The 100,210-nt window shown below is 68.6% G+C and carries 95 protein-coding genes and 1 pseudogene; 51 read left to right on the top strand and 45 right to left on the bottom strand.

What is annotated here, in order from left to right; translation table 11 throughout:
• Positions 1-148: transposase (locus tag ACIBX3_RS54410; RefSeq protein ID WP_397128688.1), on the top strand; the 148-nt coding region annotated here is incomplete at its 5' end.
• 108 nt (positions 149-256) lie between these two features.
• On the opposite strand, the gene ACIBX3_RS54405 is transcribed toward ACIBX3_RS54410, so the two are convergent.
• Positions 257-496: a hypothetical protein gene (locus tag ACIBX3_RS54405; protein WP_397128680.1), complete on the bottom strand. Its 240-nt coding sequence runs from the start codon at positions 494-496 to the stop codon at positions 257-259.
• Between the two features lie 50 nt (positions 497-546).
• On the opposite strand from ACIBX3_RS54405, the gene ACIBX3_RS54400 reads away from it, so the two are divergent.
• The 3 genes from ACIBX3_RS54400 (at position 547) to ACIBX3_RS54390 (ending at position 4,656) form a co-directional block, all read left to right on the top strand.
• Positions 547-3,243 (top strand): ATP-binding protein, encoded by a 2,697-nt coding sequence (locus ACIBX3_RS54400; RefSeq protein WP_397128679.1) that lies wholly within the window; start codon positions 547-549, stop codon positions 3,241-3,243.
• A 185-nt stretch (positions 3,244-3,428) separates the two neighbouring features.
• Entirely contained in the window at positions 3,429-4,178 is a 750-nt protein-coding gene (locus ACIBX3_RS54395; RefSeq protein ID WP_397128678.1) for an SDR family NAD(P)-dependent oxidoreductase, read from the top strand.
• Positions 4,179-4,311: 133 nt separating this feature from the next.
• Complete coding sequence (locus ACIBX3_RS54390) at positions 4,312-4,656, top strand: DUF1801 domain-containing protein (protein ID WP_397128676.1); 345 nt, start codon at positions 4,312-4,314, stop codon at positions 4,654-4,656.
• 1,163 nt (positions 4,657-5,819) lie between these two features.
• Here ACIBX3_RS54390 and ACIBX3_RS54385 read toward each other — a convergent pair.
• The 3 genes from ACIBX3_RS54385 to ACIBX3_RS54375 form a co-directional block, all read right to left on the bottom strand.
• Complete coding sequence (locus ACIBX3_RS54385; RefSeq protein WP_397128675.1) at positions 5,820-6,791, bottom strand: ankyrin repeat domain-containing protein; 972 nt, start codon at positions 6,789-6,791, stop codon at positions 5,820-5,822.
• A 69-nt stretch (positions 6,792-6,860) separates the two neighbouring features.
• On the bottom strand, positions 6,861-7,073 hold the full coding sequence (locus ACIBX3_RS54380) for a NucA/NucB deoxyribonuclease domain-containing protein (protein WP_397128687.1): 213 nt from the start codon (positions 7,071-7,073) through the stop codon (positions 6,861-6,863).
• Between the two features lie 184 nt (positions 7,074-7,257).
• The gene (locus ACIBX3_RS54375) at positions 7,258-7,584 is read right to left on the bottom strand and encodes a hypothetical protein (RefSeq protein WP_397128674.1); all 327 of its coding nucleotides are present in this window, start codon (positions 7,582-7,584) and stop codon (positions 7,258-7,260) included.
• A gap of 156 nt (positions 7,585-7,740) precedes the next feature.
• Between ACIBX3_RS54375 and ACIBX3_RS54370 the strand changes: the two genes are divergently transcribed.
• Positions 7,741-7,965: a hypothetical protein gene (locus ACIBX3_RS54370; protein WP_397128673.1), complete on the top strand. Its 225-nt coding sequence runs from the start codon at positions 7,741-7,743 to the stop codon at positions 7,963-7,965.
• Between the two features lie 418 nt (positions 7,966-8,383).
• Here ACIBX3_RS54370 and ACIBX3_RS54365 read toward each other — a convergent pair whose 3' ends face one another.
• From ACIBX3_RS54365 to ACIBX3_RS54320, 10 genes are all read right to left on the bottom strand, one after another.
• The gene (locus tag ACIBX3_RS54365) at positions 8,384-8,932 is read right to left on the bottom strand and encodes a hypothetical protein (RefSeq protein WP_397128672.1); all 549 of its coding nucleotides are present in this window, start codon (positions 8,930-8,932) and stop codon (positions 8,384-8,386) included.
• Between the two features lie 86 nt (positions 8,933-9,018).
• Positions 9,019-10,317 (bottom strand): Nramp family divalent metal transporter, encoded by a 1,299-nt coding sequence (locus ACIBX3_RS54360; RefSeq protein ID WP_397128671.1) that lies wholly within the window; start codon positions 10,315-10,317, stop codon positions 9,019-9,021.
• 28 nt (positions 10,318-10,345) lie between these two features.
• Positions 10,346-11,995, bottom strand: coding sequence for a chaperonin GroEL (gene groL / locus ACIBX3_RS54355; protein WP_397128670.1), 1,650 nt, complete (start codon positions 11,993-11,995; stop codon positions 10,346-10,348).
• 41 nt (positions 11,996-12,036) lie between these two features.
• Positions 12,037-13,062, bottom strand: a complete 1,026-nt coding sequence (locus ACIBX3_RS54350) for an NAD(P)-dependent alcohol dehydrogenase (RefSeq protein WP_397128668.1) — start codon at positions 13,060-13,062, stop codon at positions 12,037-12,039.
• Positions 13,059-13,784 carry an iron-sulfur cluster assembly protein gene (locus tag ACIBX3_RS54345; RefSeq protein ID WP_138713336.1) on the bottom strand — a complete coding sequence of 242 codons (726 nt, stop codon included), beginning with the start codon at positions 13,782-13,784 and terminating at the stop codon, positions 13,059-13,061. Before ACIBX3_RS54345 ends, ACIBX3_RS54350 begins: the two co-directional genes overlap by 4 nt.
• Positions 13,781-14,809: an amidohydrolase family protein gene (locus ACIBX3_RS54340; RefSeq protein ID WP_397128666.1), complete on the bottom strand. Its 1,029-nt coding sequence runs from the start codon at positions 14,807-14,809 to the stop codon at positions 13,781-13,783. The genes ACIBX3_RS54345 and ACIBX3_RS54340 overlap by 4 nt, the downstream gene beginning before the upstream one ends.
• A gap of 15 nt (positions 14,810-14,824) precedes the next feature.
• Positions 14,825-15,175, bottom strand: coding sequence for a propane 2-monooxygenase effector subunit MimD (gene mimD / locus ACIBX3_RS54335; RefSeq protein WP_206061129.1), 351 nt, complete (start codon positions 15,173-15,175; stop codon positions 14,825-14,827).
• A 1-nt stretch (position 15,176) separates the two neighbouring features.
• A complete protein-coding gene (locus tag ACIBX3_RS54330) occupies positions 15,177-16,292 on the bottom strand; it encodes an aromatic/alkene monooxygenase hydroxylase subunit beta (protein WP_397128665.1) in 1,116 nt (371 codons plus the stop codon).
• A 34-nt stretch (positions 16,293-16,326) separates the two neighbouring features.
• Positions 16,327-17,367, bottom strand: coding sequence for an FAD-binding oxidoreductase (locus ACIBX3_RS54325; protein WP_397128664.1), 1,041 nt, complete (start codon positions 17,365-17,367; stop codon positions 16,327-16,329).
• A gap of 88 nt (positions 17,368-17,455) precedes the next feature.
• Positions 17,456-19,099: a hypothetical protein gene (locus ACIBX3_RS54320; protein ID WP_397128663.1), complete on the bottom strand. Its 1,644-nt coding sequence runs from the start codon at positions 19,097-19,099 to the stop codon at positions 17,456-17,458.
• A gap of 202 nt (positions 19,100-19,301) precedes the next feature.
• On the opposite strand from ACIBX3_RS54320, the gene ACIBX3_RS54315 reads away from it, so the two are divergent.
• The 3 genes from ACIBX3_RS54315 (at position 19,302) to ACIBX3_RS54305 (ending at position 22,417) form a co-directional block, all read left to right on the top strand.
• Entirely contained in the window at positions 19,302-21,101 is a 1,800-nt protein-coding gene (locus ACIBX3_RS54315) for a sigma-54-dependent Fis family transcriptional regulator (protein WP_397128661.1), read from the top strand.
• Between the two features lie 366 nt (positions 21,102-21,467).
• Complete coding sequence (locus ACIBX3_RS54310; RefSeq protein ID WP_397128659.1) at positions 21,468-21,980, top strand: 4-oxalocrotonate tautomerase family protein; 513 nt, start codon at positions 21,468-21,470, stop codon at positions 21,978-21,980.
• 35 nt (positions 21,981-22,015) lie between these two features.
• Positions 22,016-22,417 carry a VOC family protein gene (locus tag ACIBX3_RS54305; protein WP_397128658.1) on the top strand — a complete coding sequence of 134 codons (402 nt, stop codon included), beginning with the start codon at positions 22,016-22,018 and terminating at the stop codon, positions 22,415-22,417.
• Positions 22,418-22,483: 66 nt separating this feature from the next.
• Here the strand turns inward: ACIBX3_RS54305 and ACIBX3_RS54300 are convergent, their stop codons facing one another.
• Positions 22,484-23,068, bottom strand: coding sequence for a TetR/AcrR family transcriptional regulator (locus ACIBX3_RS54300; protein WP_397128657.1), 585 nt, complete (start codon positions 23,066-23,068; stop codon positions 22,484-22,486).
• 106 nt (positions 23,069-23,174) lie between these two features.
• On the opposite strand from ACIBX3_RS54300, the gene ACIBX3_RS54295 reads away from it, so the two are divergent.
• The 4 genes from ACIBX3_RS54295 (at position 23,175) to ACIBX3_RS54280 (ending at position 26,123) form a co-directional block, all read left to right on the top strand.
• Positions 23,175-23,603 (top strand): 4-oxalocrotonate tautomerase family protein, encoded by a 429-nt coding sequence (locus ACIBX3_RS54295; protein WP_397128656.1) that lies wholly within the window; start codon positions 23,175-23,177, stop codon positions 23,601-23,603.
• Positions 23,596-24,609, top strand: coding sequence for a zinc-binding dehydrogenase (locus tag ACIBX3_RS54290; protein ID WP_397128655.1), 1,014 nt, complete (start codon positions 23,596-23,598; stop codon positions 24,607-24,609). The genes ACIBX3_RS54295 and ACIBX3_RS54290 overlap by 8 nt, the downstream gene beginning before the upstream one ends.
• 4 nt (positions 24,610-24,613) lie before the next feature.
• On the top strand, positions 24,614-24,871 hold the full coding sequence (locus ACIBX3_RS54285; RefSeq protein ID WP_397128654.1) for a hypothetical protein: 258 nt from the start codon (positions 24,614-24,616) through the stop codon (positions 24,869-24,871).
• A gap of 124 nt (positions 24,872-24,995) precedes the next feature.
• Entirely contained in the window at positions 24,996-26,123 is a 1,128-nt protein-coding gene (locus ACIBX3_RS54280) for an alcohol dehydrogenase catalytic domain-containing protein (RefSeq protein ID WP_397128653.1), read from the top strand.
• Positions 26,124-26,943: 820 nt separating this feature from the next.
• Here the strand turns inward: ACIBX3_RS54280 and ACIBX3_RS54275 are convergent.
• Both ACIBX3_RS54275 and ACIBX3_RS54270 read right to left on the bottom strand, forming a co-directional pair.
• Positions 26,944-27,891: an NADP-dependent oxidoreductase gene (locus tag ACIBX3_RS54275; RefSeq protein ID WP_397128652.1), complete on the bottom strand. Its 948-nt coding sequence runs from the start codon at positions 27,889-27,891 to the stop codon at positions 26,944-26,946.
• A 24-nt stretch (positions 27,892-27,915) separates the two neighbouring features.
• Positions 27,916-29,187 carry an amidohydrolase family protein gene (locus tag ACIBX3_RS54270; RefSeq protein ID WP_397128651.1) on the bottom strand — a complete coding sequence of 424 codons (1,272 nt, stop codon included), beginning with the start codon at positions 29,185-29,187 and terminating at the stop codon, positions 27,916-27,918.
• Between the two features lie 245 nt (positions 29,188-29,432).
• Between ACIBX3_RS54270 and ACIBX3_RS54265 the strand changes: the two genes are divergently transcribed.
• Complete coding sequence (locus ACIBX3_RS54265) at positions 29,433-30,014, top strand: TetR/AcrR family transcriptional regulator (RefSeq protein ID WP_397128650.1); 582 nt, start codon at positions 29,433-29,435, stop codon at positions 30,012-30,014.
• A 273-nt stretch (positions 30,015-30,287) separates the two neighbouring features.
• Positions 30,288-31,136, top strand: coding sequence for an aldo/keto reductase (locus tag ACIBX3_RS54260; RefSeq protein ID WP_397128649.1), 849 nt, complete (start codon positions 30,288-30,290; stop codon positions 31,134-31,136).
• Here ACIBX3_RS54260 and ACIBX3_RS54255 read toward each other — a convergent pair.
• Positions 31,067-31,441, bottom strand: a complete 375-nt coding sequence (locus ACIBX3_RS54255; protein WP_397128648.1) for a hypothetical protein — start codon at positions 31,439-31,441, stop codon at positions 31,067-31,069. The two genes, ACIBX3_RS54260 and ACIBX3_RS54255, sit on opposite strands and share 70 nt — an antisense overlap.
• Before the next feature lie 312 nt (positions 31,442-31,753).
• On the opposite strand from ACIBX3_RS54255, the gene ACIBX3_RS54250 reads away from it, so the two are divergent.
• Positions 31,754-33,277 (top strand): cytochrome bc complex cytochrome b subunit, encoded by a 1,524-nt coding sequence (locus tag ACIBX3_RS54250; protein ID WP_397128647.1) that lies wholly within the window; start codon positions 31,754-31,756, stop codon positions 33,275-33,277.
• 80 nt (positions 33,278-33,357) lie between these two features.
• Here the strand turns inward: ACIBX3_RS54250 and ACIBX3_RS54245 are convergent, their stop codons facing one another.
• Positions 33,358-35,808 carry a discoidin domain-containing protein gene (locus ACIBX3_RS54245; protein ID WP_397128646.1) on the bottom strand — a complete coding sequence of 817 codons (2,451 nt, stop codon included), beginning with the start codon at positions 35,806-35,808 and terminating at the stop codon, positions 33,358-33,360.
• Positions 35,809-35,910: 102 nt separating this feature from the next.
• Here ACIBX3_RS54245 and ACIBX3_RS54240 point away from each other — a divergent pair, with 102 nt between their 5' ends.
• From ACIBX3_RS54240 to ACIBX3_RS54180, 13 genes and pseudogenes are all read left to right on the top strand, one after another.
• On the top strand, positions 35,911-37,128 hold the full coding sequence (locus ACIBX3_RS54240) for an extracellular solute-binding protein (RefSeq protein ID WP_397128645.1): 1,218 nt from the start codon (positions 35,911-35,913) through the stop codon (positions 37,126-37,128).
• Between the two features lie 7 nt (positions 37,129-37,135).
• Positions 37,136-38,014: a carbohydrate ABC transporter permease gene (locus ACIBX3_RS54235; protein ID WP_397128644.1), complete on the top strand. Its 879-nt coding sequence runs from the start codon at positions 37,136-37,138 to the stop codon at positions 38,012-38,014.
• Positions 38,001-38,825: a carbohydrate ABC transporter permease gene (locus ACIBX3_RS54230; protein WP_397128643.1), complete on the top strand. Its 825-nt coding sequence runs from the start codon at positions 38,001-38,003 to the stop codon at positions 38,823-38,825. The genes ACIBX3_RS54235 and ACIBX3_RS54230 overlap by 14 nt, the downstream gene beginning before the upstream one ends.
• A 19-nt stretch (positions 38,826-38,844) precedes the next feature.
• Complete coding sequence (locus ACIBX3_RS54225) at positions 38,845-40,290, top strand: glycoside hydrolase family 5 protein (protein WP_397128642.1); 1,446 nt, start codon at positions 38,845-38,847, stop codon at positions 40,288-40,290.
• Positions 40,287-41,528: an ROK family protein gene (locus tag ACIBX3_RS54220; protein ID WP_397128641.1), complete on the top strand. Its 1,242-nt coding sequence runs from the start codon at positions 40,287-40,289 to the stop codon at positions 41,526-41,528. Before ACIBX3_RS54225 ends, ACIBX3_RS54220 begins: the two co-directional genes overlap by 4 nt.
• Before the next feature lie 77 nt (positions 41,529-41,605).
• Complete coding sequence (locus ACIBX3_RS54215; protein WP_397128640.1) at positions 41,606-44,353, top strand: AAA family ATPase; 2,748 nt, start codon at positions 41,606-41,608, stop codon at positions 44,351-44,353.
• A gap of 16 nt (positions 44,354-44,369) precedes the next feature.
• Positions 44,370-44,435, top strand: a pseudogene (locus tag ACIBX3_RS54210) (hypothetical protein); the annotation flags it as partial.
• Positions 44,436-44,475: 40 nt separating this feature from the next.
• Positions 44,476-44,742 carry a hypothetical protein gene (locus tag ACIBX3_RS54205; protein WP_397128691.1) on the top strand — a complete coding sequence of 89 codons (267 nt, stop codon included), beginning with the start codon at positions 44,476-44,478 and terminating at the stop codon, positions 44,740-44,742.
• The gene (locus tag ACIBX3_RS54200) at positions 44,670-44,969 is read left to right on the top strand and encodes a hypothetical protein (RefSeq protein WP_397128686.1); all 300 of its coding nucleotides are present in this window, start codon (positions 44,670-44,672) and stop codon (positions 44,967-44,969) included. Before ACIBX3_RS54205 ends, ACIBX3_RS54200 begins: the two co-directional genes overlap by 73 nt.
• An 88-nt stretch (positions 44,970-45,057) precedes the next feature.
• The gene (locus tag ACIBX3_RS54195) at positions 45,058-45,291 is read left to right on the top strand and encodes an NAD-dependent epimerase/dehydratase family protein (RefSeq protein WP_397128639.1); all 234 of its coding nucleotides are present in this window, start codon (positions 45,058-45,060) and stop codon (positions 45,289-45,291) included.
• Between the two features lie 60 nt (positions 45,292-45,351).
• Positions 45,352-45,675 (top strand): alpha/beta fold hydrolase, encoded by a 324-nt coding sequence (locus tag ACIBX3_RS54190; protein ID WP_397128685.1) that lies wholly within the window; start codon positions 45,352-45,354, stop codon positions 45,673-45,675.
• Between the two features lie 117 nt (positions 45,676-45,792).
• A complete protein-coding gene (locus ACIBX3_RS54185) occupies positions 45,793-46,047 on the top strand; it encodes a hypothetical protein (protein ID WP_397128637.1) in 255 nt (84 codons plus the stop codon).
• An 88-nt stretch (positions 46,048-46,135) separates the two neighbouring features.
• On the top strand, positions 46,136-46,735 hold the full coding sequence (locus ACIBX3_RS54180) for a WhiB family transcriptional regulator (protein ID WP_397128636.1): 600 nt from the start codon (positions 46,136-46,138) through the stop codon (positions 46,733-46,735).
• Positions 46,736-47,062: 327 nt separating this feature from the next.
• On the opposite strand, the gene ACIBX3_RS54175 is transcribed toward ACIBX3_RS54180, so the two are convergent.
• Together ACIBX3_RS54175 and ACIBX3_RS54170 are read right to left on the bottom strand one after the other, a co-directional pair.
• Positions 47,063-47,464: a hypothetical protein gene (locus ACIBX3_RS54175; RefSeq protein ID WP_397128634.1), complete on the bottom strand. Its 402-nt coding sequence runs from the start codon at positions 47,462-47,464 to the stop codon at positions 47,063-47,065.
• A 220-nt stretch (positions 47,465-47,684) separates the two neighbouring features.
• On the bottom strand, positions 47,685-48,653 hold the full coding sequence (locus tag ACIBX3_RS54170) for a patatin-like phospholipase family protein (protein ID WP_397128633.1): 969 nt from the start codon (positions 48,651-48,653) through the stop codon (positions 47,685-47,687).
• 535 nt (positions 48,654-49,188) lie between these two features.
• On the opposite strand from ACIBX3_RS54170, the gene ACIBX3_RS54165 reads away from it, so the two are divergent.
• Entirely contained in the window at positions 49,189-49,995 is an 807-nt protein-coding gene (locus ACIBX3_RS54165; RefSeq protein WP_397128684.1) for an alpha/beta fold hydrolase, read from the top strand.
• A 72-nt stretch (positions 49,996-50,067) separates the two neighbouring features.
• Here ACIBX3_RS54165 and ACIBX3_RS54160 read toward each other — a convergent pair whose 3' ends face one another.
• The 10 genes from ACIBX3_RS54160 to ACIBX3_RS54115 all read right to left on the bottom strand — a co-directional run bounded on the left by ACIBX3_RS54160 (position 50,068) and on the right by ACIBX3_RS54115 (position 58,589).
• Complete coding sequence (locus ACIBX3_RS54160) at positions 50,068-50,706, bottom strand: hypothetical protein (RefSeq protein ID WP_397128632.1); 639 nt, start codon at positions 50,704-50,706, stop codon at positions 50,068-50,070.
• A complete protein-coding gene (locus ACIBX3_RS54155; RefSeq protein WP_397128631.1) occupies positions 50,603-51,013 on the bottom strand; it encodes a hypothetical protein in 411 nt (136 codons plus the stop codon). The genes ACIBX3_RS54160 and ACIBX3_RS54155 overlap by 104 nt, the downstream gene beginning before the upstream one ends.
• A 189-nt stretch (positions 51,014-51,202) precedes the next feature.
• Positions 51,203-52,144, bottom strand: coding sequence for a carbamate kinase (locus ACIBX3_RS54150; protein WP_397128630.1), 942 nt, complete (start codon positions 52,142-52,144; stop codon positions 51,203-51,205).
• 1 nt (position 52,145) lies between these two features.
• Positions 52,146-53,132 (bottom strand): ornithine carbamoyltransferase, encoded by a 987-nt coding sequence (gene argF, locus ACIBX3_RS54145; RefSeq protein ID WP_397128629.1) that lies wholly within the window; start codon positions 53,130-53,132, stop codon positions 52,146-52,148.
• Positions 53,104-54,378 carry an arginine deiminase gene (locus ACIBX3_RS54140; RefSeq protein ID WP_397128628.1) on the bottom strand — a complete coding sequence of 425 codons (1,275 nt, stop codon included), beginning with the start codon at positions 54,376-54,378 and terminating at the stop codon, positions 53,104-53,106. The genes argF and ACIBX3_RS54140 overlap by 29 nt, the downstream gene beginning before the upstream one ends.
• Positions 54,375-55,814 carry an amino acid permease gene (locus tag ACIBX3_RS54135; RefSeq protein WP_397128627.1) on the bottom strand — a complete coding sequence of 480 codons (1,440 nt, stop codon included), beginning with the start codon at positions 55,812-55,814 and terminating at the stop codon, positions 54,375-54,377. Before ACIBX3_RS54135 ends, ACIBX3_RS54140 begins: the two co-directional genes overlap by 4 nt.
• Before the next feature lie 115 nt (positions 55,815-55,929).
• The gene (locus tag ACIBX3_RS54130; protein WP_397128625.1) at positions 55,930-56,256 is read right to left on the bottom strand and encodes a hypothetical protein; all 327 of its coding nucleotides are present in this window, start codon (positions 56,254-56,256) and stop codon (positions 55,930-55,932) included.
• Between the two features lie 24 nt (positions 56,257-56,280).
• Positions 56,281-57,048 (bottom strand): SDR family NAD(P)-dependent oxidoreductase, encoded by a 768-nt coding sequence (locus ACIBX3_RS54125; protein WP_397128624.1) that lies wholly within the window; start codon positions 57,046-57,048, stop codon positions 56,281-56,283.
• Positions 57,030-57,269 carry a hypothetical protein gene (locus tag ACIBX3_RS54120; protein WP_397128623.1) on the bottom strand — a complete coding sequence of 80 codons (240 nt, stop codon included), beginning with the start codon at positions 57,267-57,269 and terminating at the stop codon, positions 57,030-57,032. The genes ACIBX3_RS54125 and ACIBX3_RS54120 overlap by 19 nt, the downstream gene beginning before the upstream one ends.
• Before the next feature lie 132 nt (positions 57,270-57,401).
• Positions 57,402-58,589, bottom strand: coding sequence for a low temperature requirement protein A (locus ACIBX3_RS54115; protein WP_397128622.1), 1,188 nt, complete (start codon positions 58,587-58,589; stop codon positions 57,402-57,404).
• A 693-nt stretch (positions 58,590-59,282) separates the two neighbouring features.
• On the opposite strand from ACIBX3_RS54115, the gene ACIBX3_RS54110 reads away from it, so the two are divergent.
• The gene (locus ACIBX3_RS54110; RefSeq protein ID WP_397128621.1) at positions 59,283-62,018 is read left to right on the top strand and encodes a cation-translocating P-type ATPase; all 2,736 of its coding nucleotides are present in this window, start codon (positions 59,283-59,285) and stop codon (positions 62,016-62,018) included.
• Positions 62,019-62,030: 12 nt separating this feature from the next.
• Here the strand turns inward: ACIBX3_RS54110 and ACIBX3_RS54105 are convergent, their stop codons facing one another.
• The 5 genes from ACIBX3_RS54105 to ACIBX3_RS54085 all read right to left on the bottom strand — a co-directional run bounded on the left by ACIBX3_RS54105 (position 62,031) and on the right by ACIBX3_RS54085 (position 65,909).
• Entirely contained in the window at positions 62,031-62,957 is a 927-nt protein-coding gene (locus ACIBX3_RS54105) for a hypothetical protein (protein ID WP_397128620.1), read from the bottom strand.
• Positions 62,954-63,448, bottom strand: a complete 495-nt coding sequence (locus ACIBX3_RS54100) for a hypothetical protein (protein WP_397128619.1) — start codon at positions 63,446-63,448, stop codon at positions 62,954-62,956. The genes ACIBX3_RS54105 and ACIBX3_RS54100 overlap by 4 nt, the downstream gene beginning before the upstream one ends.
• A 3-nt stretch (positions 63,449-63,451) precedes the next feature.
• Positions 63,452-64,675: a macrolide family glycosyltransferase gene (locus ACIBX3_RS54095; RefSeq protein WP_397128618.1), complete on the bottom strand. Its 1,224-nt coding sequence runs from the start codon at positions 64,673-64,675 to the stop codon at positions 63,452-63,454.
• Positions 64,672-64,830 carry a hypothetical protein gene (locus tag ACIBX3_RS54090; protein ID WP_397128616.1) on the bottom strand — a complete coding sequence of 53 codons (159 nt, stop codon included), beginning with the start codon at positions 64,828-64,830 and terminating at the stop codon, positions 64,672-64,674. The genes ACIBX3_RS54095 and ACIBX3_RS54090 overlap by 4 nt, the downstream gene beginning before the upstream one ends.
• 593 nt (positions 64,831-65,423) lie before the next feature.
• Positions 65,424-65,909 carry an Ohr family peroxiredoxin gene (locus ACIBX3_RS54085; protein ID WP_397128615.1) on the bottom strand — a complete coding sequence of 162 codons (486 nt, stop codon included), beginning with the start codon at positions 65,907-65,909 and terminating at the stop codon, positions 65,424-65,426.
• A 537-nt stretch (positions 65,910-66,446) separates the two neighbouring features.
• On the opposite strand from ACIBX3_RS54085, the gene ACIBX3_RS54080 reads away from it, so the two are divergent.
• The gene (locus tag ACIBX3_RS54080; protein WP_397128614.1) at positions 66,447-67,265 is read left to right on the top strand and encodes a universal stress protein; all 819 of its coding nucleotides are present in this window, start codon (positions 66,447-66,449) and stop codon (positions 67,263-67,265) included.
• Positions 67,266-67,302: 37 nt separating this feature from the next.
• Positions 67,303-67,506, top strand: coding sequence for a hypothetical protein (locus ACIBX3_RS54075; RefSeq protein WP_397128613.1), 204 nt, complete (start codon positions 67,303-67,305; stop codon positions 67,504-67,506).
• Here the strand turns inward: ACIBX3_RS54075 and ACIBX3_RS54070 are convergent.
• Positions 67,475-68,296 (bottom strand): sigma-70 family RNA polymerase sigma factor, encoded by an 822-nt coding sequence (locus ACIBX3_RS54070; RefSeq protein WP_397128682.1) that lies wholly within the window; start codon positions 68,294-68,296, stop codon positions 67,475-67,477. The two genes, ACIBX3_RS54075 and ACIBX3_RS54070, sit on opposite strands and share 32 nt — an antisense overlap.
• Before the next feature lie 222 nt (positions 68,297-68,518).
• Positions 68,519-68,920 (bottom strand): hypothetical protein, encoded by a 402-nt coding sequence (locus ACIBX3_RS54065; RefSeq protein WP_397128690.1) that lies wholly within the window; start codon positions 68,918-68,920, stop codon positions 68,519-68,521.
• Between ACIBX3_RS54065 and ACIBX3_RS54060 the strand changes: the two genes are divergently transcribed.
• Entirely contained in the window at positions 68,814-69,062 is a 249-nt protein-coding gene (locus ACIBX3_RS54060; RefSeq protein WP_397128681.1) for a ferritin-like domain-containing protein, read from the top strand. The genes ACIBX3_RS54065 and ACIBX3_RS54060 overlap by 107 nt on opposite strands.
• Here ACIBX3_RS54060 and ACIBX3_RS54055 read toward each other — a convergent pair.
• The 4 genes from ACIBX3_RS54055 to ACIBX3_RS54040 form a co-directional block, all read right to left on the bottom strand.
• Complete coding sequence (locus ACIBX3_RS54055) at positions 68,950-71,703, bottom strand: ATP-binding protein (protein WP_397128612.1); 2,754 nt, start codon at positions 71,701-71,703, stop codon at positions 68,950-68,952. The two genes, ACIBX3_RS54060 and ACIBX3_RS54055, sit on opposite strands and share 113 nt — an antisense overlap.
• Before the next feature lie 373 nt (positions 71,704-72,076).
• Positions 72,077-74,857 (bottom strand): helix-turn-helix transcriptional regulator, encoded by a 2,781-nt coding sequence (locus ACIBX3_RS54050; protein ID WP_397128611.1) that lies wholly within the window; start codon positions 74,855-74,857, stop codon positions 72,077-72,079.
• 159 nt (positions 74,858-75,016) lie between these two features.
• On the bottom strand, positions 75,017-76,336 hold the full coding sequence (locus ACIBX3_RS54045) for an MFS transporter (protein ID WP_397128610.1): 1,320 nt from the start codon (positions 76,334-76,336) through the stop codon (positions 75,017-75,019).
• A 469-nt stretch (positions 76,337-76,805) separates the two neighbouring features.
• Positions 76,806-77,579, bottom strand: a complete 774-nt coding sequence (locus ACIBX3_RS54040) for a transposase family protein (RefSeq protein WP_397128609.1) — start codon at positions 77,577-77,579, stop codon at positions 76,806-76,808.
• Positions 77,580-78,174: 595 nt separating this feature from the next.
• Between ACIBX3_RS54040 and ACIBX3_RS54035 the strand changes: the two genes are divergently transcribed.
• From ACIBX3_RS54035 to ACIBX3_RS53995, 9 genes are all read left to right on the top strand, one after another.
• Positions 78,175-78,948 (top strand): TauD/TfdA family dioxygenase, encoded by a 774-nt coding sequence (locus tag ACIBX3_RS54035; protein WP_397128608.1) that lies wholly within the window; start codon positions 78,175-78,177, stop codon positions 78,946-78,948.
• Positions 78,945-79,220: a hypothetical protein gene (locus tag ACIBX3_RS54030; RefSeq protein WP_397128607.1), complete on the top strand. Its 276-nt coding sequence runs from the start codon at positions 78,945-78,947 to the stop codon at positions 79,218-79,220. The genes ACIBX3_RS54035 and ACIBX3_RS54030 overlap by 4 nt, the downstream gene beginning before the upstream one ends.
• 252 nt (positions 79,221-79,472) lie before the next feature.
• A complete protein-coding gene (locus ACIBX3_RS54025; RefSeq protein WP_397128606.1) occupies positions 79,473-81,017 on the top strand; it encodes a radical SAM protein in 1,545 nt (514 codons plus the stop codon).
• 55 nt (positions 81,018-81,072) lie between these two features.
• Positions 81,073-81,699 (top strand): aspartate/glutamate racemase family protein, encoded by a 627-nt coding sequence (locus ACIBX3_RS54020; protein ID WP_397128605.1) that lies wholly within the window; start codon positions 81,073-81,075, stop codon positions 81,697-81,699.
• Complete coding sequence (locus ACIBX3_RS54015) at positions 81,683-82,504, top strand: hypothetical protein (RefSeq protein WP_397128604.1); 822 nt, start codon at positions 81,683-81,685, stop codon at positions 82,502-82,504. The genes ACIBX3_RS54020 and ACIBX3_RS54015 overlap by 17 nt, the downstream gene beginning before the upstream one ends.
• Positions 82,505-82,523: 19 nt before the next feature.
• Entirely contained in the window at positions 82,524-83,318 is a 795-nt protein-coding gene (locus ACIBX3_RS54010) for a PfkB family carbohydrate kinase (RefSeq protein ID WP_397128603.1), read from the top strand.
• Between the two features lie 19 nt (positions 83,319-83,337).
• Positions 83,338-84,294 carry a nucleoside 2-deoxyribosyltransferase gene (locus ACIBX3_RS54005; protein ID WP_397128602.1) on the top strand — a complete coding sequence of 319 codons (957 nt, stop codon included), beginning with the start codon at positions 83,338-83,340 and terminating at the stop codon, positions 84,292-84,294.
• The gene (locus ACIBX3_RS54000) at positions 84,294-84,785 is read left to right on the top strand and encodes a hypothetical protein (RefSeq protein WP_397128601.1); all 492 of its coding nucleotides are present in this window, start codon (positions 84,294-84,296) and stop codon (positions 84,783-84,785) included. Before ACIBX3_RS54005 ends, ACIBX3_RS54000 begins: the two co-directional genes overlap by 1 nt.
• Positions 84,786-84,899: 114 nt before the next feature.
• A complete protein-coding gene (locus tag ACIBX3_RS53995; protein WP_397128599.1) occupies positions 84,900-85,217 on the top strand; it encodes a MazG nucleotide pyrophosphohydrolase domain-containing protein in 318 nt (105 codons plus the stop codon).
• A gap of 315 nt (positions 85,218-85,532) precedes the next feature.
• Here ACIBX3_RS53995 and ACIBX3_RS53990 read toward each other — a convergent pair whose 3' ends face one another.
• Positions 85,533-85,676: a hypothetical protein gene (locus ACIBX3_RS53990; protein ID WP_397128598.1), complete on the bottom strand. Its 144-nt coding sequence runs from the start codon at positions 85,674-85,676 to the stop codon at positions 85,533-85,535.
• 140 nt (positions 85,677-85,816) lie between these two features.
• Positions 85,817-86,185 carry an ATP-binding protein gene (locus ACIBX3_RS53985; RefSeq protein ID WP_397128597.1) on the bottom strand — a complete coding sequence of 123 codons (369 nt, stop codon included), beginning with the start codon at positions 86,183-86,185 and terminating at the stop codon, positions 85,817-85,819.
• 397 nt (positions 86,186-86,582) lie between these two features.
• Between ACIBX3_RS53985 and ACIBX3_RS53980 the strand changes: the two genes are divergently transcribed.
• Both ACIBX3_RS53980 and ACIBX3_RS53975 read left to right on the top strand, forming a co-directional pair.
• Positions 86,583-87,413, top strand: a complete 831-nt coding sequence (locus tag ACIBX3_RS53980; RefSeq protein WP_397128596.1) for a Scr1 family TA system antitoxin-like transcriptional regulator — start codon at positions 86,583-86,585, stop codon at positions 87,411-87,413.
• Complete coding sequence (locus ACIBX3_RS53975; RefSeq protein ID WP_397128595.1) at positions 87,395-87,619, top strand: DUF397 domain-containing protein; 225 nt, start codon at positions 87,395-87,397, stop codon at positions 87,617-87,619. The genes ACIBX3_RS53980 and ACIBX3_RS53975 overlap by 19 nt, the downstream gene beginning before the upstream one ends.
• Positions 87,620-87,771: 152 nt before the next feature.
• Here ACIBX3_RS53975 and ACIBX3_RS53970 read toward each other — a convergent pair whose 3' ends face one another.
• Positions 87,772-88,224, bottom strand: a complete 453-nt coding sequence (locus ACIBX3_RS53970) for a hypothetical protein (RefSeq protein ID WP_397128594.1) — start codon at positions 88,222-88,224, stop codon at positions 87,772-87,774.
• A 205-nt stretch (positions 88,225-88,429) separates the two neighbouring features.
• Here ACIBX3_RS53970 and ACIBX3_RS53965 point away from each other — a divergent pair, with 205 nt between their 5' ends.
• The 7 genes from ACIBX3_RS53965 (at position 88,430) to ACIBX3_RS53935 (ending at position 99,997) form a co-directional block, all read left to right on the top strand.
• A complete protein-coding gene (locus ACIBX3_RS53965; RefSeq protein ID WP_397128593.1) occupies positions 88,430-90,880 on the top strand; it encodes an N-6 DNA methylase in 2,451 nt (816 codons plus the stop codon).
• The gene (locus ACIBX3_RS53960) at positions 90,873-92,126 is read left to right on the top strand and encodes a restriction endonuclease subunit S (protein WP_397128592.1); all 1,254 of its coding nucleotides are present in this window, start codon (positions 90,873-90,875) and stop codon (positions 92,124-92,126) included. The genes ACIBX3_RS53965 and ACIBX3_RS53960 overlap by 8 nt, the downstream gene beginning before the upstream one ends.
• 85 nt (positions 92,127-92,211) lie before the next feature.
• A complete protein-coding gene (locus ACIBX3_RS53955) occupies positions 92,212-95,388 on the top strand; it encodes a type I restriction endonuclease subunit R (protein ID WP_397128591.1) in 3,177 nt (1,058 codons plus the stop codon).
• A gap of 19 nt (positions 95,389-95,407) precedes the next feature.
• A complete protein-coding gene (locus tag ACIBX3_RS53950) occupies positions 95,408-96,112 on the top strand; it encodes a M48 family metallopeptidase (protein WP_397128590.1) in 705 nt (234 codons plus the stop codon).
• A complete protein-coding gene (locus ACIBX3_RS53945) occupies positions 96,113-97,996 on the top strand; it encodes a class I SAM-dependent DNA methyltransferase (protein ID WP_397128589.1) in 1,884 nt (627 codons plus the stop codon).
• Between the two features lie 18 nt (positions 97,997-98,014).
• Positions 98,015-99,541 carry a protein kinase gene (locus ACIBX3_RS53940; RefSeq protein WP_397128588.1) on the top strand — a complete coding sequence of 509 codons (1,527 nt, stop codon included), beginning with the start codon at positions 98,015-98,017 and terminating at the stop codon, positions 99,539-99,541.
• 42 nt (positions 99,542-99,583) lie between these two features.
• On the top strand, positions 99,584-99,997 hold the full coding sequence (locus ACIBX3_RS53935; RefSeq protein WP_397128587.1) for an ATP-binding protein: 414 nt from the start codon (positions 99,584-99,586) through the stop codon (positions 99,995-99,997).
• Positions 99,998-100,210: the final 213 nt, after the last annotated feature.

The raw sequence follows: 100,210 nt of genomic DNA, 5'->3' as shown, positions 1-100,210 counted from the left end.
GCTGCTGCGCAAGGAGTTTCCGGTCCACATCCGCCGGTATCTGTGGGGCGGCCATTTCTGGTCCCCCTCGTATTTCGCCGCGTCCTGCGGCGGGGCACCCTTGTCGATCATCAAGGAGTACATCGAGAACCAGAAGCGGCCAGGCTGAGCTACCCACAGAGACCGACTGGCAGAGCACCGCTCGGGCCTGGGGGCCCTCCCGCGCTGTCGTTTCCTCCCGGGCGTAAACAGTAAACGCCCGGGGTTCCACGCCAGATCACGCTGAAACCGCGGCGGGGCCGCCGGGCGTGTCGATGATCAGCCCCGTTTCTGTCTCCTCCAAGATGCGGTATTGGCCGTCGAGGCCTCGCGCTATGGAAAACCCGAAGTGGGCGAAGAGTAACGCGGTGATGACCATCAGTGCAATCGCGCACACCCAAAGGGGGTTCACGCTGGGCTGTGGGACTTCGCTGGGGGTGTCGGCGGGTTCGCTGGGGGTGTTGTCGGCTTCGGTCATGGGCAAATGATCACTACTGTGGCGGGTGGCGTGGGCGCTACTGTGCCGTCATGCTGATGGGACGCCGCCTTGAGCGCGGCCGTTTGGAGGCGCTGCTTGCGCAGGCCCGCGAAGGGCGGAGCGGGGCGTTGGTCGTGCGAGGTGAGGCGGGGGTCGGCAAGTCGGCCCTGCTCGAGGATCTGGCGTCGGTCGCGGACGGGATGGGGGTGTTACGGGGGGCCGGCATCGAGACCGAGGCCGAGTTACCGTTCAGTGGACTGCACCTGCTCTTGCGTCCGTTCGTGGACCGGCTGGACGTTTTGCCGGGCCAGCAGGCGGCCGCCATGCGGTCGGTGTTCGGTCTGGCTGAGGTTCCGGTGCGCGACCCGTTCCTCGTCGGCGCCGCGACGCTGACGCTGCTGTCGGATCTTGCCGCGCGGCGGCCGCTGGTGTGCCTGATCGACGATGCTCAATGGCTGGATCGGGCGTCCTCGGACGCGTTGTTGTTCGCAGCGCGCAGGCTTCATGAGGATCCGATCGTGATGGTATTCGCGGTACGGGACACCGCACAACCGTTCCTCACGCCGGGGATCGAGGTCATGCGGCTGGACGGGCTGGACCGTGACTCCGCCGTGGAACTGCTGGCGGAATGCGCGCCCGAGCTGACTGTTCCGGTGCGCGACAGGCTCCTGGACGAGGCGGGCGGCAACCCGCTGGCCCTGATCGAGCTCTCCCGCGTGTCGAGGGACGGCCTGGTTACGCCGGTCGGTCCGCTGAGGATCGCCGGACGCGTGCAGGACACCTTCCGGGCCCAGCTGGAGGAGTTTCCCGCGGCCACCCGCCTGCTCCTTCTGCTGGCGGCGGCCGACGGCACCTGCGAACTCGATGTGGTCCTGCGGGCAGGCGTCGCCCTCGGTGTGTCACTCGTCGATCTCGGTCCGGCTGAGGAGGCCCGTCTCGTCATCACGTCAGCCGACGAGATCAAGTTCCGTCATCCGCTGATCCGCTCGGCCGTGTATCAGAGCGCTCCTCATCATCAGCGCATCGCCGTACACGAAGCCCTGGCTGGTGCGCTGTCGCTCGTGGGGGACTCCGACCGCCGCACGTGGCATCGGGCCGCCGCGGCCACCGGCCCCGACGATGAAGTCGCCGGCGAGCTGGAACACACTGCCGAGCGAGCCCGACATCGCGGCGGGGCGGTGGCGGTCGCTTTGGCGTACGAGCGGGCCGCGCGGCTCAGCACCGGCCAGGAGGGCAAGGCACAACGCATGGTCCGCGCGGCCCGCTCGGCCTACGACGCCGGCCGCCCGGAATGGGCGACCCGGCTGGCGACCGAGGCCGCTGCGCTGACCGGCAGGGCCGCTGTTGTCGCCGAGGCCACCTACGTGCGTGCGCAGGTGGCCTACGAAAGCACCTCACCGGCCGCCGACGCAGCCCTGGCGTTGGAGGGCGCCATGCTGATCATCGGCAGCCATCCGGAGCGGGCGGTGTCCATGCTGACCGAGGCCGTGTGGGCGGCCCGTGACGCGTGCGCCCACGATCTCGTCAAAGAAGCCGTCGCCCAGTTGGAGACCGTCCGGCTGCCCTCGGACGCGGCGCTGACGCCCGTGGTGGCGGCCCTGATCGGGTACGGCAGGCACGCCGACGGCGATTTCGGCGCGGCGGTCGTGCCCATGCGCGCGCTGGTCGAGGCCGCCCGGACCGGAACCGTCCAGGACTTCGTTGAGCGGGTGATCGCCGGATTCATGGGGCTGCTGACCGCCGACGACGTGGCGGCGACGGACGTGCTTGAGTCGCTGGCGGCAGACGTCAGGGCGGACGGATCGCTCGGCTGGCTTCCGTACGTACTGGAGCCGCTGGCCATCGGCCGGCTGCTGCGGGGCGACTTCCGCGGCGCTCAGGCCGACCTCGCTCAGGGCATCTCGCTGGCGTCCGACATCGGCATGGACATGCAGGTGACCGTACTGAAGGCCATCGCGGCCTGGCTGGCCGCGGTCATCGGCGACGCCGCCGAGTGCCGTGCGTTGGCCGGCGAGGTGCGTGAACACGCTGCCCTGCACCCCACCAACGCGGCCCTCGCCTCGTGGGGCGTGGGCCTGCTCGATCTCGCCGAGGGACGTTTCGAGCAGGCGCTCGACGGGTTCGAGGAAGCATGCGGGGGCCCTGCCCGGCACGATCTGCTCATCAGGGCCGTACCGGATCACGTCGAAGCCGCCGTCCGCAGCGGACGCGCCGACCTGGCCCGACGACACCTGCCGGCCTTGGCGGCGTGGGCCGGGCACAATGACGTCGGCAAGGCTCTGGAGTTGCGCTGCCAGGCCCTGCTCGCCGACGGCGACCAGGCCGAACGTCACTACCGCGCCGCGCTGCGGCTCATCCCCGACCGGCCGTACGAACTCGCGCGGACCAGTCTCGCCTACGGCGGATGGCTGCGCCGCCAGCGCCGCCGCTCGGAGGCCCGCGCCGCTCTGGCGCAAGCAGAGGACACCTTCGCCAGGCTCGGCGCGGCACGCTGGGCCGAGCGTGCCCGCACCGAACTGACGGTCCTCGGCGACAGGCCCGTGGCCCATGCCCAGGCCGACGACCCGCTCCAGCGGCTGACCCCACAGGAACTCCAGGTCGTGCGACTGGCCGCAGCCGGGTATAGCAACAGGGAGATCGCGGCGCGCCTGTACCTCAGCCCGCGCACCGTGGGACATCACCTCTACCGGGCTTATCCGAAGATCGGCGTGACCCGCAGGATGGAGCTCGCCCAGCTCGAGCTGTGAGCCGTATCAGTCGACCTACTTACTCGTCACCATGGCCGGCACCCGCCGCGGACCGGCCTGCGGTACGCCGTTCCCGTCGCCGCCCGTCCTGATCAGCGGATCTGTCAGAGCAGTCGTAGGACCGATGCCCGCCCTGCCGTGCCGTCCCTAGATTCGAGCCATCGAACCGACGAACGGAGACGAACATGCTTCTGGAGAACAAAACCGCGGTGATCTATGGGGGCGGCGGCGCCATCGGCGGCGCGATGGCGCGGGGCTTCGCCGCCGAGGGAGCGCGAGTCTTCCTCGCCGGCCGCACTCCCGGCAAGCTCGACACCGTCGCCGCGGACATCCGCCGCCAGGGCGGCCTGGCCGAGACGGCGATCGTGGACGCCCTGGACGAGAGCGCCGTCAACGGCTGGGTCGACTCCATCGCGGCACAGACCGGCAGCATCGATGTCTCGGTCAACGTCATCTCCCAGGACGCGCTGTTCGTGCCGCTGCTCGACATGCCCGTCGCCGACTTCGGCCGCACGATGGACAAGGTGGCGCGCTCGTTTCTGCTGACCGCCCAGGCCGCCGCACGGCACATGGTCAAGCAGGGCTCGGGAGTCATCTTGCACTTCGGCGGCTCAGACCCGGCCAACTCCTCGCCCGGCCTGGGAACCGTACAGGTCGGCTGCGACCTGATCGAGGCCATGCGCCGCCAGTGGGCCTGCGAGCTCGGCCCGCACTCCGTACGCGTGGTCTCGATGCGTACCGGTGGGATCCCCGATTCCCTGCCCGACCTTCCCGAGACAGCGCCCTACAAGCAGAAGATGGTGGACGCGACGCTTCTCAAGCGAGCCGCGACCCTGGACGATGTCGGCCGAGTCGCCGCGTTCCTGGCGTCGGAACACGCCAGGAGCATCACCTCCACGCAGGTGAACATCTCCTGCGGAGCCCTCGTCGACTGATACAACAGGTGCCGGGGAGGCAAAGATCTTTACCCGCGAGCCGCTGCCGCGGGCTGGGACGAGCGTGAACGCGATGCCTCCCCAAGAGGGACCTGCGCAAAGCAACCTGCGGAAACGACATTTGGAGAACGGCATGAACGACGACGTCACCCAGTACATCAACAACACCGCGCCGTGGCAGATCGGTGTCTGCGAGAAGCTGCGCGCAATGGTCCACGAGACCGTTCCCACGGTCGAGGAACGGCTGCAATACGGCAAGCCGCACTTCCTCAAGAACGGCCACTTCGCGGCCGTCATAGCGGTCTCCCGGGACAAGGTGTCATTCATGGTGTTCAACGCCACGGACATCCCTGTGGTCAAGGGCTTCATCCGAGCACTGGGCAAAGGGGAACGCAAGGCCGTCGACATCGTAGAAGGGCAGGACGTCGACTACACGCGCCTGGCCGACATCCTGGAGAAGACCACCGTCGCTTTGTGAGCAGGCTGACTCGACCTCCACCTGATCCCGCTGCTCAGCTTGTCGTTTAAGTGCGTCACCTGGCTGCCTTGGGTGGTGAGCGTATGCCCCGGTTCCGTCGCGCAGAATGCCGGTCCAAGAGCAGCTGTGTGTGAGGATCCGGCCTAGTGCCGAGGAGCAGGTCGCCGTCTTGTTCCCTCACCTGACCGGCGTGTGCGTCGACGAGTGTCCCGGTCGGGAGCCACGGTGCAGATCCGTGCCAGGACCGGCACCGTGGAGGCCGCCTGCCCGGCATGTGGAACGCGTCGCAACGAGTGCACAGTCACTATGAACGGCGGCTGTCCGATACTGCCGGTGCTGCCGTTGTAGTTCGTGTTGCCTTCTTAGGTGGCGGTGCAGGTGGTGTCACCTGCCTCGGGTGGGGTGTCGGTGATGGTGAACGTGCCGTTCGCCGCCGTCGTCACGGCAGGGAGACGTCATCACGGCCCTCTCCGTCACCTCACCCAGGCGTCCGGGGAGGCCGTCGCCTTTCCTGGACATGCTCACGGTGACGTTGCGCACCAAGGACAGCAACAAGGACCTCATGATCGGGCAGCGTCCTCAGCCGCAGTGACGCTCAGAACCCGATCCATGGTCAGAACGAATGACGTCCAACACCCCCGGCGCCGGCTCCGGCCACGGCCTGGGTTGCATCGATACGGCTACCTCTATCCATCCCGCAGCCAAGACGAAGACGAGGGCTGCTCCCACACGCGTGATCAAGGACAGAAGCCGTCAGATCACGAACCAGCCAGCACCCACACGAGTTGACCAGCAGAGTCGTACAGGCAGGTCATGAGGCAGCATGTTCCACTGGCAGCCGGTGCGCTCTGGTACAGCATGGCGTTGACGATCTCCCGCATGTCGCATCTGCCCTGGTGGCCGCTGGCCGAGGGGTGCGCCGCCTTTCAGGCTGTGATGACCAGCTTGATCAAGGCCCACCGCTCATCGGATGAGTCGCTCGCGTTCGACTTGCGCTCACTCACGCCGCCATCCCAGCACACCCGCGCCCACTAGACAGGCATAACGCTACAGATCCACTCAACCACACTACGACATCGCGGGCATGAACTCGCGACTCGCTGTCGGGCAGCCGGCCGATGCCTGTGGCGATCGTGGGATCGTCGCGAGCTTGACCATCCGGCTCAGCGGTCTCGTTCCGGCAGCCGCAACCACAGATCCGGCGGGCCCACGACGGCCCGCGCGTCAGGCAGTCGCAGTCCCGCCATGGCGCACAAATATGCCACGGCCTCGCCCTGGTAGAGGTATTCGGCGAGAATCTCATCAGCCGTCAGGTGTCCACCGGCGTCGCCGCGGCCGGGATGTGTGTCGGACTCCTCGATCGCTCCATCGCGGCTCACAAGCCCTTGGTTGCCGCTCTTGGGATTGGCGAACAGGCTGTAGCAGACGGTTCCCTCGGACAGTGGCAAGGTCACTTCGGGGGTGGAGGGCACGTATCCCCAGGGTTGGATGACGACGCATCCGCCGGGGACGTCGGTGATTCCGACGATTCCCAGATGGGCATCGGGATCGGCCCAAGGATCAGCCAGGACCGCCTCGATGGCGGTGTCGTCGGCAGGCCGGGCGTCCAGCCGCCGCGCAGCCTCAGCCGCGGTGACATCCGCCACGCACGCCACACCCATGTAGTCGTCGACGTTCTCCAGCGCGGTGATCAGCCGTTGCGCCTCCGCGGCCGTCGCGGCCTCGTCGGGGGTCAGGCCGGGGTGCCCAGCGGGGATCGGGAACAGGCCGGGCGTCGGACCGGCGAGGGCGAGCCGCCCAGGAGACCATCCGGCCATCATGGGCCGCCATGGGTCCGCTCCGGCGGCGACCAGGGCGCGGGCGTTGTCCGGGCGGTGGGCGAACACAGCCGTCCACAGGGCGGTCCGGTCGTCGAACTCGGCGTCGACGTCGTCGACGCGACGGGCCACCTCGGCCACCGTCTCAGGAGTCCCCCATTCGGCCGCGAGGTGCAGCGGCTTCCCCTCGTAACTGCCGAAGGCGTAGACGCCCGAGTTGGGGTCGGCACCCGCTTCCAGCCTGACGCGGATCGCCTCGAGATCAGCCCATCCACGCCCATCGACACCAGACCATCCTGCCGGATCAGGATCAGTCATGACGCTCCTTCGGATCGGCATTTCATGGAGGGGGCGATTATCCCGTATCAGAACTGGCCGAGGTCAGGTTCAACTCCTGGTTCTCATCATGGACGGGTCTTCGTCGGCGAGCCTGGTCCTCGAATAGAAGATTCTGAGCCGAGTCCATCCGTGGTTCCTGTTCTGCAGGCCATTGATGGGCCTGACGGAACAGCCGTTTCCTGCTTTTCCTTCGTGCGTGCTGGAGAAAGGGAACTCATCACATTGCAGACCGGTCCGGGTGCAGTGCTGAACTCCTTTCAGACTAGGGTTCGACGCCGAGTGGTACAGGTCGCATTCGCCCTTCGTCCGATGGCCGTCGACTGCCTTTCCCAGTTGAACTTCTTCCGATTTTCATCAGCGTTCTTCTTGCCCAGGAGACGGGTCAGCGGATCTGATCCCGGGACGTCGGCGTCGCCCGGGATATTCCTGACCTGACGAACGTTGTTCACCAGGTTGTAGGGCCAGGTGTTCTTGTTGTCCTGCGGCAGTCCCCAGGCAGGTGTGGTACACCGGCCAACGGCGCGGGTGTGGTCGACGGGGTGCGTCCGCCCGGGTCCTTGGCGACCACCTCGCCGCTGCTGGTGGTCGACGGCTGATTGCCCCAACGCAGGGTTTGGGCGTTCCAAGCCGCGGTGACCTGCTGCGCCTTGATACCTGAGTTGGCATCGCCGCAACCGAAGGAAGCCGAATTCCACAGCTCCGGCTTCGCCTCAGTGATCGCCTTACCCGCCGGCGCCGAGGTGTCGGACATCAGCTTCGGCTTCGGCGCCATGCGCCTGCCCCCGGCTGGCCGGGGCGGACCGTCCCGCGCCTCTGCGGGGCACGAGCTTGATCTTTACTGCGCCGGTAGCCGTCGTGATCGTTCGGTTGAGGCCCGTTGTCTCATGGTGAGACGCGCGCCGTCCACGTGACGGGGTTGAATGCCTGTATGGAGTTGGTCACGCTCGCGGAAGCCGTGGCACGGCTGGGCGCGCTCGGCCTCGGTACTGCGATCTTGAACGTCATAGCGCTGCGGCTGGTCCGGGTCGACGAGGTACCCGGCTGGGTTCAGGTCCGGATCCGCTGGTGGAGCGCGCACAACCCGGCGTTCCTGGTGACCAGCGCGGCGGTCATGGTCGTCGGCCTGGTGACCCTCGCGGCGACCGCGCGCTGATTGCGGCGGTCGTGGCCGCGACCCCGGCGGCGTCAGTGTCAGCCGGGGGACGGGTGTCGAATCTGCCGGAGTATGGAGGCCGTACATCACGATCCGCCCGGCTGCCGACCCCGACGAGGGCAAGCCGGAGGTGAGCAACGCGACCGCGACGCTGGTGGCGTCCCGTCGCCGACTACTTGCCCCAATCCTGCGTGTGCGACCCTCGTCCGGGCGCTGGAGGCACAGCAGTTCGTCGTTCGTGCCGCTCGGTGTCGTCGCGGGAGGCGATCCGGGACGTGGGCAGCGCCGAATGCTGGAGACCTCGTGCGGCGTGACGTGGCGCCGCGGATGCCGCATACCGGCAGCGCGCCGTCTCCGCCGGCCGGCATCGGGACAGGGAACGCGTTCTCCCGTTCCTGGACGATGCCAGGTGGTCGGCTCAACCGGATGCGGCCTCACGGCGCCACGGCAGCACTACGCCCTGCCCGAGAACCGCGTCCCATGCCTGGAAGATCTGCATGACTCCGATGGCGGACTCGTCATCGAGCAGGTTGCGCGGCCCCGACGCGACGGCGAGGAGCGCATAGGAGAAAACCAGGCAGGTCTGTTTCTCTGGCGAGTTCTGGTGAGTCTCCAGCTCCCCCAATGCGGCCGGGATCACGCGTTTGGCGAGCCGGCTGATCCCGCCGATGCCACGGGTGGCGAAGTCGTGGGCTCCGCGCACAATCTGCGCACGCGCGGCGGTGATCTCCGGCGTCGGCGCAGGCACCTCCGACGGGGCGAACCGCGCCGAGTTGACGATCGCGCCGAACAGTGCGCTCACGACGCGGCTGCCGTGCTCGACGGTGTACGGGGGTTGCCTGGGTCCGGCTCCCATCAGGTACTCAGCGATGTCGTCGAGGAGGAGCGCCTCGACCGCGGGCATGGCATCGACGGTGAGCGCCGCGAGTCCGTCGAGACTCGCTTGCTGCCAAGACTTGCCGGTCATGGTGCTCCAATCTGGACTGTGCGGGGCCGCCCGCCGCGACTCGGCCGATTCGGTCACCGGACACGCATTCCTGTCATCAACCGGCACTAGCCGGTCAGTACGAGGTCGATGATCACGAATCCGTTGAGCGCCAACACGATCGTCGTGACGACGACGCCGAAGAAGGTGGTCCGCACGCGGTTGGCGAACGCACCCATGAGGTCACGGCGAGCCGTGAAAATCATCAGGGGAACGAGCGCGAACGGCAGGCCGAACGCGAGTGCGACCTGGCTGAACACGAGCGCCTCGGTGGGGTCGGTCACCAGCGCCAGGACGACCAGTGCGGGAACCGAGGACACGGCCCGGCGCAGCCACACGCTGCTGTTGCGCCGCAGGAATCCCTGCATGACCGCCTGACCGCTGTAGACCCCCGCGCACGCCGAGGCGAGCCCGGAAGCGAGCAGCGCCACCGCGAAGACCGCCGCGAACAGCGTCCCCGAGCGGTCGAGGAACGCCGCGTGCACCGAGACGAGCGAGTCGCCGGTGCCCGCGGGCAACGAGGTCGCCACCAGGAGCATCAGGAGGTTCACCACGCCGGCCACGCCCAACGCGATGACCACATCGCGGCGCAGGAACCGCAGGACGGCCTGGGTGCGCAGCGTGCCCTGCCGGTTCGGGGAGAGGCCGCCGATCAGCGAGGAGTGCAGAAACACCGCGTGCGGCATCACGGTGGCACCGATGATGCCGCACGCGAGCAGCGCGCTGCGGGAGTCCGGCAGGCTCGGCACCAGACCCGACACCGCGGCGACCGGATCCAGCGGTGAGTTCACCACCAGGTAGAGGAACGCGAGCGCCAGCACGAACAGCAGCCCGACGACGACGGCGGAGAAGCCCTCCCGGCCGCGCAGGCGCACCCGCAGGATGACCATGGTGGCCGCTGCCACGATGAGCCCCCCGTTGAACAGCGAGATGTCGAACAGCAGGTTCAACGCGACCGCGCCACCGACGAACTCGGCGAGGTCGGTCATGATCACCACAGCCTCGGCGACCAGCCACAGCCCCAACCGCACCGGCGTCGAGGTTTGGTCACGGCAGACCTCGGCGAGGCTGCGTCCGGTCGCCAGCCCGAGCTTGGCCGCCAGGTACTGGACGAACATGGCCATCAGACACGCGGAGACCACCGCCCAGATCAGCATGTAGCGGTAGTCGATGCCGGCGCTGACGTTGGTGGCGACATTGCCGGGATCCACGAACGCGACCGCGGCGACGAAGGCCGGGCCGATGAGCCCCAGGAACCGGCCGCGGGCGAGGAACCCGTGGCCGGTCTTCGGGTCGACACCGGGCTGCTCAGGAGCGGGCGGCGCGTAAGCGACGTGCGCGTCGGCGGGGGGCAGTGGGGGGTTCATGTCGACTCCTGACGGGTCCGGCCGAGCATCACGGGATGTTCGACGGCCGCACGAGACCTTCTGCGAGGTCACCGAATCCGGGTGCGTGGATCGCGCCAGGATTGCCCACGACCTCCTCGACGATCAGCGTCTCGGTGGTCAGCAGCAGCGCGGCGATGGAGGCGGCGCTCTGCAGGGCGGAGCGGGTCACCTTCAACGGGTCGATGATGCCGAAGTCGAACATGTCCCCGAACTCGCCGGTGACGGCGTTGAACCCGTGCCCCGTCGGCAGGTTCTTGACGGCGTCGACGATCTCGTCCCCGTGGTAGCCCGCGTTGATGGCGATCCAGCGCAGCGGTTCCGCGAGGGCGTCGCGCACGATCCGGGCGCCCAACCCCTTCTCGCCCGGCAGTTCCAGCGCGTCGATCGCGCCGCCCGCCTGCACCAGCGCGGAGCCGCCGCCCGCCACGACGCCCTCTTCGATCGCCGCCCTGGTCGCCGACAGTGAGTCCTCGACCCGGTGCTGCTTCTCGGTGAGCTCGACGCCGGTGGCCGCGCCGACGTGGATGACCGCGACGCTGCCGGACAGCCGGGCGATCCGGGCCTGCAGAGCGTCCCTGTCGTGGTCGTTGGCGGCCCGCTCGAACTCCGTCTTGAGCTGCTCGATGCGCGCGGAGACCTCGCGGTCCGGGCCGGCGCCGCCGACGAGCGTGGTCGTGCTGTCGGTGACGGTCACCCTGCGGACCTGGCCCAGCTGGTCGAGTCGCACGGTGTCCAGGGCGAGGCCGGCGTCGGAGGTGATCACCTGGCCGCCCATCCAGATCGCCAGGTCGCTCAGCTCGGCGACGCGCCGATGGCCGAAACCGGGCGCGCGCACGACGACCGAGCGGAACGTGTTGTGAACGTTGTTGGCCACCAGCATGCCCAGCGCCGGGCCTTCGACGTTCTGGGCGAAGATCAGCAGCTGGCGACCGGACCTGGTGACCTGCTCCAGGACCGGCATCAGCTCCTGGACCTTGGTGATCTTCTCCGACGTGAGGAGCACGTAGGGGTTGTCGAAGACCGCTTCCATACGTTCGCGGTCGGTCACCATGTAGGGCGAGATGTAGCCGTTGTCGATCTCGACGCCGTCGACGTAGGTGACGTCGAGCCCGAACGTCGGCGACTCCTCGACGGTGACGACACCGCGGCGGCCGACCCTGCCGATCGCCGACGCGATCGCCTCGCCGATCTCGCGGTCGTTGTTGGCCGACAACATCGCCACGCTCGCCAGATCGGACGGGCCGCTTACTTCACTGGCCTCGCCGGCCAACCGGTCGAGCACGGCTTCGACGGCGGCCTCGATGCCGACCTTGAGCAGCATCGGGTTGGCGCCCTCGCCCACCGCCCGCAGGCCCTCGCGGACCATGGCCTGCGCCAGCACGGTCGCGGTGGTGGTGCCGTCGCCCGCCACACCATTGGTCTTGGTGGCCACCTCCTTGACGAGCTGTGCGCCCATGTTGGCGAACGGGTTGCGCAGCTGGATCTCCCGCGCGATGGTGACGCCGTCGTTGGTGATCGTGGGCGCGCCGACCAGCTTCTCGATGACGGCGTTGCGCCCCTTGGGACCGAGGGTGACCTTGACCGCGTCGGCGAGCGCGTTCACGCCGGTCTCCAGCAGTTGCCGCGCCTCGACGTTGAACCGCAGATCCTTGGCCATGACGTCCTTCTTCCGGGGTGTGTGGTGGTGGCTGCGGGGATCTAGGGCACGAGGATCGCCCGGCCGCGGACCTCGCCGCGGTCGAGGTCGTCCAGGGCCTTGGCGAAGTCGGACAGGGCGTACGTGGAGGTGTGCAGGGTGACTTTGCCTTGGGCGGCCAGGGCCATCAGCTCGGCGAGGTCGTTGTAGGAGCCGACCAGGTTGCCGATGAAGTTGATCTCGGTGGAGATGATGTCGATCGTCGGCACATTGAGGGAGCCGCCGTAGCCGATGACGTAGTAGCTGCCGTTGCGGCGCAGGCTCGCGACACCGTCCTCGATCGCGCCGCCCTCGCCGACGAAGTCGATGACCGCCTCGGCGCCGTTTCCACCGGTCAGCTCCCGGACGGCTTCGATCTGGTTGCCGTCGGCGAGCACGGTGTGGTCGGCGCCGAGCTGCTTGGCCAGTGCCAAGGCGTCGGCGTTGCGGTCGACCACGATCATCTCCGCCGAGGACAACGCGCGCAGCACCTGGACGCCGATGTGGCCGAGCCCGCCCGCGCCGATGACCAGCGCCTTGTCACCGGGGCGCAGGACGCGGGCCGCCTTGGCCACCGCGTGGTAGGCGGTGAGCCCGGCGTCGGCGAGCGCTGCCACGTCGGCCGGCTCGAGCGAGTCGTCGAGCCGGATCGCCGACCGTGCCGTCGTCTTCAGGTACTCCGCGTACCCGCCGTCCGTGTCGATGCCGGGGAACGAGGAGTTGACGCAGTGCACGTCGTCGCCGAAGCGGCAGGCCCGGCACAGCCCGCAGGTCACCAGCGGGTGCAGGATCACCGCGTCGCCGACGGCCACGTTGGTCACGGCGCTGCCGACCGCCTGCACCCAGCCCGCGTTCTCGTGGCCGATCGTGTACGGCAGATCCACATGGGACTTCTTCGCCCACTGGCCCTCGATGATGTGCAGGTCGGTTCTGCAGACACCGGCCCCGCCGATCCGGACGATCACGTCCAGCGGCGAGTGGATCTCCGGATCGGCGACGTGGACCAACTCCGGCGCCGCGTGGTACTTCCCGAGCTGGACGGCCTTCATGCCGATGCCTCTTGTTCCGGGTGACGGGGTCGCTGGTCGGCGGCCGCGTGCGGGTAGCGGGTGGTGAGCAGGCCGCGGCAGAAGTGCGCGTTGCCTTCGATGCTCACGCGGACGGTGCGGGCGAACCGGAGCCGGAGCGGGATCTGCTCCGCCGGCACCGGTTCGCCACCTTCGTCGACGAACACCGGCGAGTCGGCTGCCACCGGCAGGCCGATGTCGGCGCGTCGACGCAGCAGGCTGGCGCGTTCGGGGCTGTCCGGCAGATCTCCCAGGTGCGCCTGGGACAACCCCTCGACCGTCCAGCCGTCCTTGATGAGCCGTCGGCAGGCGCGTTCCAGGCACGCGGTGTGCGCCTTGCGCTGGAAGTTGCGCCGCAGGTCGTGCAGTTCGGCCACGGCCTCCCCGGGGAACGAGCCGACGAAGCCCGACCCGGCCGCGACGCCTGCGTTGATCTCGGCGGCGGCGAAGTGCTCCTCCAGCACGACGGACACGTGGTCGACGCCCTCGACGGCCATCGCGGCGTCGTAGGCGTCCGCCACCATGAGGTAGGCGAAGTTCGGCGCGCAGAAGTACGTCGGCAGCCGGAGCCGCACTTCCGCGCGGCCGCCCACGACGGTGGTCTCCGTGACGAATCCGAGGTCGACGATCGACTCGTCCAGCTCCGGATCCCGAACGGTGCTCAACGCGGTGACCACCGCACCGCGCGGGTCCTGGGCGATCACGCCGACGCACCCACCGCGACCTCGGCCGCGGGCTCCACCGGGATCTTCGACGCGAGCCCTTCCGGTACAGCCAGATCGTAGAGCCGGGCGGCGGTGAGGCCGAGGATCTTCCGCTTGACATCGGTCGTGAGCGGCGCGTACTCGTCCAGGTCCGCCGGGATCTGGAAGTCCACGAACTTCTCGATCAGCCACTTCGGCGTCCAGAGCGCGTAGTCGCTGGAGAACATGATCCGGTCCTCCCCGATCCAGTAGAGGAGCTCGCCGATGATCTGGGCGAAGTAGCGCGGCCTGGTGTGGATGAACGGCATCGCGACGGCCAGTCCGCCGTAGACGTTGGGCTCCTGAGTGGCGATCCAGCAGAAGTCCTCCAGGCGCGGCAGTCCGACGTGCTCCACGATGAAGTTGAGGCCGGTGAAGTCCGTCGCCACGGCGTCGATGTCGGCGACGTCGAAGGAGTCCCGGTCGAGCGGGCGGATCGTCGGTCCCTTGTGCACGTGGATGTTGGTGATGCCCAGCTCCTGGCAGGCTTCCAGGTACCGGTACGACCACGGGTCGGTGAGCTTGTAGCCGCGGGAGTCGCCGTGCCACTCGGCGGTGTAGAGCTTGACTCCCTTGAGCCCGAACCGTTCGGCGTCCGCGCGCAGACGGTCGAGCCCGGCCTGCTCGTTGCGCGGGTCGAAGTTGTGGTTGTACGTGAGCTTGCCGGGATGCCGCTGGGTCAGCGCCCACGCCTCCTCGGTCTGCCCGAACCCGTTGCGGTAGAAGTCGCCCAGGTAGGCCGGCTGGAAGATCGCGTGGTCGACGTAGCCGTCGGTGAAGAGGTCCTTCATCAGGCGTTCACCGCCGTAGTAGGTGTACTCGTCGTACGGCCACACGGCGTCTTCGGGGCTCAGGTTCTTGTGGTAGTCGTAGAAGCAGTCGATGAACTGCTTGCCGTGGATGTTGCGGCAGTTCTGCTCGCGGCCGTCCCACAGGGCGATGTGCGAATCGACGATGAAGTAGTCCTCGCCGTCCTTGGTGTACATCTGTTCGGATCTCCTCTACTCCACGGGCGTGAGATCGAAGCCGATGTACTCGGCGGCGTCCTCGGGATTGGCGAACATGATCGTCTTGTCGTCGAGGTGGACCATGCGGCCGTAGTGGGTCGACATGATCTCCTCGAAGTCCGACCCGTCGAACTCCGTGCCCAGGGCCTCGGAGATCTCCTGGTAGTCGAAGACGATCTTGTTTTGACCGTCCACGCGGATCATCGACGGGTACTCGGAGATCACGATGCCGTCCTTGGCGCCCATGACCTCCGCGACGACGTAGCCGTTCTGGTTGTTCATGAGCGTGACGCCGCACATGTTGGACGACGTCCGGTTGACGTCGAAACTCGCAGAAGAGGTCACTTCACTGCTCCTTCGCCGCGATGAGGCCGAGGTCGGTGATCAGGGTCTGGAAATCGGCGGTCGCGGCGGAGTACGAGTCCGCGAAGGTGACCACCCGGTCCGCAGGCTGCGACCAGATGGGCTGCAGCTCGTACGCGGCGCGCCGGCTGACCGGCACCCACTTGTCGAGCCAGCCCTGCATGACGGACCTGTTCTGCTCGCCGTGCTCGGCGTCGCCGGCCAGCAGCGAGAACAGCGCGCGGGTGTAGCGCAGGTCGCGGGTGTAGTCGTTCTCGCCCGCGCCGATCAGCGTCGGGGTGATGTAGTCGCCGTTGCGCGCCGCGATCTGCATGACGAGGTCGCTGCGGAACAGCACACCCACGAGCGGCTCGAACACGACGTTGGTCGCGAACACCGCCTCGGCCCAGTCCTCGACCGCGGTCAGGAGTTCCACGTTCTCCCGAACCCCTTGCCACGACGGGTTGTCCTTCCACGTGGCGCGGTGCGCGCCGCCGTCGAAGGCCTCGAGGGACTGGCTCAGATCCAGGTTGTACAGCGCGATGTCCTGCGCGAAGCGCAGCCGGTGGACGCTGTTCACGGCGATCGCGTTGTTGATCATGTTGGTCGGCGCGGACCGCTGCGCGGACACGAAGACGTGCATGCCCAGGCCCTGCTCGGCGTGCATCCAGGCGCCGACGTTCTCGGCGACGAACCGGGTCCAGGTCGGCGACCAGTGCGCGTAGGCGCCGGCCTCCTTGGCGTTCTGGAGGTTGAGTTCGATCTGCCGCACCACGTTGGCGTTGTTGCGGTAGATCGTCTGCTCCCACTCCTCGTTCGGGTCGAGGAAGGCGTGCCAGTTGCCGCTCTTGAGCGCGGTCCAGTCGAGCGGGTAGCCGCCTTCGCCGTCCGCGAACCCGTAGATCCAGCCCTGGGTGAGGTGCCGCTCCGGATCCGGCTGGACGTCGGTGGTGACGTCCTCGTAAACGGTGGCGCGCATCTTCTTCGGTTTGAAGTAGTTGTAGGACCTGCTGTTGGAGCTCGGGAAGTCCAGCATCCCCGCCTCTGCGCCGGTGAACTCGGGCTTCGGGAAGCTGACGGGAGCCTGGTGCTGCTTCTTCTCCTTGGCTGGCGTGCTCATGAACAGCCTTCTTTCCTGGTGGTGCGGCGGGCGGTCAGTCGTTGCCGGATTCGGCGGTGATGGTGAACTTGTCGAAGTGGATCTGCTCCCGCGGGACGCCCACCTCGCTCAGCAGTCCCAGTGCGGCGTCGATCATCGGGGGCGGCCCGCACAGGTAGACGTCGCAGGACGGCAGCGAGTCCTCGTGCCGGCCGACGACGTCGTGGACGAAGCCGGTGGTGGCCTCGTTCCAGTCCTCGGGCCAGGACTCCGACAGGCACGGCACGAACGTCAGTTGCGGCAACCGTTCCCGCAGTTCCGCGATGTCCTCGAGCGAGATCAGGTCCGCTTCGGTGCGCGCCCCGTAGTAGAAGACGACCTCGCGCTCGTTTCGGCTCTCGGCCATCTGCCGCAACAGGGCCAGCATCGGCGCCATCCCGGCGCCACCGGCCGCGAACACGAGCCTGCGTTCCGAGGAGGCCTTGAGGGTGAACGTCCCGTACGGGCCGGTCACGTCGAGCTTGTCGCCGACGTCCAGATGCCCTTCCAGGAGACCGGAGAAGTGACCGCCGGGGTAGCGCTTGATGATGAACTCGAGCGTCCCGTCCGGGGACGCCGGCGCGGCCATCGAGAACGACCGGTGCTCGTCGTGGTCCGGGATCCGGATGTCGACGTACTGGCCGGGGTAGAAGCGCAGCTCCCCCTCCACGATCCGCAGCACCAGCCGGGTGATGTCGCGGCTCAGGTCGGTCATCGACACGATCTCGGCGCTCACCGTCACCACCGGCAGCCCGGAGTGGATCATCTCCTCGTCGAAGTTGATCAGCTCGATCTGCAGGTCGGAGTAGGCGTGCGACCGGCAGAGCAGGACATATCCCTCGTCGCTCTCGTAGTCGGCGAGCGCGAACGTCGAGTAGCGGTCCATCTGGACGTCGCCGTCGAGCAGGAACGACTTGCACGCCGAACACTGGCCTTCTTTACACCCGTGCATGAGCATCACGCCCTGCCGGAACGCCGCGTCGAGAACGGTCTCGTCCTCGGACACCTCGATCTCGATGCCCACGGGCTCGAAACGCACCTTGTGCTGATCGTTCATCGCCTTGCCGCCCTTTCGACGTGGGTTCGGGACCCGTGCAGCGCGAGTGGGTGATGTGTATTGCCCACTCGCTCTGGCACGGCGTCGGTCACACGCCCGACGGCGTCCGGTTCGGGTTGGCCCGGTAGGAGGCGGCCCACGCCTCGCGCTCGGCGTCGGTCATCTCGTTGAGGGTCACATTCGGGCTGCCGAACGGGATGCCGCGCATGTCGTCGAGCGTCCACAGCTTCTTGGGGTCGCTGAGGTCGAGGTGCGGTTGCGGGATGAGGGTCTTGCCGTCGTCCCGGACGTAACCGAGGTCGGAGATGATGTCGGCGAGGTCCTGGCCGTGGTACAGCGTTTCCCACTCCCGCGTGCCGGTGAGCCGCCCCATGTTCGGGGTGTCCCTGCCCTCGTACTCGGGCCGGAACGCCACCGCGTCGGTCCAGTGGCAGGTCTCCGAGCAGTAGGTGCGCCACTGGCCGTCGACCTTCTCGACGACCATGTCCTCGCGGATCAGCGCGGGCACCATGCACGTCCAGCAGCGGTGCGGGTACTCGTAGCCGACGTTCTCGAAGGCGATCGGCTTGTTCTTGCCGGGGTAGGCGAGCCGGTTGTAGGCCTCCCACCAGTTGCCGAACTGGTCGTACCAGCCGGGGTACTTGTGCTCGAACCACTCGAAGTCCGCGTCGGTCATGGCGTCGATCCGCCAGTAGTTGACCGGCCACCCGGTCGCGAAGAACTGCGCGACGCGGTGCACGTAGTGCTGGTTGTAGATCCGGTCCCACGCCTTCTCGACCAGGTCGTGCGGGATGACCAGGCCGTACTTCTCCAGCGGGATCAGGTAACTGCGGTAGTAGTCGTCGTAGATCCACCGCCGCCACATCTCGGCGTAGGAGTCCCGGCCCTTGCGGCGGTCCTTGGTGCCGTACTCGATGAACGTGCCGATCGCCGCGTCCACGACGCAGTGGTTGTTCCACCAGGCGTAGCGCAGGTCCCGTTCCAGCAGCTGGCGGTTGTCCTCGTCCGCCAGCGCCATCAGCAGGATCGAGTAGCCGTTGCTGATGTGCCGCGACTCGTCGGACTGCACCGAGTGGAACACCGTCGGGAGCAGGTAGTCGCCGTTGGCGGCTGCCTCGGACGGCATCGCCACGAACAGCGTGTTGGTGAACGCGGTCTCCGCGACCAGCGTCAGGTACACGTTCGCCGCGGTGATGGCGTCGCCGGTGATGAAGCCCTCGCCGAACTGGCGGCCGATGGTGCCGCAGTAGCTGTTGGCGAACGCCTTCTCGGTGATGTCGAACCCGGCCGGGTCGATGTAGTGGTTCATGTACAGGCGCTTGAGGTTCATCTGGATCGTCGAGTGCCGGACCTCGTCGATCATCTGCACCGCGAGGCCGTTGTGGATCTGCGGGTTGGGCACGGCGTCGATCGCCAGCGGCATCGCCCGCGCCGCCGAGATCTCCGGGAACGGGATGATGGACAGGAACAGCTTCTGCCACTCCATCCAGCGCTCCTGGACCTGCCGGAACATGTTCCCGCGAATCGCGCCGTCCATCGCGCCGAATACCCGGTTGTCCTTCTCCTCCTCCATCGGGAAGTAGGAGCGCAGGATCTGCTTCAGCGGGTCCTTCTTCGGCGACTTGTCGAACTTGTAGTCGGTGCCGAACTTCTTCGCCGGGGTGGCGAACGTCGGTTCCCACGACAATTCCGTGATCTTCTCGTGCGCCTTGCTCAGACTCTGTCTGCTCACTGCGTGGTCCTCTCTCGACACGGGATTCGGCGCCGCCGGCCGATGACCGTGGCGAAAACGCCGTCATCCACGAGCGGGGATGTTGACGCGGGGTTGCTGACTCATGACACCGCGGCTACGGGAGTGTTACCGTCTCAATCTGAGATCCCGGTCACACGCCCGGCGCTTACTCTTGGGGAGACGGCAATCCAGGGAGGCTCCCGTGGCGAAGGCGCTGAGCAGCGGATCCGCGGAGCCCGCACCCACGGCCACTAACCACGCCGAGATCAGCCACGCCCGCGACAGCTTCCTCAGCGGCGCGGGTGAGCGCGGTCCCCACGTCAGGCGGACGATCCTGGCGTCCTGGGAGCGGTCGCGGGACAACAACGTCGAGGCGGATCGCATCCTCGCCCCGTTCATCCGCGATCCCGATCTCGAAACGCCGTTGGCGCGCGGCGCGGCCCCCATCCTCGACATGCTGCACGAACAGTTGCGCGGCGAAGCGGTCAGCACGATCCTCACCGATCAAACCGGGCTGGTGCTCGATCGGCGGGTTTCCAGCTTCCAGATCAGCGAAGCCCTCGACGCGGTCCAGTTGGCGCCCGGTTTCAGCTACGCCGAGAAATTCGTCGGCACGAACGGAATCGGCACCGCCATCTCCAGCGGATCGTCCGCATTCGTCGACGGGAGCGAGCACTACGCGGGTCAACTGGGACAGTTCGCCTGCGCGGGTATGCCCATCCGGCACCCGGTCCGCGGCAAGGTGATCGGCATCCTGGACATCACGACGTGGCGACATACGCCCGGACCGCTGCTGATCGCGCTGGCGGCGTCCACCGCCCGCCAGATCGAGGCGGAACTGCACGCCCAGACCGGCATGCGTGAACTCGCGCTGGTGCACGAATACATGAAGATCTGCCAACGGTCGCCGGGGCCGGTGCTCGCGCTGAACAACGACGTGGTCATGATGAACGACGCACTCCGGCAACTGGTCGACCCCGCCGAGCAGCAGACGTTGATCGGCTACGCGGTCGACACGATGCGCGCGGACAATCGGCACGCGTTGCGGACGGTCGAGCTGCCCAGCGGGCGCACGGCCCACCTGCGCTACTCCCCTGCGTCGACGGGTTCCGGGCTCGCGGGTGGCGTGTTCCGCATCCGGGTCGAACGGCTTCCGGCACCACTGGCGGGCGGCGTCTCGCTGCACCGCACTCACCGGATGAACCCACCCGGTTTGGCGGGCACCGGCCCGGCGTGGACGCGGTCGGTCCAGCAGGCCGCCGCGTGCTTCGCCACAGGTGACTGGTTCGCGATCGAGGGCGAAACAGGTGCCGGCAAGCTCGCCCTGCTACGTGCGGTGCACCAGCAGCACGAGCCGGGCAGGCACTTCCGCGTCACTCAGCCGCCCGCCGCGGGCGAGTTCGACAGCTGGATCGAGACCCTGACCGAGGACCTGACCACACCCGGCGCCACGGTCGTGCTCCGGCACGCCGAGCGGTTGTCCGATCAGCAGGCGTCGGCGACGGCAGACCTGCTCACCGACCGCACGTGGGACGCGGCGCGGGTGGTCATCGCGCTGCGGACGCCCGACGCCGTGGCGCCCTTGCGGTCCATCTTCCCCCGCACCGTCGAAGTCCCCGCGTTGCGCCACCACATCGACGACCTGCCCGACCTCGTGCACCACCTGCTCCGGCAGCTGACCAAGGACGACCAGCTGATGTGCTCGCCCCAGGCGCTGGCACAGCTGGCCCGGCTCGACTGGCCGGGCAACGTGAGCCAACTGCGCGGGGTGCTCGCCACCACGATCAAGCACCGTCCCAAAGGCGTCGTCGACGTCGCCGACCTGCCACCGGAATGCCGGTCCGCGAGCCACCGGCTGCTCACGCCGATCGAGGCGCTCGAACGCGACGCCATCGTCAACGCGTTGCGGGACAACCAGGAGAACCCAACCAAAGCCGCGAAGGCGATCGGCATGTCACGAGCCACGATCTACCGGAAGATCCGCCAGTACGGCATCTCGTGACCCCGCAGGAGGACCAGGACACGATCTTCCTCGTCGCCGAAGTCCCCGTACTCGGGCCCGCTTCGCCGTCGTTCACGACACCATCCGCGATGGCAGAACACGGCGCCCGTTGCGGGCGCGCCGATGCCCTCAGGCTGGTGCTGCTGTCGACATCACCGAGGAGATCGCCATGCGATACGCGACCGCCACTCGGGGCGCAGCGCGAGGCCGCCGCAGCAGCCGGCGTCAGTATCCGATCTTGAAGGCCGTGTTCGGCCAGCAGCTGTTCGTCGGGGTGAATGCTCACGCTGCGGCCTCGGGTGCTAGCACCGGGGGCTCCCCGGCGAGCGGAGGGCCGGCCTCGGCTGCGTCAGCGGTTCGCCTGCTATGGTTACGCTTAGAATTATAACGAGCGTCATAGAGGGGTTTGCAGTGACGGTGATCACGGTGAATACGACGGCGGGGCGGCTGACTGTAGAGCAGCGCCGGACGCTGGCGCGGACGTTGACGGATGCCGTCTTGGTGCCGGAGATCGGGCAGTTCATGGAGGCTGCGCGGGTCGGTTTCCAGGTGCACTTCGTCGAGCGCGCCGCTGACATGATCGCCATCGGCGGGGTCCTGGCCGCCGACTCCGGCCAGGACGTCATGCACATCGATGTCGCGGTGATGGATGCCGACTGGAACCCGGACGTCCGCGCCGAGGTGATCGAGCGGATCCTCGCGGCGATGGCCGAGGCTTGTGAGGTGGACGTTCCAGCTCCCACCTGGTGGGTGAACTTCCGGACGATCGACGAAGGCAGCTGGGGTTCCGGAGGCGGGGTGACGTCGATCCTGGACCTACTCAACACGGGCGTGTTCACCCCGGAACGGGCCGCTACGATCCGCGCCGCCTTGTCCTGAAGTCCGCCCCTACGTCGACCCCCGGGGAATCCCTGATGATCAACCTGCACCACGCACATCTCATGGCCGGCGACATCGACACCACCATCGCCTTCTGGTGCGACGGGTTCGGCGCCCAGGTCGTCTACGACGTCGAGTTCGCCGGCGCCCGCAACGTCTTCCTCACCGTGGGCACCGGCCGTATCCACCTCTACGACCAGCCGCCCAGGTCCACCGAGCGCTCCACCGTCCACCACCTGGGCATCCAGACGGACGAGCTCGAGACCGTCGTCGAACGCCTGCGTGCCATGGGCGTCTCGGTCACTGACATCCGATGCGAGCCCACCGCTCGCTACGCCATGGCCGAAGGCCCCGACCGTCTCCTCCTGGAGATCTTCCAGCCCGACCCCACGGATCTGCCCCCCGAGCTGGCCGCCTACTTCGGCTTCGCCTCCTGACGGGGCCGAGGAGCGGGCACCGGCCGGGGTGGGTGGCCCTCAGGATGGCCACCGTCCCCCTCCCGGTCACTTCGCGGCTGCCGCGTCCAGGAGGATCTCCAACTGGGCGGCGACGTCGTCCAAGGGCTGGATGTCGCGTTTGGCGCGGCACATCGCGACGGTCCCCTCCACGGCCGCGACGATCAGGGTGGCCAGCCGCGCCGCATCCCCGGGCGCAGTGCCGCGCTCGCGCAGCGACGCGGCCAGAAGGCCCTCCCACCTGGTGAAGACCTCGGCGGCGGCAGTGATCGCTTCGGGATCGCCCTCGCGCGGCGGCTCCTCGACCGCGACGGCCAGGACGGGACAGCCCGCCCCGAAGTCGCTGTCGATGACCGTCTGCCGCCACAGGGCCAGGAACGCGCGCAGCCCGGCCACCGGACCGGCCTGAAGTTCCCGCTCCAGGACCCGCGTGACCAGGTCACCGGCGAACCGGACGGCCTCGGCGGCCAGTTGCTGCTTGCCGCGCGGGAAGTAGTGGTAGGTGGAGCCGAGCGGCGCGCCGGAGTGCGCGGCCAGGTCCCGTACCGTGCTCCCGGCCAGGCCGCGCCGCCGGATCAGGTCGGCAGCGCCGATGATGATCCGCTCTCGTGACCGCGGCTCCCGCCGTGACATCTGGCACCCCCGATTGAATATGACGCTCGTTATAGCCTACTGTGAGTCGCGGTTATAACGAACGTCATAATCCGGATGCCGCACCCCTTTCGCCAGGAGGCACCTCATGCCGGTGATCCAGCTCACCACCCCCGCCGGGGCCCTGACCGGCCAGGGCCGATCCGACGTCCAGCGGGAACTAGCGCGGGTGCTGCTGCGCTGGGAGGGCGCCCCGGACACGGCGTTCTTCCGCGCCCAGGCGTGGAGCTACCTCAACGAACTGCCCTCGGGTGCGCAGACGACCGCCGAGGACGATCTGCCACGGTTCCGCGTGGACGTCACCGTCCCGGAGGGAGCGCTGTCGGACCGGCGCAGGAGCGGCCTGGTCGAGGAGGCGACGCAGGTCGTTCTGCGGGCGGCCGGGCTGACGGAATCCGACGCGCTGCGGGTGTGGGTGCTGATTCACGAGCAGGCCGACGGCACCTGGGGAGCGGGCGGATCGGTCATCCGGTACGCGGACCTGAAGGCCCTGGCCACGGGCAAGACGGATGCGTGAGCTCACCTATGTGGCGCGCCGAACGGTCGAGTGGCGCGAGGCTCCAGACCCCGTCCTGACCTCCGACCGGGCCGCGATCGTGGCGCCGGTCGCCGCCACGACCTGTGACGTCGACTCGGCGATCCTGGCCGGACACGGACCGATCGCGCCGCCGTTCCCCATCGGCCACGAATGCGTCGCCCGAGTCGTGGACGCCGCGGACGCGGCCGGGGTGACACCCGGCGACCTCGTCGTCGTCCCCTGGGCGATCTCCTGCGGCCACTGCGAGCGCTGCGCCGCAGGGCTGACCGCCCACTGCACGGCGGTCCCGTACATGGCCATGTACGGCGCCCCGATCGGCGGGCACTGGGGCGGCCTGTTCTCCGACCTGGTCCACGTTCCCTACGCGGACGCGATGCTGGTGCCGCTGCCCGCCGGGCTCGACCCGGTGGCGATGGCCTCGGCCAGCGACAACTGGCCGCTGGCCTACCGTCTCGTCGCCCCGCACCTGCGAGCCCGGCCGGCCGCCCGGGTCCTGGTGATCGCCCGTGGCAGCATCGGCCTGTACGTGTGCGACATCGCCCGCGCGCTCGGCGCCGGCGATGTCCTGTATGTCGATCCCGACCCCGTCCATCGGGAGCTCGCCGCCGGTTACGGGGCCCGCACCGCCGAGGCGATCGAGCCGGTCCCGCACGGCTTCGACCTGGCCGTGGAGGCCACCGGCCGCGTGGAGGAACTGGCTCTCGCCCTGCGCTGCCTCACTCCTGAGGGTGTCTGCGAGAGCGCGGGCAATCACTTCCGTCCCGGCCGGTTGCCGTTGCTGGACATGTACCTGACCGGCGTCACGCTCCGCGTCGCCCGCGACAACGTCCGCGCCCACCTCCCCGAAGCCCTCGACCTCGCCCGGTCCGGAGGCGTCGATCCCGGCCGGGTCGTCTCCACCGTCCTGGACTGGGAAGAACTCCCCGCCGCTCTTCCCGAACGCCACCTCAAACCCGTCTTCGTCCGTGATCTTCCCCAGGGGTGAATCCGTGCTGACCGACCACCTGTCCACCGAAACGACGCACGAGCGACGCGCGGCGATCTCCCGGCTGGGCCGGGCCCCGCAAGCCTTGACCGAGGCCGCCGTCAGCACGGGCGCTTCGGAGGAGGTGCTGTACCGGGCGGCCGAGCAGGCGCGAGAGCTCACCACCCTGCCGCCGTCGGGAGCTGCTCCCTCGGCCTCGCCCACGAAGGCCCGCCCGGCTACGGCCACGGCGGCGTCAGCGCCATGCTCCTGGACGAGCTGATGGGCTGGGCCTGCATCGCCGCCGCCGCAGACCCCGGCACGCCGCTGGTAGAAGCCGGAGCTGTCTTCCTCGCACCCGCGCCCGAGCAGGCCCAGGCCTTGTTCCCCAGCCTGCGACAGCCGCGATGACCCACGACAGCGTGCGTGAGCTCGTCTTCCTGCGCAGCGGTCGCCTCGCCTGGCGCGAACGCGCCGCACCACGGCTGGCCGAACCGGGCGACGCCATCGTCCGCCCGTTCCTCGCCGGCCGCTGCGACGGCGACACCCTCCCGCTCCACCGGCCGGTCTCGCGAGCACTCCAAGCCGGGATGGCGCTCGGCCTCGTCGACCCGATCGTCGGCACCATCTGCGGGAAGATCCCCTTTCAGGGGCCCTTCCCGATCGGCCACGAATGCGTCGCCGAAGTCGTCGCCGTCGGCCCGGGCGTGCGACACATCCGAGCCGGCCAGACCGTCGTCGTCCCCTGGGCGGTCTCCTGCGGCACCTGCCCCCGCTGCCTGGCCGGCCTCACCTCCAAATGCGCCACCACCACCCGCGCCACCCTCGCCGCCTACGGCTTCGGCGCCGCCGGCGGCCCGTGGGGCGGCATGATCACCGACCAGATCCGCGTCCCCCACGCCGACCACATGCTCGTCCCCGTCCCCGACGGCGTACCGCCGCTCCGCGTCGCCGCGGCCGGCGACAACCTCGCCGACGCCTGGCGAACCGTCGTCCCCCCGCTCACCCAACGCCCAGGGGGGACCGTGCTCATCCTCGGCGGCGGCGCCAAAAGCATCGGACTGTACGCCGCCGGCCTGGCCGCCGCCCACGACGCCGCAACCGTCCACTACCTCGACGACGACCCCGGGCGACGCCAGATCGCCGAAGCCCTCGGCGCCGAAGCCCGGCCACTCGCCGGCACCACCCGCGGCGCCTACGACGTCGTCGTCGAGGCCACCTCACGCGCCCCAGGCCTGCGCCGAGCGCTCACCGCGACGGCTCCCGGCGGCGTGTGCACAGCGGTCGGCTACTACCTCGCCGCCGGAACCCGCATCCCCCTCATGCACATGTACGCCACCGACATCACCCTCCGGGTAGGCGTCTCCCACGCCCGCGCCACCCTCCCCGACCTCCTGGAGTTCGTCCACCGCACCGGCTTCCCCGCCGAACGTGTCACCACCCTGCTCGCCGACTGGAACGACGCCCCCAGCGCCTACACCGCGAAGACCACCAAGGTGATCCTCCGGCGGCCCCGGCTCACCGAGCAGGAGTAGGTCCCGGCGCCTGCCTGTCTCCTACCAGGCTGTCCCGCCTCCCGACGGCCACCCAGACGGCCCGGTCCGCACCCGCAGGCCGCTGTTCCTGTCCGGCGCGATGTCGGCCTGTCGTTGACGAAACTGTCATGAAGCGCATTCAAGGGCCGTTCGCCCTGATCAGTGGGTGCCTCGCGGTAGTGAGTGATGATTGATCCCTGGGCGGTGGCCAGCCGCGATCGCGTGCCCGATGCCACGCGATGCTCCGGTCACGAGAGCCGTCCTGCCGGTCAGATCACCCGTGCCAACCACGGTCTGTTCCGTGGTCCGACAACGGACGCAAGCGTTCCGGCCGTAAAGGTGAACGCAGCGGATCTGCTGCGATGGATCGTCGGGCGGCACGGTTGGGTCGCGGCATTATCGGATGCCGGCCATGGTCGTGCTTCCGCGCCACAGCCGGTCGCGAGCTTCATCGCTTCGTGCCAGGTCGGAGGGTCGGGGAAGGTCACTTCGCCCTTGACCAGGGAGACATATATCCGGCTTGGTGGTGGGGTGACGGTGCCCAGGGCGGCTTTGGCCAGTGCTTCGCCCGCGCGTTCGGGTGCACCCATGAAGTAGTCCGGACGGAAATGGCTGATCAGGCGGAAGACGCAGGAGCGCGTCGAGATGGGCGGGGCCGCGGCGACAGGTGCCCTGGCGAGCTGCAGCCGGTGTGGTGCACGCCAAGTCGTGACCGTGTGGCGGGCCGATTCCGGCGGCGCCGCCCGTGACGACGGAGGTCCTGCCGGTCAACGTCCAGCCATGACACAACTCCTTCTGTCTGATGTGGGTTGATGGGGTCTCAGTCGCCGACAGTGACAACGATCTTGCCGCGGGCCTTGCCGGCGGCGAGGGTGGCCAGTCCCTCGGCGGCCCGCTCCAGCGGGAGCACGGTGTGCACATCGATGGCCAGGGCACCGGCGGCGGCCTGCTCGGCGAGCGGAGCGATGGTCTCGCGGATCGGATGGGCGAACACGGTTGCGCCGGTGAGCCCGGCTGCGGCGAACATGCCGGCGTCGGGAACCATCGTGGTGGTGGCGACCGCGCCGTCCTTGCGGACGGCATCGAGCGGGATCTCGGCGGGGGTACTGCCGACGAGGTTGATCAGCGCGTCGACGCCGTCGGGGTAGGCGGCCCTGACCTGGTCGGCGACGGATCCGCTGGTGTAGTCCACCACGGTCGTGGCGCCGAGCGCGGTGAGCGGCACGGCGTCGGCGTCCGTGCCGGTGGCGACGACGGTCACGCCCCGGGCGGCCAGCAGCTGCAACGCGTACAGGCCGACGCCGCCGGTGGCGCCGTTGATCAGCACGACTTGGCCCGGTTGCGGGTCGACGTGGTCGATGGCGGCCGAGGCGGCGGCCGCGGCCAGGGGCAGCGCCGCGGCGGCGGCGAAGCCCAGCCCCGCCGGCTTGACCACGACCGTGGCGGCAGGCAGTAGTGCGTACTCGGCGAGGGTGCCGGCTTGGACCGGCGGGGCGAAGAGCACATGGCCGAACACCTCGTCGCCCGGCTTGACGTGGTCGACGCCCTCGCCCACCGCGTCCACGACGCCGGCGGCGTCCCGGCCCAGGATCAACGGGTACTCGTGCGGCACCCGGTCCGCCATCAGGCCGGCCGCGATGACGTTGTCGAACGGGTTCAGCCCGGCGGCCTTGACCTTGATCAGGACGTGGCCGGGTGCCACCTGCGGGGTGGGCAGGTCGCCGAGCTGGGGCGGGGCTCCGGCGGCAGGGACGTGCAGTGCACGCATGACGGTTCTCCTTGATAGATCTGGTTAGCGAGCGTTGACGGCGGCGGCGGTGGTGCGCAGGGCCTGGACGGCCTGGGCGAGGTCGCCGTGCACGAGGCTGCCGGCGGCTTTGACGATCCGCCCGGCCACGAGGATGGTCTCGACGTTGCCGGGGTTCGCGGCGGTGACCACCGCGGCGATCGGGTCGCGTTCGGCGGTGAGCATGTTGAGGTCGTCCAGGCGCAGCAGGATGACGTCGGCCTGCCTGCCGGGGCGCAGTGAGCCGATCCGGTCGGCCAGGCCCAGTGCTGCGGCGCCGTCGAGGGTGGCCATCTTCAGGACGTCCGGTGCGGTCAGCGGCGGGTTGTCGGCGATCTGGCTGGCCAGCAATGCCGCGCGCATCACGGAGAACATGTCGCCGGGCAGCGAGGCGACCGCGTCGACGCCGAGGCCGGTGATGACGCCGGCGCGGCGCAGCCGGCCGGCCACGGGGGCGCCGACGCGCATCTGCGCCTCCGAGGCGGGCGTGGCCGAGGCGGTGCCGCCGGACTCGGCGATCAGTTTCAGTTCGTCGTCGTCGAGCGAGTTGCCGTGCACGTAGAGGGTGTTCGCGCGGAGCAGGCCGTGCTCGCGCAGGGCGGAGATCGGCCGCGTGGCGACCGGGCCGGCGCTGACGTGGATCGTCAGGGGCAGGCCGAGTTCGTCGGCCAGCCGCCAGTCGGCGATCACCTGCTCGATCGGTGTGAACGACGGCCCGCCCGGGGCCAGCGCCATGGTGACCAGCGCGTCGTCGACGGTCAGGCGGGCGACACGGATCCGGCGTACGTCGTCGGGGTTCCCGCCGCCGATGAAGGGTGAGCCGTAGCCGAACACCGCACGCAGCCCGGCCGCCTGCAGGGCGTCGACGGCCGCGTCGGCGTGCTCGGGGGTGTGCAGCGCGTGCGAGTAGTCGATCAGGGTGGTGACCCCGGCGTCCAGGGCCTCCAAGGCTCCGGCCAGGGTCGCGGCGTACACGTCTGGAGCGCGGAACCGTGGCCCGTACTGGCCCATGACGACACCCATGTAGCCGGCCAGGTCCATGTCCACGGTCGCGGTGCGGATCGCTGTCTCCCACAGATGCCGGTGGGTGTCCACGAAGCCCGGCAGCACGATCCGGTCGGTGGCGTCGATGACGGTGGCGCCGTCGGCCGGCAACCCGGGCCCCACCGCGGCGATCCGGTCGCCCTCGATCAGCACGTCGGTGCCGGCGCGGGCGACAGGTTCGGGCTCGGTGTCGATGACGTGGCCGTTGCGGAGCAGGAGGCGGGTGCCGGTCATGTCGCTGCCAATCTCTCTGGGGCGAAAAGGGGTGCACGACGCGTAGCGGAAGATGGGACGATGCCACGTCGTGCACAGAAGGGATGTGGAGGAACGAATGCCGGTCGCACCCGCCATCGGCCACTCGCGCCGAACGCGTCGGCAGGCTATGGTGGCATAAGCGGACAATCGTCCGGTACTCAGCAACGTAGCGGACAGATGTCCGGTTAGCAAGCGGTTCGGATATGAGTCTGAGAGGAGGACTGGTGGAGTCGAGGAACGACGCGCCTCAGCGCTCGGACGCGCAGCGCAACCGCGAGCGCATCCTGGAGGTGGCGCTGGTCGAGCTGGCGCGCTCCACGGACGTCCCGCTGAGCGTGATCGCCAAGAAGGCGGGCGTCGGGCAGGGCACGTTCTACCGCAACTTCCCCAATCGCGAGGCGCTCGTCCTGGAGGTTCACCGCCACGAGGTCCAGTTGCTCACCGACAGTGCGACCCAACTGCTCAAGAACAGGGAACCCGACCAGGCCCTGCGTGAATGGATGGACCGTCTCGCCCGCTTCGCCATGGCCAAGGCCGGCCTGGCCGACGCGCTGCGCCAGGCCACCACCGCGACGGGGGGCCCGTCGAAGCCGGGATACGCGCTGGTGGTCGCGGCGATCGAGCTCCTGCTCAACGCCAACCACGAGGCCGGCACCATCCGCCCGGGCGTGACCGCCGACGACTTCCTCCTTGCCATCGCCGGAATCTGGCAGATCGACGTCCACGGGGACTGGCAGTCCCGCACCGCCCGGCTCCTGGACCTCATCATGGACGGACTGCGCGCAGGAGCCCCAGGGCGGCGGTGACGGCCGCTCGCTCCGCGCGGGCAGCTCTCGCGGCATGCCGATTCCCGGGTCGTCCCGCCGGTACCGGGCAGCCACGCCACTCGGCGCCCACCCTCGGTCTCGCAACCCGCATTCCATCTTTGACAACCGGACAACTGTCCGGTAATTTCCCTCGTATCGGACAGTTATCCGATTCGGTCTGTCGTTGTGACAGATCACAGGGGCCGGCCAGACCCGGTGGCTGCACGTAGTGACGATCCGGCTTGCCGCAGCCACCACATCACGAGGAGAGACATGACGAACCGCTTCCGCCTCGGCGGCGACCTGACGATCGACCGGCTCGGCTTCGGCGCCATGCGCCTGCCCCAGAGCAGCTGGGGCGGACCGGCCCGCGACCCTGAGTCCGGCCGCGCCGTCCTGCGCCGCGCCGTCGAGCTCGGCGTCAACCACATCGACACCGCCGACTTCTACCGCAGCGAGGACGGCTCCGTACGCGCCAACTCCCTGATCCGCGAGGCCCTGACCCCGTACCCGGCCGGGCTGGTCATCGCCACCAAGGTCGGCCCGGTCTTCGGTCCCGGCGGTCTTCGCCAGGCCGCCGCCGCCGACCTCCGGCCCCAGGTCGAAGCCAACCTCCAGAGCCTCGGCCTGGATCGCCTCGACCTGGTCTACCTGCGCATCGGCGCGATGGAGCCCCCGCACGGCGAGTCGCTCGCCGAACGTTTCGAGGCGCTGGCCGCGCTGCGCGAAGAGGGACTGATCCGCCACCTGGGCCTCAGCAACGTCGATGCCGGCCACCTCGCCGAAGCCCGCGCGATCGCCCCTGTCGCGGCCGTCCAGAACAACTTCCACATCGCCAACCGTGACGAGACGGCCGTCCTGGAGGCCTGCACGCAGGCCAGCATCGCGTTCGTCCCCTTCTTCCCCCTGGGCGGCGGCAATGCCGACATCAACGACCCCGGCCTGGTCAAGGTCGCCGAACGGCACGGCGCCACCACCCAGCAGATCGCCCTGGCCTGGCTGCTGGCCCTTTCCCCGGTCGCCCTGGCCATCCCGGGCACCGGTTCCATAGCTCACCTGGAGGAGAACCTGGCCGCCCGGTCGGTCACCCTCACGGAGGAGGACCTCGCCGACCTCGCCTGATCGCACAAGGGCACCCGGTTCCATGCGGTGCGGCCCTGATGCGCCGCACCGGAGACGACGGCCCAGGCACCGAACACGTGCAGCACCGCCGGCACCTCGCCCGCTCCCGCCAGGCCGACGCCGAGAGCGGCCAGGGCGCTGATCAGCCCGTTGAACAGCGTCAGGCGACCCTCTGATCCGTCCGGGGACGCACGCAGGTCGATCAGCGACGACATCGCGTCGATCAGCGGACAGACGACCAGCAAGGTGATCGTGAGGGCGTCGATGGGGTCGTGCGCGAAGGTGAACGCCGCGGCCCACGCCACGGCCAGGACTCCACGGCTCAGGTACAGCTTCAGCAGGGATGGCGCTCCCGACGTCCCGATGACCGAGTATTCGTGTTCATGATGGGTGGCCTCTCCAGGCGAGTGGATGGTTGTCAGCGCCGGGTGGGGGCGACGATCAGCGCCACGTCGTATCCCAGTTCCCCGGGAGAGGCGGGGCTGTCGCTGTCCGGCCAACCCGGTGTGGTCACCGGCCGGCACGGCGTCAGCCTCGCCTGTACACCTGCAAACGTCACAGTGCGCAGCTTCATCCGGTCGTTGCTATGACATGCGAACCGAGTGGGTGGAGTGACGATGAAGATCGGGTCACTGGCCACGGCGCTGGACGATCGTTTCGGCGGCGCCGGTTTCCTGAACAAGGCGATGCGTAAGGCCTTCGCCAACCACTGGACGTTCCTGCTGGGCGAGATCGCCCTGTACGCCTTCGTGGTCGTCCTGGTCACCGGTGTCTTCCTGACGTTCTTCTTCAAGCCGTCCATGGACGAGGTCGTCTACAACGGCGTCTATGCGCCGCTGCGCGGCGTCACGATGAGCCAGGCGTTCGCGTCCTCGCTGGAGATCACCTTCGAAGTGCGCGGCGGCCTGCTGATACGGCAGATGCATCACTGGGCCACGCTGATCTTCATCGCCGCGATCGTGACGCACCTGCTGCGCAACTTCTTCACCGGCGCCTTCCGCAAGCCGCGCGAGCTGAACTGGCTGATCGGCGTGGTCCTGTTGGGGCTGGTGATGCTCAACGGGCTGTTCGGCTACTCGCTGCCCGACGACCTGCTGTCCGGGGCCGGGCTGCGCATCCTGCACGGGGTGACGGTGTCGGTGCCGCTGGTGGGCACCTACCTGGCGATGTTCCTGTTCGGCGGGGAGTTCCCCGGCGACGACATCATCGCCCGCCTCTACAGCCTGCACGTGCTGCTCGTTCCGGGCCTCCTGCTGGTTCTGATACCGCTGCACGCGGTGGTGCTGACATGGCGGCAGACGCACACGCAGTTCCGGGCGAAGGGACTGAACGACCGCTTGATACGTGGGGAGCCGTTCTACCCCGTGTTCCTGGCGAAGACGACGGCGTTGCTCCTGTGGGTGGCCGGGGTGGTCGCGCTGCTGGCCACGATGTTCCAGATCAACCCGATCTGGCTGTACGGGCCGTACGTGCCCAGCACGGTCAGCGCGGGCTCCCAGCCCGACTGGTACACGGGGTTCCTGGAAGGCGCGCTGCGGCTCATGCCGCCGTGGGAGTTCACCGTGTTCGGGCACACCGTGGCCATGAGTGTGCTGATCCCCGCGCTGATCGCGCCGGGGCTGCTGTTCGCCGGCCTGGCGCTGTATCCGTTCGCGGAGCGGTGGGTCACCGGTGACCGGGCCGTGCACAACCTGCTCGACCGGCCGCGCGACGTGCCGGCGCGGACCGGGATCGGGGTGGCGGGGATCGTGTATTACGCGGTGCTGTGGATGGCCGGGGCCAACGACATTCTGGCCGTCAACTTCAACATCTCGCTCAACATGACGACGTGGATCTTCCGGGTGGCGTTCGTGGTGGGGCCGGTGCTGGCGTTCGTGGTCACCCGCCGGCTCTGCCTGGGGTTGCAAGCGCGTGACAGGCACACCATTGAACACGGCGTGGAGACGGGCAGGATCGTACGCGGGCCCGAGGGCGGCTTCACCGAGGTCCAACGGCCGACGACCGACGAGGAGAAGGCGAAGCACGCACCGCCTGCCCTCCCGGTCCCGCCCGCGCCGCCGCCAGTGCGCAACGGAGAGGTCCCGCCCCCGGCCAGGCACCGGATCCGCGAGGCGATCCACCGCTCCTGGAACAGCCACTGACGGCCCGTCGTGCCCGATCAGGGGACGGGCACGACGGGCACGGCATCCCGTTCACCCCGGTCCCCAGCGATCCGCGGAAGTCAGTAAGACGAGTACATCGTGACCTCGTCGATCGACCACCAGTAGGTGGACGTCCCGGTCTGGGTGATCCGGACGTATCTGGCGCTTTGCGGGGTGACGGAGATCGAGCGTTTCCAACCGAAGCCGATGCCGGCCCCGACCGTGGTCCAGGTGCTGCCGTTCGTGGAGAACTCCAGCCGGTAGCCGCGCATGTAGTCGGTCGTGGCCGATGCCGCAGGAGTTTGCACCGTCACCATGGCGATCGTCTGCGTGGCACCCAGGTCGATCTGATACCACTGGCCGGGGACCTGGTCGGCCCCGCTGTTCCACTTGGTCGTGCTGTTGCCGTCGATACCGCCCGACAGGGTGCCGCTGCCGCCTGTGCCGGAGGCGGTGGCCGTCCAGGCGGTCCTGCCGATGGCGATCGGGTTGAAGGTCGACAGGCCTCCGGCGTACTTGGCGACGGTCGCCACCAGCCGTTCGTTCTGCGTGAACGTGCTGGTGGCGAAGCGCTGGAGCTTCTTGACGAAGGTGGCGGAGCCGTCACTGTTGATCACAGGCACGGGGGCGGGGCGGTTGTAGTACAGGCCCCAGTAGCCTTGGCCGTCGGCGTCGGTTCCCCTGACCTTGTAGCTCCAGCTCGACCAGGACTGCTGCCGGGCGTTGATGCCGGCCATCCATCGGGCCCACACGTCGTCGTAGTAGTAGAGGGAGTACTCGCCGAACAGTACCGGGACACCGGGGTTGGCCAGCAGGCCGGGCAAGGCGTTGAGCTGGTCGGTGACGAGCTGGTTCTGGGCGTTCCAGTCAGCGCCGTGTGGCATGTCGTACGGGTGGAGCTCGTAGACGACGTTGGTCCAGCCGTAGGTGGCGGGCGGGGCGATGGCGCTGTAGCCGAAGAACGCGCCCATGACGATGACGTGGTCGGGATCGATGGCGCGCACGGCGTCGTAGAGCCGGTCGTAATAGGCGCTCTTCTGCGCGACGTCGTCGGCGTCCTCGTTGAAGTCCAGCAGCGGCTCGTTGATCAGGTCGTAGCCGGCGATGGCCGGGTTGCCCTCATACCGGGTGGCGATCGCCTCCCAGATGTCCTCCACCCAATCTTGGTAGTCCGAGGTGCCCCAGAACCCGTTCGGATTGGGGCCGATACGCCCGCAACTGCCCCACGGGCAGCCGCCGCCCGGCACCGTGTGCAGGTCGAGCAGGGTGTAGATGCCGCGGCTCGACAGCTCCTCCACCGCCCAGTCGATTCTGCTCCACGGGTCGGACCTCCAGCTGCCGTCGGTGTTGAGCAGCGTGGTCCAGCCGATCGGCAGGCGCACGTAGTTCAGCCCCATCGCGGCGAGGTTGTCGAAGTCCGCCTCGGTGATCCAGGTGTCCTCGTGGGCGTCGCGGATCGCTTGCCCGCCGCTCGCGCCGAACCGCTGGTCGAGGGCCAGCTGCAGGCCGTAGTCGTCCTTGTTGAGGGCGACCTTCAGCTCACCGATCGACCACCACTTGTCGCCGGCGCCGGTCTGGGTGATACGCACGTAGCGGCCCGCGGCAGGAGGGAAGCTGATGTTCGTGGCCTTGACCGTGCCGGCGCCTGAGGCCACCTGTGCCCAGGTGAACCCGTCGTCGGAGAGCTGGACGGTGTAGCCGCGCGGGTAGTCACCCTCGGCGGCGTCGTTCTTGGCCGTGTCGAGCGTGACGTTGTTGATGGTCATCCTGGCCCCGAGGTCGAGCTGGACCCACATGCCGGGCGTCTGGTCGGCGCCGCTCTTCCAGCGCGTGGCCACGTCGCCGTCGATCATGTAAGAGATGTCCACGCCGCCGGAGGCAGAGGCGGTCCACTGGGAGCGGTTGAAGGACGCGTCATCGTTGAAGACGTTGAACTCACCGACCGACCACCAGTCCCCCGCGGCGCTGCCGGTCTGATTGACCCGTACGTATCGGGCGGTTACCGGGGCGAAATCGGCGGTGGTGACCGTGCTCGTGGCGCTACCCGCCCCAGTGGAGACGGTCGTCCAGGTCGAGCCGTTCAAGGAGACCTCGACGTGGAAGGCGCGGGCATAGTCGCCGCCGGCGAAGTCGGTGTAGTTCCAGGTGACGCGGTTGAAGCGCGAGATCGCGCCCAGGTCCACCCGCAGCCATTCCGAGCCGTTCATCGGGGTGCCGGTGGTCCAGCGCGTGGTGTCGTCGCCGTCCAGGGCGAGCGCGGCGTTCCCTGCCGAGGCCGTGGCGGTCCAACCCGTCCTGACGAGCGCGAACTCCCCGAGAGGCGACATCCAGTCCTCCTGGGCGAGCCAGCCGCCGAGGTTGGTGCCCCGCAGGCCGACCGTCTCCCCCGTACCGGACTCGTTCTTCAGCACCGAGCCGCTGACCTTGAGGAAGTCGCCCGCATCGAGCGCGGCGGCCGGGCGGGCGGATGCGGCGAGGATCGCGGCGGTGAGCGCTGTCGTGAATGCGGCGGATAACCATCGGCGGTTCATCGGGCCCCTCCTTGACCTCTGACAGTTGCGATGATGCATCCTCTGGACGTACTTTGACTACGGCTTAGGCTAAGCCAATTAGAAAACACACGGGAGGCGTGTGTGAGACTCCGATTACCGATCGTCGTCGCGGCCCTGTTCACACTCGCCGCCTGCTCCGGCTCCCCATCCGGCGGAGCCAAGGAGCTGACCGTCTGGATCATGGGTGACAGCGCGGCCCGATTCCAGCAGCTCGTCAAGCCGTTCACCGACCGCACCGGCATCGCCGTCGACGCCGTCGCCATCCCGTGGGACTCCGCCGACCAGAAGTTCACCACCGCCGTGGCCTCTGGCCAGGGACCCGACGTCCTGCAGATCGGCCTGTCGAAGCTGCGTACGTTCGCCGATTCGAAAGCCCTGCTCACGCTCGATGACCAGATGCTGAAAAGCCATCCCGGTCTCGCCACCGCCAACTTCCTCGACGGCGTCGCCACGTCCGCCGCCGGCGGCGCGCAGGTGAGCGTCCCATGGGTGAGCGACACCCGCGTGCTGTTCTACCGCAGCGACCTCCTCGCCGCCGCGGGCCTCACCAGGCCTCCGGCGACCTGGGACGAGGTCCGAGCGTACGCCAAGACGCTCGCCGGCCGAGGCGAGGGCCGGTACGGCTTCTACATCCCGCAGTGGGACAACGCGCTGCCCGTCATCATGACCTGGACCCAGGGCGGCACGATCGTCGGCGCCGACGGCCAGGTCGACTTCGACACTCCCGCCTTCCACCGGGCCGTCGACATCTACACCGGCATGTACGCCGACCGCAGCGTCCCCGTCAACACCGAATTCGACCAGGTCCAGGGCTTCGTCTCCGGCGCGATCCCCATGCTCGTCTCCGGCCCCTACCTGGCCGGCGCGCTCTCCGAGGCGGCGCCGCAGCTCGACGGCAAGTGGTCGGTCGCCCCGATTCCCGGCGGCGCCGCCCACACCTCCCTGCTGGCCGGCTCGAACCTGGGCGTCTGGGGCTCCACCGACAACCGCGACGGCGCGCTCCAGCTCCTCGCCTACCTCTCCCAGCCGCAGACCCAGCTCACCTGGTACGAGCTCGACGACCAGCTCCCGGTGACGAAGGCCGCGCTCGCCGACCCGAAACTCGCCTCCGACCCGCTCGTCTCGGTGTACGCCCGGCAACTGAAGGACGCCAAGCCGCTGCCGCCGGTGCCCAACTGGGACGGTGAGACCGGGAAGGCTCTCCTCGACGCGCTGAACTCCATCGTCCTGACCGGCGCGAACCGCGAAACCGCCCTCCAGGGCCTGTACGCGGCGACCAGCGGCACGCCGGCGAGCTGAGCCCGCCATGAAACCCGCCCTCGCCCCGTACGCCTTCGTCGCCCCGGCCGTACTCCTGCTGCTGGCCTTCGGAGTCCTGCCGATCCTGATCGCGGTGCCGGTCAGCCTCACCGACCTGAACCTGTCCGGCCTGGTCGACCGGTCCGCGATCGAATTCGTCGGCCTGGACAACTACCGCAGGCTGTTCGCCGACCCCGGCTTCTGGCAGGCGCTCACCAACACGGGGATCTTCGCGCTGCTCGGCGTCCCTGCCGTGATCGTCATCTCGTTCGCCGTCGCGCTGCTGCTGCACCGCAGCGAGAACCGTTTCTTCCGCGCGCTGCGGGCGTTCTACTTCGTCCCGGCCGTCACCGCGATCGTCGCGGTATCGCTCGTGTGGGGCTACATCTACAACACGCAGTTCGGCCTGCTCAACCATCTGCTGTCGTTCGCCGGGCTGCCGCCGGCGCAGTGGCTCAGCGACCCGGTGCTGGTGAAGTTCTCCGTCGCGTTCGTCGCCGTCTGGCGCGGCACGGGATTGAACATCATCATTTTCCTCGCCGCGTTGAAGGCCATCCCCCAGGAGTACCTGGAGGCCGCGGATATCGACGGCGCCTCGGGAGCACGCAAGATCGTCTCGATCGTGATCCCGCTGCTGCGGTTCGCGTTCCTCTTCGTCGCCGTCACCACGGTCATCGGCTGGCTGCAGTTCTTCGACGAGCCGTTCGTCCTCACCAAGGGCGGGCCGCTCGGCGAGTCGACCAGCATGTCCCTGTTCCTGTACCAGGAGGGGTTCTCCGCCGGCCAGTTCGGCTACGCCGGGGCCGGGACCCTGGTGCTCTTCCTGATCATCGCCGGGGTGACCCTCCTGCAGGTGCGCGCGCGGAGGTTCGATGCGGCTCGCTAGCGCGCGCGGTCTGACCGCGGTCATCGGCGCCGTCCTCGGCGCTGGGGCGCTGCTGACCGCGTTCCCGTTCCTCTGGATGGTCTCCGGCTCGGTGAAGCCGCGCTCTGAGTCGGTCGCTCACCCGCCCCTGCCGCTGCCGCAGGAGCCGACGTTCGAGAGCTTCGCGCGGTTGTTCGGCGAGCTGGACTTCGGCCGCTACCTGGTCAACACGATCGCGGTCGTGCTGACCAGCATGGCGGGGGTGCCGCTGATGGCGATGGCCGGTTACGGGTTCGCCAAATTCCGCTTCCGTGGCCGTGGCGTGCTGTTCTTCCTGGTGCTGGCCACGATGATGGTCCCGGTTCAGGTGACCATGATTCCCACCTATCTCATCCTCAACGGCATGCGACTGACCGACACCCTGATCGGCATCGCGCTGCCCGGGCTGGTGTCGGGGTTCGGCGTCTTCCTGTTCCGGCAGTTCATGTCCACCGTTCCGACCGAGATGATCGAGGCCGCGCGCATCGACGGGGCCGGCGAGGCACGGATCTTCTGGCGGATCGTCCTGCCGCTGTCCAGGCCGATCATGGCCGTCCAGATCATCCTGACCTTCATCGGCGCCTGGAACAGCCTCCTGTGGCCGCTCCTCATCGCGGGCGACGAACGGCTCTACACCCTGTCGGTCGGGTTGGCGCTGCTGAACCGGCAGATCGCGACCAACCCGTCGCTCCAGATGGCCGGCTCGACCCTCATGGTCGTGCCCGTCCTGATCGTCTTCATCATCTGCCAGCGCCACATCGTGCGGGGATTCACCCTGTCCGGCCTCAAATAACACGAAAGCAAGGATGTTCATGACACATCGCTTCACCGGCTTCGTCCGCGCCGACGGCCCCCGGTTGGTCGACGGCTCCGGCGCCCCACTGCTGCTGCGTGGCGTAGGGCTCGGCAACTGGCTGCTCGCCGAGGGCTACATGTGGAAGTTCGGTGACGAATTGAGTTCGGCCCGCCAGATCGAGCGACGGGTGCAATCCCTTGTCGGCCCCGACAGAGCCGCCGAGTTCTGGGCCCGGTTCCGGGGCACGTACATCACGGAGCAGGACATCGCCGCCATCGCCGGCTTGGGCTTCGACCACGTCAGGCTGCCGCTCAACTCCCGCGGCCTCGTGAACGACGACGGCGCCTTCCTCGGCGGGTTCGCCCACATCGACGACCTTCTGCGCTGGTGCGAGACCCACGGCCTGTGGGTGCTGCTCGACCTGCACGGCGCGCCGGGCGGGCAGACGGGCACCAACATCGACGACTCCCCCAACGGCAAGCCCGAACTGTTCATGGACGAGCGTTACCGGCGGCTGACCATCCACCTGTGGGAGGAGATCGCCCGCCGCTACCGGGACAACCCGGTCGTGCTCGGCTACGACCTGCTGAACGAGCCGCTGCCGAACGAGTGGCAGCACATCTACCAGGCCGAACTCGTCGCCCTCTACCGCGACCTGACCGCCGCGATCCGTGCGATCGACCCGAACCACCTGATCATCTACGAGGGCTCGCACTGGGCGACGAACTGGTCCATCTTCACCGAGGTGCTCGACCCCAACTCCGCGCTGCAGTTCCACCGGTACTGGTGCCCGCCCGACCGCTCCAGCATCCAGGAGTACCTCGACGTACGCGACCGCCTCGGACTGCCCATCTACATGGGCGAAGGCGGCGAGAACACGCCGGAGTGGATCTACACCGCCCACCGTCTGTACGAGCAGCACGAAATCGGCTGGAACTTCTGGCCGTGGAAGAAGCTCGACACCCTGACCTCCCCCGTCTCCGCCGAGCCGCCGCGCGGCTGGGAGCTGATCGCCGGCCCGCGCGCGAGCATGGAGCCCGACCGGGCCTGGGCCATCCTGCAGGACTTCCTCGACGCCGTCACGCTGCCGGCCTGCGGGCGACGCCCGGAGGTCGTCAACGCCGTGTTCGGGCGCGCCCCGCTGCGGATCCCCGCGTGGGGCTTCATCGACGAGTCCCCGCTGTTCCGGGACCGGTTCGCCGGCTTCGGCGGCAATGGCATCTGGCACCGCTCCTCAGGCCGGCCGTACGCGGAGGCGGAGCTGATGCCCATGACCGTCCACACCGGGGAGGAGCTGCACTTCCCTCTCGACATCCGACCCTGCGGGTGGCAGGCGGACGCCGACGAGCCGGACGCGTTCGAGATCTCCTGGCGACAGGACCGGCTGGTGGCCCGTGCGACCAGGACCGCGCGGCTGCGCGCACTCAACGTGACCGTCACAGAATCGAAGCAGGAATCATGAGCGGCGAACCCGGAAGCGGAAGGCCCAAGCTCTCGCTTCCAGAGGTGTCGACGGTCACCACCCTGCGGCAGCGGAATCGGGCACTGGCGCTCAAGCAGGTGATCCTCGCCCAGGAGACCACGCGGGCCACCATCGCACGGGACAGCGGCCTGTCCACCGCCTCGGCCGGCAATCTCGTCGCCGAGCTGATCGCCGCGGGACTCGTCGAGGAGCGCGGATCGGTGTCCTCGCACGGAGGCCGCCCGATCACGCTCATCGGTCCTCGCGCCGAGAGCGCGATCACCATTGGGGCCGACATCGGTGAGCGCGGCGTCGCGGTGGAGCTGTTCGACCTGGCGATGCACCGGATCGACCGCGAGTTCCGCGGCGGCGCCAAAGAGGAGAGCCCGGAACAGATAGGTGACGACATCCATGAGGCGCTGCGGGCACTGCGCGGCCGCAACGCCGAGCGGTGGCCGACCCTGCTCGGTGTCGGCCTCGGCCTGCCTGGCGTGGTCGAGACCGCCCCGGACGGGAGCCAGATGCTCTACGCCCAGAGCCTCGGATGGCCGCCCGTCCCCGTTCGCTCCCTGTGCGATCTCGGGGGTGTCCCCGTCCTCGCCGAGAACGGCGCGAAGATGCAGGCCAGGGCTGAGATGTGGTTCGGCAGCGCCCGCGGCGCGGACCACGCCCTGGTCGCCCTCCTCGGCAGAGGCGTCGGGCTCGGCATCGTCAGCGCCGGCCAGGTGGCCTACGGCTCACGCTCCAGCGCCGGGGAGTGGGGGCACATGGTGATCGAGCGCGGTGGCCGCCTCTGCCGGTGCGGCAACCGGGGGTGTGTCGAGGCCTACATCGGCTCCGACGCGATCTTGTCAGCCTGGAAGGACACCGGAGGGGTGTTCGAGGGCACCGGCTGGCGCGCCATCGGCGCGCTCATCGCCGCGGCGCACCAGGGCGACCCCGCCGCGAGCACGATCGTCGACGAGATCATCGACTGCTTGGGGGTCGCGCTGGGCGGCATGGTCAACCTGACCAACCCCGAACGCATCGTCATCGGCGGCTGGGTCGGCCTGCGGCTCATGGAGTCACTGGGCGAGCGCATCACCGCCGCCGTCAAGAAGTACAGCCTGTCCAGGCCAGGGGACCAGTTCCAGCTGCTGGTCGCCAAGTTCGGGGGCGACGCCGTGGCCACCGGCTCGGCGCTGCTGCCACTCGAAGCACTCATTGCCGCAGATCCCGCAGAAAGGGGACCACGTTGACCGGCTTACGCGATGTGGCCTTGTCCCACGCACGACGTTCCCGGGACCCGCGTCCTGTCCACCGCAGGCTCGTCCCCGTGTTGAACTCCCGGCGTGCCGTGTGTGACACGCTGGACCAGCTGGTGGTGGCGGTCCGCTCGGGCGAGAGCCGATCGCTGGTGCTGCGCGGGGAGCCGGGCGTGGGCAAGTCGGCCCTGCTCGAATACCTGATCGCGCAGGCCGGCGGCATTCGTGTGCTGCGAGCGGCGGGCGTCCGGTATGAGATGGAGCTGCCGTACGCGGCGATGCATCAGCTTTGCGCGCCGCTGATGGAGGGGCTCCACCGGCTGCCAGAGCCGCAGCGCGACGCGCTGGGCATCGCGTTCGGCCTGCGCTCCGGGCCGCCGCCCGACCGGTTCCTGGTGAGCCTCGCCGTCCTGACCATGCTCGCGAACGCGGCTGACGAACAACCGCTGATGTGCGTGATCGAAGACGCGCAGTGGCTCGACAACGCCTCGGCACAGGTGCTCGCGTTCGTCGCGCGCCGGCTCACCACCAAGGCGGCGTGCGTGTTCGCGGTCCGAGGCGATGAGGCACGCCACCTGTCCGGCCTGCCGGAGCTGGTGGTCGGAGGTCTGCGAGACGAGGAGGCGCTGGCGTTGATCCGCTCGGTGCTGCCCAGCCCCTTGGACCGGCCGGTACAGGAGCGGATCGTCGCCGAAGCGCACGGCAATCCGCTGGCGCTGCTGGAACTGCTGGACGGAATGGCGCCCGCCGAGCTCGCGGGCGGCTTCGGCCTGCCGGACGTCCAGGCGCCGCCGACGTTGATCGAGGACGGCTTCCTGCGGCGCCTGGAGCCGCTGCCTCCGGACACGCGCCTGCTGCTGCTGATCGCCGCCGCCGACCCGCTCGGTGACCTGGTCCTGGTGTGGCGGGCGGCGGCGCGGCTCGGAATCGGCGCTGTCGCGGCGGCCCCCGCAGTGGCAGCAGACCTGTGCGAGTTCGTCACCCGCGTACGCTTCAGCCACCCGCTGGTGCGTACGGCGGTGTACCGGGCCGCGGGAAAGGCCGAACGCAGGCGGGCGCATCACGCGCTGGCCGAGGCGACAGACGCCGATGTCGCGCCCGACCGCCGAGCCTGGCACCGCGCGCACGCCGCGGCCGAGGCCGACGAGCAGATCGCCGCCGATCTGGAGCGCTCAGCCATGCGCGCGCAGGCGCGAGGCGGCCTGGCCGCGGTGGCCGCGTTCCTCCAGCGGGCCACCGAGCTGACCCCCGAACCGGCCCGCCGTGCGGAACGCGCCCTGGCCGCCGCCCGGGCCAAGCACGAGGCCGGCGCGCCGGACGCCGCGTCGGGGCTCGTCGGGATGGCGCTCGCGGGGCCGCTCGACGAAAGGCAGCGTGCTCGGGCGACCCTGCTGCAGGCCGAGATCGCCTTCACCGCCAACCGCGGGGACGCCTCTCCTCGGATGCTGCTCGACGCCGCGCGGCAGCTCGAGCCGCTGGACCCGGCACTGGCTCGCGACACCTACCTGGAATTTCTGGCCGCGGCGATCTTCGCCGGTCGGATGGCGGTCGGCGACGCAAACCTGTGTGCCGCCGCGGCAGCCGTAAAAGCCGCACCCGCCGCACCGGAACCCGCCCGTCCGCAGGATTTCCTCCTCGACGGACTGGCGTTGCTCTTCACCGCCGGCCCAGACCCTGCGGCGCCGGAGCTGCGCCGCGCCGTGACCGCCTTCGTCGATCACGCGGTCTCCACCAGAGAGGAGCTCCGGCGGCTCTGGCTGGCGTTCACCGGCGCCGTGGCGCTGTGGGACGACGATGCCTGCCGTGCTTTGGCCGACCGCCATCTCTCCCTGGCGCGTGACATCGGCGCGCTCGCGGAACTGCCGCTGGCCCTCAGCTCGCGAATCACCGTGCACCTCTTCGAGGGCGAGCTCGCGAAGGCGGAGTCGCTGGGCGCCGAAGTGCAGGCGATCACCGCGGCGACCGGATTGCGCGTCACCGATATCGGCGCGCTCGCGCTGGCCGCGTGGCGCGGGCACGAAGCCGAGGCCGAAGCGCTGATCCGGACGATCGCGGACGAGGCCGCCGCCCGCGGAGAGGGAGCCGGGCTGACGGTCGCCGACTGGGCCAGCGCCATGCTGTACAACGGTCTGGGTCGCTTTGACCTGGCACTCGACGCGGCCGAGCGGGCCTGCGCAGATCCGCCCGCACCGGGTGCCCCGAGCCAGTGGGCTCCCGCCGAGCTGGTGGAGGCCGCCGTCCGCAGCGGCGAGCACGAACTCGCCCGCCGAGCCGTCGAGCAGCTCGCGCGTAGTGCCCAGGCAGGGCGGGGCGACTGGGCCGCCGGGGTCGTGGCACGGGCGCGGGCACTGGTCAGCGACGAGGGTGCGGCCGAGGAGCTGTATCGGGAGGCGATCGAGCGGCTGGGGCGTACGCGGCTGCGTCCCGACCTGGCCCGAGCCCATCTCCTCTACGGTGAATGGCTGCGCGGACAACAGCGCGGGCTCGAAGCGCGCCAGCAGCTCCGTACCGCGTACCGGCTCTTCTCGACGATGGGGATGACGGCCTTCGCCGAGCGTACGGCGCGGGAACTGCGGGCCACAGGGGAGAGCGCGCAGCGTGGCGCACCGGCGGGTGCCGATCTCACCCCGCGCGAAGGGCAGATCGCGCGGCTCGCCGCCAAGGGGCTCACCAACTCCGAGATCGGCAGCCAGTTGTTCGTGAGCCCGCGCACGGTCGAGTACCACCTGAGCAAGATTTTCGCCAAGCTGGACATCACTTCGCGCAGTCAGCTCGAACCCGCTTTGATCCAGGAGCACTCCGGCTGCCGGGCCAGCTAGCCGGCCCGTCACCCTCGTGTCCGAAGCGGCACGGGGCGAGGGCGGAATCCTGCGCAACCAGCTCGGCGAACGGTTCATGTCCCGGTACGACCAGGAGCGGATGGAGTTGTCCACGCGCGACCGTGTCGCGCTGGCCGCGGCCGCCTCGCGTCTACCAGACCCTCCTGGAACTGCAGATGCTCGACATCACCAAGGCGCCGATCGAGATCGCGCCGACCGCGCACTACTCGATGGGCGGGGTGTGGGTGCGGCCGGAGGACCACGGCACGGGGGTCGACGGCCTGTACGCGAGGCGCTCGGCGCGGCACGGGCGGAGGTGGACGGACTCCTCGCCGCCGACGGCCCCGAGAACGTGCGGGCACTGCAGCGAGCCCTGCGCGACATCATGACGGAGCATGCCGGGGTGGTGCATGACGAGAGCGGCCTGCTGAAAGGCCTCGCCGAACTCACCGCGGTGGAGGCGCGCATCGACGACGTAGGCGTGCACCCGGACCTCGCCGGCTTCCAGGTGTGGTCCGGTTCCGGATCCGTGGAAGGAGAGGCCATCCCGCCGATTCCGGCCGAGATCGCGGCGCTCATGCGCGAGGTCTCGACCGCCGGAAAGCTCGCCGAGTAGTGACTGTCACAGGCCCGGAGGCTGCCCGGTCTCAGCTGGTGACCCGGTTGGCAACGGATGCCGCCGGCGGACAGGGAGAAGAATCGGTATGAAGATCGTAGTGGTTGGCGGGACCGGTCTGATCGGGTCGAAGCTGGTGGCCAAGCTGGGCGAGCACGGCCATGAGGCGGTGGCGGCGGCACCGGACACCGGCGTCGACACACTGACCGGCGAGGGGCTGGCCGAGGTGCTGGCGGGTGCGCAGGTGGTCGTCGACGTGTCGGACTCGCCGTCGTTCGAAAGGGCCGCCGTCCCGCACGCACGCTACTTCAGCGCGAACTGAGCGAGCGGTCGCTGGTGCCGGTGAACGACGGCGCCCCCCTGGGCAGAATCGCCACCGGGACTGGCTCGACACGAACGGCAAGTAGTTGCGTACAAGGGTCGACCGGGTGGCCGGCGGTGCCGGGCAAACCCAGCGGCCGGTGACCGAACGGGCGCTGACCGACCCCTGACCGCGCACGAACCCGCCTGGCGCACCATCCCGTCCTGGTTCGTTCACGGCGAGCGCGACCTCAACATCCCGGCCGCGGCCCTGCGCTTCATGGCCGAACGCGCCGGCTCCCGCAGCACCCGCGAAATTCCCGGCGCCTCGCACGCGGTTATCGTCTCCCAGCCCGACGCCGTGGCCGCCGCCATCCTCGACGCCGTCGACCACGTTCAGAAGTGATACCCCGTGCGTGATCCCCGGCGGGCCGCGCCGATTGGGCCCCATCCGGCGCCTGACTCACCTGCCGGCCCCTCGCACGTTCATTCGCCTGGTCGGGCGAACCCCTTCGGAGGAAAGATGAGTCGTCCCATCGGTGAGAGCAACTTTCTGCACGAGCTCAAGGCCGTGGTCGCGGTCGAGCTGACCATGGCCGAGGTGAGCCACTCGCAGAACCCCCCAGACCTGCCTGTCGGCGAGTGGCTGCTCGATCCCATCGAGACTGAGCGCGCGCAGGTGGGGATGCGCGGCATTTTGGCCGCGATCACGGAGCTGGAGAACGGCGCCCCGTTCCGGCCCGCCACCGGCCGGGACCAGATGCGGGGGCGGCCGTGATGCCGAACCTGTCCACCGCCCCGCCCGAACTGGAAGGCAAGATCGTCACTCCCGAGGATCCTCGGTATTCCTGCTGCGCTCCACGCACATGAGGGTGGCCGAACCCGCGCTCATCCTGCTTCCCGAGAGCACCGCCGAGGTGGTCGCCGCGCTGCGCTTCGCCCGCGATCGGGACCGGCCCGTGACCGCGCGCAGCGGAGGGCATGGCCTGTCCGGGCACGCCGCCAACGATGGCGGCGTGGTCGTCGGCCTGTCCGCGCTGAACCGGGTCGAGGTGATCGACCGACGCCGGCGGCTGGTCCGGGTGCAAGACCTCCTGCCCGATGTACGACACGGTCGTGCAGGCCCTCGCCGCCGTCCCAGCCAACAGAATCACCCCATCGTTCACAAGGTGAAAATCATGACCACCCAGCAGATTCACCAGCACCGGGACGCCCGATCCCCTCGAGACTGGGCCGCCCGCGCCGCCTGCCAGGACACGGACCCCAGCCTGTTCTTCCCGATCACGTGGGACGGACATCCCGGTCATCCCGAAGAGCGGGCGCGGCGCATCTGCCACGCCTGCCCCGTGCAGGCGGCCTGCCTCGACTGGGCCCTGAGCACCGGCGAACCGGACGGCGTGTGGGGTGGCACCACCCCGGAGGAGCGCCGCCGCATACGCTCCCGCCAACGGCTGGCCACGGCCTGACCGCGACCGATGCGGGGCGGGCTGGAACGCGCGACGTCGCCGCCGTCCTGCTGGCCGGGGTGACCGCGGCGTGGTCGCCGCCGCTGCCGGGCAGAGCCTCCAGGAGTTGGTGGCGAGAGGTGATGGCGATCCACCTACGTGCGGTTTCGCCGGTAATCTGCAGTTCGCGGCTGGCGCGCCCGGCGAACGCCTGCATCCCGATTGCGGCGAAGATGTCGCGCGCGGTGCGCGACTGCGCTCACGCATCGGTCCGTCGGTGTTCGCGGCGCAGCCACTCACCGTAGAGCAGATGCGCGCGGGCGAGTTCGGGCTGAAAACCGGTGCGGCTCAGCCGGTTGACCGCCTCGCGATACCAGCGCTCGGCGTCCTCGCCATCGCTGAGCAGCGCTCGTGAACGCGCATAGATCCCCTGCCCCAGTCGGTCGGGGCGATGCCGGTCGTCTCGGCCAGCCGGCGGAACGCCTCCGCGGCCAGCTCGGTCTGCCCGGTTCTGCTGGCCGCCTCGATCAGCTCGGGAAGCGCCCACGTGGAGATATGCAGGGGCGCCTCCTGAGCGGCTTGCGCCTCGGCGAGGGCTTTCTCGTAACTGCCGAGCCCGTTGTAGAGGATGGCGGCCACCCACTGCGGAAATCGCACTCCTACCCCATGACCGGTAGCTCGGGCATCCGCGATCACGCCCTCGATCAGCGGGATGGCCTCGGCTTCCGCCCCTCGGAATCCGGCGAGCATCACGGCTCCGGTGGGGGCGTGGCGGGTCCCTGTCGCCGCAGCGATCGCCTTTCCCTCAGCGACGTGGCCTCCGCGAAATCGCCGCGCCAGGCCGAGAAGACGGCCATCGACCGCACCAGATCACCCGTATCGTGACCGGCATCGGCGGATCGGCCGGCGGCCGGTCAGCCTCGGGAGGTGACGTTCCCGCGCATCGGGATGTTGAGGAACGCGACGGCGCTCACTGGCCGGCCCCCGCCCCGGTAGCGCGCCGCGCCTTGCTCCGGCCGGCGGATGTCGCGGCAGGATCATCGGCCCGGTACAAGCCGGGCCCGTTGACGCGCAACCCGTCGAGAAAGCGGCCCGCCGCATGGGCAGCGGTGACGATCAGCCGCTGAGAGTGCCGGAAGTCCCATGGGGCAGGCCAGATCTCGATGCCGGTCGGCACCACGACGGTCGGAATCTGCCGAGACACCTCGTGCAGATCGCGTTCGATCTGCTGGCGCGTGAGCAACATCCCGGCCCGGGCGGCGACCGCGCCAGCCCACCGGGGAGGGTCGGCCGGGCGCGGCCGCGAGCTTTCTGGCCCGACCGACAGCACCACGACGCTGGCCGCCCCTGCCTGGTGGGCCGCTCGAACCGGAACATAGGCGATCACCCCGCCGTCCACGAGCCTGCGGCCTTCCCGATCCACCGGAGGCAGGACTCCCGGGATGGCCGCGCTGGCCAGCAGCGCGGACTCGAGATCTCCGTGGTCGAGCAGCGCCTGAGCGCCGGTGGCCAGATCCGTCGCCACCGCGGTGAAGGGGATCTCGAGCTCTTCGATCCGGGCCGGTAACCCCGCCTGCGCGATCAGCCGGCGCAGGCCGCTGTCGGCGAAGATGCTGGACCGCGAGGACAGGAAGCCGAGCGGGAACACCTCACGGCGACGCAGCCGGGTCCACACGTGATCCAACCAGGCTGCGGCCCGGCCGGGGTGGGCGGCCATGATCGCCCCGTTGAGAGCGCCCACCGAAGTTCCGACGATCAGATCAGGGATGAATCCGCGCTGCTCCAACGCATACCCCACGCCGACGTGCGCGGCCCCGAGCACTCCCCCGCCCCCGACCACCGCGGCCACGGGACGGGGCAGGGCGCGCAAGCCCACCGGTTCGAGGCCCTCGTCCGGCCGGATCGGCGACGGTGCGCGGGTCCCCTCATGGCCCGTCATGGCCCGCCGCCTCCCGCCGCCCCGACCACCCGCCGTGGGCCGGGGAAACCGGAGAAGCCGATCTCCGGCGATGTGTCATCCGCATGGTCCGCCTCTCTCGCCACCGCACCGAATCGGATACGTTCCGCAGCTAAAGACCGGGTGGTCACCCATGGCGTGACACTTCCGGCAGGGCTCTCGGTGGAACAGGCCGCGGGTGGGGTGACGGACGGTGAACAGGTTGAAGACGTGAAAGCCGATGATGACGAGCGCCATCGTGCCCGCGCCGCCGGCCTGACCTCCGTGACACGGTCAAAGTGCCTCCGTCGACGCGGTGGGCGTCACACGGCGGGGCTGGTGTCCGGTCTTACACACGAGTCGACTTCACGCGCTCGACTCCGACTCCGGCTGACACGCTGACTGATGTGTCCTCGGCACGAACCATCTCGGGCTTGCCGGCCGCCGGAGCCGCCCATCCCATACGGAACAGGACAAAACCATGACCAGTCCCCCCACTCGCGTAATCCTCCGCGCCAAGAGACGCTCCTTGACCCTGGTGCCCGCTCTCGCTGTGGTCGCTCTCATCCTGGCGAGCCTCAACCCCGCGCAGAGCGCCGCCGCCCAGGGCAGCCGGTCGCACACGGCGAAGCCCACCATCGTGCTCGTGCACGGAGCCTGGGCCGACGCCTCGAGCTGGAATCGAGTCATCCCCAGGCTCCAGAACGACGGATACACCGTCAGGGCGATCGCCAACCCGCTGCGCTCACTCTCGGGCGACGCCGCGTCCGTGCAAGCCTTCCTGAAAACACTCACAGGACCGATCGTCCTCGTCGGCCACTCCTACGGAGGAGCCGTGATCACCAACGCGGCGACCGGAAACCCCACCATCAAGGCACTCGTCTACATCAACGCCTTCGCACCCGACGCCGGCGAATCGGCGACCTCACTCGCGGGACCGGACTCCGCCCTGTCGGTCCCCGACCCCACCACCGTGTTCGACCTCGTTCCCCCCACCCTCCCGCCCACCGCCGACACCGACCTGTACCTCAAAACGCCGACCATCATGACGTCGTTCGCGAACGGCCTGAGCACCGACGACAAAGCCATCGTGGCCGCCACCCAGCGACCGGCCACACTCGGAGCACTCAACGAGCCCTCAGGAACCCCCGCCTGGCAAACGATCCCATCCTGGAACCTCATCGGCACCAAAGACCGGATCATCCCCCGCAGCGCCCAACGCACCATGGCCGAGCGAGCCCACTCCACCATCATCGAATACGACGCCGGCCACCTCGGCCTCATGACTGACCCCAGGACCATCACACACGTGATCAAGCAGGCCGCGAGAGCGAGCCTTCACTAGCAGGATCCGGCCAGGGCACCGAGCCATCACGGCTCGGTGCCCTGATGCTTGTCCGGCGGTAGCGGCACCGTTTCAAGGACCTGATGAACGCTCCTCCGAGCTCCGCCGTGTGCTCACAGCCCCCCGCCACGGCTCGAGCGCCAAGGCCGCGTACTGGGCGAAGAACCGGCTGCCTGTCACCTCATCGATCGTCACCGCCTCGGCGCCGGCGAGCTCGCCGGCGAGTGCGCGATTGCACACGAGCCTATGGAGAGCCGACGGCAGCACCGGCAGAGCCTCCGTCTGGCGGGCCAGGTCGACCAATCGCGCCGAGAGCACCGACCATCTGTCGAAGTCCCAGACGTTATGAGCGACGCGGCACGCGAACGAGAGCCAGCCCAGGCCCTCCTCCCTGGAGATCTCGTCGTCACGGAAGGACTCCAGGGACCGCAGCACCATCGGCACGCCCGACGGGCAGCCCTCAGTGGCCACCACGGCCACGCCGTTCAGGAACAGATCATTGCGCTTCGGTGGCGGCCCCGGTGGTGCGGCGAGCGTCGCCCTGGCGATGTCCGCCAGGTGAGGGCCGTTCGGCAGCCGGCCGGCCATGATGGCCGCGAGCAGCGCGTCATGGTAGGCCTCGCGGGCCAATCCGGCGTCCAGCGGCTTCAGCCGGCTGGCGGCCTTGAGCAGCAGCGGCAGGGCGGCACTGGCGCTGGTGGAGGCGAACACGATCTGACCGCAGCCGGGTGCCGATGGTGATGAGTCCCTCCGCTGCGGCCGGGGCCGCGGCGGCCAGGTCGACGCCCAGCAGCGCCGTCTTGCCGATGCCGGCCTCACCGCGCAGGACCAGCACCGAGTTGTGGCCGGCCTGCACCGTCGCCACGAGCTGGTCCAGCGTCGTGCACTCAAACTGCCGGCCGTGCAGCCGCGACCTAGGATTCCTGCCGGCATCAGCCTGCCCGGCCGGAACCGTGGAGCCCGCGTCGCTGGTCTGCCCGGTGTCGTCTCTGTAAGACTGCGACAGGTTGATGCTCACCGTCTCCGCGCCCCTCACACAGCATCTCCGGTGGTGCCACTGCGTTCACGGTCGCTGCTGGGACCCCTCCATCGCGCCCGGGGAGACCCTGGTCCGTCCCTGGCCCCACGATCGTGGGGTGCCAGGGTAGTGATCACGAAGGCTTGATCAATGAAGAAGCTCCCGATGCGGTGAAGGTGTCGAACATGATCATCCTGTCCTCCTCGGCACGCCTGCTGGATCGGCCTGCGCCGTGATAGTGGTTCCCGCCGTGCCGGCGAACACTGCGGACGCCTCCCGCAGCGCTCCGATCGCGGCCGGCCGTCCGGTCGCGGTGACGAACTGGATACAAGCGTCGATCTTCGGCGCCATCGACCCGGCCGGAAACCGCATGGCGCGTAACTCGTCGACGTCCGCTGCGGGCAGCGGTTGCTCCTGGGGAGTGCCGAAGTCACGCCGTACGGCGTCGACGTCGGTGAGCACCACGAGACGGTCGGCTCCCAGTTCGATCGCCAGCAACGCCGCCGTGAGGTCCTTGTCGACGACGGCCTGAGCGCCCTCCAATCGCCCGCCGTCCCGGGTGAGGACCGGCACTCCGCCCCCGCCGCCGCAGATCACGGTCGTGCCGCCGGCCACCAGTTGCCGGATGGTGGGTAGTTCGATGATCCGGCGGGGCTGCGGCGACGCGACGACCCGTCGCCAGGCGCCACCGTCCCTGGCGACGGTCCACCCGTGCTGCAGCGCGAACCTGCGGGCCACCGGCTCCGGGTAACTCTGACCGACGAACTTCGTGGGAGAGCGGAATGCTGGATCGTCCGCGTCGACCTCGGTCTGCGTGACTATCGTGACGGCCGGCCGGGCCATGCCCGCGTTGCCCAGTTCCTGTGCCAGCCAGTATCCGATCATGCCCTGGGTCTGGGCGCCGAGCGTGTCGAGCGGGAACGGGTGGGTCAGCGCCGGGTCGTTCTCGCTCTCGACGGCCAGCATCCCGATCTGCGGCCCGTTGCCGTGACAGAGCACCAGCGTGTGCTCGGTCGCGAGCGGGGCCAGCGCCCGGGCGGCGGAGCGCACATGCTGCCGCTGCACCCCCGCATCCGGGCGTTCGCCTCGCTCGAGCAGGGCGTTGCCGCCCAACGCGACGACGAGCAGCATGTCACTCCCCCAGCGCCGCGACGAGCAGGGCTTTGATCGTGTGCAGCCGGTTCTCCGCCTGCTGGAAGACGACGGAGGCGGCTGATTCGAACACCTCGTCGGTGACCTCGGCCCCGGCGAGTCCGTAGCGCTGGTGGATCCGCCGGCCGAGCTCGGTAGTGGTGTCGTGCACGGCCGGGAGGCAATGCAGGAACCGCGTGTCGGGACGGCCCGTGGCGGCCATCACCTCCGCCGTGACCCGGTAGGGGGTGAGAAGCGGGACGCGCCGGTCCCACTCGGAGTCGGCCTCGCCCATGCTGACCCACACGTCGGTGTAGACGAAGGCCGCGCCGTCGAGCGCCCTCGCCAGGTCGTCGGTGACCGATATCCGGGCGCCGCTGGCCAGCGCCAGGCGCTCGGCCTCCTTCACGAGCGTCTCTGGAGGGCTCAGCTCGCGGGGCGCGGCGATGCGTACGTCCATGCCGAGCATGGCCCCGGTGACGAGCAGCGACCGGGCGATGTTGCCGCGACCGTCGCCGGCGAAGCAGTAGCTGATCGCCTCGACCTCGCCGGGCTGGTGTTCGCGCATCGTCAGGACGTCGGCGAGCATCTGAGTCGGGTGCCACTCATCGGTGAGCCCGTTCCAGACCGGCACTCCGGCGTGCCTGGCCAGCTCCTCGACGGTCTCCTGGGCGAACCCGCGGAACTCGATCCCGTCGAACAGGGCACCCAGCACCCGCGCGGTGTCCGCGACGCTTTCCTCCCGGCCCAGATGCGATCCCGACGGTCCGAGGTAGGTGACGTGGGCGCCCTGGTCGTAGGCGGCCACCTCGAACGCGCACCGGGTGCGGGTGGAGTTCTTCTCGAATACCAGGGCGATGTTGCGGCCGGCCAGTGCGGGTCGTTCGCGGCCGGCCTTCCTGGCCTCCTTGAGCGCCGCTGCGCGGCCGAGCAGTTCGAGGAAACCCTCGCGGCCCAGGTCAGTCACGGTGAGCAACGAGCGGGTCATGACGACTCCTTCCCAGAGAGGGGGGGTCACGCAGGATGGGGCAGGTCATGCACCGGGCGCCGCCGCGTCCGCGGCCGAGTTCGCTGCCGGCCAGCGGAATGACCTCAAGGCCGTGCTCGCGCAGCATGGCGTTGGTGGCGGTGTTGCGTTCGTAGCCGAGTACCACTCCTGGAGAGATCGCCAGGAAGTTGTCGGCGTCGTTCCACTGCTCCCGCTCGGCCTCGCGCCGGTCTCCCACGGCGGTGAGGACGCGGACGCTGTCGTCCTCGATCGCCTCGCGCAGGCCGCCGGCCAGCCCTGTCCGGTGCTGGACGTTCCCGTCGGGGGTGAGCAGCCAGACTCGGGCCGCGGCCTGGTCGAAGTAGGGGTAGGCCACGAAGGTGGCGACGTCGACCATCGTGAGCACGGTGTCCAGGTGCATCGTCGAGCGCGCCTTGGGCAGCTCGACGGCCAGCACGCGGCGGGCCAGCCCAAGCGAGAACAGCCGCCGGGCGAGCATCTCCATGCCCATCGGCGTGGTGCGCTCGCCCATCCCGACCATGACGACGCCGTCGGCGATGACGTGGATGTCGCCACCCTCCAACGTGGCCCGGCCGTGATCGAGGTCGTCGTCGCCGTAGACGCTCACGAAGTCGGCGCCGGCGAACAACGGATGGTGCCGATAGACGGTGCGAGTGTTGATCGACTCCTGGCTGCGGGCCGGCTTGGCCATCGGATTGACCGCCACACCCCGTCCGATCCACGCCGCGTTGTCGCGTTGGAACAACGTGTTGGGCAGCGGAGGGAGCACGAAGTCGTCGGTGCCGAGGCTCTGCCACGCGACGCCGGCCCTGCCGGACAGGCTGATCTCCGACTTCACCACCCCGCCGATCAGGTGGTCGGCCAGCAAGACCGGGTCGGTGTCCAGGAACAGCGCCCGCAGCTCTCGGGCCAGCGCCGGTCCGAACCGCTGATCGGTGCACACACGTTCCACGGCGAAGCTTCGACCGGCGTCCGTCGCGAGCGCCTGTGCCAGCAGTTCACCGAACAGGTGCACTCGCACGCCGTGGCCTCTCATCAGCTCGACGAACTCGTCGTGCTCGCGGCGGGCACGATCTGCCCAGAGCACGTCGTCGAACAGCAGCGCTCCGGCGTTGTCCGGGGTCAGCCGATCCAGCTCGAGACCGGGCCGGTGCACGATGACCTCGCGCAGCCGGCCGATCTCGGAATGGATGCCGACCCGCAACGCGACCTGCTCCGTGGTCATCGCGCCACCGCCGGAGTCTCGCCGTAGACACCGCGGCGGGCTTTGACCCACACGTACACGGGCACGCCGAGCAGCAGACAGAACGTCCCGTAGTAGACGGCCGCGTAGCCGCTCCCGGCCAGGGCCCAGAAGCCGAACGCCAGCGCGAGTGCCGAGACGGCGACGTCGCGACCCAGATGCCTGACCCGCAGCCGCCTGCCGTCGGTGCGCAGCCAGTACAGCTGGGCCGCGGCCGACAGCAGGAACGGGACGACCGAAGTGAGCACCGACAAGAGCACGACGGTGATGAACACCTGCTCGAAGCTGGTGTAGCTGACGACGGTGAGCCCCGCGGCCAGCAGCGTGGAGGTGACGATCCCGAACGCCGGAACCCCGGAACGGTTCTGCCGGGCGAAGCGAGCCGGGAACAACCCGTCCCGCGCCGCGGCCCGCGGCATCTCAGCCACGATCAGGGTCCAGCCGACCAGCGCCCCGAAGCCGGACACGATGGCCGCGGCGGCGACCGTGGCCCCCGCCCACTCACCGCCGAAGATGGCGTTGGCCGCGTCGGAGAAGGGCGCGGTGGAGGCGACGAGGTCGTCGTGCGCCACGGTGCCGAAGACGGCGACGGTGCCGAGGAGGTAGACCGCGGCGCAGGCCAGGGTGCCCAGCACGGTGGCCCGGCCGACGTTCCGCCTCGGGTCTCGGACCCGGGCTGCGGCGACCGAGGCGGTCTCGATGCCCAGGTAGCTGAACAGGGCGATGGCGCCGGCCGCGCTGATCGCGCCGAGCCAGGAGGTCCCGCTCGCGTTGAAGTCGCCGAAGTTCGCCGTGTTGATGAACAGCAGGCCGATGGTGGCCATGAACAGCAGCGGGATGAACTTCAGCACCGTCGTGACGACCTGGAACGCGGCGAAGCTGCGCAGTCCCATCAGGTTGACCAGCGCCGGCACGAACAGCCCGGTCAGCGCGATGACGATCGACCACCCGACCTCGTGCTCGGTGTTCCAGAACACCTCGACATAGCCGACCCACGCCACGACGATCGCCGCGTTCCCCGCCCACGCGGTGATCCAGTAGCTCCAGGCGATGAGGAACCCGGCGAACTCACCGAACGCCTCACGGGCGTAGACGTAGGGGCCACCCGCACCGGGCAGCCGCACCGCGAGACCGCGGAACGTCAGCGCCAGCGCGACCGCACCGATCGTGACGAGCACGAACGCCACCAGCGAGATCGGTCCGAACAGCGCCAAGGCAGAGGGCAGACCGAACACCCCGGTGCCGATGACCGAGCCGACCACCAGCGCCGACGCCGTACCCAGCCCGAAGCGGCGCGCACCCGGCTCGGTCTCGGCCGGCGCACCAGGTTCCGGCCCACCGGCCGGGACCGGACGAGGCGGGTCAGGAGGCTGTGCACCGCTGCCCGCCTGTTGCGGCGCTCTGATGCCATGACTCATCACGCACTCCCCCAGGGGGTGCCGGCGATCGGGGCCGGAGCCGACGCGTCCTGGGCGGCCCGGCCTCGGCCACCAACGTGTGCCCATGAGGCTGGTCTTCGCCAGCAGGAAATGCTCATGATCCACCTCTTTCACCACAGATCGGGATCGGTTCGCACACTTGGACCATGCGGCCACCGGATCCGTGACACCGCTTGACGAGCATGCTCCGGTCGCATGCCGTGCCGCTGTCGCCGGTCAGCACGTGCCCGTCGCTGAGCAACGTGAGGAAGCCGTTGGATTCGGCGTAGGCGCGGGTGTACGTGGCGGTCTTGGCCGCCTCGGAGACCGGGACGGTGGCGCTGAAGCGTGCCTCGGTCGTGCCGACCGATGCGGCATGCGGGTCGGTGAAGACGACGCGGGGCACGGCGCTGTAGTCGGCCTCGCGGCGGTACTCAGGCATGAGCTCGCGTTCGAGCAGACGCGACTACCACGTTTGATCGCCGGCGCGAACCAGCATCTCGTTGACAGCGACCCGCCGCTCTCGCGTGACGATGTAGGCGATCGCGTCCGCGACATCCTCCGGCCGCAGCGCTTCAATTCCGCTGACCTGCCGGCGGGCCGCGTCCCGAGTGATCTCGCTGAGGTGGTTCACCAGCTCGGTGTCCACGGTGCCGGGTTCCACCACGCTGACCCGGACGCGCTCGCTGACCAATTCCTGGCGAAGCGACTCGGCGAACGCGTTCAGACCGGACTTGGTCAGGCCATAGACACTGCTCCCGGGACGGACGACCCGGCCGGCCGTCGCGCTGACGTTCACCAGATCCGCCACCTGCCGCGGGGAGGTCGACGCCGCGTAGATCAGGTGCGGGATGGCGGCGTGTGTGACGTGCAGCAGCGCCGCCACGTTGAGCGAGACCATCCGATCCCACTCCTCGATGGTGGTGTGCAGTGCCGTATTGAGCAGCATGATCCCTGCGTTGTTGACCAGGATGTCCAGCCGCCCGAGCCGGTCCAGCGTGTCCTGTACCGCGTCCTCGGCGCGTTCCGGCTCGGTGATGTCGGCCTCAACCGCGACCGCATGTCCGCCGACCTTCGCGATGTCGCTCGCGATCTGGTCCAGGCGGTCGCGGCGACGGGCTACCAGAGCGACCGCGGCGCCCTCGCGGGCCAGCCGGCGCGCCGTCGCGGCGCCGATTCCGCTGCTGGCGCCGGTCACGAGCGCGACGACTCCGTCTAGCGGCTGATCGGACATGACTGCCTCATCTCGTCGGGTCGAGGACGACGCGGAAGGCCGGCGTCGCCGGAGAGCATGTGCTGGTACGCCGTAGGCGCACGGCTCAGCGGGAACATCTCGTTGTGGGAACGGGTGTCGCGGTCGAGCGCGACCCGCAGGTCGTCCTCGTTCTCGATCGCCGAGCCGGTCAAGCTGCCGCGCACGACGCGTTCGCCGGGAATGAGACCGCTCGTCGCCACCTGGATCGGATGGGGGCGGCGCCGAGCTCGGACGAGATCCGCACGAGGCCGGCCGCCCGCGCGTAGGTCGTAGCCGACGTCGACATCGGTACCCGTGCCCGGCGGATCACTCCGGTGTCTCCTGAACGGCCCTCACCGGCGCCGACCACGGACGGTCCCGAAATCCGGCGCCGGCACGCGCACGTGGTTCACGGCGATCGTGACGGCGACCAGCAACACGCAGCTCACCGCGATCGCCGCGACCACACCGTGCACACCGATCCAGGGCACAGCCAGCGGCAGCACCCCGACGACGACCGCGCAGAGCGACAACAGGACGGGATGGATCACAGACTCCGCCACGACCAGCGCGTGCACCATCCAGAGCAGCATGAGAAACACGCCGACCGGGATCGCGACCGCGTAGCCGACAGTGAACGGTCCGGCGATGCTTCCGTGCCCGCTCTGCTCGACCGCGACCTCAAGACCGGCACCGAGAGCGGCCAGCGCCGCGAAGATGCCATAGTGGCCGTACCCCCACAGATATGAACGATCGCGGCGACCACTGAGCCCTTCACCGGCCTCCACCAGGAAATACAGCCACCACAGGCTGAACAGCACCACGAGCCCGGACACAGCGATCACGACGAAGGGACTGCTGATCTCGCTTGTTTTCAGCGCTGCCGCGACACCTCTGGACACGGCGAGCACGCTCTCGCCGAGCAGGATGATCGTGAACAGGCCATAACGCTCGGCGATGTGGTGCGGGTGCCAGGTGGTGGGCTCGGCCCGCTCCGCCCACAGCGGCACCGCGAGCTCCAAGAGCGCCAGGAGAACGAAGAGCGGCAACTCGGCGCTCACGGGCGCGAGCACCGAGTGATACAGCCAGCCCACCGTGACGACGGAGATCCCGACCGCGTAGCGCAGCGCGGTGCGACGGCGCGCCGGGTCCTCCAGACCGGCCCGCAGCCATAGGACGACCAGGCCGATCCGCATGATGACGTAGCCCAGCGTCACGAAACCGAAGTCGGCGTGCTCGGCCGCGGCCGGTACCCCGGCGGCCAGAACCAGCACGCCGGCCATCTGCACCATGGTCAGCACCCGATAGCCGACGTCGTCGGTGTCGTAGGACGAGGCGAACCAGGTGAAGTTCATCCACGCCCACCAGATCGCGAAGAAGACCTGCAAGAACGGGACGATCCCATCGAGCGCGTGCCCCTGGATGATCTGGTGGGCGAGCTGGGCGGTGACGGCCGCGACCGCGACCACGAAGGTGAGGTCGAACAGCAGCTCCAGCTGGCTGGAGACGCGATTCGGCTCGTCTATGGGACGCGCCCTCATCCGGATCCGAATCCTGATACTGGCTGGTGGCAAGACCTCGCTCCTGTCGCTCCGTGAGACCGTCCTCCTGTGAGACAGGACAGCCGCCCGGTTTGTGACAGCTCAGCGCCGGGGATCGTCCGGACCTGCGCCGCGTCACCCCGCGGCGGCATTGTCACGTACCGAGGCGATGACGCCCCTGGTCACATTGCCGCCGAACAGCCCCGGCGCGCCGCCGCACCGGCACTCCGGACCGGCGGGGACGTGATCCACTACCAGGACGGCAACCATCTCGCCGAGGAGGAATCGGCGTTCGTGGTGACGATGTTCCGCGCGCCCGGACAGCCGATGCTGACCGTGGTCGGCCCGGAGGAGCTGGAAGCCCGGCGAGACCGTCGGGCGCCGCGAAGGCCGTCGGTGCTCATTCAGGAAATGAGGCGACCGGACTGCGAAGGTCGGAGACCCCGGCGCGCCTCCGGTCAGTCGCCACGACACGCTGATCCTCACACCGAAGCCATGGAGACTGTCACAACCCCGCCGGTCGTCCGGTCCTAGGAGGGTGAGCGGACCCTTCGCATCCCCCTCCTCAAGAAGCTCTCTTCGGTAAGGACGCCGAGTCCCCAACCGCTGGACCGAGGCCGCGATCCACTGCGAAACCATGAGGCCACACCGCCGGCTGGGGAGACGGCCACGCGGCCACCGGAGGACGACCACATGATCGAACCGGATCGAACGCCGTGGCACGCGCTGCCGGCCCACGATGTCGCCGTCATGCTCCACGCTGCCCCGGAACAGGGCCTGTCGACCAGCGAGGCGACGCGACGACTCGAACGCTATGGCCCGAATCACCTGCGGGAGGCGGTCCGCGAACCGCGCTGGCGGGCTTTCCTGCGCCAGTTTCAGGACCTGATGATCCTGATCTTGCTCGCCGCCGCCGTGGTCAGCCTGCTGATCTCCCGGGAGTGGGAGACCCCGCTCGCCATCGCCGTGGTCGTGCTGCTGAACGCCACCATCGGCTTCGTACAGGAGTCCCGCGCCGAAGCCGCGCTGGAGGCCCTGCGGACGATGGCCTCCACCACCGCGACCGTGCGGCGCGACGGCCGGCTCGCCCGGCTGCATGCCGAGAACCTGGTTCCCGGTGACGTGGTGATCGTCGAGGCCGGCGACCTGGTGCCGGCGGACGGGCGGCTGTTGTCCTCGGCCTCGCTGGAGGTGCGGGAGGCGGCGCTGACCGGAGAGGCACAGCCGGTCGCCAAGTCCGCCGCCGACCGCGTCGAGGAGGACGCGCCGCCGGCCGACCGTACCAACGCGTTGTTCATGAACACCTCGGTCGCCCGGGGCCGGGGCGAGATGCTGGTCACCGCCACCGGTATGGCGACCGAGACCGGCCGGATCGCCGGCCTGCTCGCCACGGCCAAGCCCGCCCCGACCCCGCTGCAACGGCAGATCAGCGCGCTCGGCCGGACCCTGGCCCTCATCTGCGCCGTCCTGGTGGTCATCGTGGCCGTGCTCGGACTGGCGCGCGGGCAAGAGTTCGGCGTGCTGTTCATCACCGCGGTCTCGCTGGCCGTGGCCGCCATCCCCGAAGGGTTACCGGCGGTGGTGGCCTTCACCATGGCCATGGGCACCGACCGGCTCGCCCGCCGCGGCGCCATCGTCAAGCGGCTGTCCTCGGTGGAGACGCTCGGCAGCACCTCCCAGATCTGTACCGACAAGACCGGCACGCTGACCCTCAACCAGATGACCGCCCGGGAGCTCGTCCTGGAGCAGCGGCGCTTCACCGTCTCCGGCCGCGGCTACGCCACTGACGGGCGGATCCGCTCCACCGACGGACTCCCGCCACCCGACACCCTGGACCAGGCGTTGACCGCGATGGCGCTGTGCAGCGACGCCGTGGTCCGCGACGAGGAAGAGGTGGTCGGCGACCCCACCGAAGCCGCCCTGGTCGTGCTCGCAGAGAAGGGCGGCATCGACGTCGAGGCACTGCGTCGGCAGCACCCGCGCCTGGCGGAGATCCCGTTCGACGCCGACCACAAGTTCATGGCCACCTTCCACCACTGGACGGGCGACGACGAGCGGCCCGTCGTACGCTGCTTCGTCAAGGGCGCGCCGGACGTCCTGGCCGCACGGGCCACCCGTTACCTGGGCCCGGACGGGATCGCCGCGTTCGACGCGGAGGCCCGGCGACGCCACGACGAGGCCAACGCGGCCCTGGCCGGACGCGGCCTCCGGGTACTGGCCGTGGCCCGCCAGGACTTCCCCGCCGACGGCTTCGACACCGGCGACGACGCGACGCGGCTGCTGGACCGGATCGTCCTGATCGCCTTGGTCGGCATCGTCGACCCGCCCCGCCCGGAGGCGCGGCAGGCCATCGCGCAATGCCACGACGCGGGCATCCGGGTCCGCATGATCACGGGTGATCACCTGGTCACGGCCGCGGCCATCGCCCGCGACCTCGACATCCCCGGCCAGGCCGTCACCGGCGCCGAACTCGACCAGATCCCCGACGACACCGAACTGGCCCGCCGTCTGGACGACATCGGCGTCATCGCCCGGGTCTCACCCGAGCACAAGCTCCGCATCGTCGGCGCCCTGCAGGCCCGCGGCGACGTGGTCGCGATGACCGGCGACGGCGTCAACGACGCCCCCGCGCTCCGCCAGGCGGACATCGGCGTCGCCATGGGCCTGACCGGGACAGAGGTGACCAAGGAAGCGGCGACCATGGTCCTCACCGACGACAACTTCGCCACCATCGTGAGCGCCGTACGCGAAGGACGCGGCATCTACGAAAACATCGTCAAGTTCACCCGCTTCCAGCTCTCCACCGCGCTCGGCTTCGTCCTGACGTTCCTGATCACCTCGCTGACCGGCCTCGCCGACGGCGCCCCGTTCACCGCCCTGCAGATCCTCTTCGTCAACCTCATCATGGACGGCCCGCCCGCGATGTCGCTCGGCGTCGACCCGGTGAGCCCGGACGCGATGAGCCGGCCACCTCGCCCCGCACGCGAAGCCATCCTCACGCGCGAGCGCCTCATCCGCATCCTGCTGACCAGCGCCATCATGGCGACCGGCACCACCGCCGTCCTCGCCTGGGCGCCGGGGCCCGCCCCTGCCGCGGGCCAGGCCGGCGTCGCGGGCACGATGGCGCTGGTCACCTTCGTCTTCTTCCAGGCGTTCAACCTGCTCACCGTCCGCCACCCCACCCGCAGCCTGTTCCACCGCGAGACCCTGCACAACGCCGGCCCGCTGCTCGCCACCCTGGCGGTCGTCGCCCTGCTGCTGCTCATCGTCGAAGTGGACGCCCTGCACGGCTTCTTCACCACCACCGATCTCACCTCCGGACAGTGGCTGGCCTGCCTGGCCGTCGGCTCGGTCGTGCTGTGGCTCGGCGAACTCGTGAAGGCTCTGCTCCGCGCCCGCGACCGCCGTCAGGGCGTCCACGGCGCATAAGCCGAGCCGCCGTCAGGGAGACGGCTTCCGGGCTCCGCGGTGGGCGCGGACGAGGGCGATCACGATGTCGGTGGTGCGGTCAAGATGGCTGCGGCCGTCGGGCAGTCGCGCCTCCGGGCTGATGTAGCTGTTGCGCCCGACGTGGGTGGCCGGGTCGAGCCGTCGTGTGGTGATTCTTCCGTCGCGGCGGGTCCTGTTCCAGGCACTGCGGCGGAACAGCCGCCAGCGTTGCGGGAAGATCCAGGTGCAGACCCGCTCGATCCAGTCGTGGTCACTGGTGAGCTGGTACAGGTGGTCAGCGTGGGTGAGATCGTTGGCGCCGTTGTGGAACCCGCCGATAGTGATCAACAGCAGCGGAGCACGCAACCGGGCGTGCAGCTCCGCGACCGCGCCAATGGCGACCTGGGCGCCACCGCTGTAGCTGAGCAGCACCACGGGGATGCCGCTGCCGGGCCGGTAACCGGCCCGGCGCAGCTGGTCGGCGATCTGGGTGCCCACGGCGCGGTTGTACAGCGGACGGTAACGGTGGTCGGCGGCGACGAAGATCTGCACGACGTTGTGCAGGAACAGCAGCAGCCCGACGCGGTGGCGGAGCCACTCCCACACAGGCCGGTTGACCAGCGGGGCGGCGAGCGGGGAGTAGGGCTGCACCTGACCCAGCACCCGCAGCTCCGGCGCCCCGGCGATCAAGGCCTCGACCAGCTTGCCCCCGTCACGGGTGTCGCGGGCGCGACGTTTGCCGATGCCGTCCAGATAGACCAGGTACGCGTCCGGTGGGCGGGCCGGATCCGCGCCCCGGGCATAGGGCATGCCCTGCGGGAGCTCGGTGGTGGGAGCCCGCCAGCCGGCGGCGTACGCCAGCACTTCGTACCGGGCGAGCAGTGCCTCGGCGAGCAGGATCGGACCGAGCACCAGGACCAGGAGCGGGAATTCGGTCATGTGGCCGCCTCCCTCATCCCGGTGATGGCACTGATCTTCACCACCAGGCGACGGACCACCTCGACGGCGGCACCGAGCCCGAATCCGGCGACGGCCACACAGCCGGCGGCGGCCCACCAGCCCAGCCCGGTCGCCGCGGCGAGGGGGGCCACCAGGCCGGCCCCTACCGCCACGAGCAGCAGCAGGTGCAGCAGCGGCCCGAGCAGCGGGAACGCGAGGATGGCGGCGAGCAGCAGCGGAACGACCCGATCGGGTGTCCAGGTGAACGAGGCGACGCCGGACAGGGGCGCGGACAACGTCAGCTCGGCGAGCGTCCATGCGGTCAGCGGCCACAGCGCGAACACCGCGCCCTCGACGACGGCGCCGATCAGCAGAAGCGGGATCAGTTGGGGCCGCGACGTGCGGGGACGGCGGGCGATCAGGGGCAGGAGCCGTCCGACGGCCTCGGACAGCCCGGCCAGCAGCAAGAGGATGATCACGAGGGGTGACATCGCTCAGCGCTCCTGCGGTGAATCCGCCGGGGCGGGCCGGCTGCCACGGCCGCCCGCTCGCAGGTAGCGCTCGAGTTCGTCGGCGGCGCGCAGGTAGCCGCCGGCCTCGCGTTGGGCGACCTGCAGGCCGTCCGCCGCGGCCTGGAAGCGCGGCTCGTCGAGCAGACGCCGGGCCAAAGTTCGTATGAGTCCCGGGCCCGCGTCCCTGGGGTGGATCGTCAGGCCGGCGCCGAGCTGCACGACTCGGCCGGCCACGAGCGGCTGATCCGCGCCCTGGGGGATCACCAGCATCGGCACCCCGTCGTACATGGCCTCGTTGACGCTGTTCATGCCGCCGTGCGTGACGAACAGCGCGGCCCGGGCCAGCACCTCGGTCTGCGGTACGAAGCGGCGCGCGATCACGTTGTCCGGCAGCGGGTCCAGCACGGCCGGATCGTTCTGCCCAGTAGCGATGACCACCGTGCCGGCCAGCGGCGCGAGCGCGGTGACGAAGTTGCGCAGCGGCCGCGGGCCCGCGTTGAACACCGTGCCCAGCGAGGCGTACAGCACGGGGGCCCGCAGGCGATCGACCGGGAACGACGGGTCACGCGGGCGGGCGCCCAGACTGGGGCCGACGAACTGGAACGACTCGTCGAAGATGCCGGCGCCCGGCTGGAAGTCACGCGAGGTGAAGACCAGGTTGAGCGGCTGGCGCACGTTGGCGAGGTCGAACCGCGGCAACCCGCGAGTGTCGTAGCGGCGCCCCAGCTTCCACCGAGACCGCAGATAGTCGCGGGCGCTGCGGGGATGGGTCGCCGCCTGGGCCAGCAGCTTCCATGACAGGCGGGTGGGGCTGGGCGCATAACGGTTGTACGCGAATGTGGTGAACAGCGATACCGCCGGCACGTCGAGTTCGCGGGCGGCGACCGCGCCCCAGAAGCAGGCCGAGTCGTGCACGATCAGGTCAGGCCGGATGTCACGCAACTCCGAAAGCACCCGAGGCAGCAGATCCACCGCGGTGCGCGCGATCCCGTCCAGCATCGTGACCGGCATCGGCGGATCGGCCAGCGGCCGGTCAGCCTCGGGGTAGAGGCACACGGAAGCACCGGCGGCCGCGATCTCCTCCGAGAACACGGACGAGATGTGATACGTGACCGAATGACCACGCCGAACGAGCTCGGCCACGACCGGCAGCGTCGGGTTGACGTGCCCGTGCATCGGGATGTTGAGGAACGCGACGGTGCTCACTGGACGGCCCCCGCCGCGTACCCGATGCCGGCATGCGCGGCCCCGAGCACTCCCCCGCCACCGATCACCGCCGCCACGGGACGGGGCAGGACGTGCGGGCCCGCCGCTTCTGGTCGGTCCGGCGAGGACGCGTGAATCCCCTCATCGTGTGTCATGGCCTGACGCCTCCCATGACTGCGGCCACCCGGCAAGGAGCCGTGGAAAGCCGAGGAGGCCGATCTCCGGCGATGTGTCTCCCACATGATCCGCCCTTCTCACCAGCGCGTTGAATCGGATAGGTGCCTCAGCTAAGACCAGGCGGCCACCGAACATGTGACGCCTTCGGCGCTGTCCGGGGCGATCAGGGCCGGGGCGTCACACGGCCGGCTGGTGGCCGGTCTTACTCACACGAGTCGAGCATCACGCGCTCGGCTGCGGCTCCGGCGCGAACCTTCTCCGATCTCCCGTCCGCCGGAGCCGCCATCCCCACGCGGAACAGGACAGAGTCATGACCAGTCCCCCACCCACGCAGCCCGCCGCACCATGAGATGGCCCCTCACCGCGGTGCCGATCCTCGCCGCAGTCGCTCTCATCCTGGCGAGCTGGAGCACCCCAGGACCATCACACACGTGATCAAGCAGGCCGTGGCGGGCCGCGAGGCACGCGAGGGATGCGTCCGGGGCCCTGAACGCTGGTGGAGCGTCATGGGACATCGGACGAAAAATGCTCTCGCGTCCAGTGGAGTCATGGATCGTGCCGAGGCGCGCGCTCAGGAGGTGAGGTTGATGGTGGCGGGGATTCCGTGGCGCGCCATCTTGGCGTAGGGGCACAGCGCGGTCGCCTGGGCGAGCAGCGGGGTGGCCGTGTCGCGGTCTACTCCGGGCCAGGTCACGACGAGGTCGGCGCGTAGCTGGTAGCCGCCGTCGGCCGGGTCGCGGCCGAAGGTGACGGTTGCCTCCACCGTGATCGGCACGGGGTCGAGGAGGTGCTGCCGGGCCAGCAGGCTGAGGGCGCCCTGGAAGCAGGCGGCGTATCCGGCGGCGAAGAGCTGTTCGGGGTTCGGGCCGAGGTTGTCGCCGCCCAGTTCCTCGGGCATGCGCAACTCCAGGGCGAGAGCGCCGTCGGCTGAGCGGACCCGGCCGGAGGCACGGGCATGGGCGGAGTTGCCGCCGGTCACGGCGACGCGCGTGGCGTAGAGCGGTTTGAACACCGACCCGCTGTAGTCGTGCTCCGTGGACAATGTGCGGTCATTCATCGGTACGCCTTTCAACGGCACGTGAGGTGCCCGTGGTAGGGCCGCGCTGGTCATAGGGTGATGCCGGCGCCGCAACTCGCTGGGGTTCAGCACGGTCCACACCGCGATGATCGCGGCTCCGGCGACGTTCACGCCGGCCACGCCAGCGGCGAATTCGACACATCCTGCTCCCGGCTCGACCCGCATCGGTGGTCGTACCTCTCTGGACAGGACGCCCAGGCAAACCGTGACAGAAACGCGAACTACCTCGGGCACCGGCATGAATGTCACAACTCGCGCCGCCACTCGGTCTTGCTTGCGGAGGTACCTTCGCCGATTCAGCCAAAGGAGCACGATGCACGCGGATCGTCGGGCAGGCGTCGGCCGAGTACTCCGCGGGCCTTGAGGCCCGATCCCGCCGATTCCGGTCGAGCTCGCGGCGCTGATGCGCGAGGTCTTAACCGTCGGAAAGTTCCTCAAATGGCCATGACCGGCGACGCAGCCGAAGAAATACCTGGTGGCGCAATGGCTGGCCCGCTGACTGAAAGGACGGCAAGAATGAGCTCTGTTGTCGTGGGTGTGGACGACTCCGAGGACAGCCTGCGGGCGGTGGAGTGGGCCGCCGCCGAAGCCGAACGCCGTCGGCGGCCGCTGCAGATCGTGCACGCCTTCGTCTGGCCTCTCCTGAAAGTACCCCTGGGAGCCGCGCCGGGAGCACCCCCCGAAGGCGGCCTCCGGCACGCCGCCGAACGTATCCTGGCCACCGCGCTGGCCCGCGCGCAACAGGTCGCACCTGCCATCGACGTGACCGCCGACCTGCCGGAAGCCGAGCCGGCCGGCACGCTGCTGCGCCGTTCGCAGCAAGCGGAGCTCCTCGTCGTGGGCAGCCGCGGGCTCGGCGAGATCGGCGGCCTGCTGCTGGGCTCGGTGAGCGCCCGGCTCGCGACCGAGGCGGCCTGCCCCGTCGTCGTCGTACGCGGATCGGTCCGGCCGGGCGGACCCGTCGTGGTGGGCATCGCCGACCCCGGCGAGAGCGAGGCCCTGCTCGCCTTCGCCTGCGCGCACGCCGCCCGGACCGCGGATCCCCTGATGCTGGCGCATGTCGGCGCGGACGGACCGGCCGATCGGAGCCGTCCGCCCCTGCCGAAGCGTGACCTGGTCCGGTGGCAGGAGCGCTTCCCCACGGTCACGTTCCACCAGGAAACGCTGACCGGGCGCCCGGGCAAGGCGCTGACGCAGGCCGCGTCCCAGGCGTCCCTGCTCGTCGTCGGCTCGCACCACCGCCACGAGCTCAGCGCGCTGCTGCACGACTCGGTCAGCCAGAACGTCCTGCACCACGCCGCGTGCCCCGTAGCGATCATCCAGGTCGGTGAATAGGCCTCGAAGATGCGCGCCGCCTCGGCCAAGTAGGTCCGTGACCGCACCCGCGATGGTCGCCGAGTCCGACCAGGCTCGCGAGGCACCGGCAGAGGGTCGAAGGCGGGCGCTCGATGCGGGCGAGCCCTTCGTCGTCATCGCCGGCGACGACCTCATCCTGCTGTTCGCTCTCTGGGCGGCCGTACTTCCACGGACCGGCGGGGGCGGTCTCAGCGACCGCCGTCGCCGGTCCTGCTTCTGAGCGTCGCCGCTTCGGCGTCTTCGCGGCCCTGGCGGCACTCGGTGCCGGGCTCGAAGTGGCGATGGAGCGGAATGGGCGCGACGTCGCGGCCACGGTCTGGACGGCTGCCCGGCGCTGACGGCCCGGCGGCCTGGCGGGCGACATCGGCGGCGAGCAGTTCTTCCAGTTCGGCGAGGTCGCCGGTCTGCGCGGCGGCGAGGAACGTCCGTACGAGGCGCTGGTGCGCGGTGGTGGTCACGCGGTGGATTCGCCCGGTGGCGAGGTGGTGGCGGGCGCGTCGCAGGAGTTGCCGCGTGTGGTCCTCGTTCAGGTGGAGGATCTCGCCGATCTGGCGGTAGGGGTAGTCGAAGGCAATGCGCAGGAGATAGACCGCTCGTTCGGCGGGAGTCAGCCTCTCCAGCAGCAGCCGGACCGCGCCGTCGACCGCCTCGCGCCGCTCGGCCGCCGTCTCGGGGCTGACGGACTGGTCCGTCCTCTCGGGAAGCGAGGGCCCGGCGGAGATCTCCCGGCGCTTGCGGGCGGACTGCGTGACATTGATGGCCAGCCTCGTGGTCGTCAACGCCAGGAACGCGGCCGGGCTGACGACCACCGAGCGGTTGGCGCGGGCCCATCGCAACCATGTCTCCTGCACCACGTCCTCGGCCTCGCCCACGTCCTGCAGGACACGCAGTCCGATCGCAAAAAGCCGGGGCGCGGCGCTGACGAACGCCGGAGCAGCCCCATCCCATCGGCTGACCGGCCAGTCATCGATCTGCTTCGCCTGGTCTCCGCACGGCTCCAACAGGTTCATGGTCACGATCTCGGCTCCGTTCACACCGGCACCCGGCGGATGCCACTGTGATCACGCTCGTTGCTGAGGCCCTCCCATCGCGCCCTGGGTAAACCGTGGTCGGGGCCCTGGCCCGGCTCCCTGGGGTCGGCCAGGGCCCTAGGGGGACCGCGATCGGGTCTCCGCAGGAGTTCGCCGACGCCCCCACCTGACCGCCAAGGCGATGGCCTGGTTCTGGGACGCCTACACCGGCGAACCGGGCGGCACGTGGGGCGGCATCACTCCTGAAGAGCGCCGCCGGTTGCGCACGCGCCCGCGGAAGCTCCCGTCGGCCGTCACGAGTCCGGTGGCCGTCCGGTCCCAGCTGGCAAAACCGGTCGGCGAAAGGGTGCCCCCGGCGAACGAGAAGCAGGTGAGGACTTGACGGAAACCCTGGAACCGGGGAAGAGCACCGCCGCTTGCGGGCCGGCGCGGATCGCCACCCTCGACAGTCTGCGTGAGCACCTGCGGGAGGCCGATCGAGCTGGAGCACGCGACGTTGCCGCCGTACCTGTGCGCGCTGTACTCGCTGGACCCGGAGCGCAACCCCGAGGCCATGGAGGTGGTGGGCAGCGTCTTCGCCGAGAAGATGCTGTTCCTCGGCATCGTCATGATGCCGTTCCGGTGGACTGATGTCAGGTCGTGGCCACAGCGTCCTTGGGCAGCATCGTACGGATCTGCTTGCGGGACACGATGCCGAGTTTCACGAACACCTTGCGCAGGTGCCATTCGACGGTGTGCGGGCTGATGAACAGCTGAGCACCGATCTCAGGGTTGGTCAGTCCCTCACCGGCCAGGCGCGCTATCTGCGCCTCCTGGGCGGTCAACGTCATGTTCACCTCGACCGAGCGCCGGCCCACCTTTTCTCCGGTGGCCTGCAGCTCACGCCGGGCGCGTTCGGCGAACGCCTCGGCCCCCATCCGGCTGAGCGTCTCGTAGGCGGCGCCCAGGTGCTCGCGCGCGTCGGCGCGGCGGTTCTCCCGGCGCAGCCACTCGCCGTAGAGCAGCCGGGCGCGAGCGTGGGTGAAGCGAACCTCGGTGCGGCCGAGCCGCTCGACCGCCTCCCGGTAAAGAGCCTCGGCGGCCGGTCCTTCGCTCACCTGGGCACGCACGCTCGCGGACGTGCCCAGTGCCCAGTCGGTGCCACTGGCCCGGGCCAGCTCGTCGAGCCGCGCGGCGGCTTGGGCGGCGCGGGCCGGTCTTCCGCTCCGGGCCGCGGCCTCGACGAGCTCGACCAAGGATCTGATGAACGCTCCTCCGAGCTCCTGAGGGTGCTCGCATCCCTGCTCGGCCGCGGCGTACGCCTCCTCGTAGCGGCCCAGGCCGTTGCAGAGCACCGCGCTCGCCCACTGGGTGGCGGTCGCCACCTTGCCCTCCCCTTGCAGGGCCGTCTCTCGCGCGACCGCCTCGATCGCCTGACGCGTCGCGCTCTCCCTGCCCCTCAACGGCTCGAACACCAGGGCCGCGTACTGGGCCAAGAAACGGCTGCCCGTCACCTCACCGATCGCCTGTGCCTCGGCGGCCAGGGACTCGGCGTCGGCGAGCTCGCCGGCGAGGGCCCGGTTCGACACGCGCAGCAGGAGAGCCGACGGCAGCACCGACACCGCCCCCGTCTCACGCGCCAGGTCGACCAGCTGGGCCGAGAGTATCGACCAGCTGTCGAAGTCCCACACGTTATGGGCCAGGCGGCAGGCGAACGTAAGCCAGCCCAGCCCCTCTTCCTTGGAGACCTCGCCGGCGCGGAAGGCGTCCAGGGCCCGCAGCATCACCGGCGCGCCTGCCGCGTAGCCCTCCATGGCGACCAGGGCCAGGCCGTTCAGGAGCAGATCGGTGCGCTCCGGCCCGGGTCCGGCAGGCGCGGCCAGGGCCGCCCTGGCGACGTCCGCCAATCGCGGGCCGTCCGGCAGACGGCCGGCCGTGATCACCGCGAGCAGCGCATCGCGGTAGGCTTCGCGGGCCAGTCCCGGGTCCAGGGACTCGAGTTGCCCGGCAGCTTCGAGCAGCAGCGGCAGGGCGGCACTGGCGCTGGTGGAGGCGAACATGACCTGACCGCGCAGCAGACGGGCACGGGCGCGTTCGTGTTCGTCCAGAGGGCTGAGCGCCGCCGCGTCGAGCAGTCCGAGGGCGGCGTCGTACCCGCCTGCCCGGTATTTGGCCTGGGCCGCCGCCAGCGCCCTGCCGCCGCGTAGCGTGGGGTCGGGGGTGAGCTGGGCCGCCCGCTCCAGGAACGCCGCCGCCGCCGCGACCCCGCTGCGGGCCTGCACCCGCTCGGCCGAGCGGGCCAATTCGGCGGCCACCATCTCGTCGGGACCGGCTGCGGCGTTGGCCAGGTGCCACGCGCGGCGTTCGGAGTCGCCCCGCGGATCCGTCGCGTCCGCCAGTGCCCGGTGCACGCGCTGACGGTCTTCCGGGGTCGCCACCCGGTAGGCAGCCGAACGCACCAGTGGATGAAGGAAGCGCACCCGGGTCCCGATCGTGATCAGCCCCGCCGACTCGGCCGGCGCGGCGGCGGTCTCGTCGATGCTCAGTGCCTGGGCGGCCCTGGCCAGCAGGGTCACATCGCCCATGGGCTCAGCCGCCGCGACCAGCAGCAACAGCCGCGTCTGGGCCGGCAGCGACTCCACGCGGCGCAGGAAGCGGCGCTCGATCTGGCCGGCCGACGGCGAGTGCGGCACGCTGTACCCGGCGGCCAACTCCGCCGGCGTCAAACCTCGGGGCAACTCCAGCAGGGCCAGCGGGTTGCCTTGCGCCTCGGCGACGATCCGGTCCCTGACCCGCTCGTCCAGCCGCCCGGGAGTCACGGAGTCGAGCAGGGCGCGGGCGTCGCCGTCGCTCAACCGCCCCACCTCAAGCTGCGGCAGCCCCGCCAGCTCCTGTCGCAGGCCGGGCTCGCGTACCGCGATCACCAGCCCGATCCGCTCGGCGAGCAGACGGCGCGCGACGAACGCCAGGACCTGCGCCGAGACAGGGTCCAACCGCTGGGCGTCATCGATCAGGCAGATCAGCGGTTCCTTCTCGGCCACCTCGGCGAACAGGCTGAGCACCGCCAGCCCGACCAGGAAACGGTCCGGACGCGAGCCCGTGCTCAGCCCGAACGCCGTCTCCAACGCGTCGCGCCGCGGCTTCGGCAGGCGATGGAGTCGGTCGAGGAACGGGGCGCAGAGCTGGTGCAAACCGCTGAAGGCCAGCTCCATCTCCGACTCCACGCCCGCCGCCAGGGCGACCCGGCAGCCGGCCGCGCTGCCCCGCGTGTGCTCCAGCAGCGCCGACTTGCCGATACCGGCCTCGCCGCGCAACACCAGGACCGAGCTTGAGATGCGCCCGGTCTGCACCGTGGACACGAGCTGATCCAGTCTCTCGCACTCGAACCTCCGGCCATACAGCCGCATCCCGCACTCACCCCTCCCTGGCCTGCCGCCGGACGCCCCCGTACCACGTACTGTGCCCGGGCAGGTGCCGCGCTCGCCTCGGGGTGACCCTGGCCGGGGTCCCTAGTGACCCCCGGGGCATCCCCCGGGGGTCACGGGCGGGCCGCACCTCGGAACACCGGCATGGAGCGGGTGCTGTGCGGGGACACCTCTGCTCAGCGTGCCGGAGCCGATGGATTGCACCTGCCGCCGGATTCTGGGCAAGCAGATCGCCGGCAGCCCGGCCCTGGCCGTTTTCATGAGCGAGCACCTCGCCGCCGCGGCGGCCGGCCACCATGCCGCCGGGACCTGGGCGCCGGGCCGGGTGATTCCGCGCCGAAACGCCGCTTCGGGCTCACGGACGGTCGTGGCCGTGATCAGGCAGCGCCTGCGGGAGTTGGTGGCGAGAGGTGATGGCGAGCTTGGCGAACACCTTGCCCAGGTGGTACTCGACGGTGCGCGGGCTGAGGAACAACTGGGCGGCGATCTCCGAGTTCGACAGGCCCGCCCGGGCCAAGCGGGCGATCTGACCCTCCTGAGGGGTGAGCCGGTCGGACGTGTCGGCGGTGCGCTTGCGGACGGTCTCGCCGGTGGCCAGGAGCTCGCGACGGGCGCGCTCGGCGAAGGCCTTCGCGCCGAAACGCTGCAGCATCTCATAGGCGGTGCGCAGGTGCTCGCGCGCGTCGACGCGCCGGTTCTCGCGACGCAGCCACTCGCCGTACACCAGGTGGGTCCGTGCGAGGTCAACGGTGATCCGGCTGCGCTGGAGGTGCTCGATGGCCTCGCGGTACAGCAGATCGGCGACCCGGCCGTCGGACAGCAGCGCCCTGGAACGGGCCAGCAGGCCGAGGGCCCAGTCCGTGCCGCTGGCGGTGGTTCGTTCCTCGATCCGTCGCAGCGCGGCCGCGGCCGCATCGAAGGCATCACAGCGGGCGGCCGCCTCGACGAGCTCGACGAGGCAGGACCCGAAGAACCCTAGATCTTCGTACTCGCACGCCCGTTCCGCGCTGGACAGGGCGTCCTGGTACTGACCGAAACCGTTGTACAGCACCGCGTTCATGAAGTGCCGCCCACCGATCGATCGCCCCTCACCCCACGTGCCCGACGCCCACTCGGCGCGGGCGTCGAGCACCGCCGACGCCTTGACATCCTCGCCACGCATGACGAGGAGCAGCATCGAGGCGTAACCGAGGTACGCGTTGCCGGTGACCTTCAAGATCGCGGTGGACTCCTCGACCAGCGCCGAGGCCGCGTCGAACTCTCCGGCGTGCACGTGCACGGCGGCGCGGTAGGTGAGGGACAGGGGAAGGAAGTTGAGCGCGCCGGTCTCGCGAGCCGTCCGGACCGCGTGCGTGGTCAGTTCATGCCACGTCTCGTCGTCCCACATGTCACCGGCGGCCAGATAGGTCAGCCAGAGCCAGCGCATGACGTCGTCCCCGTTGCGCCCGGCCTCCTTCCGGAACGTCCGCAGAGCGCGCTTCAACAACGGCGCGCCCGCAACGTAGCCCTCGGCGAACCGTGTCGCCAGGCCATCAAGAAGTGCGTCGACCAGCCGTGGTGGTCGCGGTCCCGGCGGTGCGGCGCGGGCGGCCTCGGCCACCTTCTGAAGTGTCCCGTGTCCGTCCAGCCTGCCGGCGAAGACCGCTGATCCGATGGCTTCGAGGTACGCCTCGCGTGCCTGTCCGGGGTCGACGCGTTCCAGCCGGCCGGCCGCGTCGAGCAGCAACGGCACAGCCTCACCGCCGCGCCTGCGCGCGAAGACGATCTGGGCGCGGAGCCGGGCCAGCCGTCCGCGCTGGAGTCCGTCCAAAGGGCACAACTCCGCGGCGGCGAGGAGCTCGAGCGCCGTGTCTGGAGCCCCGGCCTCGAAGGTGGCCTGCGCCGCGGCCACCGCCCTCGCTCCGCGTCTGGCCGGATCGGGAGTCAGCTCGGTCGCGCGCTTCAGGAACGCGGCCGCCGCCGCTACGCCGCCGCGTGCCTGGGCCCGGTCGGCTGAGTGCTCCAGCTCGCCGGCCACGGCCTCGTCGGGTTCGAACGCCGCGTGAGCGCGATGCCAGGCTCGGCGATCCGGGTCGGATCCGGGATCGGTCGCCTCGGCAAGCGCACGATGCACGTCCTGGCGTTCCGCGGGTTCCGCTGCACGATAAGCCGCCGAGCGCACCAGCGGATGACGAAACCGCACCCGCGTACCGAACTCGATCAGCCCCGCCGCCTCGGCCGCCGCCATGGCATCCGGCTTGATATCGAGCCGCTCGGCCACCCGTCTCAACAGCGAGACGTCCCCCACCGGCTCGGCGGCCGCAGCGAGCAGCAGCCGTTGCGTCGCGGTCGGAAGCGACCCGATACGCCGCAGAAAGCTCTGCTCGATCTGACTCGCCAGCGGTCGCGCGTCAGGGCGCACGAACCCACCGGCCAGTTCGGCCACCGTCAAACCGTGCGGCAACTCCAGCAGAGCCAGCGGGTTACCTCGGGTCTCGGCGACGATGCGGTCCCTGACACGCTCGTCCAGCCGCCCGGGCACCACCGAATCCAGGAGCGCACGCGCATCGTCGTCGCGCAGCCCCCTCACCACGAGTTCCCGCAGTCCCGGCAACCGGTCATCGCCCGGACCAAGCGACGATGCACGGACCGCGAACACCAGCGCCACCCGCTCCGCGAGCAGCCGACGCGCGACGAACGCCAGCGTCTGCGCCGAGACCTGATCGAGCCACTGTGCATCGTCCACCACGCAGACGAGCGGCTGCTCCTCTGCCACGTCGGCCAGCAGGCTGAGCACCGCCAGGCCGACCAGGAAACGGTCCGGCGCGCTCCCCGCGCTGAGGCCGAACGCTACGGCCAAGGCATCACGTTGCGGGCCGGGGAGGCGATCGATCCGCCCCATCAGCGGCAGGCACAACTGGTGCAACCCGGCGAACGCCAGCTCCATCTCGGACTCGACGCCGGCAGCCCGCAGAGTCTGGCACCCTGTCGCGTTCGCCACCAGGTAGTCCATCAACGCGGACTTGCCGACCCCCGCCTCGCCGCGCAGCACCAGAACCTGACTCTGACCCGCCTTGGCGCTCGCGAGCAACCCATCCAGCGCCTCGCACTCGTCACGCCTGCCACGCAGCCCGCGTCGAAGATCGCTGCTCGACATTCACCACCACCGCGCAGGTCAATGAGCTGGATCTGGTCAATTCGGGCCGTCCCCATCATGCGCTGAGTGGACGCGGGTTCGCGCGGCAGGGCGGCGCGGATCGAGCGTGGTGAAGCGCCCGTCGATGAAGATGGCGTCGAGTTGCACGAGAGGCCCTTCTCAGGAATTGATCAAAGCGGTTCGCGCGGCGGCATGCCGCTGATCGTGCCCGAGGCGGCGGGCGAGCGCGAGCACGCAGCCGAGCGTGAGGACGAGCACGAAGATGTAGTACCCCACGACCGGCCAGTGGCTGCCGCCCCCGCTGATCAGCAGCCACTGGGCGACCAGCGGGGTGGAACCGCCGATAATCGTGCTGGAGAGCTGGTAGGCGACGGAGACGCCGGTGTAGCGGACGCGTACGGGGAACGCCTGGGCCAGGAAACCGGCGAGCAACGCGTAGTACGAGGCCCCGGTGACCACACTGAGTGCGAGGGCGATCCCGATCAGCAGACCGTCCCGGGTCGTGATGAGCAGGAACATCGGGACGGCGACCAGGATGTTCGCGGCCAGGGCGCCCGCCATGAGACGCACGGTGCCGATCCTGCGGGCGACGTAGGCGGCGACAGGCTGCCAGAGGAACTGCAGGATGAAGATGACCAGCAGGATGTCCAGCATCGTCTGCCGGGGAACGCCGAGGTCGGTGGTGGCCCACGACACGAGGAACGTGTTCGTGAAGTAGGCCGCGGATATCCCCAGCGCGCTCGCCCCGATGCCGAGGACGACCAGCGGCCATGCCGTACGGAACAACGTCACGAGAGGCACCTTGACGGCCGGCTCCGCTTTGCGCGCCGCGCGGAACTCGGCGGACTCGTGCACCGTGAGCCGGATCACCAGTCCGATCACCACGAGGAGCGCTGACAGCAGGAACGGCACGCGCCAGCCCCACTGCAGGAAGGCGTCGTCGGGCATCCGTCCCACCACGAGGAAGGCCAGGGTGGCCAGGATGGCGCCGGCGGGCGAGCCCTGCTGCACCCACATGCCGGCCATGCCGCGGCGTCCCTGGGCGGCGTTCTCGGTGGCCATCAGAACCGCCCCGCCCCATTCGCCGCCCACCGCGATACCCTGCAGGGCGCGAAGCAGAACGAGCAGCAGCGGCGCCGCGTACCCGATGGAGGCGTACGTGGGCAGCACACCGATCAGCGTGGTAGCCGATCCCATCAGAATCAGTGTGATGACCAGGACGTTCTTGCGGCCTAAGCGATCGCCGACGTGCCCGAACACGATGCCGCCGAGCGGACGGGCCAGGAAGCCGACCCAGAACGTGGCGAACGCCGCCAGCGTCCCGGCTCCGCTGTCGGACTCGGGAAAGAACAGGGTGCCGAAGACCAGGGCTGATGCGGTGCCGAAGATGAAGAAGTCGTACCACTCGACAGCCGTGCCAATGAACGAGGCGATCGTGGCGCGTCTGCCTTGACGTGAGGCGGGGACGCCGTCGGGCATGGGGCGGATCCTTCCGATGAAAGCAGGGGGAGAGCATCGGGTGCGGCAGGTGTGAGCACGTTCGTACCGTCGCCGCGCTCCGCCGGAACACGGTGACCTTGGCCGGTCCGCTTAGTCTGCGCGATCTCAAGCGATGCAGTCCAGTACTTGTTGGACCGGCCAGCAGATGGCAATTCTGCTGAAGGACGTCAGTCGCGTTACGCGCCTGGCCATCCGCTGAACGGGTCAATACTGACAACCCGGGGTGGCGCAGAGAAGCGCCGAGCGTATGCGCCTGGGATCGGGGGCTGGACGTCTACTCCGACACAGTCGGGGGCCATGCGCCGACGGCGTGCTGACCCGTCGCGGCAATTCGGGGCTGGCATTCATGGCAACTCGCACAAGCGGCTCGGCGCTACGGGAGTTCCAACAAATGACGCATACTACCGATGGTCAAGATGGCTGGTTGCTCACTGAACCTTTTTCATCTTCACGCGGCCTGGGCGACGCGGTGGTTCTGAAGAACGGCGATGGCCTTGCACAGGTGGCCGGCCTTGCAGGGGCTGCAGCGTAGCTTGCGGAGGATCTTCCAGCTCTTCAGCTGGGCGTTCGCACGTTCGCCGGGTCCCCGGAGCTTGGCATGGGCGCGGTTGGCCTGCTTCTGGGACTCGGGCTTGTCCTTGCCTTTGTAGGGCGTGAGGACCGGGCCCTCGGCCCCCTGATACGCCTTGTCGGCCAGGGTGATGATCCCGGCCTGCTCCAGGGCGCGCAGGATGCCCCAGATGCGGGCGGCGCTCAGATCATGAGTCTTGCCGGGCAACGCTCCAGAGGTCCACAGGATCGTCCCGTCCGGTGTAGCGATGACCTGCACGTTCATGCCGTGCACGCGATGCTTGCCGGAGAAGTAGGGCCGGTCGGCCTTGACCCGGTCGGTGCGGATCAGCGTGCCGTCCAGCACCAGGTAATGCAGTCCGTCCTGCTTGGCCTTCCGTAACGCCTGACCGAGCTTGGGCGAGCGCGCCGACAACAGCGCCACCGTCTCCTCCACATACCGCCACGCGGTCGCCGTCGACACCCCGAAGCCAGCCCCGAGTTCGGCGCAGGTCTCTGCTTTGCGCAGGTAGACCAGCACCAGCAAGGCCTGCTGACCGGGGTTCAGCCGCCGCCAGAGCGACCCCATCGCCTTGCGGTGGCGCCGGATCACCCCGGCGACGTAGTTCAGAGTCTGATGCGACAAATCGACGGCGGCACGATAAAACAGCACCGGAAGCTCCTGGTTGCGACGGTGTGGGTTGTGGTGATCAACCCGTCTACCAGGAGCTTCTTCATGTCACCGGCCGAACACCGGCATCGCGATCATGCTGTGACCAGGTCACCCATCGGGGAGGTTGGAAAAGGTTCACTGGTTGCTCATCAATGCGGATCATGTCGCGTGGTAGATCGTTTCTGCGGCCAGTCCCAGCTCAGACCTCTGCGACGATCAAGAGAAGATCAAGGCAGAACACATCTGTATGGCGCCGCCGGTCAAACCCGTACACCACTCCCGTGGACGCTAACAAGTCTGTCTCTTCTCTGTCTCGTCTGCTGCATGTCTTCCGCGCTCCCCTCCTCGCGATCAAGCAGACTTTCCCTCCGCTGGTCGCTCTCACCCAAAGCCAAAAGAGCAGGCCCGCGATCAGCCGCGAGCCTGCCTGAGGGCGTCCAGGTCAGATACGGCCTGGGTGACGCGCGCGGTGTGCCGGTACGCCTTGAGGATCGCTGCGAGGTTGCCTGAGGCTAGTGCCGGATATGCGACTTCCGAGGTCCACAACCACAGCGGTGAGCCTGCGGTGGCGGTGCCGGGTAGCGAGGCGCCGCTGATGGCGGATGACGCCCTGACGCGAACCGCCAGGATGCTGGCGCGTGACGGCGTGATCACCTTCGACCGTGTACACCATCGTCAATCGGTCGTCAGGCTCGCCCTGCAACTGCTGACCCCCTGGAGGCACCGGGACGCCGACGCGGATGGTGTGACGGTCATCAGCGACAGAGGCCCCATCGCCACTCATCTCGGCTATGCCGGGTTCGGAGCCAGAGGGCTGGAGCATCATACGGATTCGTCCGCCCTCGACCTGCCACCTCGGCTGGTCATGCTCGTATGCGCCCGATCGGCGGACCGTGGAGGCGAGTCGTACGTGGCAGACGGGGCAACTGTCTACCGCGAACTGGCCTCCCAGTCACCGGAGCTGCTCAAGGCGCTACAACAACCGCGCACCGCCCGGTTCGCCAGTCACTGGGGATCAGTATTCGAGACGACCGGGGACGGCCGGATGAGAATTCGGCTGCGCCTGGACGGCGTGGAACACTTCACAACCCCCGCCGCCGAAGCTGTTCCCGTTCTTCGTGCGGCCATCGAAAGACACACACGCGAAATTGCGCTACTGCCCGGGCAGGGCTACCTGCTCGACAACTGGCGCATGTTGCATGGGCGCCGTAACTTCCGGGGGCCTCGCCTGATGTATCGGGTTCTGGGCGATCCCGTAGCCGGCTGTGTCCTACCGCCCGGTTTCGCCCCGTCGTCCAGGCAGGCGTTGCTTCCCCAGCAGCGTATCCCTGAGTGCCCTGCCGCCCTCCCGTCTGGAGAGATCTCATGAGCAGCGAGAGCGACGCGGCTGCCGACGCTTTCGGGGCCGAATACGTTCGTCAGCACCAGCGGCGTTTCCGCGACTGGCTCCTGATGTATCGGGGTTTCTCCGACGAAGGCGGCATCCTCGTCACGGCCAAGCACCCCGAGCAGTTGCTGCGTCTCATGAGCGACGCCGCGCAGAAGCAGTGGCGAACCCAGCCGGGCCTTCACCTGCCCACGCAACCTCGCATCATCGTGGAGAAGCCCCCGGCCCACGTACGAGCCGGGGCAACCCAATGAGACGCGACAAGGTCGCCAGCCACCAGGCGACCCTGCGCCTTGCTCACCCTTGCGGCGACCTGTCCGTCGCGCCACCGTCAAAGGACGTCCGATGAACAGCGTCATGCTGGCCTGCCTGCACCGGCAATTCTTCTCACCCATACCGCATACCGGCGAGCCGACCACGCAGGAGCGGGAAGACCTACCAGTGAGCGAGAACCAAGAGCAGTCGAGCCCCACCCCCACAAGGGCACGCTGACGATTGGAGTGCACATGAGCACGACATCGCGCACCACCCTGCTGATCTTGGACTGCTACACCGTCGAACCCTCCGGCCTGGGGGTTCCGCCGTACCTGTCCACCTACGCCCGAGCCGCCTACGGCGCGCTACGCACGGCGCAACCGCGCGCCCGGGTCGCCTACCTCACGATCGATGACGTCCGCTGGTGCCTGAACGGCGGCCAGCCGCATGAGCGGCCTCCACTGTCGGATCGGCTCACCTACTCGGCCACAGTCAACCGGGAGAATGCGCTCCGCCTGCTCCGCGACGCCGCCCTCACCGTGGTGATCGCGGGCGATGCCGTGCCTTCGGTGCATCTCCAGGCACAGAACGGTTCGATCGAGGAGATCACACGAGCCCTGGCCTGCACGCGCGGCCGTCGCGTACTGCTCGGCCCGCTGGCCACCTACGCGCTGGCCGACCCGGCCGCCTACGGCGGGTTGTTCGACGCCGTCCATACGCACACAATCACCTCGGCCGACATCACCGCCGGGACCCGGGAGGCAGCACCGTACGAGCGGCTGGCCGCCGACCGCGTCGACTACCGCGACTTGGTCAACCAGTTGTGCTGGACGCCGGTCGCCGAGATCGAGCTCTACCGCGGTTGTACCCGGCGCCGCTTCTGTGACTTCTGCAACGAGCCCGTCAAAGCCCCGGTCGTGGACTTCAGACCGGTCGAGGACGTCCTGGCCGAGGTGGCCATCCTGCACGCCGCCGGCATACGACACTTCAGGCTCGGGCAGCAGACCTGCTTCTTCTCCTACATGAACCGCGATGCCGGAGCCATCGAGAAGCTGCTGGCCGGCATCCGGGAATCCGCCGCCCCCGAGCTGGTGACCCTGCACATCGACAACGCCGACCCGCTCGCCGTCGCCTCACCGGCAGGGGCGAAGATCGCCCGCCTGGTCGCCGCATACTGCACCGAGGGCAACTGCGCGCCGATGGGCATCGAGTCCTTCGACCCGGAGGTCATCAAGCGCAACACCCTCACCTGCACGCCCGACATCCTCGTCCGGGCCGTCGAGCACGTGAACCAGGCGGGTGCTCAAGTCGGCCCCGGCGGGCTGAGCGTCCTGCTCCCAGGCCTCAACCTGATCTACGGCCTACCAGGTGAGACGCACCGCACCCACTACGAGAACCTCGCCGAGCTGGTGCGCATCCTGGACGCCGGGCTGCTGTGCCACCGCATCAACATCCGACAGGCCCGCGCCTACCCCGGCACGCCACTGGCCGCGATGCAGGAGCAGGAGGCGCCACCTTCGGCCGAGCACTTCACGAACTGGAAGGCGGACATCGACCATGTCTTCGACCAGCCGATGAAGCAGCGCGTCTACCCCAAGGGCCGCAACATCACCGACCTGCACTCCTTCTTCGTCACCACCCGGGGCACCTGGCATCGGCGCCTCGGCTCCTACCCCATCCAGGTCGTGGAACGTGACGTCGTCCGCCCGCTGTACGAGGTCGCCGACATGACCGTGACCGCCCACGCGCCCCGCTTCGTCTACGGAGAACGGAATGACGCTCCACCAGGCGTCTGACCACCGCCGCTCTGTGTCGCACGTTGGAGTGCTGGTGCCCTGGGCCAACAGGGTCGTGGAGACTGAACTGCCGGAGTGGGGCCGTGGACGGACGGTGTGGCACTATGCCCGTCTGGTGCCCGCCCACGGCGGTACGGCGCTGGATGAGGATTTCCTGTCCGGGCTGATCGAAGCCGTCCCGGCGGCGCTCCACCAGCTTTCCCGGCTATCGCTCGGCCGGGTCTACCTGGCGTGCACATCGGCGGCCTTCACCCAACTCGGCCGCCTCACCGAAGTCACGGCCGGTTCGCAGGTGCGCGTGGTCAGCGCGTTCGAGGCGATCCTGGCCCAGCTCCAGCAGCGCGGCGCGCGGAAGATCGCGTTGGTCACGCCCTACCCACGCGAGATCACGGAGGTCGAGGCCACCCAGTTCGCCGAGCGAGGCGTCCTTGTCACGGGCTCGGCGAGCCTCGGCCTGGCCGATGGATACGCCGAAGTCACCCTCAACCAACAGGCTGCGCTCGTGGATCAGTTGGGAAAGGAGGCAGTACGGCAAGCGGACGCGATCGTACTGTCCTGCACGGGCTGGCCCACCCAGGCCGCGATCACGATGCTGCGGCGTCGGCTGGGACGGCTCGTGACCTCCTCGAACGCCGCCATCGCCCAGCACGCCCTCGGGAGCGCCCGTGAACACCACCGATGAGACCTCCGAACTCGCCCCCCGCCTGTACGGCCTGGTCTCGGTCGTCAGCGCACAGGAGGAGGTGAAGACGGAAGTCGAGGCCAACCACGACAACAACCAGTGGTGGCCCCTGCACGTGGACGACTGGCGGATACGGATGCTGGTCGCCGGATGGAGCACCCGAGTGTCCTACGCCATGGTCGACGTCTACGCCGAGGTGGTGAAGAAGGCCGACGCCTACGGCTGGGACGCACTCATCGGCTTCCAGGACTCCGAGATCGTCGACCTCGTCCGCCCAATCGGCCTGGCAGACGCCCGCGTCCGCTACCTCCGCTCACTGGAGACCTTCGTCGCCACGTCGGAGGCCTGCGGCCGGCGCCCGCTCACCATGCCAGCCGACGAGTACATCGAGGCATTCGCCGTCGAGGTGAACGGCGCGTCCTACAAGGTCGCCCAGTGCGCCGCCCTCTACGCACGCGGCTACCACTGCGGCATCATCCCCGTGGACTCCGGCATGGTCGGCAAGCTCGCTCCGCTACTCGGCATACAGGTGGGCAGCGGGGCGTTTGCCCACGAGCGGATGCGGCTTCTGCTGGAGGCTTGCGCCGCCGCAGACGGCTCCCGCTACCGGGACCTCATCCTCGCCCGCGGGTACCGGGTCACCGTTCCCGATCAGGCAACGCCCACGTGGTGGCTGCACCTGGTCCTGATCTACTTCAAACGCCTGTTCCTCAACCCTCCGGCCAGCCCGAGAGTGTGCGCCAACAGGCCCGCCTGCTCCACCGTCCTCGACTGCGACCATCCGCCCCGCCGACGCCGGAGGTAGCCAGGTGCCCTGTCTTGGCGTGATCGGCAACATCTCAATCGACTCCACTCGGTACTCCGATGGCCGCACCTACGTCCTGATCGGCGGCGCCGCGTTACACGTCGCCCTTGCCGCTGCCCGAGCGGGAATGACCGCCCGCCCCGTTGCCGTCATCGGCGGCGATCTCGTCCGCCTGCGCGCTCGACCCTGGCCCGAGAGGCTCGACTTATCCCATGTGGCCAGCGTTGCAGGCGCATCCTGCCGGTTCGACATGACATACGGCGCAGAGGGTCAAATCATCGGACTGACCGCCGCCTACGGTTGCGCCACAGCCCTCACCGCTCATGCAGTGGCCGTGCTGGATCGATCAGGCTGCGACCACTGGCACGTGTGCTGCCGCCGCCCCTTGGACGTCCGACAGATCCTGGAGCGGCTCGTGATGGCGGGGCATCCGTTCAGCCTGGACTTCCACCTTGCCTCCGCCGCCGAGCAAATCCATGCGGCCAAGAACGCCCTGCCACACGCTGGCGCGGTGTTCGTCAACGCCGCCGAGTACCAGCTCTTGGACGATCTCGTCGCCGTGAACGAGCTCGCCACCGTGGTCGTCTCCGATGGGCCCCGCGCAGTCACCCTGCTGCGCCACGGCAGCGCGATCAGCGCCGAATTACCTCAAGGCGGCCCAGTGGCGGAGGTGACCGGCGCCGGAGACACCCTCGTCGGCACCTTCCTCGCCAAGGTTCTCCAGGGCGCTGAGGAACAGGAAGCGCTCGCGCCGGCCGTGACCGCAGCCACCCGCCAGGCTCGTGATCCAGGCCTGCCATACGAATCCCAGTGATCACCAGGGAGGCTCCACTGTGGCGCTCTACTACGTGGCCCACCGTCTGTTCGCCGCCCATGACCGCGCCTTGGGCGCCTACATCGCCCACCACCTCGCCCGCCGCTTCGGGCCAGACGCCGTGTTCCTCCCCTTTTGCGACACCGACGAGGAAACCCTCGACCACCCGTGCAAGGGCCGGCGCCTGTTCGAGCTGGACAGCGAACGCCTGGATTTGATCGACGCGATGGTCGCCATCCTGCACGGACCGAGCCTCGATGACGGTGTCTGTATGGAGATCGGCTACGCCGCCGGCCGAGGCGTCCCCATCCTCGTGGTCATCACCGACTTCCAGGTCTACGGCCCCACTGCGGACACCGCGCTGCGCATGCCGTTCCCTGACCCGCTCCTCCAGCACCTGGTGAACCGAGTCATCTCCGTGCCCCAGCTCGGTCCCCCGGGCGGCGAGAATGATCGGTTCCAGCGCTTCCTCGCCCAGAACCTTCACGCCGTCACCCAAGCAGCGATCGAGGTAGTCGACGCTCTAGCAGGCTCGCCCACGCCCGGTCCCGCCATGCCGCCACCCAGCATCAACGGCCGGCGGTTGGCCTATCTGGAGCCGTCCCCGTACGGAGGCGACGACTGGACCGCTCGGGTCACCGATGCCCTACGAGCCCACGGGTTCGCCACCCATCAGGCCGGGCGGTTCACCAACGCCGCGGCGGATCCCACCCTGACAGCCATTGCAGATTGGACCGCCCTGGCACACGCGAGCCTGGCCGTGGTGGACATCCGCGGGCCCGAAACGCCTCCTGGCGCGGCGTTGGTTATCGGCGCCTGCGCGGCCACCGGCCGCCCCGTCTACGCCCCCGAGCCAGGCAGCTGGTGGACCTTCGCCCACGGCCGCGAGCCCAACTACCGGAACCTCATGATCCAGTACGGCCTGACCGGCACCTTCAGCGATCTCGACGGACTCGCCAAACGTCTGGAGGCCTGATGGCAGCCGACCTCGCGATGTGGGCCGACCGCTACGAGGTGATCGTGCTGGAGGGTTGCGACGGGGTGGGCAAGACAACCTACGCCGTTGCGCTCGCCACCACATACGGCTACCAGCGGGTGCACGCCGATCGCACCCCGGAGGGAATGGATCTCTTCCAGCGCCACCAAACCATCTTGACCGTGGCCGGCCGCTTGGTCCTGGATCGCAGTTTCATCAGCGAACTGGTCTACGGTCCGCTGCTGCACGGCCGCTGCCGCCTGACCTCCTGGCAGATCACCGAGTTACTCGGCATCGTGGCCGCCCGCCGAGGTGTCCTCGTCCACCTCACCGCGAAACCCGAGCAGATCCGTGCCCGCCTTCTCGCCCGCGACGGGACGGCACCCACCCTCGACGAACTGCGGGCGCTCACAGCGCGATATTTCACGGTCTTCGCGGACCTGGCCCGTCATACGGAAGTTCTCACCGTGGACAACGAACAAGCCGCCTGACGCGACGTACGAGAGAAGCCGTTCGCCTGACCGACGGAACGATGGCCGCTAGGCTCACAACCTGTCCGTCACCCTCACGGAGCACATGAGGCTCCACGGTCACAGGAGAATCGGGTGCACCTCCGAGACGTCCAGAAGCGGGCCTGGGAGAACAAGCTGGCCAAGGGGTTCAACATCACCGACATGCCCTTGGAGTTCGCCCTCGCCCACGGCGAACTGTCCGAAGCGTTCGAAGCGGCCCGTAAGCACCCCGAGACCCTCGGCGAGGAACTCGCCGATGTCCTGCTCTTCCTGACCAGTATCGCGGAAATGTCCGGCATTGACCTCGATTCCGCTGTCGAGGCCAAGATGGCCAAGAACGAGACCCGCCGCTATGAACGCGGCGCGAATGGAACCTTGATCAAGGTTGGCGAAGAGCCCGAACAGGCCTGAGCACCAGGATCAAACCTGTACTGCTTCAAACTCATCGCACAGGGCTTGAACTGGAGTTCTCTGGAAGGGGAACGCAGCTCAGCAGTACTCGTTGATCAGCCCGTCGAATCCTTCCGGCTCGCTTCGGCCCAGGAGCACCAGCCAGCCGAACAGCGGGCGCCAGTTCCGCTGTCAACGGTTATACCGGCGGACACCAGAGAAGCACATGCCCCGTTGATGAGACGCCTGCAAGACTGAGCCGGATGTCCCGCGCGAGCGGGCTTCGACGAGCCTGCCCCGCCAGCAGGACTAACATCGCCCCACGCACAGGCGAACTCACCGGGCCGCACCTCTGAGCAGCGCCCCCCAGACCCGCTCCGCCTCGGCCACCGTCGTCCACACCGTCTCGTGGATCACGCCATCGGTGGAACGCCGGACGAACGCCAGCCCGCCCGCGACGCAGAACTCGTACCATGGCACGCAACGACTACACGTATGCCGGCGCACCCGAACCCGCCCGCACCGAGCGGCCGGGCTCGTCCATGCGAGCTGCTCGTGACCCCTCCGGAGAGGGGCCACGTGGAGGCCGTGATACTCCTCCAGCGGGTCCTGTGCCCCGCTCATCGCCGGCCCTCCGTACGAGGCAGCGCGAACCAGGTCGCCTTGCCCGCCAGTCCAGGGCACGTGGCGAACCCGTGCGGGATGCAGCCATACAGCCCGGCCGACAGCTCCGCCACGATCAGCAGCCCCCGGCCGCTCTCGGCTTGAGTGTCCGCACCCCTCGGCATCGGGCGAGCGGCTCCGGCGTCGACCACCATGCAGACCACTTCGACCGAATCGACTCGTACCACCAGCTCGTACGGCGCGTCACCGTACAGAACCGCGTTGGTGACCAGCTCGCTGACTATCAGAACCGCGTCCTCCACGAGATCCCGCTCCAGACCTACCAGCAGGAGCGCGCGCCGGACGAGGTTCCGGGCATCACCCACCGCCCGAGCGTCGTCGCGAAGCCGCCAGACCATGCTCTGCCCAACAGAGCTTGAGTGCTCCGCCGCCACAGCGGCCTCCACCGATTGGGCGGCTTCCGATGTGATCTCGCTGAACAAGAGATCCCTTCCGTACATTTTGATCCTTTTCTAGGGAATGTCGATTTTCTCCCGCTCTAGGTATGTCAATAAGCTTCCACCCCTTGCGTTTCGCTGTCCATTTCCTGTCATGGCCAGAGGCGGAGCGGAAACTTTGACTTTCAGTCTGCCCAGGTGAAGACTTATCTTGTAGAAGAAATCAGCGCACATTCGAGTCCCAAAAAGCCCTTCGGCTGGGGCTCGTTGTCAAGTTTCGTCAAGCACTCGTCAAGATGCCGGGGAGGACAGGTGAGGGATAGTCATGGGCAACGACCTTGATCCGCGTCTGACACCAGTTCAGCGCTTCGGCAAGGAGCTGGCGCGGACCCGCAGAGAGCACGATTTGACACAGGCAGCGCTCGGCAAGCGCTTGGGGTGCTCGTCATCGCTTGTGGCGCATGTTGAGAAGGGGGACCGGACGCCGAAGCCCGACTTCGCCGCAGGATGCGATCAGATTTTCGGGACACGCGACCGCTTCGTCCGCCTGTGTCGCAGCATCACATCTCCGTCCGGGCCAGGCTGGTACCTCCGGTGGACAGACGAGATCGAGCCCTCGGCACGCGTTCTCAGAAGCTGGGATCCCCTCCTGTTCCCTGGCTTGCTCCAGGCCGAGAACTACGCCAGAGCTGTCTTTCGAGGCGGGCTCGCGGGGACCTCAGACAAAAGCGTTGAGGATGGCGTCAGCGCTCGCATGCATCGCCAGCTCATCCTCGACACCGAAACACCGCCCACGCTGTGGGTCCTCCTTGATGAGATGGTGCTTCGTCGCCCTGTCGGGGGTCCGCAAGTCATGGCCGCGCAACTGGAGCATCTCCTTGCCGTTGCCGACCGCCCCTACGTGACGGTGCAAGTCGTCCCCTTCGACACCCCGTGTACCGCCGGCCTGCTGTCCGGCTTCATCATCGCTGAGCTACTGGACGGTCCCACGGCTGTATCGGTGGACTCCGCAGGTAGAGGCGAGGTGTCAGCTGAACACGACTTCGTTACGCTGATCTGGGATAGATATGACAAACTACGAGCAGAGGCGTACCGTCCGGGACAGTCTCTAGAGATGATCGAGGAAGCCCGAGACCAATGGAAGCTCAAGACCTAATCCATGCGGACCTCCTCCGGGCGGCATGGAGGAAGAGTTCCCTCAGCGGCGACAACGGCGGAAACTGTGTCGAGGTCGCCAGCAATATCCCCGGAATCGTCGCCGTGCGTGACAGCAAGAACCCGAACGGCCCCGCGCTCGTCTTCACCCCGGGCGAGTGGCGAGCCTTCCTCGGCGGTGTCAAGCTCGGCGAGTTCGACGCATAGTCTGATTGCCCTCGGCAACGAGACTCTGCCATCCCTTTTGGGGTATGCGCCGTTTCTATATTGCATTCGCCGGCGCCTGACCACTTCCGGCGGTCAGGCGCTTTTTTACGTCATCGACCAGGCGTCAAAGGCAGAGATCGAGACGCGGACGATCAAGCTGCCAGCGCCGTATCAAGGTAAGTGATGTCGCTGGTGGCCACGTACAGGCGCCAGCTCAGCACACCATGGCGCGTCACGACGGTGACGCGGACGCCGGCGGCGGTGAGCCAGGCGACGAGGCCAGCAAAGTAGCCGTCTCCCGAGCCGATGACGACCCGTTCGAAGCGCAGGTCGATGCGGTCGCCGATGGCCATCTCCGTCAGCACGCTGTCTGCCCCGTCTGGGCCTGAGCGGATCAGGATCTGGGCCCCACGGAGCCCGCGACCGACCTCGACAAGCGAGCGGGGATTAACTCCAACGACGAACTGGTCCAGAGGGCCGACCGGCACCCGCTGCCGGTATTCGCTCATGGTCTGCTCGACCTCCGCCATGGTCGGCAGGGGTGACGCGGTCAGGTTCTCGATGTCCAGTAAGTGAATCGCACGCCCGTCACGCAGGGATCGCACCGCCGCCCCCACTCACCTCGACTACATGGCAATGAGAAGACTAGTTGCTGTGAACTCTGTATGCAATCAAACTCTAGGGTGTGTACACACCAACGTCTTAGCGCTAGAGTGGCGTCAACGGTGGCCGGGTCGACACTAGAGAAGCGCGTGCCGCGTTGATGAGATGCCTGCAAGACTGAGCCGGATATCCCACTGACTGAAGGAGATGGGCCACCTCGTGGCGAAGCTGACGTTGCCGCAGCTTGAGCGGCACCTGTTCGGAGCGGCCGACATCCTCCGGGGCAAGATGGACGCCTCGGAGTTCAAGGAATACATCTTCGGGATGCTGTTCCTGAAGCGCGCTTCCGACCAGTTCGACGTGGTGCGGGCCGAGCTCATCAAGAAGTGGCTCTCCCAGGGCAAGAGCCAGGAGGAAGCCGAGCGGATGGCTGGCTCCCCTGCGTTCTACCGGGGCGAGAGCTTCTTCGTGCCCCAAGAGTCACGCTGGTCGTACATCAAGGACCACTCCCGGGAGAAGAACGCCGGCAACCTGCTCAACAAGGCGCTGGAAGGGCTGGCCAACTACAACTCCACCGCCCTGGAGGGCGTGCTGGAGCACATCGACTTCATGCGCAAGGTCGGCCAGTCGACCATCTCCGACAAGCGGCTGCAGCAACTCATCGACCACTTCCATCGGGTGCGGTTGCGCAACGAGGACTTCGAGTTCCCCGACCTGCTCGGCGCGGCGTACGAGTACCTGATCGGGCAGTTCGCCGACTCGGCCGGCAAGAAGGGCGGGGAGTTCTACACTCCGCGCGGCGTGGTGCGGATGATGGTCAGCCTGGTCAAGCCGAGGCCCGGCATGCGCGTCTACGACCCTTGCGCCGGCTCGGGCGGCATGCTCATCCACGCCAAGGAGTACATCGACGAGCACGGCCTGGACTCACGCGACTTGACCCTGGCGGGGCAGGAGGCGGCGGGCACCACCTGGGCCGTGTCGAAGATGAACATGATCCTCCATGGCGTGCTCAACGCCGACCTGGAGAACGAGGACACCCTCGCCGACCCCAGGCACTTCGAAGGCGGCGAGCTTGCCCGCTTCGACCGGGTTCTCACCAATCCGCCCTTCTCTCTGAACTACTCGGCCGCCGACATGAAGCAGACGGAGCGCTTCAAGTACGGGTACGCGCCGGAGAGCGGCAAGAAGGCGGACCTCATGTTCGCCCAGCATGTGCTCGCCGTCCTCACTCCTGATGGCATCGGCGCGACGGTCATGCCGCACGGCGTGCTCTTCCGCGGCGGCAAGGAGAAGGACATCCGGGAGGGAATCATCAAGGACGACCGCCTGGAGGCGGTGATCGGCCTGGCGCCCAACCTCTTCTACGGCACCGGAATCCCGGCCTGCATCCTCGTCCTGCGCGGCACCGACCCGCGGCCCGCCGATCGGCGCAACAAGGTGCTCTTCATCAACGCCGACCGCGAGTTCACCCCCGGCCGCGCGCAGAACTACCTCGACCCGCAGCACGCCGAGAAGATCGTCGCCGCGTACGAGGAGTACCGGGACATCCCCGGTTTCGCCCGCGTCGTGGACATCAAGGAACTGCGGGAGAACGACTTCAACCTCAACATCCGGCGGTACGTCGACAACACCCCGCCGCCCGAGCCCCAGGACGTGCGCGCCCACCTGCACGGCGGCGTCCCAAAGGCCGAGGCGGCGGCCAAGGCCGGACTGTTCGAAGCGTTCGGCATCGACCCGGCCGCGCTCTTCGTTGAGCGCGATGCCGACTACTACGACTTCCTGCCCGAGGGATGGAAGGCAACGGCCGAACGCCTTCCCTCCTTGGCCGAGCCCACCGAGGCCCGGCTGCGCAAGGCGTTCTCCGAGTGGTGGATACGGCACAGCAAGCGGCTGATCGAGTTGCCCGACACGCACAAGGTCATGGAGACTCGGGCCGAACTGCTCGACTCCTTCGTCACTGAGCTGCTGCCGCTGAAGGTGCTCGATCGGTTCGAACTGGCCGGCATCGTGGCCGCCTGGTGGGGCGAGGCGCAGTACGACATCAAGACTCTAGGGCTCAACGGGTTCGAGGGTGTGGTCGAGGGCTGGCTGACAACGATCGAGTCGGCGTTCGAGCTGGACGAGGAAGAAGTCGAGTATTGGGACAAACAGAAGGTCGCTGCGGAGAAGCGCAAGGCACGCGACCATCGGGTTGTTCCTGCCCTCATCCCGGACTACCTCATGGAGTTGGAGGAGGCCGAGGCAGAGTACGCCGAGCTGAACGCTCAGCTGAAGGCGGCTACGGCCAAACCGTCCGAGGACGACGAGGACGAACCTGCAGAGGAGCAGCTCTCCGAGACCGCACTCAAGAATCTCAAGGCGCGTACGGCCGCCGCCCGCAAGAAGGTCGGAAAGCTGGAGGACCACTTCCTGCCCCGGCTCCGAATGGCCATCGCTGCTCTCGACAATGGCTCGCGGCGCGACCTAGTGATCGATGTCCTCCGGTCCCAGCTCTCGTCCCGGTTGGAGTCCCGTACGACTGCTGCCCGCCGGTTGGCCGAGTCGGCGTTCCACGTCTGGGCCGACAAATATGCGATCACGCTACATGATCTCGAAACCCAGCGCGAAGCGGCTGCTGTTCGCATGAAGAACTACCTTAGGGAGCTTGGCTATGCCTGAGACGTGGATTGAAAGCACCTTGGGTGACCAGTTGCGCGAGAAGCCTCGTAATGGATACTCCCCAAAAGAGGTCGCGTCCTGGACCGGAACACTCGCTTTGGGACTGGCCTGTATTAGCTCTACTGGATTCTCTCCTACCCAGCTTAAAAATGTTCCTTCTAGGGATCGCCGTAATCTACAAGCCCTTCTCCATGACGGAGATCTACTGATCACCCGTGCGAACACAAGGAATCTTGTTGGTCTTGTTGGCCGCTATCGAGATATAGGGAACCCATGCATTTATCCTGACCTCATGATGCGGCTAGTCCCTGCCCACTCAGTCACTCCAGACTTCTTTGAAGTTCTCCTTAGGAGTGCAACGGTTCGTCGCCAAATACAGGCAATTTCGCAGGGTACTTCCGAGAGTATGGCCAAGATATCTGGCACGAGTATAGCAAAAGTTTGCCTACTAATTCCGCCAGCGAATGAGCAGCGGTGGATCACAAAGATCCTTGACGCTCTCGATTCGCAGATCACCTTCACCGAAAGTAGAATTAGAAAAACCGTAACCATCAGACTCGGACTCGCTCATGACTTGATTCCAGTAAGCAGCGACCCGCTTCTGCTTGGAGATGAGTGGGAACTGATTCCGCTAGCTGAGGTAGTCCCGTCTGCTGATTACGGAATCTCAACCGCACTGGAGGGTGATGAGACAGGCACCCCAACCTTGAGGATGAACAATCTGTCAGGCGGACGCATTCGCCTTCATGAGGTGAAGTACTCGCCGGCTTCCGTTCCAGGCCACTTGATCCTCCGCGATCGAGACGTGCTCTTCAATCGAACGAATAGTATAGACCATGTCGGACGCACCTCAATTTGGCGTAACGAAATTTCGCGGCCAACAACATTCGCTTCCTATCTGGTACGCCTGAATCCGAACCTTGATCGCCTGCACCCCGAATATCTAGTGCGCTGGCTGAATCAGCCTGCAATTCAACAACGAATCAGACGTTACGCAACACCGGGGGTGCATCAGGTCAATATCAATCCTACCAATTTGCGACGAACGCTCATTGAACTACCAACAGATCTGTCCATCCAGCGGAAAATAAATGACGTGCTCACAGAAAGCGAGCGAACGATAGATCAACTACGGCAGGAGGCATCTCGCCTTCAAATGCTCAAAGCGGGCCTCATGGAAGACCTGCTGACGGGGCGGGTTCGGGTTTCGGAGGCAGAAGCCGTACTGGAAGGTCTTTCGCCTTGACCGGGGCCAGCACTGCTCGCACCGGCCAGACGACGATTTGCTCGGGGGTGACAATGTTCAGGTGTTTACGGAGGGGAGTCGGAAGGTGACCGACTACGAATACACGCTGGTGGAGCGTCACCTGATCGAGCAGCTCAAAAGCATGGGTTGGAAGCACGCGGCCGGGGCCGAAGAAGGCGCGGTCCTGCCCCGCATCGCGAAGGCATCCCTGCGCACCACCTTCGACGAAGTGATCCTTGAAGACCAGGTACGGGACGCCCTCGCCCGCATCAACCTCGACGGCCAGGGCAACCCCTGGCTGGACGACACCAGGGTCAGCCAGGCCTACAACGCCCTGACCCGAGTCCCCGCCGCCAGCCTCCTGGAAGCCAACAAGCACGTCACCGATCTCCTGATCAAGGGCGTCGCCGTGGACGGGCCCGACGGCGGTAGGGACAGGACGGTCCACTTCATCGACTGGAAGACCCCGGCGAACAACGACTTCACCGTGGTCAACCAGTTCCGCGTGGACGTCCCCGGCACCGGCGGCAGCAAGTCGATCGTCCCCGACCTCGTCCTGTTCGTGAACGGCATCCCCCTCGTCGTCGTCGAGTGCAAGAAGCCCACCCAGAGCAACCTCGGCGTGGCAGTGGACCAGATCCGCCGCTACCTCCACAGCGCCACCGGCACCCCGAAACTCTTCCACTCCGTGCAGCTGACGGTCGCGACCAGCGGCGAGGACGCCAGGCTCGGCACCATCACCGCCGCCCACGAGCACTACGTCCCCTGGCGCGACCCGTACCCCCTGACCATGACGGAGCTGGCCACCCGGCGGAACAAGACCGAGGAGCAGCTCAGCAAGCAGGAGATCCTCGCCGCAGGCGTGCTCGACCCGGTCAATCTGCTCAACATCGTCCACAACTTCGTCACCTTCATGACCATCGACACCGGCACGACGGTCAAGGTGGCACCCCGCTACCAGCAGTTCCGGGCGGTGGAGCGGACTGTCCACAGGCTGCTGACGGGCAAGCCGGGTCAGCGCGGCGGAATCATCTGGCACACCCAGGGCTCGGGCAAGAGCCTCACCATGACCTTCCTGGTCCGCCGGCTGCGGTCGATCGCGGAACTCGCGCACTACAAGGTCGTGGCCGTCACCGACCGCACCCAGCTCCAGGACCAGCTCCAGGAGACCATGCAGCTGAGCGGCGAAAAGGTGGACATCGCCAAGAGCAGCGCCCGCGCCAGGACCTACCTCGGCCGGAGCGGCCCCGGCGTCGTCTTCGTGATGATCCAGAAGAACCAGGACGGCTCGCCCAAAGATCGTATGGACATGGGCGAGGTCAACACCGACGACTCCATCGTGGTGCTGATCGACGAGGTGCACCGCTCGCACACCGCCTCCCTCGGCGCGAACCTCCGCGATGCACTGCCCAACGCCGCCCGGATCGGCTTCACCGGCACGCCGATCATGACGAAGAAGGGCCGGCGCAAGACCAGCGTGGACCTCTTCGGCTCGTTCATCGACACCTACCGCCTCCGTGAAGCCGAAGAGGACGGCGTAGTCGTGCCGATCCTGTACGAGGGCTTCAAGGTCAAGGGGGCGCTCCGTGACGGCCAGGACATGGACGAGCTCTTCGAGGAGGAATTCGAGGACCTGACCGACGAGGAGCGACGGCAGCTCCAGCAGCGCTGGGCCACCAAGGGCACGGTCTCGACGGCTCAGAAGCTCGTCGATGTGAAGGCCAAGCACATGCTGCGCCACTACGTGGACAAGGTGCTGCCCGAGGGCTTCAAGGCCCAGGTGGTCGCGCACGACCGGGAGACCACGCTGCGCTACCGGGATGCGTTACTCGACGCCCGCGACGAACTGGTCAGGGACGTCATGAAGCTGCCACCGAAACTGCTGGACCGCGACCCGGACGAGCTGAAGCCGCGTCAGGCGCAGCTCGTACGGGCCTACCGGCAGCTCGACCTGCTCAAGCGGATCGACTTCGTGCCGGTCATCTCCGAGGGGAACGCGAAGGACGAGAGCCGGTTCGACGAGTGGACCGACGAGGCCAAGCAGAAGGCGAGGGTCGACGGCTTCACCCGCCCCTTCGGGGAGAACGACATCGCCTTCGTGATCGTCAAGTCGATGCTGCTGACCGGCTTCGACGCGCCGATCGAGCAGGTGATGTACCTGGACCGCAAGATGGAGATGCACGACCTGCTCCAGGCGGTGGCCAGGGTCAACCGGACCGCGGACGGCAAACCGTACGGCTATGTGGTCGACTACCGCGGGGTGGCGCAGAACCTCGTGGACGCGCTGCGCATCTACGCCGGCGAAAGTTTCGACTCGGGGGAAAGCAGGGACGTCGCGGACGCGTTACGCGAGATGCGGGTCGAGATCGCCAAGCTGGAGCCGCAGCTGCAGCGGCTCCGGATGATGTTCCGCGATCCCGTGGACGTGGACGGTTGCGTTCTGGACCTTGCCGATCCGCAGCGGCGCGACAGGTTCAACGCCGAGCTGGCCATCTTCGCCCGTACGGTCAACACGGTGCTGCCGGATCCGGCCGCGAAGCCGTACCTGCCGGATCTCAAGCGGTTCATGGTCATCAAGCTGACCGCCAACCGGCGCTACCGCGTGGACGGCGGCGAGTTCGATCCGGGCGCGTACGGCAAGAAGATCAAGCTGTTGATCGACGAGCACGTGACCTCGCTGGGCATCGAGCAGCAGCTCCCGCCGATCGCGCTGACTGCGGCCAACTTCGCGGCGAAGGTCGAGGAGATGACCGGCGGTTCGCGGGCCAAGGCGTCGGAGATGGAGAACGCCATCAGGCACCACATCGAGGTGCACCGCGGCCAGGACCCGGCCCGCTACCAGCGTCTCAGCGAGCGCCTGGTGCAGATCCTGACCGAGCTCAAGGACGAATGGGACCAGCAGTTGCTCGCGTTCAAGGATCTGATGGAGGACATCGTGGAGGATCGGCGGGACAACCCGCACAATCTCAGCCCCGTTGAGAACGCTCTGTTCGGCCTGCTGCTGACCGAGCTGGCCACCTCCGCCGAGGCCGTCGACGACCCGCGGTACGTCGAGGCCAGCCGGGAGATCTACCTCAAGGCGACGCGGACCATCCACCTGCGGGACTTCTGGAAGAAGAGGCAGGACGTGGAGGACTTCCGGAAGGAGATTCTCGAGATTCTGGTCACCCACGATCTGGGGGATTTCCATCGGCTCGATCAGGTCGCCGACAAGGCGCGTGACGTGGTTCAGCAGAACCGGGCGGACATCCCGAGGGCATGAGGGTGGCATGCTGGTGACCGTGAGTGATTTTCCTGGAGTCCTGCGGGTCGGTGACCTTGAGGTCGCCGTCTCGGTCAGTGAGCGCCGCAAGAGCGTGCGGCTCACGGTGGAACGGGACGCCTCCATCACCGCGGTCGTCCCCTCGCAGTTTTCCCGGATCGAGCTGACCAAGGTGGTCGAGGCCAAACGCTCGTGGCTCTACGGCAAGGTCGCCGAGAAGCGGGATCTCGGCGAGGCGTCACCGGACAAGGAGTTCGTCTCCGGTGAAGGCTTCCTCTATCTCGGTCGCTCGTACCGGCTGCGCATCGTCGACTCCGGTGACGTACGCCTGATTCGCGGGCGGCTGGAGCTGGCCCGAGGCGGTGGCCCGAAGGAGCTGGTCGACTGGTACCGCCGCGTCGGCCAGCCCTGGCTCACAAGGAGGGTTCAGCCGTGGGTGACGCGGATCGGAGTCGAGCTGGGCGGGCTGCGTGTGCGCCCGCTCGGCTATCGCTGGGGCTCGTGCTCCCGTGACGGCCAGGTGAACATCCACTGGGCGACGATGCAGCTCCCGCCGACTCTGATCGACTACGTGCTCGTGCACGAGCTGGCGCATCTCCATCGCGCCGATCACAGCGCCGAGTTCTGGCGGATCGTGGAGCGTGCGCTTCCCGGTCATGAGGACTACCGCGAGCGGCTCCGCCGTACGGGAAATGATCTTTGGTTGCCTGAGGAAGGGCGATAGATGCACGACGACGTCACGGTGAACGCGGCGGACATCGCCCGGCTTGCCGACGTCGGCCGGGCCGCGGTCAGCAACTGGCGCAAGCGGTTCGACGATTTTCCTCAGCCTGTGGGCGGAACCGCGACGAGTCCGGCCTTCTCCCTCGTCGAGATCGAGAGGTGGCTTCGCCGGCACAACCGCTACGTGGAAGTGGCGCCTGTCGAGCGGCTCTGGCAGAGGCTCCGATCGGCCACCGATGACCTGCGGCTCGGCGAGGCCGTGGGATTCGCCGGGACCGTGCTCCTTCACCTGCGGCAGGAGCCCGGACTCGATGGAAGGGCTCTTTTCAAGCGTTTGCGGAAGACAACTCCGGACGGCCTCGACATCGATGCGGAGCTCGTCGCGGCGATCGTCGACGTGGGCCGGGCCGAGAATCCGGTCGATGTGTTCGACGGCATCCTTGATCGCTACGCGGAGCTTCACTCCCGCCGGCTGCTCGCCACCCCCCGGGACGTGGCCAAGCTCATGGCGCGCATCGGCGAAACCTCAGGACTCGTTGTGCTCGACCCGTCATGCGGGATGGGAACGCTGCTCCTGGAATCCTCCGGATCACGCACGCTTGGCCAGGATCTGAGCGAGAGCGCGGCCCGGCTGGCCGCCATCCGCCTACGGCTCCACGATTACGATTCGCGCGTCGAAACGGGTGACTCGCTGCGCGCTGACGCCTTCGCCGGGGAGCAGGCGGAGGTGGTGATCTGCAACCCACCCTTCAACGAGCGCAGCTGGGGCTACGAGGAGCTGACCAGCGATCCCCGCTGGGAGTACGGCCTGCCACCCCGTGGGGAGTCGGAACTCGCGTGGGTGCAGCACTGTCTGGCACATGTGCGGCCCGGCGGCACGGTGGTCATCATGATGCCGGGTGTCGCCGCGAGCCGCCGGACAGGTCGCCGGGTCCGGGGGAATCTGCTGCGCGCCGGAGCGCTCCGGGCGATCATCACGCTCTCGGCCGGTGCCGCCCCCGCTTCCAGCGGGGCCCCTGATCTGTGGGTCCTGCGCAGGCCTGAAGCCGGCGTTCAACCGCCGTCCGAGGTCCTGATGGTGAACGCCGGAGAGAACCTGGCTCTCGCCGAGACCGCCTGGCAGGCGTTCCGCGAATCCAGGGACCTTCCTGAAGGCAGCGACGTCGTGAGGATCATCGACCTCCTGGACGAAGATGTCGACCTGACGACCAGCCGGCGGATATCGATCCTCGGGCAACCTGACCCGTCGAGCTTCTCCGCCCTGCGGGAGAAGGCGGCGGCCTTGGCCAAGTCGCTGGCCGCCACCCTGCCTCGCCTCTCGCCCGCCCAAGGACACGATCGGGCGATGTCCAGCATCGGAGAGCTTGCCCGCGCCGGGGTCGTGACCATCCTTCAAGGCCCGCTCAAACTCCCCGGCGAGGGCGAGCTTCCCGTCCTCACCACCAAGGACCTCCTACTGGGGCGGGCGCCCACGGGTCACAGCGCCGACGCCCCCGGGCTCCCACGGGTGGAGCGCGATGACGTCGTCTCTCCGATCGTCACGGGCAGCGGCTGGTTTCCCCGGGTCATGACGGAATCTGGGGCGGTCCTCGGCCCTCAGCTCCTGCTCATCCGCGCCGACCCCGACCGGCTGGACCCTCACTTCCTGGCCGGTTGCCTGCGCGCCGCCAGCGGCTCAAGAGCCCGGCCCGGTACGTCGGTGCGGCTCGATCCTCGCCGCGCGCAGCTGCCCAGGCTGGCCATCGACGAGCAACGCCGGTACGGAGACGCCTTCCGCCAACTGCTGGCCTACGAGGACGCCACCCGTGCGCTTCGCGAGATCAGCGATAATCTTGTGGCGGCCGGTATCGACGGCCTTTTCCACGGAAGCCTGTATCCCGAGTGATCCCTTCTGGAGGCATGGGTGACTCTCGTTCTTGATCGCTACCGGCTTGATCCCGTCCATCTCGGAAGGGGTGGAATGGGCGTGGTCTGGGGCGCCCAAGACGAGAAGCTCGGGCGACGGGTGGCGATCAAGTTCATTCGGTTTCCCGATGGGGTGCCCGATCCCGAGCTTGAGGCCCGGTTCACCCACGAGGCGAAGATCATGTCGAGGCTCGCCCACCCGGGCGCGCCCGTGCTGCACGACTTCGGCAGCTACCAGGACCCGGCCCTCGGGAGCCGCCTGCTCATGGTGATGCAGTTCGTCGAGGGCACGGGAGTCGACGACGTCGTCGCCGAGCACGGGCCTCTCCCGCTGGGATGGGTCGCGTCCATCGGCGCCCAGGTGGCGGCCGTGCTGGCGGCGGCACACGAGCTCGGCATCCTGCACCGAGACCTGAAGCCGCCCAACCTCATGCTGCGCCGGGACGGTTCCATCCAGGTCGTGGACTTCGGCCTGGCCCTGATGGACGATCCCGAGCTGACCAAGCTGACCAGGACCGGCCAGCAGCTCGGCACCGCCGCCTACATGTCCCCCGAACAGGTCAGCGCCGGTAAACCCACGGAGAGGAGCGACATCTACTCGCTGGGCGCCGTGCTGCACGAACTCCTCACCGGTCGGCATCTGTTCACCGGACCGTCCGAATACAGCGTGATGGACCAGCACATCAACACACCTCCCGCACCGGTCGGGCAGCTCCGGCCGGATGTGCCGAGGGAGCTGGACGAGCTGATTCTGTCCATGCTGGAAAAGCAGCCGGAAGACCGCCCTGCGACGGCGGCCGAGGTGCACGATCGGCTCATGCCGTTCCTCGCGGGGACGGGACCGCTCGGCGACATGACAGTTCCCGGCTCGAGCCCTGTCCGGATGTACGCGCACGCGATCAGCCGCACTCTCACTGACGGGGCCCGGTCAGGGGTTCCTGCTATGAGGAACACCCCGGCGGATGACGACTTCAGCCGCAGTGACATCGGGCGTGCTCGCAGAGAGGCGATGTCGCTGGTCAGAGAGTCGCGCTATGGCGATGCGGCAGGCGTACTCGCCGAAGTCGCCGTCCCGGCAAGCCGCAACCTCGGCGCGGCCGACCCGGACGTGATCGGCCTGCGCGGACAGCTCGCGGATGTCCTGTTCGCAAGCCAGGACCATCGGCAGGCCGCACGCGAGTTCCGGCAGATCGCGGACGACCTGCTCCTTGAGCCGGTGCCTGACCACGAGCAGATTTCCCAATGCAGGCTGCAGGAAGCGACCTGTCACGTCCACGCGGGCGATCCCGAGCTCGCGCTCCACATCATGCACGAACTGCTGGCGGATGAGATGAGCCGCTTCCCCGAGGACGACGCGCGGCTCTTGGAGTTGCGTCGCCAGATAGGGGAGCTGGAAGTCGGCGTCGGCGATGTGGACAAGGCTCGCGTCACCCTCACGGACTTGCGGAATGACCTCACCAGGCTCTACGGCCCAGACCACGGCGCGACGATCCGCGTGTCCGAGTTGCTGGCAAGTCTTTCCTGACGGCGTTCGCCGTTTGCCCGGATCGCGCATACGACCAGGGCAGTGAGCGGAGCGCACCCAGAGGATCGGGCAGACGGCAGGGAGGCATGCTGGGACCTGCTCGCCGTACCCGAAACGGTGACCGCAGCGCGTCGGCTCGTGCGCGAAGCCCTCACCGCGTGGGGCCTGTCCGCTCTGGCCGACGACCTGACCGTGGTGGTATCGGAGGTCGTGACCAACGCGGTCGTGCACGCGAAGTCCGCGATGACCCTCTCCCTGCACCGGCAGGGCCGAAGCGTCCGGGGCGAGGTGGCCGACCACAGCCCCGTCTGGCCGACTCCGCTGCCGGCGGGACCGAACGAGGAGCACGGACGCGGACTGGCAATCGTCGCGGCCTACTCCGCGCGTTGGGGCGTCGATCCGGCGCCGGACGGCAAGATCGTCTGGTTCGTCTGCGAGGAACGCCAGGCTTCATGAACGAATCGTCGATGCCCGAGAGAGCCTGGCCCAGGCGCATAAAGCACGGAGATGGCAGGTTGTGACCATGCGAACACCTTCAGCGAAGTACTTCAATACCACCGGGCCTTGCGACAAAGCCACGTAGTTAAGTGGCGGGGTCGGCTGTCAATTCGGGCGTTCGGTCAGTTGGTGGCGTATTTGGCGTCAGGGAGTAGTGCCCGGGGGATGTGC

Source organism: Nonomuraea sp. NPDC049480, assembly GCF_044465905.1.
In the GTDB taxonomy this organism is placed as follows: domain Bacteria; phylum Actinomycetota; class Actinomycetes; order Streptosporangiales; family Streptosporangiaceae; genus Nonomuraea.
This window is presented reverse-complemented; position numbering and strand designations above follow the sequence as displayed.

Excerpts from the sequence above, each read along its gene's own strand:
- ACIBX3_RS54405 (WP_397128680.1), bottom strand. The coding sequence starts at position 496 with ATGACCGAAGCCGACAACACCCCCAGCGAACCCGCCGACACCCCCAGC.
- ACIBX3_RS54400 (WP_397128679.1), top strand. The coding sequence starts at position 547 with ATGCTGATGGGACGCCGCCTTGAGCGCGGCCGTTTGGAGGCGCTGCTT.
- ACIBX3_RS54395 (WP_397128678.1), top strand. The coding sequence starts at position 3,429 with ATGCTTCTGGAGAACAAAACCGCGGTGATCTATGGGGGCGGCGGCGCC.
- ACIBX3_RS54390 (WP_397128676.1), top strand. The coding sequence starts at position 4,312 with ATGAACGACGACGTCACCCAGTACATCAACAACACCGCGCCGTGGCAG.
- ACIBX3_RS54385 (WP_397128675.1), bottom strand. The coding sequence starts at position 6,791 with ATGACTGATCCTGATCCGGCAGGATGGTCTGGTGTCGATGGGCGTGGA.
- ACIBX3_RS54375 (WP_397128674.1), bottom strand. The coding sequence starts at position 7,584 with ATGGCGCCGAAGCCGAAGCTGATGTCCGACACCTCGGCGCCGGCGGGT.
- ACIBX3_RS54370 (WP_397128673.1), top strand. The coding sequence starts at position 7,741 with ATGGAGTTGGTCACGCTCGCGGAAGCCGTGGCACGGCTGGGCGCGCTC.
- ACIBX3_RS54365 (WP_397128672.1), bottom strand. The coding sequence starts at position 8,932 with ATGACCGGCAAGTCTTGGCAGCAAGCGAGTCTCGACGGACTCGCGGCG.
- ACIBX3_RS54360 (WP_397128671.1), bottom strand. The coding sequence starts at position 10,317 with ATGAACCCCCCACTGCCCCCCGCCGACGCGCACGTCGCTTACGCGCCG.
- groL (WP_397128670.1), bottom strand. The coding sequence starts at position 11,995 with ATGGCCAAGGATCTGCGGTTCAACGTCGAGGCGCGGCAACTGCTGGAG.
- ACIBX3_RS54350 (WP_397128668.1), bottom strand. The coding sequence starts at position 13,062 with ATGAAGGCCGTCCAGCTCGGGAAGTACCACGCGGCGCCGGAGTTGGTC.
- ACIBX3_RS54340 (WP_397128666.1), bottom strand. The coding sequence starts at position 14,809 with ATGTACACCAAGGACGGCGAGGACTACTTCATCGTCGATTCGCACATC.
- ACIBX3_RS54330 (WP_397128665.1), bottom strand. The coding sequence starts at position 16,292 with ATGAGCACGCCAGCCAAGGAGAAGAAGCAGCACCAGGCTCCCGTCAGC.
- ACIBX3_RS54325 (WP_397128664.1), bottom strand. The coding sequence starts at position 17,367 with ATGAACGATCAGCACAAGGTGCGTTTCGAGCCCGTGGGCATCGAGATC.
- ACIBX3_RS54310 (WP_397128659.1), top strand. The coding sequence starts at position 21,468 with ATGGTTACGCTTAGAATTATAACGAGCGTCATAGAGGGGTTTGCAGTG.
- ACIBX3_RS54305 (WP_397128658.1), top strand. The coding sequence starts at position 22,016 with ATGATCAACCTGCACCACGCACATCTCATGGCCGGCGACATCGACACC.
- ACIBX3_RS54300 (WP_397128657.1), bottom strand. The coding sequence starts at position 23,068 with ATGTCACGGCGGGAGCCGCGGTCACGAGAGCGGATCATCATCGGCGCT.
- ACIBX3_RS54295 (WP_397128656.1), top strand. The coding sequence starts at position 23,175 with ATGCCGGTGATCCAGCTCACCACCCCCGCCGGGGCCCTGACCGGCCAG.
- ACIBX3_RS54290 (WP_397128655.1), top strand. The coding sequence starts at position 23,596 with ATGCGTGAGCTCACCTATGTGGCGCGCCGAACGGTCGAGTGGCGCGAG.
- ACIBX3_RS54280 (WP_397128653.1), top strand. The coding sequence starts at position 24,996 with ATGACCCACGACAGCGTGCGTGAGCTCGTCTTCCTGCGCAGCGGTCGC.
- ACIBX3_RS54275 (WP_397128652.1), bottom strand. The coding sequence starts at position 27,891 with ATGCGTGCACTGCACGTCCCTGCCGCCGGAGCCCCGCCCCAGCTCGGC.
- ACIBX3_RS54270 (WP_397128651.1), bottom strand. The coding sequence starts at position 29,187 with ATGACCGGCACCCGCCTCCTGCTCCGCAACGGCCACGTCATCGACACC.
- ACIBX3_RS54260 (WP_397128649.1), top strand. The coding sequence starts at position 30,288 with ATGACGAACCGCTTCCGCCTCGGCGGCGACCTGACGATCGACCGGCTC.
- ACIBX3_RS54250 (WP_397128647.1), top strand. The coding sequence starts at position 31,754 with ATGAAGATCGGGTCACTGGCCACGGCGCTGGACGATCGTTTCGGCGGC.
- ACIBX3_RS54245 (WP_397128646.1), bottom strand. The coding sequence starts at position 35,808 with ATGAACCGCCGATGGTTATCCGCCGCATTCACGACAGCGCTCACCGCC.
- ACIBX3_RS54235 (WP_397128644.1), top strand. The coding sequence starts at position 37,136 with ATGAAACCCGCCCTCGCCCCGTACGCCTTCGTCGCCCCGGCCGTACTC.
- ACIBX3_RS54230 (WP_397128643.1), top strand. The coding sequence starts at position 38,001 with ATGCGGCTCGCTAGCGCGCGCGGTCTGACCGCGGTCATCGGCGCCGTC.
- ACIBX3_RS54225 (WP_397128642.1), top strand. The coding sequence starts at position 38,845 with ATGACACATCGCTTCACCGGCTTCGTCCGCGCCGACGGCCCCCGGTTG.
- ACIBX3_RS54220 (WP_397128641.1), top strand. The coding sequence starts at position 40,287 with ATGAGCGGCGAACCCGGAAGCGGAAGGCCCAAGCTCTCGCTTCCAGAG.
- ACIBX3_RS54195 (WP_397128639.1), top strand. The coding sequence starts at position 45,058 with ATGAAGATCGTAGTGGTTGGCGGGACCGGTCTGATCGGGTCGAAGCTG.
- ACIBX3_RS54185 (WP_397128637.1), top strand. The coding sequence starts at position 45,793 with ATGAGTCGTCCCATCGGTGAGAGCAACTTTCTGCACGAGCTCAAGGCC.
- ACIBX3_RS54180 (WP_397128636.1), top strand. The coding sequence starts at position 46,136 with ATGAGGGTGGCCGAACCCGCGCTCATCCTGCTTCCCGAGAGCACCGCC.
- ACIBX3_RS54175 (WP_397128634.1), bottom strand. The coding sequence starts at position 47,464 with ATGCTCGCCGGATTCCGAGGGGCGGAAGCCGAGGCCATCCCGCTGATC.
- ACIBX3_RS54170 (WP_397128633.1), bottom strand. The coding sequence starts at position 48,653 with ATGACGGGCCATGAGGGGACCCGCGCACCGTCGCCGATCCGGCCGGAC.
- ACIBX3_RS54150 (WP_397128630.1), bottom strand. The coding sequence starts at position 52,144 with ATGCTGCTCGTCGTCGCGTTGGGCGGCAACGCCCTGCTCGAGCGAGGC.
- argF (WP_397128629.1), bottom strand. The coding sequence starts at position 53,132 with ATGACCCGCTCGTTGCTCACCGTGACTGACCTGGGCCGCGAGGGTTTC.
- ACIBX3_RS54140 (WP_397128628.1), bottom strand. The coding sequence starts at position 54,378 with ATGACCACGGAGCAGGTCGCGTTGCGGGTCGGCATCCATTCCGAGATC.
- ACIBX3_RS54135 (WP_397128627.1), bottom strand. The coding sequence starts at position 55,814 with ATGAGTCATGGCATCAGAGCGCCGCAACAGGCGGGCAGCGGTGCACAG.
- ACIBX3_RS54130 (WP_397128625.1), bottom strand. The coding sequence starts at position 56,256 with ATGCCTGAGTACCGCCGCGAGGCCGACTACAGCGCCGTGCCCCGCGTC.
- ACIBX3_RS54125 (WP_397128624.1), bottom strand. The coding sequence starts at position 57,048 with ATGTCCGATCAGCCGCTAGACGGAGTCGTCGCGCTCGTGACCGGCGCC.
- ACIBX3_RS54115 (WP_397128622.1), bottom strand. The coding sequence starts at position 58,589 with ATGAGGGCGCGTCCCATAGACGAGCCGAATCGCGTCTCCAGCCAGCTG.
- ACIBX3_RS54110 (WP_397128621.1), top strand. The coding sequence starts at position 59,283 with ATGATCGAACCGGATCGAACGCCGTGGCACGCGCTGCCGGCCCACGAT.
- ACIBX3_RS54105 (WP_397128620.1), bottom strand. The coding sequence starts at position 62,957 with ATGACCGAATTCCCGCTCCTGGTCCTGGTGCTCGGTCCGATCCTGCTC.
- ACIBX3_RS54100 (WP_397128619.1), bottom strand. The coding sequence starts at position 63,448 with ATGTCACCCCTCGTGATCATCCTCTTGCTGCTGGCCGGGCTGTCCGAG.
- ACIBX3_RS54090 (WP_397128616.1), bottom strand. The coding sequence starts at position 64,830 with ATGACACACGATGAGGGGATTCACGCGTCCTCGCCGGACCGACCAGAA.
- ACIBX3_RS54085 (WP_397128615.1), bottom strand. The coding sequence starts at position 65,909 with ATGAATGACCGCACATTGTCCACGGAGCACGACTACAGCGGGTCGGTG.
- ACIBX3_RS54080 (WP_397128614.1), top strand. The coding sequence starts at position 66,447 with ATGAGCTCTGTTGTCGTGGGTGTGGACGACTCCGAGGACAGCCTGCGG.
- ACIBX3_RS54070 (WP_397128682.1), bottom strand. The coding sequence starts at position 68,296 with ATGAACCTGTTGGAGCCGTGCGGAGACCAGGCGAAGCAGATCGATGAC.
- ACIBX3_RS54065 (WP_397128690.1), bottom strand. The coding sequence starts at position 68,920 with ATGCCGAGGAACAGCATCTTCTCGGCGAAGACGCTGCCCACCACCTCC.
- ACIBX3_RS54055 (WP_397128612.1), bottom strand. The coding sequence starts at position 71,703 with ATGCGGCTGTATGGCCGGAGGTTCGAGTGCGAGAGACTGGATCAGCTC.
- ACIBX3_RS54050 (WP_397128611.1), bottom strand. The coding sequence starts at position 74,857 with ATGTCGAGCAGCGATCTTCGACGCGGGCTGCGTGGCAGGCGTGACGAG.
- ACIBX3_RS54045 (WP_397128610.1), bottom strand. The coding sequence starts at position 76,336 with ATGCCCGACGGCGTCCCCGCCTCACGTCAAGGCAGACGCGCCACGATC.
- ACIBX3_RS54035 (WP_397128608.1), top strand. The coding sequence starts at position 78,175 with ATGGCGGATGACGCCCTGACGCGAACCGCCAGGATGCTGGCGCGTGAC.
- ACIBX3_RS54030 (WP_397128607.1), top strand. The coding sequence starts at position 78,945 with ATGAGCAGCGAGAGCGACGCGGCTGCCGACGCTTTCGGGGCCGAATAC.
- ACIBX3_RS54025 (WP_397128606.1), top strand. The coding sequence starts at position 79,473 with ATGAGCACGACATCGCGCACCACCCTGCTGATCTTGGACTGCTACACC.
- ACIBX3_RS54000 (WP_397128601.1), top strand. The coding sequence starts at position 84,294 with ATGGCAGCCGACCTCGCGATGTGGGCCGACCGCTACGAGGTGATCGTG.
- ACIBX3_RS53980 (WP_397128596.1), top strand. The coding sequence starts at position 86,583 with ATGGGCAACGACCTTGATCCGCGTCTGACACCAGTTCAGCGCTTCGGC.
- ACIBX3_RS53975 (WP_397128595.1), top strand. The coding sequence starts at position 87,395 with ATGGAAGCTCAAGACCTAATCCATGCGGACCTCCTCCGGGCGGCATGG.
- ACIBX3_RS53965 (WP_397128593.1), top strand. The coding sequence starts at position 88,430 with ATGGGCCACCTCGTGGCGAAGCTGACGTTGCCGCAGCTTGAGCGGCAC.
- ACIBX3_RS53960 (WP_397128592.1), top strand. The coding sequence starts at position 90,873 with ATGCCTGAGACGTGGATTGAAAGCACCTTGGGTGACCAGTTGCGCGAG.
- ACIBX3_RS53945 (WP_397128589.1), top strand. The coding sequence starts at position 96,113 with ATGCACGACGACGTCACGGTGAACGCGGCGGACATCGCCCGGCTTGCC.